This window comes from Eubacterium sp. Marseille-QA0814 (genome assembly GCF_965119675.1).
Classification (GTDB): domain Bacteria; phylum Bacillota; class Clostridia; order Lachnospirales; family Lachnospiraceae; genus Eubacterium_G.
This window is the reverse complement of sequence record NZ_CBCPMG010000001.1, coordinates 734,555-849,897: the sequence shown is the minus strand read 5'-3', so window position 1 is coordinate 849,897 and position 115,343 is coordinate 734,555. Positions and strand designations below refer to the sequence as shown.

Genomic DNA, 115,343 nt, shown 5'->3' with positions numbered 1-115,343 from the left:
TAATTAGAAACAGAATTTCACAGTTAAAAGAACAGGTTTCAGAAATGGAGAACCACAGACAGGTAACAAGGGCGAAACGTCAGGACAATCCTGTTCCGGTAGTTGCGATTGTAGGCTATACAAACGCAGGAAAATCAACACTTCTTAACACAGTAACAAACGCTGAAGTTTTAGAAGAGGATAAGCTTTTTGCAACCCTTGATCCAACAACAAGAAACTACAAATTACCGGATGGGCAGGAAGTGCTTTTAACTGATACAGTAGGTTTTATAAGAAAATTACCACACCACTTAATAGATGCTTTTAGAAGTACGTTAGAGGAAGCAAAATATTCTGACATTATTATTCATGTGGTGGATGCCTCTAATCCGTCAATGGATAAAAATGTTCACGCAGTGTACGAAACTCTCGATAACTTAGGTGTAAAAGACAAAACGATTATTACCGTTTTCAACAAAGAAGATAAGTTGGAAACAAAACCTATATTAAGAGATTTCAAGGCAGATTACGTTGTACATGGTGCCATTAAAAAGGGCATAGGAATTGATGACATAAACGAGGCAATTGAGAATGCAGTTAAGTCAATGCGTGTATTGTACGAAAACGTATTTACTTATGCCGAAGCAGGCAAGACAGGCCTTATTAGAAAATATGGTCAGTTACTTGAAGAAGAGTATAAAGAAGACGGTATACACGTAAAAGCATACGTGCCAACATCTTTAATTGGAAGATTAAATTGACAATGATATTTTTATATGGTATATTCTCAATAGTTTAGCGTGGTAAAGCACTAACACACGAAAATGAAAGAAGAGGATAAATTATGAAAAAGAAAATAGCATTATTATTATCAGTGGCAATGGTAGCATCTTTATGCTTAGTTGGATGTGGTAGCAGTAAGAAGAGCGGAACAGACAGCAAGGTATATGCTGTAGAAGCAGGTTCAGCAGGTGAGCAGGCTGCAAAGGACAAAAAGTGGAAAACAAATGCAGTTTCATCACAGGCAGATGCTTTAATGGAAGTTAAGTCAGGTACATCTGATGCAGCTATTATTGATTTACTTATGGCTGGTGCAATGATTGGTGAAGGAACAAGCTATCCTGACCTTAAGTACACAGATAAGCTTACAACAGAAGAATATAGTGTTGGCTGTAGAAAAGATTCTGATTTGGCAGATTACATTAACAACTTCTTCAAAGATACATATGCATCAGGCGAAATGGAAAAAACAGCAAAGAACTATGGTGTTCAGGAAGCTATTTTAAAACAGGATAAGCCTGGTAAGTATGTTGAAGGTGATGATGTTAAATACATTAAGAAAAAAGGAACATTAATCGTTGGTATTACAGAATTTGAACCAATGGATTACAAAGATAAAGACGGTAATTGGATTGGATTTGATGCTGACATGGCATCACTTCTTGCAAAGAAATTAGGTGTTAAAGTTAAATTTGTTGTAATTGACTGGGATACAAAAGCAATGGAACTTAAGTCAAAGAACATTGATGTTGTATGGAACGGTATGACATTAACAGATGAAGTTAAGAATGCAATGAACTGTACAACTGCTTACTGCAACAATGCACAGGTAGTTGTTGTTCCATCAAAATAATATAAACAAATACTTTAAATATGTAGACTAATAAGGCAGGGAGAAAACTCTCTGCCTTATATTGCGTAAAAAGCTAAGGAGAAATTTTATGTTTTGGGATGTAACAGAAACATTATTAAATGGACTTGGAACAACTTTTGAAATTTTTATTTTTACATTGTTGTTTTCTCTTCCATTGGGACTTATAGTTTCATTTGGAGCTATGAGTAAATTTAAACCACTTAGATATTTAGTACAGATATTTACTTGGATTATAAGAGGAACACCACTTATGCTTCAGTTAATTATTATTTTCTATGGCCCTGGTTTATGGCTAGGACATAATATTTGGAGCGGTGATGAATGGGGGAGAATTTCAGCTACAGTTGTTGCATTTACAATTAACTATGCATGTTATTTTTCAGTAATATTCAGAGGTGGTATCGAAGGTGTACCTGCAGGTCAAAGAGAAGCAGGACAGGTTTTAGGTATGACAAAATCACAGATTTTCTTTAAGATAACATTATTACAGATGATAAAGAGAATTGTGCCACCAATGTCAAATGAAATAATAACCTTAGTTAAGGATACATCATTGGCAAGAATTATTGCTGCATACGAATTAACATTTACAGGTTTTGCCTTTATGAAATCAGACGGTATTACATGGCCATTGTTCTACACAGGCGTGTTCTATTTGATTTTTGTTGGTATATTAACTTTATTATTTAACTACATAGAAAAAAAATTAGATTATTTTAAATAGGAGGTGCTATAAATGGCAATTTTGGAAGTAAAAAATATAGAAAAACATTTTGGTAGCACCAAAGTCTTAAAAGATATAAGTTTTGATTTAGAAGAGGGACAGACATTAGCAATAATTGGTTCTTCAGGTTCTGGAAAAACAACATTGCTTAGATGCTTGAATTTCCTTGAAACACCAAATCATGGAACTATTTCCGTAAAAGGTGAAAAGTTGTTTGATGCCTCATTACCTAGAGTTAAGAAGGATAAGGCATTAAGAGATAAAAGACTTCATTTTGGTATGGTTTTTCAATCATTTAATCTTTTTCCACAGTACACAGCATTAGAGAATGTTATGTTGGCAGAAAAGCTTCTTGCAGAGGAAAAAGAAGATTACAAGAAAAATAAAAAAGAAATTTTGGAAGAAATCGAAAATCATGGAAAAGAACTTTTAAAGAAAATGGGGCTTGAAGACAGAATGGATCATTATCCACATCAGTTATCAGGTGGTCAGCAACAGAGAGTTGCCATAGCAAGAGCTTTGGCTTTGCAACCTGATATTTTATGCTTTGATGAGCCCACATCAGCTCTTGATCCTGAACTTACAGGAGAAGTTTTAAAAGTAATTAAGGGACTAGCAGAAGAAAAAACAACCATGGTTATTGTTACTCATGAAATGGCTTTCGCAAGAGATGTGGCAGACACGGTTGTATTTATGGACAAAGGTGTTATTGTTGAGCAGGGCGATGCAAAAGAAGTAATTAACAATCCTAAAGAAGAGAGAACTAAACAGTTCTTATCAAGATACAGTCAGGGATAAAAGGCTAAAAATTGTATATTTATTCATACGCAGGGAAAAGCTATTTTGCATTTGTATAGCTTTTCCTTTTTTACTTTTCTATTTATTAATTAAATTAAAAATGCTATACTTGTTTAAGATTTTTAAAAACAGGAGGATTCAATGAGTTACGCAGATAAAATATTTGTAAATATGTGTAGAGACATTTTAGATAACGGAACAGATACAAAAGGTGAGAAAGTACGTGCAAAGTGGGATGACGGTTCATTTGCATATACAATAAAGAAATTTGGTGTTGTAAACAGATATGATTTAAAGAAGGAATTCCCGGCTTTGACTCTTAGAAAAACAGGTTTTAAAAACTGTGTTGACGAGTTACTTTGGATTTGGCAGAAAAAATCCAATAATGTTAATGATTTAAACAGCCATATTTGGGATGCATGGGCTGACGAAACAGGCTCAATTGGAAAAGCTTACGGCTACCAGATGTCGGTTAAACATCATTATCCTGAAGGAGACATGGATCAGGTTGACAGAGTGTTATACGACTTAAAAAACAATCCTTACAGTAGAAGAATCATGACAAACATTTATGTACATCAGGATTTATCAGAAATGAATTTATACCCATGTGCATATAGTATGACGTTTAATGTAACAAAGAATAAGGAAACTGGAAAACTTATTTTAAACGGAATACTTAATCAGCGTTCACAGGATGTTTTAACAGCAAACAACTGGAATGTGTGTCAGTATGCAGCTTTGTTACATATGTTTGCTCAGGTCAATGACATGGAGGTTGGAGAGTTTGTACATGTTATTGCTGATGCGCATATTTATGATAAACATGTAGATTTAGTTGAGGAATTAATTACAAGAAAACAGTATCCGGCACCAAAACTTTGGATTAATCCTGAAATCAAAAACTTTTATGACTTTACAGTAGATGATATAAAACTATTGGATTATGAACATGGTGAGCAGATTAAAATTCCTGTAGCAGTTTAGAATAATGCTACGGGTGAGGGTTAAGAAGTTTTAACGTAATGTAGTAGCGTGGATTATGGATTTGTGAAAATAATAGTTAGTTATTTAACCGATTTATTATTTTCTGATTGACGAGAAAGGAATCTTTGCAAAGATTAAGGTGAAACATGAATTTAATAGTAGCAGTAGATAAGAACTGGGCAATTGGAAACAACAATGAATTATTAGTTAGCATACCCGATGACATGAAGTTCTTTAGAGAACATACAACAGGAAATGTTATAATTATGGGTAAGAAAACATTAGAAAGCTTTCCGGGAAAAAGACCACTTAAGAATAGAGTAAACATTGTAATAACAAAGAATCAGAACTATAAGGTTGATGGTGCAATTGTTGTACATTCTATTGAAGAGGCAGTTGAAAAAGCAAAAGGATATAATGAAGATGTGTATGTTATAGGTGGTGGCTCAATTTATAAGCAAATGCTACCATACTGTGATACAGCCTATGTAACATACATTGATCATCAGTATGCGGCAGATACATTTATTCCAAATTTAGATGAAATGACTGACCAGTGGGAGTTGGCAGAAGAAAGTGATGAGAACACTTATTTTGATTTGGAATATTATTTTAGAACATATAAAAGAAAATAAGAATATTTGAATATTGAATAGAAATATTTGAATGAAATATAAAAGAAGTTGTGGCTTATGTACCGCCCCCCAAAAGTTAGACCTAAAAATCTAACGATTGGAGGTCGGTATTTTTATGGCAAAATACAGTTATGAATTCAAAAAGCAGGTTGTTGAAGCATATCTTAGCGGTGAAGGTGGCTATGAATACTTAGCCAAACGATATGGTGTACCTGCCTGGTCAAACATTAAGAAATGGGTTCGGAATTATGAAACTCATGGTGACAAAGGACTTATGCGTTCGCGAAAACAAGATAAATACTCTTTTGAAAAGAAGCTTTCTGTTGTAGAATTATATTTAACAAGTGAACTCTCATATCAGGAGCTGGCTCTTCGTGAAGGAATATATAATCCCTCTCAAATCTGTAAGTGGGTAAATGATTTCCAGATCGCCGGTCCTGATGCATTGAGACCACATAAGAAAGGTCGCAAAAAAACATTGGGTACATCAAACAAAAAGTTAAATATTGAACAAGATACAACTACAGTTCCAGTTGATACCAGTACTGAACATGTAAAAGAACTTGAAGATGAAATTCTTAAGCTTAGAATAGAGAATGCATATTTAAAAGAACTGAGGAGGCTGCGTTTAGAGGAGGAAGCTCTTCTGAAAAAACAGCGAGAATCGTCCACAGCCTCCGGGGAGAATTCAAACTAAAAGACATTCTCGCAGTTGTTGGTTTTCCAAAGGCAACATATATGTATTGGCAAAAAAGATTTGATAGAGAAAATCCAGATATAGAATTAGAAGAAAAGATTCATGAAATACATAAACGTAACAAAGATTATGGCTACCGTCGCATGTGTGGTGAACTCCGTAATCAAGGCTATATCGTGAACAAGAAGAAGGTTCAACGCATTATGCAGAAATATAATCTTCAGGTGATGTCATTTACGAGGAAGAGCCGTAAATATAGTTCTTACAAAGGTAGAATTGGAACGGTTGCTCCTAATAGAATCAAAAGAAGATTTAATACACATATACCTCATCAGAAGATTACAACTGATACAACAGAGTTTAAATACTATGAAGTAGATTCTAAAGGTAAAATGACAATGCATAAGCTATATTTAGATCCATTCATGGATATGTTCAATGGTGAAATAATAAGTTATGGAATAGATAAACGTCCTTCAGCAGCAAATGTGATGAATGCACTAAATGAAGCCATTGAGGTAACTTCTGACTGCCCATTTCGAAGGACCTTTCACTCAGATCAAGGATGGGCATATCAGATGAAAGCTTATTCACATAGACTTAGAGAAGAGAAAATATTTCAAAGCATGTCACGAAAAGGTAATTGCCTTGATAATTCAGTCATGGAAAATTTCTTTGGTCTGCTTAAACAAGAAATATACTATGGAACTGTTTATTACAGTTATGAAGAATTGAAAACTGAAATTGAAAAATATATAAGATATTACAATGAAAAAAGAATTAAAGAAAAACTAGGATGGTTGAGTCCAGTCCAATACAGACTCAGCCTCTTGGTTGCATAAAAAATGCGTAACAGATATTAAAACCTGTTACGCAATAAAAGTCTAACTTTTTGGGGTCACATCATTATTATTTTTTAGACACAGCTTCTTTTTTGGCTTCGTTAGTGGAGATAGTGAAAAAAAGTGATTATGCTCAAATAGGAGAGGTATGTTCATGGTAAGGAGAAAAAAATCCGTTTGCATTGCCATAGTAATGATATTGTCTATATTGTTTAGTACAAACAATCAGGCGTATGCAAATAATACAGAAAATGAAATTACAAACATTGCATAGGTTTATAGTTCAACTGACACAGAGGGAAAGCGGATATATGAAAATGTTGTCATAAAATATTAAGTAATCCATATAATGTATAGATTAAAAAAGTATGGAAAAAGTATATGCTTATAAAAATGCAGGTAAATTCAGGAGATATAGGTGAATTACAAATAAATGTAGTTGACAGTAATAATGTGCCAATAAAAGATGCAAGGGTAATAATTAGCAGAAAAACAAATGAGAATGAACCGCTAGATAATGAGACAACACAATTAGAGCAATTATCAACGGATTCTTCAGGTCAGACAGAAGTAGTAGACTTAGATGCCCCACCTTTAGAGTACAGTTTGGATGAAAATAATGATAATATGCCTTATGCTAATTACAATGTGGAGGTAGATGCACCGGGATATGAGTCGGAAAATATTGATAACGTTGAAATATTGCCAAGGTCTTTGGCAATACAAAATGTAAAACTTGAAAAGGTTCAAGGCGAAGAAACTGAAAATATAAATATTCCACCCCACACTCTTTATTATGAGTATCCAGCAAAAATCCCTGAAGATGACATAAAGGATGTAAATGAGCCGGGAGAAATCGTATTAAGCAGAGTGGTTGTGCCTGAATATATTGTTGTACATGATGGTACACCAAGTAGTAATGCAAGAGACTATTATGTAACTTATAAGGATTACATTAAGAATGTGGCGTCGTCAGAAATATATGCTACATGGCCAAGAGCAACCTTAGAGGCTAATATTTTGGCAATTATGTCATTTACATTAAATAGAGTGTATACGGAATGGTACCGAAATAAAGGCTACGATTTTACTATTACATCCTCAACTGCCTATGACCAAAAATGGATTAATGGCAGAAATATTTTCGAATCAATTAGTGTTGTAGTTGACAGCATATTTGATCAATATTTATCATTCCCTGATGTAAGACAGCCGATACTTACACAGTATTGTGATGGCAGAAGAGTAACCTGTCCTAACTGGTTAAGTCAATGGGGGTCCTGTAATTTAGGAGAACAAGGATATTCAACATTAGAAATTATACGAAATTATTACGGTAGTGAAATGTATATTAATACAGCGGAACAAATAGCAGGTATACCTGCTTCATGGCCTGGATATGATTTAACAATAGGTAGTAGCGGACAGAAAGTTCAGCAGATACAGGAGCAGTTAAATACAATCGGAAAAGTGTATACAGCCATTGGAAATGTAAATGTAGATGGTATTTACGGTGAAGACACCCAAAGAGCCGTAAGAAACTTCCAAAAAATATTTGACTTGCCACAAACAGGCATAATTGATTTTGCAACCTGGTATAAAATATCACAAATATATGTGGGCATAACAAGGATTGCAGAAGGAATTCCACGTTAAAATGTAAATTTATAAAATTTTTTGAAAAAATATGCATTCTAAGGAGTGCATATTTTCTCATTTCTGCTATAATAAAATATTAAGAGAAAAATCAGAGATTGACTAATAGAATTAAAAAATGTTAGTAAACATATTGAAAGAAATGTCGATATTTGATATAATCTTGTAAGTTTAGGCAAAAATACTAAAACAAACGAAAGGAAAAACATTTATGAACGCATTTCTTATCTTAGAAGACGGTACAGTTTTCGAAGGAAAATCAATTGGTAGCAAAAAAGAAATTATTAGTGAAATCGTGTTTAACACGTCTATGTGGGGTTATTTAGAAGTATTGACTGATCCATCATACGCAGGACAGGCAGTATGTATGACTTACCCACTTCAGGGAAACTATGGTATATGTCATGAGGACATGGAATCATTACATCCTTGGCCGGATGCTTACATAGTACATGAATTAAGCAGAATGCCAAGCAACTTCAGAAGTGATGATACAATTCAGAATTTCTTAGTTGAAAATGACATACCGGGAATTTCAGGTATTGATACAAGAGCACTTACAAAGATTCTTAGAGAAAAGGGTACCATGAATGGTATGATTACAACAAACGAAAATTATAATTTAGACGAAGTGTTACCTAAGATTAAGGAATACAAAGTAACAGGAGTTGTAAAGAAAGTTTCATGTAAGGAAAAGAAAGTACTTAAAGGTGATAAGTACAATGTGGCTTTACTTGATATTGGAGCCAAAAATAACATTGCAGAATCATTAAATAAGAGAGGCTGTAATGTAACAGTTTTACCATGTGATACATCAGCAGAAGAAATTATTGCAATGAATCCTGACGGTGTTATGTTATCCAACGGACCGGGAGATCCAAAAGAATGCGTTTATCAAATTGAACAGATAAAGAAATTATATAATTCAGACATTCCAATTTTTGCAATTTGTTTAGGTCATCAGCTTATGGCACTTGCAACAGGAGCTGATACAAAGAAAATGAAATATGGCCATAGGGGTGGAAATCATCCTGTAAAGGATTTAGATTCAGGTCATGTTTATATTTCATCACAGAACCATGGATATGTGGTTGACGGAGATACAGTTAATCCTGAAATTGCAAAAGTTGCATTTGTAAATGTGAATGACAAGACAGTTGAAGGTTTAAGATACAAAAACAAAAACATATTTACAGTTCAGTTCCATCCGGAAGCTTGCCCGGGACCACAGGATTCAGACAGACTATTTGATGAATTTATTGAAATGATGGAGGTTAAGAAGAATGCCTAGAGATTTAAGCATAAAGAAAGTTTTAGTAATAGGTTCAGGTCCTATTGTAATAGGACAGGCAGCAGAGTTTGACTACGCCGGAACACAGGCATGTCGTTCTCTTAAAGAAGAAGGTATTGAGGTAGTATTATTAAACTCAAACCCTGCTACAATTATGACAGATAAGGACATTGCAGATGAAGTTTATATTGAACCATTAACAGTACCTGTTTTAAAGAAGATTATTCAGAAAGAAAAACCGGACAGCATTCTTCCAACTCTTGGTGGTCAGGCAGGACTTAACCTTGCAATGGAAATTGCTGAAACAGGATTTTTAGAAGAAAATAACTGTAGATTAATTGGTACAACTTCAGAAACAATTAAGAAGGCAGAAGACCGTTTGGAATTTAAGGAAACTATGGAGAAGATTAATGAGCCATGTGCCCCATCTCTTGTAGTTGAAACAGTTGAAGACGGTATTGAATTTGCTAATAAGATTGGTTACCCAGTTGTACTTCGTCCTGCATATACACTTGGTGGTAGTGGCGGTGGTATCGCTAACAACCAGCATGAATTAGTGGAAATCCTTGAGAATGGTTTAAGACTTAGCCGTGTAGGACAGGTTTTAGTAGAAAGATGTATTGCAGGTTGGAAAGAAGTTGAATACGAAGTAATGAGAGACTCAGCCGGCAATTGTATTACAGTATGTAATATGGAAAATATTGATCCTGTTGGCGTTCATACAGGTGACAGTATAGTAGTTGCTCCATCACAGACATTAGGTGATAAGGAACATCAGATGCTTCGTACATCAGCACTTAACATTATTAACGAATTAAACATTACAGGTGGATGTAACGTACAGTATGCACTTCATCCTGAAAGTTTTGAATATTGTGTAATTGAGGTAAACCCTCGTGTTAGCCGTTCATCAGCATTAGCTTCAAAGGCTACAGGTTATCCAATTGCAAAGGTTGCAGCAAAGATTGCGTTAGGTTATACATTAGACGAAATCAAGAATGCAATTACAAAGAAAACATATGCAAGTTTTGAACCTGCACTTGATTACTGTGTAGTTAAGATTCCAAGACTTCCATTTGATAAATTTATTACAGCGAGTAGAAAATTAACAACTCAGATGAAAGCTACCGGTGAAGTTATGAGTATTTGCAATAACTTTGAAGGTGCATTAATGAAAGCTATCAGATCACTTGAACAGCATGTTGAATGTTTAATGGATTATGATTTTACAGAATTAAACGATGACGAATTAGAAGATATGCTTCACAAAGTAGATGATAGAAGAATCTGGGTTATTGCAGAAGCTTTAAGACGTGGTGTAAGTTACGACCATATACATGACATTACAAAGATTGACAAGTGGTTTATTGACAAACTTGCAATTATCGTAGAAATGGAAAATGCGTTAAAGACTCAGCCACTTACAGCAGAATTATTAAAAGAAGCTAAGAGAATTGAATTCCCGGATACAGTTATCAGCAGACTTACAGGAAAGAGCGCAGATGAAATTAAACAGATGCGTTATGATAACAATATTGTTGCAGCATATAAGATGGTTGATACATGTGCGGCAGAATTTGAAGCTGAAACACCATACTATTATTCAGTATACGGTGGAGAAGATGAAGCAATTGAAACAAAACCACAGAAGAAGGTTCTTGTTTTGGGTTCGGGTCCAATCCGTATTGGACAGGGTATTGAATTTGACTTCTGTTCAGTTCATTGTACATGGTCATTTAAAGAAGAGGGTTATGAAACAATTATTGTAAATAACAATCCTGAAACAGTATCAACAGATTTTGATATTGCTGATAAACTTTACTTTGAACCATTAACACCTGAAGATGTTGAAAATATTGTAAACATTGAAAAGCCTGATGGGGCAGTTGTACAGTTCGGTGGTCAGACAGCTATCAAATTAACTGAAGCCCTTATGAAGATGGGAGTTCCAATTTTAGGTACAGATGCAAAAGATGTAGACGCTGCAGAAGATAGAGAATTATTTGATGAAATTCTTGAACAGTGTGGAATCCCAAGACCTACAGGTGGTACTGTATTTACAGCAGAAGAAGCAAAAGAAGTTGCAAACAAATTAGGTTATCCTGTATTAGTAAGACCTTCTTATGTACTTGGTGGTCAGGGTATGCAGATTGCAACATGTGATGAAGAAGTTGAAGAATTCATGGAAATCATCAACAGAATTGCACAGGATCATCCTATTTTAGTAGATAAATATTTACAGGGAACAGAAGTAGAAGTTGATGCTATCTGTGACGGAGAAGATATTTTAATTCCTGGTGTAATGGAACATATTGAAAGAGCCGGAGTTCACTCAGGTGACAGTATTTCAGTATATCCTGCATACACATTATCACAGGATATTATTGATACAATTGAAGATTATACAAAGAAACTTGCAATGTCACTTCATGTAAAAGGTATGATTAACATTCAGTTTATTGTATGTGACGGAAAGGTTTATGTAATAGAAGTTAATCCACGTTCATCAAGAACAGTTCCATATATTAGTAAGGTTACAGGTATACCAATTGTAAAACTTGCTACAAAATGTATTATTGGACACAAGATTAAAGAACTTGGATATACACCTGGCTTACAGCCAAAGGCTGATTACTATGCAATTAAGATGCCTGTATTCTCATTTGAAAAGATTAGAGGAGCAGAAACAAGCTTAGGACCTGAAATGAAATCAACAGGTGAATGTTTAGGAATTGCCAAGACATTTAACGAAGCTTTATACAAAGCATTCTTAGGTGCAGGTGTAGTTCTTCCAAAACATAAGAAGATTATTATGTCAGTAAAAGATGCTGACAAGCAGGAAATTATTCCATTGGCTAAGCGTTTTGAAAAATTGGGATACGAGATTTACGCTACAAGAAGCACAGCAGATGTTTTAAGAGAAAATGGAGTAGATGCAATTAAGGTTAATAAGATTCACCAGGAAGCTCCTACAGTAATGGACTTATTACTTGAGCATAAGATTGACATTGTTGTTGATACACCAACTCAGGGACGTGATAAGAGTAGAGATGGATTCTTAATCAGACGTACATCAATCGAAACAGGTGTAAACTGCTTTACAAGTTTGGATACAGTAGATGCTTTACTTACAAGCTTAGAAAGCGATGCAAAAGAAAATCTTACATTAGTAGATATTGCTACTTTATAAGAGGCTTAAGATTGGAGAGAAGCACATCCGGAAAGGTGTGCTATATGGACAAAATAATAAATACGGTAGTTGGAGGACGATATTATGTATTGGAGAACATAGGAACCGGAGGTAGTTCCTGTGTGTATAAGGTTAAAGATGTTTATACTTCAAAAATGTTTGCCTTGAAACAGTACATAACATCAGATCCTGCCAACAGAGAAAAATTATTGGAAGGAATGGAAAAAGAACTTAATGCGCTTAAGCATTGTAGTCATCCGGTCCTTCCAAAAATTTTTAATTTAATAAAAGAAGATGGAAGATTCTATCTGATTATGGAGTATGTAGAAGGTATAAACTTAGATGACTATGTGAAAATCAATGGTTGCATGAACAGAAAACAACTTGCCAATGTGGCAGAACAGTTGTGTAGTGGGCTATATTATTTGCATTCCTTAGAGAAACCTATCATTTACAGAGATTTGAAACCGTCTAATATTATTATGAAAAAAGATGGCAGAATCAAGTTAATAGATTTTGGAATTTCTAAACGATATAGTGTTGATGCTGTTGATTATGTAGCTTTAGGCAGTGTGGGATTTGCCGCACCTGAACAATATGGAGACTGTAAAGGTATTAGTTTGTATAATACAGACATTCGAACAGATATATACGGTATAGGAACAACGTTATATTTTTTGCGCACAAAGAAAAAATATAATAACAAAATAAAATCTTTTAGAGTTAATGGTAAGTTAAGAAAGATAATAAAGAAATGCACAGAAATTAACCCAAAAGACAGATATCAAAACTGTATTGACCTTCTATGCGACATTAAAAAACTTGCATAATATACAAAAATATTTTATTCTTAATAATATGTAAGAGAGTCGTTATAATTGATAATCACAAAATTAATTTCATGGCAGTTATGTTATGGAAATTTTAATGATGGAATTGAAAGGAAAGCGAGGAAATATGAGTTACGATGATATTAAAAAGTTATTAGAGGAAAATAATCAGGAGCAGTTATTAAAGTATTATGATGAACTAAACGATACTCAAAAAGCAAATTTATTAGATCAGATTAGTAAGCTTGATTTTAGTTTAATTGATTTAATTAAAAATAAAGAACACAGTGGAGATAAAGGTGTTATCACACCATTAGATGATGCTGTTTCCATTAAGAACATAGAGGAAAACAGAGAAAAGTTTACTGCTGTAGGTGCAGATGCAATTAAAAAAGGAAAAGTTGCAGCACTTCTTTTAGCAGGTGGTATGGGAACAAGACTTGGTTCAGATAAGCCAAAGGGCATGTACAACATTGGTGAAACAAAAGATGTTTATATTTTTGAAATGCTTATTAGAAATTTAATGGATGTTGTAAATGAAACAGGTGCTTGGGTTCCTTTATATATTATGACAAGTGAAAAGAACAATGATGATACAATTAATTTCTTTAAAGAGATGAATTATTTTGGGTATAATCCTGATTTTGTTGATTTCTTTATTCAGGAAATGGCCCCAGCAACGTCTTTTGATGGGAAGATTTATCTTGAAGGAAAAGACAGAGTATCAACTTCACCGAATGGCAATGGTGGTTGGTTTATTTCTTTTGTTAAATCAGGTTTATGCAAAAAGGCAAAAGAAATAGGTGTAGAATATATTAATATTTTTGCTGTTGATAATGTTTGTCAGAGAATGGCTGATCCTTGTTTTGTAGGTGCTATGATTGACGGCGGCTACCGCTCAGCAGCTAAGGTTGTATCAAAGGTAAACCCTGAGGAAAAAGTAGGCGTGCTTTGTTTAGAAGATGGAAAACCATCAATAGTTGAATATTATGAACTTACAGAAGATATGCGCTATGAAACATTGGATAATGGTGAGTTGGCATATAAGTATGGTGTAATATTAAACTATTTATTTAATATAGAAGATTTAGAAAAGAATCTTGAAAACAATTTATCAGTTCATATTGTAAAGAAGAAAATTCCATATATAAATGAGAACGGTGAATTAGTTAAACCTGAAACAGAAAATGGTTACAAGTTTGAAACTCTTGTTTTAGATATGATTCACATGATGGATAACTGTCTTGCCTATGAAGTGGTAAGAGAAAAAGAATTTGCCCCTATTAAAAACAAAACAGGTGTGGATTCAGTAGACACTGCAAAAGAGTTATTAAAATTAAATGGTGTTGAATTATAAAATATAATTAAATACATAAAGAATGGAGAGCATAATGAAAAAGTTACTGGAACTAATAACAGAGGAATTTGAAAAAGCATTTGAAAAATGTGATTATGATAAAAAATTAGGAAAAGTTAGTGTTTCTAACAGACCTGATCTTTGCGAATATCAGTGCAATGGTGCCATGGCCGGTGCAAAATTATACCATAAAGCGCCTATTATGATTGCAAATGATGTTGTTGAAGCAATTGGAAATAATGGCATGTTCAAATCAGTGGAAGCTGTAAATCCCGGATTTATTAATATTAATTTGAATAGCGACTTTTTAGCAAAATATTTAAATGAAATGAATTTGGCAGATAAGCTTGGAATAGAAAATGACAATATTGAAACAGTTGTAGTTGATTACGGCGGAGCAAATGTTGCAAAACCACTTCATATTGGTCATTTACGTTCAGCAGTTATTGGTGAAAGTGTAAAAAGAATTTCAAAGTACATGGGAAATAAAGTTATTGGAGATGTTCACTTAGGGGACTGGGGACTTCAGATGGGACTTATTATTACTGAGTTACAGGAACGTAAGCCGGACTTACCATATTTTGATGAAAGCTTTACAGGAGAATATCCAAGTGAAGCACCATTTACAATTTCTGAATTAGAAGAAATTTATCCATGTGCAAGTAAGAAATCAAAAGAAGATGCTGCTTTTAAGGAAAAAGCCCATGAAGCAACATTAAAACTTCAAAGTGGATATGCTCCATACACAGCACTTTGGAAACATATTATGAATGTTTCAAAAATTGATTTAAAGAAGAACTATGATAACTTAAATGTTGAATTTGATTTATGGAAAGGTGAAAGCGATGCTCAGCCTTATATACCTGGATTAATTCAGGATTTAATTGATAAGGGATTGGCATATGAAAGTCAGGGAGCTTTAGTTGTTGACATTGCAGAAGAAGGAGACAGCAAAGAACTTCCTCCATGTATAGTTAGAAAGTCAGATGGAGCAGCTTTATATGCAACATCAGATATCGCAACTTTAGTTCAAAGAGAACAGGACTTCCAGCCAAATAAGTATGTTTATTTAGCAGACAAGAGACAGGATTTACACTATACACAGTTCTTTAGAGTTGCTAAGAAGGCAGGCATTGTTAAACCTGAAACAGAATTGAAATTTATTGGTTTTGGTACAATGAATGGCTCAGACGGTAAGCCTTTTAAGACTCGTGAAGGTGGCGTAATGCGTCTTGAAAATCTTATTTCACAGATTAACGAAGCTGTTTATAATAAGATTATGGAAAACCGTTCAGTAAGCGAAGAAGAAGCCAGAGAAACTGCAAAGATTGTAGGTTTGGCAGCTTTAAAATATGGTGATTTGTCAAATCAGGCATCAAAAGACTATGTTTTTGATATTGATAGATTTGCTTCTTTTGAAGGAAACACAGGTCCATATATTTTATATACAATTGTTCGTATTAAATCAATTATCGAAAAATACAAAGAAGAAGGAAAGACAGTAGATAATCTTTCTATTATTGATACAGATAATGATGAACAGTTACAGTTAATGCTTGAAATTGCCAAGGCGAATGAAGTAATTGAAAATGCAGCTAAGGAATTAGCCCCACACAAGATTTGTTCATATATTTATGATTTATCAAATGCATTTAACAGATTTTATCATGGAACAAAGATTCTTTCTGAAGCAGATGAAAAGAAGAAAGAAGGCTATATTGCATTAATTAACATGGCAAAGAAAGTATTAGAGACAGGTATTGATTTACTTGGTTTCTCAGCACCAGAGAAAATGTAATGTTTATACATTACTTTTTCATAAATTTTATATTTTTAATATTTTTTATGGTTATATTTATAACCTTATTATCCAACAGGATTTATTTCTAAGAAACGGTGTTTCTTAAAAAAGGCATCACTTAGTTGTTTTAGCTAAGTGGTGCCTTTGTTGTCCAGTTGAGAAAATCTGATATGCTTTTTTCGTTTTCATAGGATAGAATATCATAAAATACACCGTCACCATGAAAACTTTTGCCTGAATCTTTTTCGTAGGTTATAGAATAATCTATACTTAATGGAATTTTTACTCCCCAATTTAAATAGAGTGTAAAAAAATAAGATGTAAATAGTTTGAATAATATTATAATGATTAAAATAATAGCAATGAAAATGGGTATTATTATTTTGTAGATTTTTTTGTTTTTCATTTTTTTGTTCCTTTTATGATAAAGACCGGATAGCTTATTAACTATCCGGTCTTTATAAACTGTTTAATAGTTATCTACTAGCTGTTTATTTAGTAGTAGTCTGTTCTGTAGTTGCTGCAGTAGTAGTCTGTGTAGCACTGCTGTTAGTTGTTCCCTTTACATTTGAATCACCCTTCTGAACAAGAGCGTTTCTAATGCTTTCAAGCTGGCTCTTAGATAATTCAGTGTGTGATGTAGTTGTTGCAGGTGTATAAAGACCTGTTGTAACTGCAATTGAATAACCCATGTATCCTATAAAAATAATTGCCACTAATGTAGTTACAACATAAGCTGCGATTTTCTTCATGTTTCTTTTCTTTGTGGCATGTTTTCTGTTGTACTTTTCCTGTTTGTACTTGTCTACTTTTTCTTGACTCATTTTTATGTACCTCTCAAAAATTTAATATTAGATAATTCAGAAAAATCACTGGATGTAAGCGATAATCAATTCTGTCTTATCTTTGGTTTAAATATAATGAATACAATCAAAATCGTTTTCATTTTCCGAAACCAAAACACTATTAAATTATAAAGCAAAAACGGATGTAAAACAAGTGGGTTTGTGTTATAATAGTTTGAAAATTGCGTAAAAGAGGAAATCTATGAAAGAGTACAAGGTTATAATTTTTGATTTAGATGGAACCCTTAGCGATTCCGGTATTGGAATAACAAAGTGTGTTCAGTATGCTTTGAAAAAACTAAATATTATAGAAGAGGATTTGGAAAAATTAAAACATTTTGTGGGGCCGCCTCTTAAAGATGAATTAATGAAAACTTATGGTTGTTCAGAAGAACAGGCAAAGCAGGGTGTTGAATTTTATAGAGAAAGATATACACCTATAGGAATATATGAAACAAGCCTGTATGAAAAGGTGGAGCAGTTACTTATATCTTTGAAAGAAAAAGGTAAAATCATTGCTTTGGCAACATCAAAACCATTAGGCATGGCGAAGGAAGTTATTAAATATTTACATATTGAGCAATATTTTGATTATGTAAAGGGAGCAGATTTAAATGGTCCTATACATAATAAGAACGATGTATTGCTAGCTTTACTTAATGAAATTAATTCTGTAGATAAAAATGAAATGGTTATGATTGGAGATACTATTTTTGACATTGAAGGTGCAAATTCAGTTGAAATAGATTCAATAGGTGTTTCATATGGATATGGAGTTGTAGAAGAAATGAAAGAGAAAGGCGCAAAGGCAATAGCAAATACGCCTATTGATTTGTTGGATTTAGTTTAAAGGAGTATGTTTTGAAAGAAAGAACTTTAGGAAGAAAACTTTGGGGTATAGTAACTCCAATGTTAATTTATTTATGTATACAAATAGCAGTAATAGTTATTATTCAGGGTGGAATTACAGCGTATGGTATTTTCCATGGCATGTCATCATCAAAACTTCAACAATATTTAACAGAAATTACAAATAGCTATGCTATGTTACTTACAGGTATTTCTGCACTTGGAACAATTCCGATTATGGGACTGATGATGAAACTTGATATAGACGCAGATAAGAGAACAGGTGATTTTAAAAGATATGAATCAGTAAAAAAATGGAAATATTTATTGATACTGCCGTTTGGAGCGTTTTGTATGTGGTGGGCAAGTATGCTTGTGTCAATATTACAAATGTTTATGCCACAGTTTATGATTGACAGTTATTCAAGTACACAGACTGCCATTAATTCAAGCTCATTTATATCTCAGCTTGTTACAGCAGGCTTCATTGCACCTATTGTAGAGGAAATGATTTTTAGAGGGCTGATTTATAAAAGATTAAAAGTCTTATCTAATGTTACAATAGCTGCAATTTTATCGGCAGTATTATTTGGGGTATTTCATGGAAACTGGATACAGGCACCATATACTATTATTATAGGCTTGCTTGCTGTTTGGTTATATGAAAAGTATAAGTCAATTGTTGCTCCAATATTATTTCATATGGGAGCAAATATTACATCAGTGTTAGTTTCGGCAATGTCTGAGGCAGCGGCCACAGGAAGTGAAACAACAGAAACAATATCTAATAGCGAACTTATTTATGGCTTATTTACAGTGATGATTGTTTTTGCTTTGGCATCATTGGTTATTGGTGTTATAATAAACAAATTAGTTAAACCTAAGGAGGTATAAAATGAAATTATTAACAGTAGCTATTCCATGCTACAATTCAAGTGAATATATGGACAAGAGTATAAGAAGTGCAATTAGCGGCGGTGACAGAGTGGAAGTTGTAGTGGTTGATGATGGTTCATCTGATAATACATTAGAGATTGCGAACAAATATCAGAAGAAATTTCCTGATATTGTAAAAGTTGTTCATCAGGAGAATGGTGGTCATGGTGAAGCTGTAAATACAGGTATCAAAAATGCTACAGGTCTTTACTTTAAAGTTCTTGATAGTGATGACTGTCTTGGGAAAAATGCTTTACAGAAAGTCCTTGATTTATTAGAGGACATGGTTTCAAAAGATGCAGGACTTGACATGCTGATTTCTAACTTTATGTATGATAAGCAGGGAGCAAAGCATAAGAAAATTATGAAATACAAAAGCGCAATGCCTGTAGGAAGAATGTTTGGTTGGGATGAATTACATTTTGGCACATCACAGTATTTATTAATGCACTCGGTTATATATAGAACAAAAGTATTAAGAGAATGTAAGATGCAGCTTCCAAAACACACATTTTATGTGGATAATATTTATGTGTTCCAGCCATTACCATATGTAAAGAACATTTATTACTTAGATGTATGTTTATACAAATACTTTATAGGAAGAGATGATCAGTCGGTAAATGAATCAATTATGATTAAGAGATTGGATCAACAGTATAGAGTCACACGTATAATGTTAGGTGTATACAACAATACTGTTATAGAAAATAAACACACAGATAATGCCATGGTTCATTACTTTGATATGATGATGTGTGTCTCATCAATTCTTTCTATATTGGAAGGTTCAGAACAAAGATTAAAAGACAAAGAAAAATTATGGCAGGATGTTTTAGAAAGTAATCCTGTGTTATATCAAAAGGTTAGAAAGTCACTTCTTGGTAGAACAATGAATCTACCTGGTAAAGTTGGAAGAAAATGTTCTGTAATAGGCTATGCATTAGCTCAAAAAATATTTGGATTTAACTAAAATGAAAAAAGCTAAGTCTCATTAATGAAAAGGAATGTAAACCAAACATTAATGAGATTTAGCTTTTTATATTAGAAACTAAATTATTTTTTTATAAAAATAAAACAATTATAAGTATTATAATCTAAGAATTGTAATTATTTTCTTTTGTTTAAAAAATAAAGAACCTGATGTTGTTTAGGATCTTTAATTTTTGGAGCAGGAAATTCTGTATTTCTAAACCACCATTTAAATACTATAAAGTACAGTATAAAAGCTAAGGCGGTTCCTGCTAAAACATCTAAAACAGAATGTTGTTTTAAAAACAATGTTGACATACATATCAAAATAGCTAATATAAGCGATATTACTTTAATATGTTTTCTTGAATTTAAGCCCTGCATGTGTGGACTTTTTACTAAACAAATGTGTGCGCTAATAGTCACGTATACGTGAAGACTAGGAAAAACATTTGTTGGTGTATCGTTATTGTATAGGAAATGGACTAAGTCAATAAGTATGTTTTCCCTACCGATATTAGAAAGTCGAAGTTCTAAACCGTTAGGATAGAATGTACATACCAGTAAAGCAATAGTCATTCCTGTAAACTCATAGGCACAAATACGATAAAATTCATTTTTTGAATGATAAAAAAGAAAAACAAATATAGCAGGTATATATAAAAACCACAATAAATATGGAATTACAAACCATTCGCAAAATGGAATAATATCATCCAAAGGACAATGCATAATATGAAGTCCCGGAAAATCTGCCGGTATATATTTTTCTAAAAGAATGAACCATGGCATATATATGAAAACATATAGTAAGGGCCATGCGTGTTTGTACTTACGAAGCTCATTGGATATTTTGCTCATAAGTCACCTTCATCTAATTGTTTATTTATTTTGAACTAATGATTTACGAGAAATGAAACTCGTAATCACAAGTAGTATAATAGACACATTATATTAAAAAACTATTACAAAATGCACACAAATTTATAAAAATTTGATAGAATAGTTATGGTCCTAAAAAAGTATAACATTGTGAAAATGAAAAATAAAGAGTTATTGAGGATAAAAATAAAGACTTATTAAATATAAAAATATTAGAGTTATTTATATAAGAATATTAGAGAGTAATTAAAGAAGGTAGGAAAAATGAACATTAATGAAATTATTGCAGAAGAATTACAGGTAAAAGTTTGGCAGGTAGAAGCAGCAGTAAAGTTAATAGATGAGGGAAATACAATTCCTTTTATTGCCAGATACAGAAAACCCGTAACGGGAGAGTTAAATGACGAACAGTTAAGAGACTTAGATGAAAGACTAAAATATTTACGTAATTTAGAAGAGAAAAAAGAGACAGTTATTGCTTCTATTGAAGAACAGGGCAAAATGACTGATGAATTAATGAAGCAGATAAAAGAGGCTAAGACTATTGTTGCAGTGGACGATATTTACAGACCATACAGACCAAAACGAAAAACAAAAGCAACAGAAGCTAAGGCAAAAGGTTTAGAGCCACTTGCAAATATTTTTCTTCTTCAAAAGAGTGAGAAGACACCGGAGGAAGAAGCGAAGAATTATATTAATGAAGAATTAGGTGTGGAAACAGTAGTAGATGCCATAAATGGTGCAAAAGACATTATTGCAGAAGCTGTGTCAGATGACGCAGAATATAGAAATGCCATAAGACATACGGTAATTAAGCATGGAAATATAACATCTAAGGCAAAGAATGAAGAGGAACAGACACCTTATGAAAATTACTATGCCTATAGTGAAGCTATTGATAAAATTCCAGGTCATAGAATATTAGCAATTAATCGTGGCGAAAAAGAAAAGGTACTTAATGTAAAAATAGAAATGCCTGATGAAAATATTATTAGAGTTTTGGAAAAATCCATAATTGTAGGCCAAAGTCCTTTTTCAGACGTTTTAAAAGAAGCAATTGAAGATGGTTTTACAAGATTAATAAAGCCAGCCATTGAAAGAGAAATAAGAAACTCTTTAACAGAAAAGGCAGAGGACGGAGCAATTTCAGTATTCGGCCAGAACTTAAAACAGCTTCTTATGCAACCACCAATTGCAGGAAAAACAGTATTAGGCTGGGATCCTGCTTTTAGAACAGGCTGTAAGCTGGCAATTGTAGATGAGACAGGCAAAGTATTATACACCAAAGTGATTTTTCCAACAGCACCACAAAATAAGGTTGAAGAGTCAATTAAGATTGTTTTAGATCTTGTTAAGAAATACAATGTTAGCCTTATATCATTGGGAAATGGTACAGCTTCAAGAGAATCAGAAGCAGTTGTATGTGAAATAATTAAGAGATGCCCTACAAAATTAGAGTATGTAATAGTAAATGAAGCAGGAGCTTCTGTTTATTCTGCAAGCAAACTAGCAACAGAAGAATTTCCTAATTTTGATGTGGGACAAAGAAGTGCAACTTCAATGGCAAGAAGATTACAGGATCCATTAGCAGAACTTGTAAAAATTGAACCAAAGGCAATTGGCGTAGGACAATATCAGCATGACATGAATCAAAAGAAACTGGAAAATGTACTTGGAAATGTTGTGGAAGATTGTGTTAATAATGTAGGCGTTGATTTAAATACAGCTTCAGCATCTCTTCTTGAATATGTTTCAGGAATAAGTAAAACCCTTGCAAAAAATATTGTTGCATATAGAGAGGAAAACGGTCAGTTTACAACAAGAAAGCAGCTATTAAAAGTTGCTAAATTAGGTCCAAAGGCTTTTGAACAGTGTGCAGGTTTCCTTAGAATCAGAAATGGTAAAGAACCTTTGGATTATACAAGTGTTCATCCTGAAAGTTATACAGCAGCTAAAAAGCTTTTAAAGAAATTTGGTTACACAACAGATGATTTGCTATCAGGAAATGTTAAAATTGCAAAAGATGTAAAAGACATTAAAGCTGTGGTAGAAGAAATTGATACGGACGAAATAACCTTAAAAGATATGATTGCTGAAATGGAAAAGCCGGGTAGAGATCCAAGAGAAGAAATGCCTAAGCCAATCCTTAAAAGTGATGTTTTAGATTTTGATGATTTAAAAGAAGGCATGGAACTTAAAGGAACTGTAAGAAATGTAATTGATTTTGGGGCTTTTGTTGATATTGGTGTTCATCAGGACGGTCTTGTTCATATTTCAGAAATGAGTGATAAGTTTATAAAACATCCATTAGATGTGGTATCTGTTGGAGATGTTATAAATGTGAAAGTATTAAGTGTTGATAAGCAAAGAAAGCGTATTCAGCTTACTATGAAATTATAATGTAAGATTGCAGTTTGATGTAAGATGCTGCTTAATGTAAGATTACAGTTTGATGTAAGATTATAGTAGAAAAATGGTTTGCTTCCTATAAGGAGTCAAACCATTTTTTTGTATATTCAAGAAAGTTCTGTTCATCCTCTGTAAGTAATTTATCCTTATCCCAGGCGATGGCAAGAGAACGGGATACTTTTTCTTTAAGTGGAACTATTGTAACTTTATCTGAATGTTGCAGGTTAAAAAACTTTTCAGGCAGAAGCCCAATCCCCTTATCCTTTTCAATCATATATCTAAGAGCCGCGTAATCATGGGTTTCAAAAACAACATTAGGAGTAAAATCACCATAAGTTTTACTACAACAAAAAAAGATGATGTGCCGGAAACAACTGAAAATGTAACAACAGGCAACAATACAAATGCTAGTACAACTGCTAAAAAAGCACTTAAGAAAACAAAGATAACTAAAAAGAGCAAGAAAAAATTAGCTTCAAAGAAAATTAAATTAACATTTAGGAAAGTAACAGGAGCTAAGAAGTATGTAGTACAAGTGTCAACAAGCAAAAAGTTCAAAAAGGTACTATATAAGAAGGTTGTCAGAAAGACAAAAGCTACTCTTTCAAGTAAGAAAATTAAAAATAAAAAGAAATTATATGTAAGAGTAAAAGCAGTAGGTGCAAGCAAATGGTCAAAACCTGCAAGAATTAAAAGATAAAATTTACATAAGGGATAAAAAATGGTACAATATTCCATGTTGAAGGGGGTGAAAGACTTAAATTATATTTTCAAGAAAATTCTAAATTTCTAAAATAAGTATGAAAAGTATTTCCCAAATCCCCAATAAAATATTATACGCGGAGGAAGTGTTTATGAAAAAAAGAACATTAAAGTATTTATTTTTAATTGCTGCAATTATGTTTTGTGTAAGTAGTAATACAAAAGTACAAGCAGCATCAGATTTTGTTATTAAAAAGAGTGGGCAGGAGTACATACTGACAGAATATAAGGGAAGAGATACTACAGTATATGTTCCTAAAAAAGTAACTATTATAAACGGAGCTTTTAAGAATAATAAGAAAATCAAAAAAATCGTTTTATCAGATAAGGTAGACAGTATTTACGATGGTAGTTTTGATACGTTGAAGAATCTGAAAGAAGTAGTTTTTTCAAAAGGTTTAACAACAATAGAAAAAGGAGCTTTTAGAAAGTGTCCTAAAGTAAAGAGCATTAAAATTCCTAAAAAATGCAAATATATAGGTGATTATGCTTTTGCCGGATTGTCAGGTTTGAAATCAATAAAAGTTGAAAAAGGCAATAAATCTTTTAAAGTGTACAAGGGAGCATTATTTAACAGTAAGAAGACGGAGTTAATTTGTTACCCAAGAAAGTATAGTGGGAACAAAGTGTTTACCATTCCAAAAACAGTAAAAGTTATTGCAAGTTACGCATTTAAGGATAATTGTTATTTGGAAAAATTAATAATCAAAGGTGATGCTTACGACGGTGGCTATGATGATATGAAGGCATTTACTAATATGAAAAAGCTCAAAACTGTAGTGTTTAAAACAACACAGAAGAGAGATAATATTAGTTTTCGTAATTGCAAAAAATTAAAAAAAGTTGTCTTAGCTGAAGGAACTGAAAAGATTGTAGACAAGCAATTTTATGGTTGTAAAAATTTAACAGATATTAATATTCCAAAATCTGTGAAAATAATTGAAAAGAATGCATTTAAAGGTTGTACAAAATTAAAATTGTAGAATTAAGAGAAAAAGCATCGAAGATAAGGTTATGAAAAACTTTGTTTTCGATGCTTTCTTATGTGATGGAAAATAAGTCTGAAAATTCTATTGAATAAATTTTTAATTGTACATACACTTGGAACCAAAATAAAATAGTTGCTGTATAGGCGTACATTGGTTGATTTATGCTATAAAAGCTACAGATATGTCTATGAGATTTGGTTCTATAGCAAAGGAATAATAGAGTGGAATTTAGATATGCAAAATGGCCAAAATAAAAAATATTAAAAAAATCGTGACTTATATAATTAAGTGCAAATAGTACTAATAAATAGTACTATTTGCACTATTTTTTTTGCCTTTAAATATGAAATTGCTATTGAAAACTGTACAAATTTTAATGAGAAAATATCTTATAAATTGAGTTTTAAGATATGTGAATATTTTTTATAGAGGCTATCATATTCAGATTTAAAAGGTTTCATTTTAGCAAGAGACTCGTCATCAATTTTTTCGAGTCCTAGCAAAGCATTATGAGCATATACAGATGCGAGTGAAATGCCAATTAATGCTTTTGCATTATCTTTTGTACCAATAGTAAGAAAGTCAATCGTCGCATTAATAATGCTAGGAGCTTGACGCTGTTCCTCTAATGTTGAAAAAGTATCAAGGTGCATTTTTAAAGTGTTTAATGATAATAAAAGTATTTTAGTTTGTCTTTTTGTAAATGGTTTATACATAATAAACTCCTTAAATATAGATTTTAATTAATTATATCAAAAAAATAGAGAAAGGAATACATATATGAAAATATCAAAAGACATTTTAGATAAACTCAGTAAACTTTCTGATAAAGAGTTGGAGAAAATTTTAAAGAGTTTTACTGAAGAAAATGTGGAAGAAAGTTTATATATAAAAAATATTAATAAAAATTACAAGCAGAAAGGAGACTGAAAAGATGCCCAGAGCGAAACTTACATACGACAAAAGAGTATTGCTAGAAGACATGTACAACCAAAAGGTATCAAGAAAAGAAATGTGTGAAACATTAGGAATTACATCTTTTGAATTACAGCAGGAACTTAACTTGGGGTGGATCAGGGCAGGAAAACGATACAGTGCCGAAAAAGCACAATTCTCACTTACATAGAAGAAAGGATTTGAACATGGAAAAAGAAAACAAGTACACAAGGGAACAAATTATTGATGCGTTACTAGATAACGACAAGGAAATTAATTTTACAAAACCGCCAAAGCCTAGAAAGAAATCAAAGAATAAACAGTAGAAAAATTAATTGAACATTGACAACTTAATAGTATGAATTGTTGAAGCTGATTACAGAAAAGTAAAATGTACAAAATTAAGATTAAATGATATAATTTTAGGAGATTAAATGAAAAAACATTTATCAGTTCCTAAAGCTGTTACAGCAATAGGATTAACAGATGCCTTAGTATATATGGTTTATAAGTTTTTCATTGCGAGTGGCAACAGCTACATGGGTATAGTGAAAGTTATAATAATAGCTGTAGTTATACTTGGAGTTGCTTCAGTTGCATGGATTATTGAGAAAAGATATGAAAGGCTACAAAGTCAAAATCGTATAGACAGACAACGCTATAAGGACGATGACCTGTCGTTATAAATTTGAGGAGGTGAGTAAATTGAAGATCAGAAAAAATACATTATTGATTATGATGATTCTTTTAACAGTAACTTTTATGTTTGCAAATACAAAGAATGTTTCAGCTAAGGTAACATTTAATAAAACATCAAAATCAATTACAAAGGGAAAGAACTATACAATAAAAATTTCCGGTGTGAAATCTAAAAATATTAAAAAAGTAAAATTAAAGTATAACAAGAAAATTATTAAAGTAAAGAAATTAAGGAAAAACAAATATAGAATTACTGGTAAGAAAAAAGGAAAGACAACCTTAAAGGCAACAGTTAAATACCTCTTACTTGATTATACTCCCGCAGTTAAAACAATCAAATGTAAGATAAATGTAAAAAACAAAGCAGCTAAAAAGAAAAATACCAATAACAAGAAAAACAATGATAATGAAGAAAACGTTAAACCGGAAATTGACTGGGGAGAAAATAACATTGATAAGCTAATTGCTCAGATTGAACAGTCAAAGACTTACAAAGGAACACTTTATAAGCTAAATGATTATACAGTATTCAATAAAGGTGAAGATGGTGGAGAGGATCAATATGGACTTATTACAAGCCCGTTTTACAGCACAATAGACTGGTATAGCAAAAAAGACTATGACAAAATAATGAATGAAGTCAAACGTATCGTTAAGGAGAGCAAGATTACAGACGATATGATTGATGAAGAGAAAGCATACAGAATTGGTAGATACATGGTAAAGCACATTGACTATGATTATAGTGTTTACGGTCAGAGAATATATGAAACACTGTTTGATAAGAAAACAGTTTGTGCAGGCTATTCAGTAACATATGCACTTATTTGTAGATACATAGGAATTGATTGTGATTTTGTACATACGTCGGGATTTTATATTGATGGGCAGAACATGAATCACGCATGGAATTACATTAAACTGGGTGACTATTATTATGTGGTTGATTTGACAGATGCTTATTGCGGACAAAAATATGATATTACAGGTCCATTTTTTAGGGAATCAGGTTATGTAGATAGTAAACAAATGAGCTATATTGATGAAAAATATAAAACAAGTGATTACACAAAGGATCATAAAGTTGACAATATTAGTCACTATATGAGATGTAAGAAAAATGGAGATATGTCACAAACATTAACAGATTCTGAATTATACAATCTACCGGAATAAATTTAATACAACACAGGTTATAAAAAACAATTCATACATAAAAGTATGGGTTGTTTTTTTTATACAAAAATTTAGGAAAGGAGAAAAAGATTACTAACTTTAAGGAAAAAAATAGGAGGTTTACAAAAAATGGAAAAGTTGAGAAAACACGTAAGACAGGTAATAGCTGCATTTCTTGTAATGGTAATGATGGTTTCATTGGTTACAGGTTATCAGCAGGAAAAAACTGTTAAAGCGGCAGGAAGTTTTCCTGCTTCGGGTGTTCATACAGGAACACTGTCACATGGAGCATATCACAGACTGTCAGGGCTGTATTCTTCAACCAATGCAAAGGTATGTGAGGCAGACACAATGAGTTCTGAAGGTGATTCAAGAGCATCCTTTTGTATGTCACCGGGAGTAGGTGAAACAACAAAAGCAGGTGCCTATAAGTCATCTACATATCAGTCAGGGTATGGAATTAAATATTACAAGGCTTTAATTTCATTTTATTATGACACAAAAGGAGATTACAAGACAGATGCAGTAAGATACGCAACACAGTTCTTTGTATGGAGAACAGTTGTATTGGAAAGAAATCATAAAGGAAATTTTACAGCAAGTACATATGACGGAAATGGTTTTAAGGCAGGCTTTATAGCATCAATGAAGAGTCTCATGGGCTATTCAGATAAAACTGCAACAAATTTATACAACAAGGCATATAATTACATTAAAAACGGTGCAGACGGAGCCTACAACAATAAGGTTGCATTACTTAAGTGGGTGGCATCCTATTCACAGACAATGCTTACAGGTAAGGTATATTCCAACAAGGAAGTTAAGGTAAAGATAAACAAGGACTTGGATCAGAGTGGTTCAGGCATATCTTTAGCCGGAACTAAATATGAAATTCATGAAGGAAGTAAAAACGGAACAAAGGTTGGAACTTTTACACTTGATAAGAACGGAATAGATACAGTTCTTCTTAAGAAAGATGGAATATACGATAAGACAGTATCTTATTACATTAAGGAAACAAAAAATGTTGCGGGAACAACATCCAATAAAAACAAGAAAGCAATGACATTTGACATTAACTGGGGAAAAATCAAGGATGGAGCAACCGGAGCAACACTGTCTCTTACAAAGTCAGGTGTAAGTGGTAATAAACCATCTTACTTGGAAACAGCAGGAACTTTGGCATCTCTTTGTAAGACACAGCTAACGGACATTATACCTGGCATAACGGTATCAGTGCATAAATATGATAAGGCAACAAACAATAACCTTTCAAATGCACAGTTTACAATTTATGCATACAATCAAAAGACAGGTAAGTATGACACAAAAGTAACAAAGTCAAACAACATAAATAATGAAGTAACTAACCCAATTGTTACAAATAAAAACGGTAATGCAAAATCAGCAAAACTTTATTACACAAGCAAAAACCTTGGCAAGTTTAAGATTGTAGAAACAAAAGCACCTGACGGTTACATAAACAGTAAGGCAAGCAAGGTGTTTAACATTAAGTCGGGAAACGGTACAACAAATGAAAATCAGAGTGTTTCATTTGAAATTCCAAACACAAAAACCACATCAACTAATTATCCGGTTAAATTAGTTAAGATTGATCCGGACACACAGACACCGATTTTTGATGCTGAATTTACAATATCTGTTTATAAAAACAGAAAAGACGGAAAATACTACAAGATTGGAACAGTGGATGCAGGAACTCCACAGTACGACATGTACTGGGCTGAGACACAAAAAATAGCTCAGGATGTTGATAGAAGTGGAAATGTTCAAAACACATACACTACAAAGGATTTACCGACAGGAAGAACATATCAAATTGTTGAAACAAAAAGACCTTCAGGATATGCAACAAACGGTGGATATTGGGGCTTTGGTCATGGCGTGTCGGAAATACTTCATACTTTAGCCGATTATGATAAAAACAACATGAACATGGTTATTGTTTTTAATTTAAACAGTGACGGTTCAATAGACATTTTAAATAACCTAGGAAATGTCGCACATAAACAGAATTATACTGAAGCAATTGAAGTTGATAACAGTCAGTCATCAGGTGAAGTTACGGTTATTAAGCAAAATGACAAGACCGGAGAACTTCTTTCCGGTGCTGCATTTGAACTATGGGAAGTAACAAAGGCTGAATATGATCAGGAAGGTTACGTTCCTAGCGCTGAAAATAATGATACTCTTGCAGGAGCAGGTGAAACAGGTGAAGATGGTAAATTAACTTTTGGAAAGTTAATGAGTATTGAAACATCTGACGGTCCGCAATCCTGGAGAGAAAACGGAACTGTTTTAACGGAACATTATTACATTCTTGTTGAAACAAAGGCACCGGATGGTTACAGGTTGCCTGCAAAGAACACCACAAAAGTTTACGTACCCGCAAATGAAGCACATTACACAATGGGTTCTTTTTCTAATGCATTTGAAAAGGAGTATGTAATAAACAACCATGAGGCAAGACTTAACTTAAATCTTCATAAGGTATCAGTAAGCAGAACAGGTAAGGAGTCAATTGGACTTAAGGGCGCAAAGTTTGCCTTATATAAAGTACAGAAGATTGTAACTGATGAAGAAACAGGCATAGATGATGCCACTGAAAATGCCATTGGAGAAGACACAAAAATAACAGACAAGTCAACAGCAGGAGCAACTAAAGAAGTATCAAACAAGGTTGATTACAGTGAACTTACAAATGAAAATTACATTGATTTTGATTATTCAAAACTTGAACCTGTATATGATGACATAACAACAGACGAAAACGGTAATGCCGTTGTTCCTGAAGCTCTTGGAGCAGGCGGATATGTTTTGGTTGAAACAAAAGCGCCTAAAAATTATCTTGTGGCTGAACCACAGTACATATTCATTGATGAAAATACACTTTATAACACAACTTCATACGAGATAGAAGTTCAGGACAAGGAATTTGAAGCAATGGTTCACGCCGTTAAGAAAGATGCAGCGACAGGAGAGGTAATTAAACAGGCAGGTGTAGGATTCAAGGTAAAAAATCTTGATACAGGCGAATATGTAAAGCAGACAGTTGATTATTACGATGAACCTGAAATAGAAGGCGCGCCTCATGAGTTAATTAAGTCAGAGGTGACAGACACTTTCTATACAGATGAAAACGGTGAAGTATTACTTCCCAATGTACTTCCAATTGGTCATTATCAGTTAGAAGAGATTGTTCCACCGGTTGGCTATCTTGTAAACAAGACACCTATTAAGTTCACAATTGATGATGAGGCTGACTATTATCCTGATGATCCAAACAAACAGTTTGATTATGACGAAAACACAAGAGACGTTGTTATTAATCTTGAATGTAAAGATACGCCAACAAGTACAGAGTTATCCAAAAAAGACATTACAAATCAGGATGAACTTGTTGGAGCACATTTAGCTGTATGGTATGAAGTCAATGGCAAGAAAGTTTATGTTGATAAATGGACTTCAACAAAAGACAAGCACATGATTAAGGCTTTGGCTGTAGGTCAGGAATATCACATGACAGAGGAAATTCCGGCAGACGGATATGTAACAGCTAAGGATATTGTGTTTGTGGTTAAGGATACGGAACAGGTTCAGAAGGTGGAAATGATAGATGATGTTACAAAAACAAAAATAGCAAAAACAGACATTACCACAGGCGCATTAATTCCGGGAGCTGAACTTGAAATTACAGACATGAATGGAAAGGTATATGCAAAGTGGACTTCAACAAATGAGCCATACTACATCGAAAAGTTACCAATAGGTGATTACATACTTAAGGAAAAGAAAGCACCAACAAAGGACGGCTATGTAAAGGCGGAAGATGTTAAGTTTACTGTTAAGGATACGGCAGAAATACAGAAAGTTGAAATGAAGGATGATTACACGAAAGTAGAAATCAGTAAAACCGACATGGTTACAGGAAAATTAGTGCCGGGAGCTGAACTTGAAATTCTTGACAGTACCGGAAAGGTAGTTGAGAAGTGGATTTCAACATATCAGCCACACATGATTGAAAAGCTGGCAGTTGGTGATTACACATTAAGAGAAACAAAAGCACCAACAGAAGACGGCTATGTAAGGGTAGAAGATGTTAAGTTCACTGTCAGGGAAACAGGCGAAATACAGAAAGTTGAAATGAAGGATGATTATACAAGAGTTGAAGTAAGCAAACTTGATACAGAAGGAAATAATCTTCCGGGAGCTAAACTTAAGGTAGTCAATTCTGAAGGAAAGACAGTTGATTCATGGACATCTGATGGCAAGCCTCATAAGATGATTAAATTACCTACAGGAGAATACACATTAATTGAGGTTGAACCACCGGCAGGATATGTAACAGCTAAGGATGTTAAGTTTATCATTGCTGATACTAATTCAGTCCAGAAAGTCGGAATGAATGACGATACAACAAAAGTTAAGGTATTAAAGGTTGATAAGGACACAACAAAGGCTCTGGGCAATGCGGAATTTGTTTTTAAGGCAGACGGAAGTAAGACTGTAAAAGTAAAAACAAATGGTCAGGGTGAAGCAAAAATCGAAGGTCAGCTTGTGGCAGGAAAAACTTATGTTGTAGCAGAAACAAAAGCACCGGACGGTTACAAAAAGGGTGCAGATTTCAAGTTTACAGTCAAGGATACTCCAAAGGTACAGCCACTAACAATTACCAATGAAAGAAGTGGAGAAGCGACACCTAATACACCGAACTGGAATGATAAGGGTGGAAATTCACCACAGACAGGAGAATCCGGAAGCATTGTAATGTGGATTGTATTATTCCTAATTGCTCTTGGAGCAGCAATGGGAATATCAATTAAGTTAAGAAAAAATTATGAGAAAGATAATGACAAGGATAAGTAAATTTTTTCTTATGATTTTAATTTTTGTTTTTACTGTTACATCAGGAATAAGCACACAGGCTAAAAATCCTGATGTGATGGTAAAACAGAAAACATATAAATCAAGGAAAACACCATATGAGAAAGCAGAATTTTCAACAGCCATAAATAAGAATGGCAAAAATTACAGACTTGATGATGTGCGTTACAAGGTAACGGACAAAAAGCCTGTATACAAAACAAATGTTGAAAAGATAAACATAAGTACGAAGGACAAGCCCAATAAGACGGTTTTAAGAAACGGAATAAAATACAGGCTTATAAATACTGTTACAAAAACAAAGGAGATAAAAAAGGATAATGGAAGAACGGTTACCGGATATCTTGTTTTTGATAATAAGGAAGAAGCCTTAAATTCACCAAATAAACAGACATTTACAGCTAATGGAGCTACTGCATTGTGTTCGAAGATAAATATGGTGACAGAAAAAGCAGCAAGTTGGAGAAGCAGTTACATTGATTATACTTTTAAGTCCACATCCAAAGACTATTACGAATGGAATGGAAATCAGATAGATGGAAATTCATCACATCCCCTTAAGGGATATGATAAGGAAATTCTAAAAAGCATTGGCGTGGATAAGAAAAGTTACAGAATAGGTAACACCTACTGGAAGAGCAGTCCTAAGAAAAAGAATGGAGTTTACACAAGAGTATTAAGGGTTGAGGTACAAAAGAGAGTGCCTCATTATCGTGTGAATTACAAAGGACGCTCAAAAGGAGATGTAGAGACAGTAATAACTTATGTATCAACATACAAAGGAAAGAACAAGGTTAAAAGCGGAAAATACATATATGAAATTACTGCCACAGCAGTGTATAAGGAAAAGGTTATTAAAAGTAAACCTATTCCTCTTATGCTTACAATGGGAATCATTGTGTTGTCCGTAGTTACTGCGGGTGTATTGTTTATCATTTTCTTGAAACCTAAAATACGGAGAAAAAAACATGTAAAAAGTAACAGCATTATTTAGATAATGCGGGTTAGGACACATTCATAATATGAAGCTAAAAGCAGGAAAATATTTTTATCACGAAAGAAAGTAACTATATGGCATAACAGACAGAGAGGAGAAAAAATGGATAAATTTGCATCAAACATACTTACACTTTTAGCAGCGGTAGTTGAGTATGCATATTTGCTTCCGGTAATAGGATTATTTGTGGTAGGTTGTGCGTACGCAATTCCAAGTGAGGCAACACACAACTTTGCAAAGAAATTTGGTCCGGGAATCATCATCGGAACAATAATTGCAATGGGATGTATTTACATTGGTAAGTGGGGCTCAGGAAAGATATCATTTTAACATTTAGTTCCCCCGGCTTTTGCGGGGGAACTAAAAATAAAATCACATGGAAAAGACAACCATATGTCAATGATAATTGAAATATAGGTTGAGAAAATGGAGAACAACATGAAATTAAACAAATATACATTAGTAGCTGTTAAATCAAAAATTAAATTAATGAAAGTAGAGCTTAAGCTTAACAGAACCAGAAGACTAAATGATAAGGCTGAAAGAAAGTTAAATAAGTCTCACAGAAAATACATTGAAGCAATGAAGAGTTTGGAGAAAATAGCTAAGGAGATTTAATGAACATGAATAAATACATTGAATTATATAGAAAATTTAAAAGATTACAGAAAATAAACAAGAACGAAAATAAGTATGATGTTTTAATTGATGATAAAGAAAAAAAGCAGAGTATTAACATAGAAATTTTAGGATAAGAAGATGGCAAATAAATTAGATAAAAAACCGGAAAGATTAATGCAGATTGAAAGATTTCTTTCACAGACTAAGGTAATGATTATTTTACTTGCGGTGGCTGATTTGTTTTTCTTTTTTGCAGGACACTTTTTTTACAATTCAATAATGAAACTTCCGATGGTTCTTAAGGATTTAGATAATCCGGGAAAATACATAAACATATGGAACATATTTCCTAATTTGAAAATAATAAGCATGTTCAAGGGACTTTACATATTCCTTTTTGTTATTTTGATTATTACACTTATTATTTTTGATTTATATACAGCTTACAAAATTAAGGTTGCATGGTCTGAAGAGTATTTTAATATTGGACAAAAAGGAACAAGCAGATGGACTACTAATGAGGAAATAAAGGAACAGTTCGATGAAATTCCCGACAGAGATGTACCCTTTGAGGGGCGTGGTGGGGCAATTGTTTCACGAATGGGAGATAAGCTATACATTGACAGAAGCCCGGTTAATAACCTGGATATTGGAACAACACGTTCAGGTAAGGATGAAATGTTTGGATATCCTGAAATAGACATTTATTCGAGAGCAAAAGAGAAGGTTTCAATAATTGTAAACGATCCAAAACTTGAAAGTTATAAGTCGTCAAAAAGCACATTGGAAAATCGAGGATATATTGTATATTTACTAAATTTTATGGATCCGCTTCATTCAGCAGGATTTAATCCGTTAGACATGGTAGTTAAACTTTATGTTATTGGTGATTACGATAATGCGGAATTACTTGCCCAGGCGTTTGCGTTTTCAATTTTTAATCCTGAAGAAGCTACATGTAATGACAGTTTTTGGAATGATGCTTCAACAAATTTGCTTGTTGCATTAATTTTAGGACATTTAGAGGACTGTCTTAAACTTGATGAAATAAGTAATAACAGAAGATACGTTACGTGGATGGAAAAGAGAAATGCATATGACAAACTAAATGAAGAAGCAAAGAAAGAAGCCTATGAGAAGTATAAGGAAGCCATAAAGAAAGACAAGGATTTAATACTAAATCCTAAAATCAACTACCTTCCTAAAGAGGAAGAATATAAGTTAAAACACGACAATATTAAGAAAGTAAACATGTATTCAATCATTAATACATTTTCAGAACTGGCAAGAATACATCCTGATGAAAATAATCCTGATTTAACAATGATTGACGAATACTTTAATAAACGTCCACCTCTTAACAGAGCAAAATTGAAATATGCAGGAGTTGAAGTATCAGGAGACAGGACTAAGTCATCAATCTTTTCAGTTATGCTTTCTAAACTGACAGTGTTTACATATGAAAGCATGGCAAGAATGACAGCAGAAAGCAGTTTTAATTTAGAAGAAATTGGATTTGGTGATAAGCCTATTGCAGTATTTTTGGGACTTCCGGATTTTGATAAGTCCAAACATTTTATGGCAACAGTATTTATAAGACAGTTATATTTTGTTCTTGCAAGGAAGGCAACAGACATTAAAAGTGGTAGATGCTCAAGACACGTTAAATTTAAGCTTAATGAGTTTGGTAACATGCCATCTATTGAAGCCATGGATTCAATCATAACAGTTTGTCTTGGAAGAAATATATCATTTGATCTGGTAGTTCAGAGTTACTCACAGATTACTAAATTATACGGACAGGAAGGAGCAGATGCCATTAAGGAAAACTGTGGAAATCACAGATACATTTTAACAAAGAATGGTGATACAGCTCAGGAAATTTCGGGTAATTTAGGTAATGAAACAATAGTTGACATGCAGCGTTCAGGCGAAAAGTTATCAACTCATAAACATTTTATGGAAAACACGCAGGAAAAACCACTGCTTAATAAAAATCAGTTAATGGAGCTGTTACCCGGAGAATGTGTAATACTACGTATAATGAAACGTGAGGACTTAAAAAGAAACAAGGTAAAACCAATGCCGATATTTAATTCGGAAGAATCAGGAAAATGTTTACTTTACAGATATGAATATCTTACGGACACATTTCCAAATCCTGACACAATAGATTTAAGGGAGATTAATAAAGAGGACAGAACCTACATTGAACTTAGAAAAAGAGTATGGGATTATAAGATTTCTCTTTTGTGGATACAGCAAAATACAATGGGTGATGTTGATAAACACGATATTAAGTCTTTGGCAAATTATAAAGAGATTATGGAAGCGTTTAAAAAGGCAGGATGCATTATCAGTGATGATATCAGTGTAATGGAGGCTACTGATTTAATTTTTACAAAGATTATTAAGGAAGAAGAAAAGGAAGCATTGCTTTCGTTAATTAAGATAGGAAGTTGAGAAGTGTATGGTTGATTATAAAAAAATAAGAAAACGGATTATGCTGATAGGACTAATTGGAATTGTTATTCTTACGTCTTTTATTTTGATAAATAATCAGATTCAGGTATATGCCCTATCCGATAACTTAGATGAATCTACGGAAGAGTTAATAAAAATATATAACGAAAATGAGGACTTATTTGAACAAAATGACCTTGTAAGTAACGGGTTACGTTCTATTGGAGTTGGAGTTTTATCATTTTTTGTTAAGTTTGCTGCATCGGCAAATAATCTTTTTGATAAATCTTTCGGAATGCTAAATTTTACAAAATATGGTCCGGTAAAAAATTTCTTAAAAGAATGGCAGGTTGTATGGGTTGCTCTCTTATGTGTTTCCCTTGGATGGCTTGGAATAACATTAGTGTTTAATTCTGACAAAAAGCCTAAATTTGTCACAAATCTGTGCGTGGGAATATTGGTTGTAAGTTCGATGAGTTGGATGATTTCACAAATGGACTCTCTCTTAACGAAAGAAGTACGAAATGAGATTCTTGGCGAAACTCAGGAAAATGTTGTTTATGACATGTTAGGTAATAATGTACATGATCTTTTGTATATAGATCAGGTTGCAGGACTTGAGAATTTAAACAAGAAAAATGCAGACGGAGTTAAAAATGCAGACATAAAAACACCTTTAACTAAGGAAACATGGAAATCCTTAAAAGTAAATGAGATAGTTTTCCCGGATGATGTAAAGGATGAAAGCAAGGTCATAATGGAAAACTTTAAAACCGATTTATACGATGCAAACGGAAAAACAAAAACTGTATTGTCTGAATGTTACGACGGTGTGGCATGGACTGACTTGCTTAATACATATTATTACAGATATTCATTTGACTGGTGGTCAGCAATATTGGAAATGCTGGCGTTTGCTATAGTTTTAGTATTTTTTTCATACAAGATAGTGAGAACATGCTATGAAATAGTATTTCAGGAATTACTGGCTTACCTGTATTCACCAAATGTAGCAAACGGTCAAAAAGTTATAAAAATATTAGACTCTATAAAGAATAGCTACATTGTTATTCTGTTGTCGATAGTGTCTGTAAAGATGAATTTATTAGCTACAGAATATGTGTCAGGGAAAAACTGGGGCGGATTTACAAAAGGAATATTTTTATTTTTTGTAGCATTAGCAGTAATTGACGGACCAAATATTGTTCAAAAAATTACAGGAGAAGACGTTGGATTATCTGACGGTATGCAGAAGGCAATGAGTGTAATGTATGGAACAAGTATGGCAGCAAGGGCTGGAAAAGTCGCTTTCTCAGCAGGAAAGAGTGTGGCAAGTCATGCAGCAAGTTTTGGAAAGAATGTTGCAGGAGCAGGAAAGCAGAGTGCTGCTGAAAGCGCATTTGGAGCTTCATCAGATGCAATAAATGGAGCTACAGGAATGGGGGAAAACAATAGCAACAGCAACTTGAATCAGGATGGTGGTTCTACAATGAACAGTGAAGACCAGAATAATGCAAACAATGAAAATAGCGATGCTAATAATAACCTGAATGCAAACGAGGAATCCAATCAAAATCAAAACCAGAATCAGGAAGGAATGGAAAATACAAATGCTACGGATGTAGCAAGTGGAAGTGGTAATGGTACAGATGCATTAAATGAAAATATTAATGCGGATGGTACAGGAAAGGAAATGACTGATGAAAGTATTGCAAGCAGTAATCCTGATAAAGCTAAGGAAGACATGCTTAACGGTATGAATCCGATAGGCAATGGTGGTAGTGGATTGGATGACACCTCGAAGATGGATGCTGATTTAGACAGTAATAATGCAGAAAGAACATTTGCAGGAAATAGTCAGGGTGTACTTGATAAAGACTTTAGTTTTGGAAGTAATGATTCAAGGACAAATGGGGCTAAAGAAAGATCATCAAGTCAAGGCATAAACAACAGTTTAAGCACCGGTGCAACAGGTTCTTCAGTAAACGGAAGTACCCGGAATAATAAGTTAGATATTCCAAGTGAAAATGGAAAAGGAAGTGTGAATAGTTTTAATAAACAGGTATTTAATGACAGTAAAGGAAGTGAAAAATAATGCAGTTTCAATTCATAACACTTGATGAAACAAAGAGCCAGACTAAAGTTCATGGAAACATTTATCTTTTTGATTTCTGGTTTATCCTGATATATTTTGCAGTATCAGGAATGCTAGGTAATGCAGTTTCGGAGACTTTAAGAATTCCATTCTACATATTTTCAGTTTTTGCAGCTTTATGGTTTACGTCAAAAAGCAGATCTAACAAAAGAAGAAGAAATTACGAGGCAATGATTCTCTTCTTTAGAAGAGATAAGAATGTGTATATAAGTGAAAAGAACTTATCATTACGCCCGGAAAGTGAGAAGAAAGATGAAGAAAAATGAAAAGGACAGTAAAAAGGATAAAAAGAGCAATAAGAAAGTTCAAATAATTAACACAGCTAAGGAAATTTTAGAAGTGGCATATTACGATGATGATATGAATTGTTTTGTCATGAATGATGAAAGTTATATGGATTTAATCCAGATTAACACAAAAGATTTGGTTAGTTCAGCAGATTATGAAGTTGAGTATGACATCATGAAATTTACTAAGTTATACAAAATGTATGCTGATGATTTGAAAATTGTGGCAATGAATTTTCAATGTAAAACATTAGTACAACAGGAATATCTTAGATATAAAATTAAAAACACATCAAATGAGGTATTTAAAAAATTTCTTCAAAGACAATTAGATGAACTTATATGGATTGAAAAAAATGACATGATGAGAGAATACTATTACATGATTTTTGGAAGTAAAAAACAACAATTAATGAATAACCGAAATATGATTTTTAATGTTTTAGGTTGTGATAAAAAGAACTTATCACAGAAGCTTACCAAGGAGAAAAAAATAGTAATATGTGAAAGATTAGACAACAAGTGCTTTTTAGGAAATCAAGGAGAATGACAATGAAGTTTACGCGAGAAAAGAAAAGACTCAAAGACATGTATCTGATGGAAAAAATACAACCGGCAGGTGGAATCACCTTTAAGGATGTTAAGTATATAACAACCGGATCAGGATATGAAGGTTGTATTCACATATACAAATTTCCTGATGATATAGATACCTTTTGGTTAGCGAAGGTATGTAACATCAACGGAACGGTTGCATTAGTTGACGTTTCTACTGATGACATGTCGGAAGTCAAGAAAAATCTGAACAAGTCAATGAAGGAACAGGCGGGACGAAAAAATGATGCTAAAGATTTCGCAGAAATTTATGATGCAGATAAAAGGCTTCAGGAAATGAAACGTATGTATGATGAAATAACGTCATACAACGAAATAATCAAGTTATTACATATCCGTATTTTTGTAGCTGACAGAAGCTTTGATTCACTGGAAAAAAGAATAAAAAACATAATGGATAAGTTGGAAACTGACAGTGGGTTTTTATCAACAATTTATCTTAATGAAGCTAAAAATGAATGGATGAGTATGTATCGTTCATACAAAAGACAAAAACAGGAGCTGTTTTTTCCATATGGGCAGAGCGTTACAGCTACAGGACTGGCTCATGGTAATCCGTTTCATTTCTCAATGCTCCTAGATCCAACAGGAACGTTTTTAGGAAAAACTCCATGTGGTGGAAATGTTTTGTTTGATTTATTTACAAAGACTTCAACAAGATTATATTACAATTTCCTTGTTACCGGTGAAATGGGTTCAGGAAAATCAACTTTACTGAAAAAACAGTTAAAGGATAATGCAGCTAAGGGAAACTTTGTAAGGACTTTTGATGTTAGTGGTGAATTTACATTACTTACAAAAACACTTGGTGGAAAAGTAATCAAAATGGATGGTTCTAATGGAATATTAAATCCATTGGAAATCTTACGTGCGGGTGATAACGAAAACATATCATTTACACGACACATATCAAAGGTAAGTACCTTTTATAAACTTTTGGTTGGTGGAAAGGTTGAAGCTGAGGAAATTGTAGAATTTGAAGAAATGTTAAGGGAGTTATACAAGGAGTTTGGCTTTGACAATGAGGTTGGGAGTAAGCAAAAACAGTTTACAGGATTGCCTGCAACAAGCTATCCAACCTTTTCGGATTTCCTTAAATCAGCAACCAAAAACATAAAAGAAATGCAGTCAAAAAAATATAGCAAGTTAGAAGAACAGGTTGTTGTCAAAACTTTAATATTAAGAGACAAGATAGTAAAAATAATCAGAAACATTGTAAAAACGTATGGCAAGTTATTTGATGGATACACAACAATTGATAACATTACCGATGAACAGATTATAACTTTTGACCTTTCAATCCTTAAGGAATTAAAACCGGAAGTATTTGATGCAAGTATCATCAACATGATTTCACTATGTTGGGATAATTGCGTTACAAATGGAAAGTTAATGCAGAAGAGCTTGGATGATGGAAGCATTAAAATGTGGGATGTTGTTAAAACACTTATCCTAATTGATGAAAGTCATCGATGGCTAAACGCAAAGAAAGTACAGGCATTGGATCTTATTTCAATTTATTTAAGAGAAGCAAGAAAATATTTTGGTGGAATCGGACTAGCATCACAAAGAATTGCCGATTACGCACCTGAAGGAAGTGGAAATGAAGGAATTGAAAAACTGAAAAACATATTTGAACTTACACAATATAAATTTATCTTCAGGCAAAACTCTAATGCACAGAAACTTCTTCACAAAATTTTTGAAGGCGAGCTAACATCAACGCAGATTCAAAAGATACCAAAACTTGAAATAGGACAATGTATTTTATCAATTTCAGGTGACAGCAACATTGAGTTTAAGGTTCATTTAACCAAGGAAGAAAACAGAATATTCCAGGGAGGATTGTAATTCTTGAAACGAAAGATAATCAAATACATCTGTATTCCGGTTATTATATTTTACTTAATTGTAACAATGATTAGTGCATTGATAAGTGGAATTACAGTAATTTTATCAGGTGGAGAAGAAGAAAGTGAAGAAAAGGTGGACATTTACGAAGAATCACCATTATCTGAAGAAGTAGAAGCCCTAAGACCTGATATACTTGCTGAGCTTAAGAAGTACGGAAAGGAAGAATACATAAATCTTTTTCTGGCATTAGTAATGCAGGAGTCAGGAGGACAGGGAGAAGATGTTTTTCAGTGTTCAGAGAGTTTAGGCAAAGCACCTAACTCTATAGATAAAAAACAAAGCATAGAACATGGAGTTAAAGTGTTATGCGGATATCTTGATCATGACAAAATCAAGGTGTCTTCACCTGATGATTTAGACAACATAAAAACAGCATTACAGGCTTATAACTACGGTGGTGGATATATAGATTACATTAACAGTAGTAACTTTGGAAGAGACACCACCGCAAATGACTTAAAGAATCTGGGTAAATGGACACAGGAAAATGCTCTGGCTTATCAGAAAAAAAGAAGTGCTGATGCAAACCATGGAACGCCTGTTCCAAGAACCGGTTCATCAGCTACCATATTAGGACCATATCAATATGGAGATGCGTATTACGTAAAACATGTGCTTAGATATTATTCAAATGCAAATAAAGGAAACACACAATTTGCTTCAAAAGCAGGAGAGGCAGCAAAAGTAAGTTACGAAGACAAACAAAAATACATATGGGGAAATGGAAATCCACCACTTTCTCAGGATGACATGAAAAAATATCTGACTACAATAAAAGTTCCAATTCTTAACGAAAAGGGAAAGAAAACAACGATGAATTTAACTGTTCATGTAAAATTAGCGGCAGAGTTCAAAGCCATATTTAAAGACATGGTAAAGGCAAAATTTAGAATTAAATCATCATCAACATGTGCGTACGTTTGGAAAAACATCATCGGAACAGGAACAGTATCGCAGCACTCTTACGGACTAGCAATTGATGTAAACTGGGACGATAATCCATGTTTTTATAATACTAATGTAGATGTAACAAATGGTTACGGTGGATATAAGCCCGGAACAAATAAATTTAGCGTCACACAAAAGGTAATTAACATATGGAAAGCTCATGGTTTTTACTGGGGTGGTGACTGGACAGGAAAGAAAGACACAATGCATTTTTCATACACAGAGAAGCCAGGATGATAAGGAGACAACAATATGAATAAGAAAAAAGTAATAGGAACCATATTTATTATTATTGCTTTTGCAATAGCCATTTATGCAATAGTGCCTAAAGGAGAAAACGAGAAGGAAGAGACAACAAATGAAGAAACAACAGTTGAAGGGTCAACATCTAAAATAGCCATAACAACTACTGAAGAAGTAACTCATGAAACGGTAACAGTTAATCCTTATAGGGATGAACATATAGGCGAACATGAAATAGATGTACGTCTTCCTGATGACAACACAATGTCATATGTAGACAATGATTCTCAGGGATTAAAAGACGAGATAATGACATTTGTTAATGGTTACGGCTATGGTGATGCAAGTTATGCAGCCTTTACCGGAGACATTGAATTAAAGACAAATGAAAATAAGGTAATGCTTACATATTACTTAAAATGGAAAAACAGAGAAGTAAAGTATTTTTATCTTTACTATAACAAAAACACCAAACAGTGGTCATCAAAACAGGCTTAGGAGTTCAAAGATGAAAATAGATAAGATAGCGTTAAGAAAAAATCAGGAAAGTTTCAGCTTTATAATTGTTATTTTTCTTTTGTTGGGAGGGTATTTGTTCTTTTTCACTTCTACTTTGTGGATGCCCCCAAGCGCCGATGCATCATATTTAACAAAGGTGGGAACGGAAGTTGCATGGGATGATAGAACAGTAATAATTAACCGATGGGATTATTCGGAAAAACAGAATGAAATGGAAGTTGAAATTACAGTAAACAACAAATCATACGATGGCAATAACAAATATTCTTTCAGTGCGGTTGAATTAAGAGGCACTATGTTAAAAACAGAAGTTGAGGTGTCAGATGAAGACTGGATTGTTGTAAAAATTAAAGAACTTCCAAACCGTTGGTCTGACATTTCATTAAGAATGGATGTAAACGGAAAAAATACATCTACTCTTAAATTATACACAAATCTGAATGATGTAACGAGAGTTAAGAAGATAGACACGTTAGATTATGTAGGTTACAAGAAAAAGAGATTTAACATTGAAATTGCAAATTATGAAAAGCAGATAAAAGATAATCAGGCTCAACAGAAAAAATTAAGTGATGAAAATGAGGAAATCGCCAAAGAAATAGAAAGAATCAATAATGAGAAAACATATCAGACAGATTCACAAAAACAGGAAAGTGACTCAAAAATAGCCGAAGCACAAAATAATATAACAAATAACGAGAAAACAATAAATGAACTTGATGGAGACATTAACGAAATAAGGCAACGAATTGAAATGACGAAAAAACAAATTCAGGATCTAAATGCAAGTGCCAAATAAGAGGTGATTACATGACTAAACAGGAGAAATTCAAAATAATAAGAGAAGAAATAAGCATTGTTAATTATGCATCCAGAAGCGGATACACGATCGTCCGAAAAGGAAAGTATTATTCATTAAAAGAGCATGACAGCGTAATGATAGATCCGGTTAAAAATGTATACTGGCAAAACTCAAAGATGGGATATGGCAAATGTATAGGAGAAAAAGGTTCAATCATAGATTTTGCCGTTAATTTTAATGGTTTGTCAGTATATGAAGCATTAAAGGAATTTGAACAAGAAATTGGAGTGATAAGCGAAAGAAATGAAATAACTAAACAAAGAAAAGCTTCAGAAGAATCAACAAAAGACATGCAAAAAGCAAAGGAGATTACGTTACCCCAAAAAGATGACAACATGAGAAAAGTTTTTGCATATCTGATAAAGACAAGACACATATCACAGAATGTTGTTCATGACATGGTACATAGGAAAATACTATATCAGGATAATCATGGAAATTGTGTATTTGTTGGTTATGATATTAAGAATCCTGACAGTGTAATATTTGGCTGTAGAAGAGGGACGAACACTTATAAAAAATTTACCGGGGATCTATCAGGATGTGATTACACTAAAGGATTTTACGTTAATAATAACAGAAAAACATTGATAGTAACTGAATCAGTAATCGATGCTTTAAGTGTAATGACATTACTTGATGGAAAATATAAGGATTACAATTATCTTGCCCTTGGAGGAACAGGAAAATGGGAAGCTGTGAAAACATATTTAGATATAGGTAACATTAAAAATATCTTAATTGCAACAGATAATGATAAGGGTGGAATTAGTGCAGCACAAAGAATATGCTCCATGCGACAAGATTATAAAGATATTGAAGTTAAATGGCAGTTACCGCCTAGTGAATATGGCAAGGATTGGAATGACGTTCTGAAGAAGTATGGTGAAGCTCATAATTAATATTTATTACTTCGTGGATTCTTATTGTTTGGGTGATTGAATAAAAATAAGGAGTACAGGAAAATGATTATTAAAGACTTCGAGGATTATGAAAATATTGAGATATTTCCTAAATTAGATGAAATAGAGAAAATCATGAAAGCATCTAGGAAAAAATACGGAAATTCAACAGTGGCGGTGGAACAGATATTTAATGACCGGAAGGAAGAAAACTATGAAGATAAAGAATAAATTAAAGGCAGTAAGTTCTAAATAATTATTCATATTTTGACAAGAAATATAACTACATTGTTTATATATTCATAGGTAAAAATTAATAGGAGGACAAAGAATGAATTACAAAGTTATTTTAAAGGATATAATGAATTGTTTTATATACTCATGTGGAATAGCATTTTTACTTTTATTTTTTTATCCAGAATTAAAAGAACAAATTAAAGGAGATACGGAAATAATAATTTTGGTTAAAAAAATATTTATTTTAAATATAGTTTTGATATTTGGATTTAATATAATTTCAAAAAAAAGATGGTTTTCAGGGGAGAGTGATAATCAGGTAGGAAAATCTACTATTATATTGAAAGGAATTTCAGAAAGAAATGATAACGAAAATTATAGGAATAAAAGGTTAATAAGCCTGCATGAAGCAGGACATGCAGTTGTAGCATTATCTCTTGGAGTAAATATTAGTTGTGTTCAGATAAACATGGAGAATGAACGACCAGAAAGTGGAAAGACAATATTAAAAGATAAATCAATCATTGCAATGGATGAAGAGTTTATAAAGAATATTATAACTATAAAATATGCAGGAGCAGCTACTGAAAAAATTATTTATAAAAAATGTAGTTTAGGAAGTATGGGAAGTATTGATTCAGATTTTGAAAGTGCCGAAGAACTTATAAAACAGATGATTATAACATTTTCTGACAAATACAATTGTTACGTTAGATGTGGAAAAGGCTTTGATGAATTGGTTTGTCAAAATTCACAAGAGCTATTTAATAAAGCACAGAAAATTGTTGAAGAAAATATAGAAAATATTAGAAAAGTAGCGGATGAACTTCTGCACAAAAATATTTTGAATCAGGAAGAAGTCAGACAAATAATGAAACGAGAGGAGAACGCATAGTTATGATTATTTTTGTAGGAACAAGGGAGCGAGGATTTTTTTGTGAGGATGTGGCATCTAAGATAGATACAGCCTGTGAATATGTGGAAGCCAATATACACATTGACAGTCAGGTTAAACAGATTATGGACTACAAGGAAAAATGCGAATACTTAGTATTTGACATTGAACAATACGCTGATGATGCAGAAGTGATTATTGACTGGATATTAAAGATAAGGGATGCGGTTAATTGTAAGATAATTATATATGCAGTTTCTTACTCGCCACAATCTGAACTTGTATCAGGATTATATGAAAAAGGGATTAAAAATTACATATTCAGTTCATATTTATCTGACAAGAAGGAAGATCTTGAATTGTGCATCAATGGTTACTTTGAGAATTTCGGATATGAAGATAAAAGAGGCATTTCCTTTAATGCTGAAGAAGAGCAAAGTGAAGATGAAGAAAATAGAAAAACACTAACAAAGACAATTGGGATAGCAGGAAGTATAAAACGCATGGGAACGACCACACAGGCATTACAGATTGTCAAATATCTTTTATTTAAGGGATACAAAGCAGCCTATTATGAAATGAATAATCATAAATTTGTTGAAGCCGTTGCAGATGCCTATTCAGATGTAGACAAGGACGATATAGACGGAGTTGTTAAGTACCAGAAGGTTGACATGTACTATAAGGCAGACAAATTAAAAGAAGTTCAAAATAAAGACTATGATTTTATTGTTTATGATTTTGGTGTCTATAGTGACCATGACTTTAATAAGGTATCTTTTCTTGAAAAGGATATTCAAATTTTTGTTGTTGGAAGTAAACCCGATGAATTTTCCAAAACATACAACGTAATCAAAAATAACTTTTACAACAATGTGTACTATATTTTCAATTTTACTTCTGATACTGAAAAGAAAGATTTACTTGAACTAATGGAGGATAAGAGTGAATATACATTTTTTGCCGACACAGCAAAAGACCCGTTCACTTTTGGAAATCCTGAAATATATGAAAAGATGATTCCATTAAGCAGCGTAAAAGAAGAAAAAGTTGAGAAGAGAGGATTTTTCAGAAGGAGGAATAAAAATGGATAGACAGGTAGAAAATTTTTTAAAACTCATGGAAAAACTGGGAAGTGAAGATTTTGTAATTCCTGATCACTTCGAATATGATACACCGGATGAAGAAGTGGTGTATGAATGGTCTGACATCGAAGAGGAGGTGGTATAAATGAAGCTTAATAAAATGCGTGAGGAAATGATTCAGAGTTTCATAGACTGCCTAAAAAAAGATACCATTCCATGGCATAGAAGTTGGAGCGCAAATGAACGTCCATTTAATGCAGTTACAAACACTGCTTATCATGGAGCTAATTCATTGTGGCTTTCATATAATCAGTTTGAAAGAAATTTTGAAGATCCAAGATGGTGTACGTTTAAACAGGCACAGTCAAAAGGATGGAAAATTAAATCTGGAGCAAAAGGAACAAAGATTGAGTTTTGGTCTTTGTATGACACAGAAGAAAAAAGAAAATTAACAAGAACAGAGGCAAAACAATTAACGGATGAATTAACAGCAGAAGAGTTTAAAAACAGAGTTAAGCCAATGTCAAATACATACACTGTATTTAATGCAGAGCAGATTGAAGGAATACCTAAATATATAGTAGAGACGTACAATCTTAATACTGAAGAATTAATGCAAAGACGAGACACATTAATCAAAAACATGGGAGTAGGATTCAGGGAAGGTGGAGACAAGGCATATTATGCGGGAACAAATGACCAAATAGTGCTTCCTGAAATCAACAGATTTGAAAGTGAATATGATTACATGGAAACATTACTTCACGAGGCAGGACATGCAACAGGTCATGTAAGCAGACTTAACAGAGACTTAACAGGAGCATTTGGAAGCCCGGAATATGCAAGAGAAGAATTGAGAGCTGAAATAGCATCAGCATTTACGGCACAGGCAGTTGGTATTGATTATCAGCAAAATCAATACATGGAAAATCATGAAGCATATGTTCAGGATTGGATAAGCGTTTTAGAAAACAATCCTAATGAATTATTTGCAGCCATTAAGGATGCGGAAAAAATATCTGATTACTTAATTGAAAAAGGTGAGTTTAATAAGGAATACACAGAAGACAAAAACCTTATGAGTGAAATGGAATCATATGTTGCAATGCACAGAAACTGGATTGAAGAATTACCACAGAAAAAGATTCCAATTGTCATTAACGCTTATGGTGGTCCCGGAGCCGGAAAATCAGTAGCATGTCTTGATGTATGCTCAGCTTTGAAAAAAGCAGGATACACAGCTGAATACGTTCAGGAATATGCAAAAGAACTTGTATATGACAAGAACATGGAAATGCTTAATGGGTCAGCTAAAAATCAGTTTGCAATACTAAAAGAACAGACAAGAAGAATTGACAGACTTTATGATCAGGTTGATTTTATAGTAACGGATTCACCCATAATGCTGAATTCCATTTACAATAAGGAACTTACACAGGAATATGGATTCGAAGTTAATCAGTTAAGCGAAGCATATGTAAACTTTTCGGTTTTTATTGAGAGAGATGCTTCAAATTTTGAAGAAGAAGGACGTATTCATAATCTTAATGAAAGCATTGAAAAAGATGCTGAAATTAAAAACATGTTGGATGAATATGAAATTCACTACAACAGCTACACACATGATACCGTAAATCAGATAACCGAGGATGCAATAAAGGAATTTGCCGAACATAATCCTGAATTACATTACATTAACAGCAAGCTTAATAACATGCAAATGCAAAATAAAACTGATGAAACTTACATAAGAGACAGCGAAAACATTCAATTATCCTACGCACAGGCTGCAAGGTTCAGAATGGGGATGAAAGGACACGAAAGAAGTTTTAATGAATTTATCAACGACAATGAGATACCGGCTCAACTTAGAACTGATGCAGTGGCTATAGGTCAGGCGGTAAATTCTTATTATGAAAAAGGTGACAGCATAGAAAACATAATTACACATTCCGTTGGAAAAATAGACAAGGAAGTGGAAATTGGAAATACTGCATATACAAAGAATCTCATATGCAGCCTTTATTCAACCACAAAGGATGAATACGATGCGTTAAGAGATTTACCTGACTTATGGGAAAAAGGTGATCTTATTGAAATCTCAGATAAATTAGCACAAAAGCTTATAAGCAGGCAGGTTAAACCGGTGATGGTGGCTAACGATTTCGGAATGATAATTGATACCAACACACCTAAAGAATTAGAACATTTTAATCAACATAAAGGATTGTTAATTAATGAAAATCTTTTAAATGAGGCATTAGCCAAACATCCTGAATTAACTCCGGTTGTTAAATGTGAATGGAGTGAGGCAAATGAATTTAATTCGGGACAAACATATACATTAAAAGAATACGATGAAATGATGCGTAATGCAGATAATGATTTTTTCAAAGAGAGAGAACAGATTAGGGCGCAATATAAAAATGAAGACGATTTTTATAATACAAACAATCGGGATCATATCAAATATACTTTATACGAAAAGAATAAGTATACATTAGATTTTGGAGACGGAAGAAAAGTTACGGAGAGACAGGACATTGGAGACAATGAAGGAGGACTTATGGAGCATTTTAATAAAGTTGAGTCGTTGAATGTATACACAGATGAAATGGAAAAAGCAATTTCATTAGAAGATGAATTTGATTTACGTCAGGAAAAAATAAAAGCCGTATATGATTACGAAGAAGAAAATAATATTCCTGAAGACTTCAGAACTACGTCAGCAGAAATGGAAGTAATCAGCAATGAAATGTTGGATAAACAATATTCACTTATAGAAAAGGGAATGAATAATGTTAAGCAGGAAAAGAATCCTGTTGTTGATTATATGAAGAAGAATCTTAACAAAAACATGCTAAAAGGCAGAGAACTTGAATTATAGACTTTAAACAGAAAGGAGCAGATAATAATGCAAATCGAAGATTACATTGATGTTAAGCAAACAGCATGGCTTTTGAACTTGACTATTAGAAACGTTCAGAGTTTAGCCAAGGATGGAAAACTTACTGCAATAGACGGGAGCAACAAGAAATTAATTGCGGTTAAATCACTTGAAGAATATTTTAATAAAAAACTTGAAAAATATGAGACGGCAGTTGAATTTTTTGAAGCACCTGATAAGGATATATATTGGAATATAGTTAGTTGCAGAATTAATGTTAAATCTAACGAGACAGGATATCTGTCAATTCCTCAGGCTGCATATGTTTTAAACAATTCAAGACAAGCCATACAGGACATGATCCGAAAGAACATTTTAGATTCCAAGGAAGTAATAATTGGAAAGACTACAAGGAAGATCATAAGCATCGAATCCATCAAGAACTATGTGGATGAATATCTAGCAGATTGCTACATAAAGAATAAAAATCTGTTGGAGTATTTAAAATGTGCAGACAAGGAAAAGTATTGGCTAAGTAATCAGGAAAGTATAAGGCAAAAATATGTTGAAACGGAAAATGCAAGAAGACAATACTACAAGAAAAAATATGTAAGGAAAAATTTAAACGAATGGGAAAATTTAACAGACAATTAGTAAATGAAATAAAAAAGGAAAAAGAGCAGGAAAGCGCACAACTTAAGCTTAGGGAAAAATATGAAGTTCCTGAAGATGTAATGATTGTTGAGAAAGATAACATGATTAAGTTTTCAGTAAGAATAATTGCAACATTAATTAAAATCATAATAGGAATTATTATTTTTCTTTTGACGGTTGTGGGTATCGTTTCTCTGGTATTCCCGGAGACGAGAAATGAGTTGATTTTTCAGTTAAGCAACACTTTAATGCAGCTTAAAAAATTTCTGAACATATAAAAAATTACAGATGCCCATGAAGAGCATCTGCAATATTAAACACCATATAAGAAGCAGCTGTAAAAGCCGGTAAATACACAAAGAATTTTCACAAAAAATGTAATACCACGCTTCTTACGAGAAAAATTATATTGTAAAAAAAATACATTGTCAAGAACATTTATTAAGAAGGTATTAATTTTAGAATATTAAAGAGCAAAAAGATTGCAGCAATTGCATTATTTACTATTAAACATTAAGGAACAGAAAGGAACAAAAAGATGAAACTTCCAGTTTGGATACTAAAACAGGAAAAATTGAATAATCTGACCAACTGTGAAATGAACATGTATTTATGGCTTCTCGAAAGACAAAATGACATGGGCCTTGTACGTGGCGTAAGAGTTTCTGATTTTAAAGATATTATGTCAAAGCAGTCCTTTTATAATGCAATTAATGGATTAAAAGACAAAGAACTTATAAATTTTCTACATCATAAGAATTTTAATGATTATGATGTAAACCTTATGCTTCAAAATGAAGAATCTCATAAAGAAAGTGAAAAATTTGATGAAAAATATATCAATTTAAATAAAAAGATTTTTCAATGCAGCGAATTTAAAAAAATGTCATCAAGAGAAAAAGCCATGATGCTGTTATTATATTATCGAACATCAGTTAAGATAAATGCAAATGGATCTAGAGCAGTGTATAAAAAGAACATGGAAGATTTTTATGAATATTTCACAAAATTGTTTGACAGATCTAAAAGACGTGTCCGTGAATATTTACATACACTCAAAGAGTTCTTTAACATAAGCATAAGTGGAGCCAATTATTACATTGGTCGTAACCGCAAAACATATGGATTAGATTCTAAAGATTGTTTAAATGGTAGGATTAAGCATAGAGCATATTTCGTTAAGACCATAGCAAAACGATATGGACTTAGGGGAGTTACAGATAAGTTTGTTAATGATGTAGCAGGCATTTATAAGAATTACATAAAGTCATACGAAGAATTTCGTATTGATACAGCATTAGAAAAAGCAATTAAAATGCATAGCAAGGATGATAACCAGACGGCAAGTGCTGCAAGAGTTCATCAATTGCTTTCAGAAGGATATATTTTTTAAATAGACCACATGATGGTCTTTTTGTCGTTGCAATAAATAATGAAAAACTAAAAAATAAATTTATCCCGGAGAAAAAATCAATTTATTTCATGGTGAAACATCAAAAATTAGGAAAAATCCTGAATTTTGATGTTATTTTTTTAATTATCGCAGTCAAAAAAATATGTCATAAAAAATATTGAGTCAAAATAATAGGTTTTTAAAAATATACTTAAGTCTAAAAAATTTCCTGCTTAAATATCATGAACACACGATAAATAAAGGCAATGAAGTCATTTGCGGCCACTTTTCTAACTTATCTTTTATTTTTACATTTAATCTTTTTTAGATATGTATATCTATATCTTTCCTTTATAATGAAAGTTGCTCATTCCATATCGCCCTAACGGTCGATGAGCAACTTCGAATAGCTGACGCTATTCCTAAATTTGTTGGGTAAGTTATTCAAGACGTTAAGTATTAATAAAAACTATTCCCCTTAAAAAAGAAAAAATAAAATATATATGTTGACTTAATATATATATACGGCATAATTAACTATATAAGTAACAATTAACTTAATTTGAAAGGAGTTTGAGTATGCAAGAATATAATTTAAAAGAGAATGATGTGTTTGTTGGTGAGATTAGAGTTAAAGATAAGATTAATGATACTTTGGAGCACCTAGCAGAATCAGGAAAATCTTTTTGGAGATTAGCACAATCAAGAAAGGGGACGAGTTACGAAAAATGTTATGCAGAATATAAGGAGGGAGAGATAACAACAAGTGATAATGGTCTGTCTTTTGTGTCAGAGGATAATATTGCTGCATGCTATATGTATGGTGATGTTTTAGTTGAGTTAGATTTTGATATGAATAATGATAAATTTAGGAAAATATCAAATAGTAACTATGTTAAAACAGGTGGAAGTTTCATTGAATACCGTACTACTAATTTATTGGTAAAAAAGATATATAGTTTAGAAAAGTTAGAAACAATAAGACTTTTGTTTGAAAAGGCATCGACTCTATTGCAAATTCAAGGATTAATTAGTGGATATAATATACTCAAAGGAGAAGCAAACTTTGAAAGTAGGTTAAGGAAAATGGAATTTTATGAATCTGCTAATTTAATTAGGGTTATAAGAAATAAATATGATAATCGATATCAAGAATATCTGGATCATTTTGATGATTTTTACAAAGAAATTCTTGATTTTATTGACAATGAAATTAAAAAGAAAAATATTTAATAGATTTACATATAGGAAAGGTTGAAAAATGAAATTAAAAAAGAAATTAATGTTAAAATTATTTAAAAATGAATACAATGAGATAATTAAGGAGTGTAATGCCAAGGTAAGAGACTACAAGGATGAGTTGGATTTTGAATATATGATTAAAAATAGAAAAACAGAAAAAATGTATGATTTAATTGCTAAAAATTGTACTATAGATAATTCTGAATACGTAGCACTTATAGGAGAAAGTAAAACTGGTGATACGTTAGTTGTAACGGTTAATGGTGCAGCGGTTTGCGTATATAGTGAAAAAACAAATAATTCATTGATACCATTCACATTAAAAGAGTATAAAAGAACAATTGAATTTCCAGATGTAATTATGCGACCAATTGATGAACACTATGGAACGTATGCAATGAAAGCGTTAATAAAATATGCTAAGGATATGCATGTTTCATTGCTGGTCGGTGATTTATCTGCGGCTGATGAAGATCATAAGGATAGAAGAGATCATTTTTATGAAAAATTCGGTTTTGAAAATGATGGTCGTTTTGTAAAGTTAAGATTGGAATAAATTTAAATTTGAAAGATGGTTTACAAACAGATTAAGGTACCATTCCGACCCAGTCAGCTTACGCTGACAGCCCTGCCCGTCTCCCAGGGCATTATAAAAAGCAGTTGATATTAAGCTGTGCTTAATATCTATTATAATAATGATATGAGAAAAGTCCGATGTTTCGGACTTTTTTTATGCATCTAACCCCTCAACCCCCGGCTCATCGGGGGCTTTAGCTTGTCGCTTCTGGCCACAACTCTACATTTTCCTGATTTTTTAGAAGTTAATATGTATATTTGTCAGCAATAATCTGTCAGATTTTTTGCTTATATTGTCATATGTGCTGTCTTGCTCACTGACATACTACCACAGAACCTGCTGTTTACAGCAAGGATAAAATGCACGTTTCACGTCCTTGCTGTATGCAGAACCTGTTGTTCGGTTATGTCATCGCAAGACGATAAAGCACATTGACAATTAAATATAAGCAAAAAAACAGGACAGATTTAAGATTGCTGCCACCTACACATAACTTCTGATAAAAAATCAGAAAAATTGTAGAGCAGTTGCTTTAAGAAAGGAGCATAAATGTTAGTAGAATTTAATTCATACTCAATTAACGACAGTGTCATAAAATTGTATTGTACAAAGGTTGAGGAAACTTTTGGACGTGACAGATACAGACCACAGGAAGTAGTGTTCGCATTTGATACAACAAATATATTCAATACGAACATACTAATGAGCTGGCTGGTACGACAGAAAAGAGTGCAGAAACTTAAAGGTGAAAATCCCACATGGGGAGACGTACTAGGTGCAATATTAGGTACGGTTGTGAATGTGAACTGGTCAAGATTCCGAGTCTACGAATAGTAGGCTCGTTTCTTTTACCATAAATATATTAAATGCCAAGGGCGGAAAGGACTATAAAATGAATATTAAAGAAGAAATGATGAAAAAAGCAGAAATTTTAAATGCAAAATTAGAGGGAAAAGAGTATTACGTTAAAGTTGTGGAATGTTTTAAGAATAATGGAATGAAAAACGCATTTGTGCTAATTCACCATGACAAAGAAGAAGGACATGCATCAGCTACAATTTATAAGGAATGTATGGAAGATGTTTGGGATAATGATGAAAAGTTAATTGAATATCTGGATGCAGTTTATGAAGAAAGTAAAAAAGTTACAGTTGACATAAAAGAAATATGCAGTAGAGAACAGATACTTGCCACTGTCAAACCGAGAATGATATCTGAAACCAATTTGGAAAATGTAATCAATAATGAAATAGTGTACGCAAGATATTTGGACATGTTAATTCTATTTTATGTTGAAATTCCAAATCTTGATACAGGGAAGGAAGTTGCAAGCTATACAATTAAACGTGATAATCTTAAAATGGCAGGAGTAACAAAAGAAGAGTTGTATATAAATGCTATTAAGAACATTGAAGAAGATTATGTAATTGAAAATATGGAAAAAGTTATATGTAGAATAGTAGGAATTACAGAAGACGAACTAGAAGAATCAATGTGTAGTTCTTTTACATCTTCAATACCAATGTACGTAATTACCAACAAACAAAATGTAAATGGAGCAAGTGTTATTTTAAACAAAACAATGTTGGCAGAGCTTAAAGAGATTATAAAGGGTGATTATTACATACTTCCTTCAAGTGTACATGAATGCATTGTAGTTCCTATAGATGAAGCAGATGCTGAATCACTTAGAGAAATGGTTACAGAAATTAATGATGGTCAGGTTAAACCTGAAGACCGCCTTACGTATAATGTGTATAAATATGCTAATGGTGAAATTAAAATAGCATAGTTATTAAGAGAGAGGCTTCGGCTTCTCTCTTTTTCTATAAAAGGGAGGTAGGAAATGGAATACAAGATTGAATTAGATAATGGATTAAAAATAATTTTGAATGAAGAGCAGATAATGAAAGTGCATCAATACTTTGAAAAGCAATGCCTGTTAGAGTATGTAGGAAACAATAATACTGATTGGTCGGATGAAAAAATAGAATTTGTCACAGAAAGAGCCTTTGATATTCTTAAGGAAGTTGATAATAGTGATAATGAACATTATGCGATTGACAGTGCAGTTGAGGAATGGGAGGTCTTTAATCATGGTAAAAAAATACGGAATTGAAATGGATGCTTTAAAACATCCGTTAATGGTTGAAGAAGACACTTATGAAACATCGGGAAAGCCTCTTGACAGTCCAACTAAAATAGCAGAATTTCTAAATGCAAGTGTTGGACTTAACAGAAAAGCGGAAGAGTATGTATACATGCTTGCTTTTGATACTAAATGTAATCTTCTTGGAATATTTGAAGTAGGTCATGGTACGGCTAACCAATGCATTGCAAATACAAGGGAAATATTTATGAGAGCGTTGCTTTGCGGAGCTGTAAAAATTGTAATTGCTCATAATCATCCTTCGTTAGACATACAGCCTTCAAAAGAAGATAACAGAGTAGCAATAAAGATAAAAGAGGCAGGTAAAATCATGGGAATAAATCTGTTAGATTTCATAATTGTTGGAAATGGAGTCTATTCATATTTGAAAAATAAAGAATTGTAAAAAAGATATTAGTCTGAAGGAATTTGAGGCTGCTATCTTTTTCCTTTTTATTTGCCGCCCCTCCCCGCCTGATTTATCTACATCCTGATTCGCACATCACACGATGCGTTTCGTGCAGAATCAGTCATACAGATAAATCCAGTTGCCGTTCCCCCAACCTCGGGGCGGGGATTTCTTAAAATCCACATCCCACTATGCTGTTGGAAACGGACATTGATATTTACGTTTTTATGCACATACATTATGGCTTTCTTTAAATTGTTTCACTGTAATGTTGGCAGGTTTGCTTATTCGCACATTAAATCATTGAAAAATATCTACAAGGGTAAAATGCACGTTGCACGCCCTTGTAGATATTTTGAAATGATTTTTTCAATGTGCAAGCAAACCAAAAACCAACATATACAGAAACAATTTTAAATTAAAGAAAGTAGGTGATTTAGCATAAAAACTTAATATCAACTGAATTGGGAAGCACCCAATCCCAAACATGCCAGAAACAAATTTTAAATTTCAGACAGGGAGGTGAAGATAATGATTAGAAAAAACAGTAAAGTCAAGGTTCATTTTTATGATGAGAAGGGAAATGAAATCAAAACAAGAGTTTATGGAAATGTATTCGATGTTGTGGAAGAGAAAAAGCAAATAGGAATCATGTGGAAGGAAAAATTTAAAGCATTTAGCAGCTTTGCACCAGCTGTACATTTTGAAAATGTAAGAACCGGGACAAAATATTTTAGTAACCAGATAACAGGAAAATTAGAAAGGATTTAAAAATATGGAAGATTTACAACTTATTTGTAATTTACTTACAAAAACACTAAGAGCAACAAGCAACCTAAGCAATTTAAGCAGCTTGGAATATGACAGCAAAACAGAAACAGTAAAAGCAACATTTGAAAATGATAGTGTAAAAATTGCAAATGTTTCAATGGATTCAGGAACGTCAATGATAAATGACATTATAAAACAGATTGCTTAATAAATAACCAGCCCCGGAGGTTACGAGGTCAGAAAGGATTAAACATGGAAATCAAAGTTACAGATATGAAAATAAATAGAAACGCTGAGGAAAAATATGAAAAAGGTGGACTTATAGCAAGCTCAACAATACTTGTAAACAACATGTTTTTAATAAATGATGTAAATCTCGTGTCAGGTAAATATGGCTTATGTGTCTTAATGCCTGGAATCAGAAAAGAGAACGGAGATATTCAGGATTATGCTTTTTTCACCACTAAGGAAGAAAGAGAGAAAATTTCAATTCTTGTAATGAAAGAATACATGAACAGAATTTCACTTTTAAACGAACCATATACAAAAGGCATGGAAGTCAATCTGTTCATAGACGAAAGAGGTAAGCAAAAAGCTTATGCAACAGTTGTAATCGAAGGAAAAATGAGAATTAACAGAATACGTGTAATGGAAGATGAAAAAGGACTCTATGTTTCAATGCCTAAGAAAAAAGATGCCTGGGGAAATTATCACGAAGTTATAAGTTTACCAACACCTGAAGCGTACAGAGCATTAAATGAACTTATTTTAAATGAATATTTCAGACAAAAGGATTTAAAGAAAACAGCATAGGAGGATTAAGATGACAAAAGCACAAAGAAAAAAAGAATTAAAGGGAAACATACAGGCTACAGTGTCAGTTATAGGTTTTTTATACATTTTATTATCAGCTTTTATAGAACTCTTAGCATAAAGAATGTATAATAAAAGGAATACAATGAAAGGAGAAGAGAAATGTATTGTTTAGAAAATAGACAGACACTTTTATGGCATCTGCTCTGCGAGGGGTATGAACCACAACATTATTTAGAGAATTTAGAGAATATAGAAATAGCAATAAACGACAAAGAATATTTTAAAGAGCATCCAGAGGAAGCAAGCGAAGAAGCACAATATATAGATGATGATATTGAGACATGGGAAGAAGAATTAAGATATATGAGTGAGGGTTGGAGGCCTACGAAGGAGGTAAATATGAATAAAGAAATCGACCTAATTAAAAAGTGGGTAAAAGAAAAAGAGAATAATGAATAGAAAATACCATTTTCTATTTGTTGTCAAAAAGGAAACATGTGGATATAATAATAGTAAGAAAGTAGGAAAATCTTATTATTGGAATGTGGAGGTATTTGACATGTTGACAGAATTAAGACAGAAATCACAAATTACAATTCCTAAGGAAATTGTAACAAAGTTAGGATTAGCTGAAGGAGATAAATTGAATATAATGGAAAAGGATGGTGCAATTTACATTATGCCGGTTACAGTATATCCAAAAAAATATTTAGATGATCTAAAGGATGAAATTAACGATGTGAAGGAAAAATTGAAATCAGGAGAACAGCCTGTATTTGACAATCTGGATGCATTGTTTGATAAGTTGGAGGAATAAATGGCTTTTAAAGTAACATATACGCAAAGGTTTAAGAAAAACTATAAAAAACTTGCGGATAAAGAAAAGGAGCAGTTTAAAAGAAAGATGCGACTTTTCGTAGAAAATCCATTTCACCCATCCTTAAGAACTAAACATATACAAGGAGCTAAGGATTATTTTGAATTTAGCGTGAACATGGACATACGAGTTATATGGTTTTATGAAAACGACAAAATGATAATTATTGTCGATGTTGGACATCATGACATTTTAAAAAAGTTTTAAAAATATAAAAAGTTACAATAAAAACCTCAACAATTTGTTGAGGTTTTTTAATTGATTTAGAGGTAGATATATGAACTTAAATTATGAATGTATAAAAGAAAATGAATATAGAAAATTTATTTCGGGGAAACAAGCTGATGAATGGGGGACAAAAATATATGAAGATTGGGCAAAAAGAATGAAAGAAAATGAAAAGATAAAAATACATGCGGGGCTTTTTAATGTTGGTAAAAATGTATTTAAACCAATAGAGTTCTATTGTGCAAATGGTTATAAGTTAATTAATGAATATTTAAGAAATGGAATTTGTGTAGATGAAGAAATAAAAATGTGTGCTTATAAAATTTCAGAAGAGTTAATATTTGCCCCTCGAGTGCCAGAGAATATAATTACTTACAGATATGTAGAAAATCAATTTATAAAAGAATTATTTAATTCAAAGGAAAAGGACGAAAAATTTTGGAATGGTGGATTTACAAGTGTAAGCTTAATTAAGGAGATATATAAGTGTGCACCTGAAGGAACTTCATTATTAAAAGTATATGTTCCAAAAGGAATGATAGGGGTATATGTTAATCCATTAGTACAGAGAAATGAAAATGAATTATTGTTGCAAAATAATACTAATTTGAGATTATGTGAGAAGCCTTATTTTGATGAAGAAATCAATGGTTGGATATATGGGTGTGAAATTAGCTCAATAATAAATGTGTAAAGGCTTAGTTAAAATCATAAAAGAATCACAAAAGTAAAGTTGTGATTCTTTTTTTTCGCCCGAATATTATTTTGATTTTTCTTTTTTAAGGGAGCGTCGCAGACATAAAGCAGCGGAATTTTCTCACAGCACTTTCAAGTGTCAGTGAGAAAAAAGAGCATAAGAGGAATCTGATATCAACTGCGTTGATAGTTCGGCAGTGCCGAACGATTCCATGCTATTGCTTATGTCCATAAATCCACACTTTTGCACAAGTAACATAGTGTGAATTTATACGGAATTGCACCAAAAGTGTTGCAATTAACATGCAAAAGATATATTATTTACAATATAATAATATTGCTTTTGCAATATAAAAAGAGAGGTGGTTGAGATGAATATTTCATTAAGAAACATAGACCCGGTCGCAATCAAGAAAATAGATGAACTTGCAAAGAAAAAGGGAATCAGTCGAAATGAATATTTAAAAATGTATATACAGCAGATTGCAATAATCAAGGACATAAATGAAATGGATAATAAATATTCAAATTTAGTTGATGCAATAACAGACAGATTGGAACAGGCTAATGATGTAATACACGAAAACAATGTGATGATGGAGCGAATGATAGATAAGCTGTCTGTAATAGAAAATAAAATTGAACAACCAATAACATAAATCAGTGAAAAAAGTAATGATAAAACGTTAAAAAAGTAAGGGGTCACTAATGACCCCTAAAGTAAAACATTAGGAGAAAATATGTCATCAATAAGAAAAAACATTTATTTTACTGAAGAGGAATACGAAAAATTACAAAATGTAAAAAAAGAGTTTGGACTAAAAACAGACAGTGCAGCTGTAAGTTTTTTGCTTCAATCAGATAGTGTTTCAAAAAATATAGCTAAAGCTGTAGTGAATGAAATGGAAGAATCATATATGAAAAGTGAAAGACTTAAGTGGGCTACGAAAATAGCGGAACAGAACAGCATAGTTTTATTGGATGCGATGAACACATTTTTACACATGATAAAAGCCGATGCACTTATATCTGTTGAGTTCGCACCTCATCCAATCATTAAAAAATCAAAACAGAATATAAAGGATAAGATTGCTCATTTTAAACAGCAAAGTGATGAGAGAAAGCGAAAACAAAGTCAAAGTACAATTTCAAAAAATAAATAATACACATAAAGCATACAGGGGGTCATTAATGACCCCCTAAATAAATTTAGAAAAGAGGTAGGAAAAAATGAGAAGAATTATTAATAAATTAGTATTGATTATATTGTTAATTGTTGTGTTTTTTAGTGGCTTTAAAATTGCAGACTATTATTATGAAGCTTATAAGCAGAAACAACTTTTTAATACAGTTGAAGACAAGATTGATAAAGACCAGAAAGGAAAGACAAAAGTAAATGGTAAACAAATCCAAAAGAAGTATTTAGAACTGTTTAAGGAGAACAATGATTTTGTCGGATGGATAAAAATAAAAGATACAAAAATAAATTACCCGGTAATGAAAACACGAAAACAATTTGACTATTACCTAATGAGAAATTTTAAGAAGCAATATTCAATTTACGGAACACCATTTATAGGTGAAAACTGTACAACTAAAATAGCTGCATTTAATACGGTAATTTACGGACATCACATGAATAATGGAACAATGTTTTCAGACCTGATGAAATACAAGGATAAAACATTTTATGATAATCATAAATATGTAAGATTTAACACATTGCAAGGAAATAGAAAATATAAAATTGTTTATGCTTTTGTTTCAGAGGTAAATAAAAAAAGTTCTTTTGAATATTACAATGTAAGTAATTGGAGGAATAAGAAGCGAAAGAAAAGATATATAAAAGAACTCGAAAAGATAAAACTCTATGAGACAGGAGAAAAGATTACATTGAAAGATAAGCTGCTTACATTATCAACCTGTGAGAATACAAACAAAAACAGCAGGATGGTAATCGTATGTAAATTACTTTAGTGGTTATTAATGCTAACAGAAAAGAAAGATAGGGTGACAACTTTGTCACCTAAACCAGAAGAAAAGTAGGGTGACAATTTTGTCACCTAAACCGGAAGAGAAATAGGGTGACAATTTTGTCACCTAAACCGGAAGAGAAATAGGGTGACAATTTTGTCACCTAAACTGGAAGAGAAATAGGGTGACAATTTTGTCACCTAAACCGGAAGAGAAATAGGGTGACAATTTTGTCACCTAAATCAGAAAGGAACAGGGTGACAACTTTGTCACCTTAATAAAATCATGGGAGAAATTAAAGCAGGCGTTGTTGTGGTGACAGAATTTTGTCGTCCACATACATCAAAATATCAAGGATACATTGATTACATTAACAGAACAGAAGCAGTCAGAAATGAGAATACAGCTAAATATAATCTGTATCAGGATTACATGGGAAATCCTAAAAAAACAACATCATTGTTTACGGCAGAGAAAAACGAATTAACACTCAAGGAGAAAAATAATTTAAAGGAGATTTTTTCAGAGGCACAAAAAAATGAATCAATCATGTGGCAAACTGTAATATCGTTTGACAATAGATGGCTGAATCAATACGGAATAATAAATGATGACGGAACATTAATAGATGAGGGCAAACTGAAGGAAGTTGCAAGAGGAGCAGTGAGAAGAATGCTTGAAAATGAAAAATTAGAAAATGCTGTTTGGTCAGGTGCAATCCATTTTAATACAGACAATCTTCATATACACGTAGCAACGGTTGAGCCTGTTCCAATGAGAGAAAAGAAAGAGTATGTTCAGTATAACTACAGATATGAAAAAGGGAAGAGAATAAAAGAACCTATCCTTGATGACAAGGGAGAACCTGTTGTTAAGATGGAATATAAAGGAAGATTCAAACAGTCCAGTATTGAGAAGTGTAAAAGTCATGTTGTTAAGGAATTAGTTAATGATAAAGAAAACAACATCAAGATAAACAATATAATTCGAGACAGTATTGTAAATCAAAAGAAGGAGCATCCAATATCTACTGACAAGGAGTTTATAAATAAATTTGAAGAACTTTATAAAATGATGCCGGATGTGAGCAGAAATCTGTGGAATTATAATAATTCGATTATTGCAAAACTAAGGGATAACATAGACGAAATAACAACAATGTACATTGAAAAATATCATGCTAAAGAATATGAGGAACTTCTTGAAAGAATCGAAACACAACAGCAAGTATACAGGACAGCATATGGTGACAGTGGAAAAGATTATAAAAATAATAAACTAAAAGATTTATATACCAGAATGGGAAATGCGGTTCTTAAGGAAATACGAAATTATGACAAAGAGATAAGAAAACTCGAAGAAGAAACAATAAAGGAGATTGGTGAAGAGAACATATTTGAAAATGAAAAAGTTGAAATTGACAGAATCATTGAAGAAGCAAACAGGACAGAATTAAATAACTCAGAAGATTCTTTGGCAGAAGATGTTGACAACTTTATAGAACCGGAAGTTGAAATGGAAGAAGTGTATTATAAATGGAGCAAAAATTATAAACTGGCAAAAAGATTAATACATGATAAAAATCCTAATTATGAAAAAGCAATAAGTTTATTGATTACTGAACACGAAAAGGGAAATCTTCTTGCTACATATGAACTAGGCGAAGTCTATAGAAATGGAAGAGGAAGAAAAATCAGTCAATCCACAGCTGATAAGTATTATGAAAAAGCATTAAAAGGATTTAATTATAAGCTGAAAGGTGGAGAAAAAAATAAACAGTATTTGAATTACAGAATTGGAAAGATGCATTATTATGGCTTAGGCACTGAACAGAATTACGAAAAGGCACTTGAATGTTTTAATAATGCTCCGGACAATGTTTATGCTAAGTACATGCTAGGCAAAATGTTATATTATGGTCAGGCTGTAGAAAAGGATTATGATGCAGCTTATAAGATATTCGTTTCCATTAGTGATGAAAATGCATACGCCTCATATAAGGCTGCAAACATGATTGAGCAGGGAGAGGTTACTGAAAAATACGGTTTCACCCAAAATGAGTTATACGATCAGGCTTTTGTAGGTTTCATGACAATGGAGCAGAAAATGGAAGATGACAATTTGGAATACAGAATCGGAATGATGTACATAAAAGGTCAGGGTGTTGATGAGGATAAAAAGACAGGAATAGAATTTTTGGAAAAATCAGCAGAAGCCAAAAATGTGTATGCAATGAATAAACTCGCACAAATATATATTGAAGAAAATTATCAGGATAAAATACCGGGAGCCATTGAGTACCTGAAAGATGCAGCCGAAAAAGCAAATAACAGTATGGCAATGTATACACTTGGAAATGTATATGCATCAGAAAAATATGGAATGCAGGATTTGGATGAAGCAGTTAAATGGTATCGAATGGCAGAAGACAATGGTAACGAATTTGCTTCCTACAAGTTAGGCAAATTATATATGAATGATAATCAGATTGATAAGGCGATAGAACATTTTGAAAAAAGTGATAACAAATACTCATGGTATAACCTTGGAAAAATTTATATGGATGAGAGTTATGAACAACATGACTTTGTAAAAGGAATCAAGTACCTTGAAAGGTCTGCTGAGGACGGAAATGTTTTTGCACAATATTACGTTGGAAGAGAATATTACAGGGGAGAAAAGATTGAGATAAATATGGAAAAGGCAGAAAGATTTTTAAATATGGCATCAGAGCAGGACAACGAATTTGCTTCCTATATTTTAGGAAAAATTAATTATGAGAGAAAGGATTATGAAAAAGCAGAAAAAGAATTCATGAAGTGTTCCAACGAATATCTAAAACCATATTCAGAGTATTATCTCGGTAAGATGTATTTAGATAAGGATGGTAGTGTGTTTAATGCGCAAAAAGGTATAGCTTATTTAGAACAGTCATTTAAAGATGGAAACAGCTCTGCGGCAGTAACACTTGGAATAACATATCTGGCAGGTAATGTCGTAAATCAGAACAGAACATTGGGAATGGAATGGATTAATAATGCTGCTGAACAGGGAAATGAATTTGCACAGAATTTTTTGAAAAATCAGTATGTTTTAAAAGAACATGGTAGCAGTATCGGATTAACAAGTGCAATGCTGTTAAGTAATGCAGCACAATTTCTTAAGAAGTCAATGAAGAATGAATGGCAGAGAAGACAGAATTTAAGAGAGCATGAAATGTTGATGCAACGAGGAGAAGAGAAAGAATAATTAGAGGTCATTAATGACCCCCTAAGTTGGAATTATCAAAAGCAAGATTAAAGAGACAAAAAAGTTTAGGGGTCATTAATGACCCCCTAAGTTGGAATCATGAAAAGCAAGATTAAAGAGACAAAAAAGTTTAGAGGTCATTAATGACCCCCTAAGTTGGAATCACAAAAAGCGAGATAAAAGAGACAGAAAAGTTTAGAGGTCATTAATGACCCCCTAAGTTGAAATCATGAAAAGCAAGATTAAAGAGACAAAAAAAGTTTAGAGGTCATTAATGACCCCCTAAGTTGGAATCACGAAAAGCGAGATAAAAGAGACAGAAAAAGTTTAGAGGTCATTAATGACCCCTTAGAGTTGAAATCAACAAAAGTAAGATAAAAGAGCATGAAAAAGCAGGTGGTCATTAATGACCACATATTTCGAGAAAATGTAAAAAAGATGTATATAATACATTGACAATATAATAATACAATGATAGTATACGTTATATATTGAACAACATACAAAGGAGATGGAAAGATGAAAACAATTATATTTTTTAATAACAAAGGCGGTGTAGGAAAAACATCAACAGTAAACACAGTATCGCATATGATGGCAGAATATTTTGGAAAGAGAGTTTTGAATATAGACTTAGATCCACAGATGAACTGCTCAATGATGTTTAGTGAAATTAACTTTACTGAAATTTTCGAAGACATATGCAAAGGAAGAAATAGTGGAAATCATATAGGGGTGGAAAAGCTTCTATTAGATAAAGATGCAGACATACATGACTGTATTGTAAAAACGAAATATAAAAATCTTGATATAATACCAAGCTGCCTAACATTATCAAAGGCAGAGGACATAATTAAATCTGATGTGGCATCCCCACAACAATTCAAATTGAAAAACAAACTGGCTCAATTAGATGATGAATATGATTACTGCATAATTGATACAAGCCCTTCACTATCTTTAATAAATATGAATGGTTTAGCAGCCGCAGATGAATTATATATTCCGCTTAAATGCGATGGCGGCTCATTGTTGGGAGTAGGACTTGTTACGAGTGTTTTTGAAACTGTTTCACAATATAACACAGAACTGAAAATAGGCGGAATATTTTTTACACAATGGAATGGAAGAAAGAATGTTTCCAAAGCAGTTTACGAAATCATGAAAAGCAAGTTTGGAAATAATATATTACCTATAACAATTGGAAGCAGCAAAAATATAGAAGAATGTAGTCTTGTTCAAAAACCATTACTTGAATATGATTCAGGAAAAAATAAATGCAAGGTAACGGAAGATTATATAGAACTTACTAAATATATTTTAAAAAGAAATTCATAAAAGAACGGAAGGGTTGTGGAGAAAATTTATTATGATGAAAGTATTTGAAATTTTAGCTTTTTTTTGGAGTGTTGTACTTTTATCCTTAGGATTTATATAAGATTCAAAGATGTACATATATGGCGGATGTTTGGCTTTTATGAGCATTATTATAGTTGAAATGTTGATTTTTATAATAAACTGTTTTTAGGAGAAAATTTATGAATTATTTAGAAAAGATACTTGATAAAATGCCTTACTTTATGTTAGGACTAATGGAAGTAGCAAGTATTATAATTATGATATATGGAATATATCGGTATCGTAAGAAAAATGACAAAGAAGGATTACTCATGGCATTTAAAGCTTCATGGCAAACATTTTTTGTAGATTTAGGATTTCTCGCTATGGTAATTGGCAGTAATACAAATTTGGCGTTAATGGCTTTATATATGTTGTCAATGAATGTGATAATTATATTTACTGTGTTATTATTTATAATGACATTTTAATCGATGAGGATAGAAAAATAAGGGGGTCATTAATGACCGCTAAAGTTAAAAATATGAAGGAGAATAATTATGGGAAAGTTTAGTATAAATTCAATAAGCGGGTTTGGAGAAGAAAACAAAAAGGAAAATACAATTCCAGAAGAGAGATATATGCTTGGTGATGATTTATTGGATGACAAGAGCAGAGACATTGTTAAGCTGAAAATTTCGAATATTGAAAGAAAGAAAATTAAAAAGAATCCAAAAAATAATTACAGCATTGATAATATAGAAGAGTTAAAAGAGTCAATCAAAAACTATGGACTCGCCGAACCAATTAACGTAAGAAGACTTGAAGATGGAAATTATATGTTACTTGGGGGTGAAAGAAGAATCACAGCAATTGATATGTTAATCGCAGATGACACAGTAGAGGATTGGAATGAATATACATTGATTCCATGCGTTGTAAAAGATTTAGATAAAATTAAATTACCACTGTCAGATGAAAACAAGGAAAAATATGCAATCATAACTACAAACAAAGAGGCAAGAAAATATTCTGATGCTGATAAGTATAATGAATTGCAGGCGTGGAAAGAGATAATTGAAGAGTTAAGATTAAAAGGTGTTGAATCAATTACCGGAGAAGATGAAAATGGAGAAGAAAGCAAAGTTCAGATAAAAGGTAGATCAACCAGAGATATACTGACAGAAACAACCGGAATGTCCAGAGGACAAATAAACAAGTTCGAAAAGGTACAGAATAATGCAGATCCTGATTTGCTCAACGCAATGTTGGATGATAACATATCAGTTGGAGTTGCAGAAAAAGCATCGAGTATGTTAAAATCAAGTGAGCAGAAAAAGCTTGCGGAAGAATCAAAACATACAAAAATCAAACCGTCAGATGTTGAAAAGTTCAGGGACAAGGAAGAAACAAAAGAACTTACTTCGGAGCAGTTTGTAGATGATATTGCAAATATAGAAAATGCACTGGCTTCTGGAAAAGTTGTTTTAACGGAGAGAGAAGAAGCAGAGTATCATAAGATTATAAATAAGTTAGAAAAAATAATAGTGAAAGGATAGCCATGCAGAGAACGAGAAAAAATGCAGTTGCATTTTCAGCATACATTACTGAAGAATGCTTAAGGTTGGTAGAATACCTGACAGTCAGGGAAGAATTAACACAGGTTGTATTTATAAGAAAAGCTGTAAGAAATTTTATCAATGGAGATAATCACATAGATCCACGAATTTTAATAAAGGAAAGAACTAATCCAAAATACATAAGGCGTGATGCATTGCTTTGTGGATATATAGATAAAACACAGAAAAAAATACTTGAAGAGATTGCAGAAGAGCAGGGAGCTAATTTCTCACAAGCTTTTTTTCAGGCGTTAGTTAATTATTGTGCTTTACTTATTACGATGGATGACAGCAACATAGAAATAACAAGAAAATAAAATAAATGTTTTGGTTTAGGAAGCAGTTTTGCTTCCTAAATTTTTTAATGTACATAGGAGAATGAAGATATGGGGAAAAAGTATAATCAACTTAGGAGAGAAGACAGAATACAAATAGAAGCTTTGTATGAGTCAGGAATGAAGCCGGTTAAAATAGCTGAACAGTTAGGATATCATTATTCAACGATATATAGAGAAATTAAAAGAGGAAAGACAGTAAGAAGAAATCGTTCTGACTGGTCGGAAAAGAAAATTTACAGCTATGATAAAGGTCAGATTAAATACGAAGAAAATAAACGTAAATGCGGAAGAAAAAGAATAATGCATGAAAAAGATGAAGAATTTATCGAATATGTTGAAATGATGATATCAGATTACCATTATTCACCGGCAGCCATCATGGAAGAAATAAAAAGGGACGGAATGGAATATAAGACAAAGATATGCCTTACAACATTCTATAACTATATTAAAGCAGGTGTCTTTCCAAATGTTGTATTGGCGGATCTTCCATATAGAAGAAAGAAGAAAATCAAACGAAAACAAAAAGTACAGAAAAGATTTAGTAAAGGTACAAGCATCGATAAAAGACCTAAGGAGATAGAAACACGAGAAGAAGTAGGACATTGGGAAATGGATTCTGTTGTTGGAGCTCAGGGAGAAGTAGAGAAAACGCTGCTTGTTTTAACTGAAAGAAAAACAAGAAAGGAAATCATAAGACTTTTAAATAATCATACATCTGAAGAAGTGGTAAAGGCATTAAACAGAATTGAAAGAGATTTAGGCGAAAAGAGATTCAGGGAAACATTTAAAAGTATTACCGTTGATAACGGAACAGAGTTTTCTGACTGGGAAGGAATGGAAAGAAGCAGACGTAACAAAAAACGAAAACGTACTAAAATATATTACTGTCATGCGTACAGAAGCTGTGAAAGAGGTTCTAATGAAAATCTAAACAGAATGATACGAAGGTGGTTTCCAAAAGGAACTAATTTTGATGATGTTTCAAAATCAGAAGTACAAAAAGTTGAAAATTGGATTAATCAATATCCGAGAGAAATATTAGGATGGAAATCATCAGATGAAATGTATAAGTTAGAGCAGGCAATTTAACAATAATAATTAATGATTAATATGTAAAAACAAGAATATAATCCATATAGGGGATAGTTTGGTCTTTTATAATATATAATAAAAACAATATAAGGATTAGAGGGTAAAGATAACTGATTTTTAGATAAATTATTCTGAAAAAAGTTATTTTTTTATTTTGGAAAATTTATTTGCGTTTAAACTTGACATTTACAAAATATTAAAAAAATAAAAAAAGTGCTTGACAATTTTCGCTCAAAAGTATATATTAATAAAGCAGTTTGAAAGCAATGGGATCTTAGCTCAGCTGGGAGAGCATCTGCCTTACAAGCAGGGGGTCACAGGTTCGAGCCCTGTAGGTCCCATTTATAGTTTTCAAATGACAATTTAATAATTAACACTTATGTGTTATTCATTGTGGCGAGATAGCTCAGTTGGCTAGAGCACACGGTTCATACCCGTGGTGTCGAGGGTTCGAATCCCCCTCTCGCTACTTTTTTATTGCCCTAAAATTTTTTTTGTTTTAGGTTTTTTTTTACCAAAACTAAGGGCTTAGATAACTTTTTTCGTTTTTGTACATAATATAATGATTTTATTAAAAAGTGTGGTATAATAAAAGCATCTTTGCGGAAAAATATAATTTAATAGGAGAATACTATGAGAATAGGGATGGGATATGATGTCCATAAATTAGTAGAAAACAGAAAATTAATATTAGGCGGAGTGGAGATTCCATACGAGTACGGACTTCTTGGACATTCAGATGCAGATGTTGTTGTTCATGCAATTATGGACGCTTTACTTGGTGCAGCAGCATTAGGTGATATAGGAAAACATTTCCCTGATACTGATCCGCAGTATAAGGATATTTCAAGTATTAAATTATTGAAGCATGTAGGAAAATTATTAGAAGAAAATAATTATGTAATAGGAAATATTGATGCAACAATTATATGCCAGAAACCGAAACTTGCTCCCTACAGGGAACAGATGGTGAAAAATGTGGCAGATGTATTAAATATTAATGTGAATCAGGTGTGCATAAAAGCAACAACAGAAGAAGGGTTAGGTTTTACAGGGGAAGGACTTGGAATTTCATCACAGGCTATTGTATTGTTAGAGGAGAATATACATAACAGATAGAAGGCAAAATATGAAAGATTATCAATTACACGAAATAAAAATAGAGGACTACAACCAAATAAATGAATATTACAATTTAAGAAGACCGGAGACGGCAGACAGTAATATACTTGATTTGTTCCTTTGGGAGAATTGTTATCCAACATGGTATTTTACAAATGAACATGGATTAATGTGGGTGGCAAAGAGTGAAGATAATCAATACTATTCATCAGTGCCTTGTTGCAGGGAAGAAGACTTGAAAGAATGTTTCCTTGAAACACAGGACTATTTCAACAATGTATTAAAGAAGAAACTAACAATGTACCTTGTTGATAAGAAGGCTCTTGAAACTTTAGATTTGCCGGAAGATGAATATATAGTAATACCTGACAGAACATACTACGATTATGTATATGATGCTGAAAAACTAAGAACTTTCAGTGGCAAAAAATACCACAAGAAGAAAAATCATCTAAATGCCTTTAAGAAAGAATATGAAGGTCGATACTCATTTAAGATTCTAGGTAAAGAAAATGAAAAAGAAATTTTAGAATATTTGGAAAAATGGAAAGAAACAAAAAGTCATGCTGAAGAACATGAGTTTATAGACAGTGAAGCAAAAGGAATCAAATATATTTTGGATAATGAAGAAGTTTTTGATTACAAAATTGGCGGTGTGTATGTAGATGGCAAATTAGAGTCTTTCTGCATAGGAAATTATTATGAACAGGAAGATATGGTTTATCTGCCGGTAGAAAAGGCAAATCCGGAAATAAGAGGACTTTATCAGTATATTTGTAGCCAGTTTTTAATTGAAGCATTTCCACTGGCAGGAAAAGAAAACAGAGAAGACGACATGGGAATTGAGGGACTTAGAAAATCCAAATTATCATATAATCCTATTTATATGGTAGAGAAATACACAATAATTCAGAAGTAGAGAGAGTGGTTATGGTAAGATTACTTGAGAATAATGAAAAAACAAAAATAAGAGATTTGTATGAGCATTGTTTTGAAGAAGATACAAAAGAGTTTGTTGATTACTACTTTGACAAACGAATTCGTGAAAACGAGGTAGTGGTTAATGAAAAGGATGGTGAAATTGTATCTGCTATTCATTTGATTCCAAAAGATGCAGTTGTAGGAAACCTGAAAACAAATGTAACTTACATTTATGCAGTTGCTACATGGGAAAAATATAGAAAAAAAGGATATATAAAAGAAATATTTCAGGACGTTATTTCAAGTATGTTTTTAAATATGGATGTTTTTACATATTTAATTCCATCAAGTCCTGAAAATGCAGAAATATATAGAAAATTCGGTTTCGAATTTGTTATGGACAAGCGGGAAATGATGGAGAAAGAGCATAGAAGAAAGCCAAGCCATTCTGTTATTAGAAGAAAAGCCGAAAAGTCAGATTTAGTAAAGCTATCAATTTTTGCACAGCAGGCAATGGACAGTAACCATCGCATTGCTTTATCAAAAGATTTAGACTATTTTAAGCAAATGCTTGAGTTAGTTGAAGTTGAAAATGGCGAAATAGAGTTGTTTATCCAAAAGAAAGTAATTGTTGGGTACAGAATATTTATAGATGGTGAAATATTAGAAGAAGTGTTAGACAGCAGTTTGCAGACTCTTAGTTGGCAAAGTGATGTTAGAAAACCATACGCAATGGCAAGACTTATTAATATTAGAAAAACATTGAGGTTGTTATCTTTTAAGGATTTTAAAGAAAGAACAATAAGGATTACAGATCCGATTTTAAACGAAAATAATGGATGCTTTAAGATGAATTTCCATCATGGAAGTGTTAAGCTGGACAAAATCGAAAATCAGGAAGATGTAGATTTTGATGTTAGTATTGGAGAACTTACAGCACACATATTTGGCTATAAAAAAATACCAAATTTTCCAACGGTTTGTAAAAAAGACAGCTTTTTCATAAACGATTATGTTTAAGAAAAGTGGTATACTTTAGAAATTGTGGTATTATAAAGAATTGTAGTGTCATAATTAATTAAGTATTTGACTGATAAGATATTAAATTAAAAATATAATGCATATATAGTAATTAGACGAATTTAGTTTGGAGATTAAAATGGGATTTTTAAAATTTTACAAAGAAGAAGTAGAAGTAATAAAGGATAGAGATCCTGCAATAAAAAAAGATATTGAGGCAATATTATATCCAAGTTTTTGGGCAATTTATAATTATAGAAAAGCTCATAAGCTATATTTAAAAGGAAAAGTTTTTAGAGCAAGACGCATATCACAAAGAACAGCCAGAAAGACAGGTATAGAAATTCATCCGGCAGCCCAGATTGGTAAAGGTTTATTTATTGATCATGGTCATGGCGTGGTTATTGGTGAAACTGCAATAATTGGAGAAAATGTTACTTTATATCAGGGAGTTACCCTTGGAGGTACCGGCAAAGAAAAAGGAAAACGTCATCCCACTATAGGCAATAACGTTATGATTGGATCGGGAGCGAAAGTTCTTGGTTCGTTTACAATAGGTGACAACTCAAAAGTTGCAGCAGGCTCTGTTGTATTGGAGGAAGTACCACCAAACTGTACAGTTGTGGGGGTGCCGGGTATTGTGGTAAAACAGGATAATGTTCCGGTTCAGCACAATGATTTAGATCAGGTACACATTCCACATCCTGTACAAAATGAATTAAAGAGATTAAACGATGAAATAGAAAAGTTAAAAAACAAATAGTCTACATAAAGGAGATAATATGAAAATTTACAATACTTTAACAAAGAAAAAAGAAGTTTTTAAACCTATATCAGAAGAACAGGTTGGCATGTATACATGTGGACCTACAGTTTATCATTATGCGCATATTGGAAATCTTCGTAGCTATATTATGGAAGATGTACTTGAAAAAGAGTTGCGTTATGAAGGTTACAACGTAAAGAGAGTTATGAATATTACTGACGTTGGCCATTTATCAAGTGATGCTGATACTGGCGAAGATAAAATGTTAAAGGGTGCAAAAAGAGAACATAAGACAGTTATGGAAATTGCCAAATTCTATACAGATGCATTTTTCTCAGATTGCAAAAAATTAAATATTAAAACTCCTGACGTAGTTGAACCTGCAACAAATTGTATTGATGAATTTATTAATATGATTAAGGTTCTTCTTGAAAAAGATTATGCGTATGTAGCAGGTGGTAATGTATATTTTGATACATCAAAGCTTAAAGAATACTACACATTAACAAGTCATGATGAAGATGAACTTATGGTTGGTGTAAGAGATGATGTAGATGAAGACGAAAACAAGAAAAATAAAACAGACTTTGTATTATGGTTTACAAAATCAAAGTTTGATAATCAAGAGTTAAAATGGGATAGTCCTTGGGGTGTTGGTTACCCTGGATGGCATATTGAATGTTCTTGCATTAGTATTAAACATTTAGGAGAACATTTAGATTTACATTGTGGTGGAATTGATAATATTTTCCCACATCATACAAACGAAATTGCACAGAGTGAGTCATTTTTAGGTCATAAATGGTGCAATTACTGGTTCCATGTACATCATTTAAATGATAAGAGTGGTAAGATGAGTAAGTCAAAGGGAGATTTCCTTACAGTTTCATTATTAGAAAGTAAAGGTTATGATCCTGTTGTGTACAGAATGTTCTGTTTACAGTCTCATTATAGAAAACCACTTCAGTTTAGTTACCAGGTACTTGATTCTGTAGCTGCCGGCTATAAGAAGTTAAGAAACCGTATTGGCAAGCTTACAAATGATGGCGAAATAAATCAGGAATTAGTAAAGGAATACAAAGAAAAGTTCATTGATGTTGTTGGAAATGATTTAAATACAGCTTCAGGTATTACATTAGTATATGATGTATTAAAAGAAGATACTAATGAGGCAACAAAATTAGCTATTATAAATGATTTTGACAAAGTTCTTTCATTAGACCTTACAAAGGGTGCTATTGAAGAAAAGAAAGAAGAAAATATTGACAGCGAATTAGAAACATACATTAATGAAATGATTGCTAAGCGTGCAGAAGCAAAGAAAAACAAAGATTTTGCTACAGCAGACTCAATTAGAGATGAGTTAGCTTCTAAGGGAATTATTTTAAAGGATACACGTGAAGGAACAACTTACCATATTGAAAAGTAAGTTTAGCGAAAATGGAGATAATTCAAAACATGGATTTATTTGAGATAATAAAAAACAAAATGGAGTTAGAGGAGATAACAATTACTGATTATTCTCCTTTGACTTTGGCTTATATAGGTGATGGAATATATGAAATCATCATTAGAACAGTAATTGTTGACGAGGCAAACCGTCAGGTAAACAAAATACATAAGGCAGCTTCTAATCTAGTCAAAGCCCAAACACAGGCAGAAATGATTCATTTAATTATGGATGATTTAACAGAAGAAGAAGTGAAAATCTACAAACGTGGAAGAAATGCCAAGGCAATTACAAGAGCCAAGAATGCATCAATGTCTGATTACAGAGTTGCAACAGGTTTTGAGGCACTAATGGGATGGTTATATTTAACAAAGCAGTCAGACAGAATGATGGAACTTATAAAAATGGCTGTTAGCAGATTTAAGAATAACGAAGAAAATAAGAGAGGTTAATTTTGAGATACGAGGAATTTGTAATAGAGGGACGAAATGCCGTAATTGAAGCTTTCAGAGCCGGGAAAACAGTAGATAAGTTGTTTGTGTTGGAACATTGCAAAGAAGGTTCAATGAACACTGTTTTACGTGAAGCAAAAAAACACGATACGATAATTAATTATGTAAAAAAAGAAAGACTTGATCAAATGTCAGAAACAGGAAAGCATCAGGGAGTTATTGCATATATTGCAGCTTTTGAATATGCAACAGTTGATGATATTTTGAAAAAGGCAGAAGATAAAGGGGAACCACCATTTGTTGTTATTTTAGATGATATTGAAGATCCACATAATTTAGGGGCAATTATCCGTACAGCAAATTTAGCAGGTGCCCATGGTGTAATTATTCCAAAACACAGAGCGGCAGGACTTACGGCAACTGCAGTTAAAGCATCAGCCGGAGCAGTTAGCTACACACCGGTTGCCAAGGTTACAAACATCTCAAAAACAATAGAAGAGTTAAAAGATAAAGGTTTATGGTTTGTGTGTGCAGATATGGGTGGCACAACAATGTACGATTTAGACCTTAAAGGACCTATAGGTTTGGTTGTTGGAAACGAAGGAAAAGGTGTTAGCAGACTTGTAAAAGAAAAATGCGACTTTATTGCATCAATTCCCATGTTCGGAGATATTGATTCATTAAATGCTTCTGTGGCAACAGGAGTTTTGGCGTATGAAATCGTAAGACAGAGAATGAAATAAAAATACAAGCTACTTTCAAATGATTATGAAAGTAGCTTGTATAAATAATAAATAACTGAAATCAAAAAGAGTGCATTAAGTTTTAATGCACTCTTTTTAGCTATAAAGCTGCCTAGGGGACTTGAACCCCCGACCTCCGCCTTACCAAGGCGACGCTCTACCGACTGAGCCAAGGCAGCTTGCCACAACAAATATTAGTATATAAAATTTATATTTTTTAGTCAACAGAATAATTTTCTTTTTGCACAAGTGTGCGTCCTTAATGGAGCACTTTGGGGGAATAAGAAAATGTGGATAAATTTCTTGCTGTATAAAACAGATATGAAATATATTAAAAAAGGTCAAGAAAAAATGTTATATTCATATATTGTAAATAGGATAAATTTTTGATAAAATTTACAAGGAATGATAAATACGTTTCATTGACAAAAATGTTATATGTGATAGTATTAATTGATAGAAACTGAGAAAAGGGGAATACATTATGAACAAGAAAGTTTTATCAGTATTAGTTGACAATACATCAGGTGTATTGAACAGAATAGCAGGCTTATTTAGCAGAAGAGGATACAACATTGACAGCTTAACTGTTGGTGAAACTGAGAATCCACTTTATTCAAGAATGACAATAGTTGTAACAGGTGATGATGACATTCTTGAACAGATTATAAAGCAGATTACTAAATTAGAAGATGTTAAAAGAGTTGATGTTTTAGAACCATCTAATTCAGTAACAAGAGAACTTATTTTAGTTAAGATTAAGACAACACCTGAACAGAGACAGCAGGTTATGGCTATGACTGAAATTTTCAGAGCTAACATCGTAGACGTAGCAAAAGAAAGTGTAATGATTGAAATTACAGGTAGTCAGTCAAAGTTATCAGCGTTTTTAAGCTTATTAGAAGATTACGAAATCTTAGAACTTGTAAGAACAGGTATTACAGGTTTAGCAAGAGGTGTTAAATAAAGTCGATTTAGGAATAGGCTAGGTAAAAAAGATTATTTTATAGTTTAACTATAATAAAATAAAAATATACATATGGAGGCAAAGAAATGTCAGAAGCAAGAATTTTTTATCAGGAAGATTGTAACTTATCATTATTAGATGGAAAGAAGATTGCAATCATCGGTTATGGTAGCCAGGGACATGCACATGCATTAAACTTAAAAGAATCAGGATGTGACGTAATCATCGGATTATATGAAGGAAGTAAGTCATGGGCAAAGGCAGAAAAGCAGGGATTTAAGGTATACACAGCTGCAGAAGCTGCAAAGCAGGCAGACATTATAATGATACTTATAAATGACGAACTACAGGCAGACATGTACAAGAAGGACATTGAACCAAACCTTGAAGCAGGAAACATGTTAATGTTCGCACATGGATTTAACATTCACTTTGGATGCATCAATCCACCAAAGGATGTAGACGTAACAATGGTAGCACCAAAGGCACCTGGTCATACAGTACGTTCAGAATATCAGGAAGGAAAAGGAACACCTTGTTTAGTAGCAGTAGAACAGGATGCAACAGGTAAAGCATTAGACATGGCATTAGCATACGCATTAGGAATTGGCGGAGCAAGAGCCGGAGTTCTTGAAACAACATTCAGAACAGAAACAGAAACAGACTTATTCGGAGAACAGGCTGTACTTTGTGGTGGTGTATGTGCATTAATGCAGGCAGGATTCGAAACATTATGTGAAGCAGGATATGATCCAAGAAACGCATACTTCGAATGTATCCACGAAATGAAATTAATCGTAGACTTAATTTACCAGTCAGGATTTGCAGGAATGAGATACTCAATCTCAAACACAGCAGAATACGGTGATTACATAACAGGACCAAAGATTGTAACAGAAGATACAAAGAAAGCAATGAAGAAAGTTCTTTCAGACATTCAGGACGGAACATTCGCAAAAGAATTCTTACTTGACATGTCACCAGCAGGCCGTCAGGTACACTTCAAGGCAATGAGAAAGTTAGCTTCAGAACATCCATCAGAAAAAGTTGGAGAAGAAATCAGAAAACTTTACAGTTGGAATGACGAAAGCGGCAAATTAATCAACAACTAAGCGAAGGCAATTATTTCAAGCGAACGCTTAAAATAAAACAGAAGCAATCCCAGAATGATGCTTGCATCAGGAAGAGGTTGCTTCTGTTTTATTTTGGCGACGTTCATTTGAAAAATGCGGCTCTTTGTCAAGCATGGGGGTAACCCAAGTTTATAACCAGGTTGTGAATAACATTCATAACCTGGTATTTTTAAATCGAAGTCATTAGAATCCTGTTTCTAAAATTCTCAAAATTTCTAAATCCATAAGCATTTCGCTTAATCACCTTAATCTTATTATTTGTACCTTCAGTAAATCCATTAGAATATGGACAATCAAATGCATTGAGTATGCGTCGGCTCCGCTTGAAATATTTTCTTTTAAATGAAAGCATTTCCTTTTGAATGCGTTTTCTGACATTTTCCAAAGCCCACGTAACGTATCTGACTACGTGAAATCAATCAATAACAATGGTGGCATTAGGAAAAAATGTTTTACACAACAATCACAATGACATCTGCGTTTGGAATAAAAAAGTAATACATTTTTTCCGAGTATTGGAGTATCTTTTATAATTGATTTACGATAGTCGTGAACCTTGTTTGTTATGGCACCACAATTTGGACAAACATGATCACGTCTTTCTAATTTGAAGGAAATACATATATTTTCAGGTGTAGATTCCACATTTGTTATAATTAAGTCTTTTATTTCTAAGATATTTGATATAAAATCATTGTTAGGCATAGGCGACCTCCTTTGTGTTATTTTGTGGTGATTTAATTATAATGGATTTGGGTGTCTATGCCTATTTTTTTATGTAAAAATATAAAGGCTCTAAACTTTCCCCCCAAGTAAAGTTTAGAACCTATATAGATATCAGTTTGCAGGGGATTAGTAAAATATTTTTAAATTGTTCATAGACATTGGTGTCTAGTGAAAGATATTTGGTATTTCTCGCTTTACATCGTGTTCTTACATTCCTAAATAGAGTAACCTGTAAGTGTGAGGGAGGAGTAAACTGGATTCGAAGAAAATAGGATTATTTTTAGAACAACTTCGGAAGGCAAAGGGAATGTGTACATAAGCAGTTTTTTGAATATTAATATTGACAGATGCCATGTGAAGTTGGACTTGACAATATAGGAAGGAAAGATTACTATGAAATTATAATCAGTAACAGAGAGCGGAAAAAAGATAATGGAGTATTAGTCAAAATACTATAAAATTTTATTGGTCAATTAAGCATACTAATACAATAAATATATGTATATTCACGGAATACAAAAAGCATAAATAATATGTACGAACATGTGCTATAATAATTATTCAAAAAGTATGCGAAATTTATTGATAAAAACAAAATATAAAATCAAATTATTTTTGTTGAGATTCATATATGGAGAAATAAAAATGGCGGATTTGTAAATAGTTGGAGTTGTCAATTATAAATGACAAGATGACAGAACTAGGATGTCAAATATGAGAAAAAGGGGGTTTTTACCATAGAGAATTCACAAAAATATTATATATTACTATTAAATTTATGGTGTATAAGTAGGTAAATATGAGTAAATTTGCAAAGCATTTAATAGTTGGTATGTTAACGATGCTGTTTCTTAGTTTTACGGTCACGATTTATGCAGAAGAGCACGATTTGGTAATGTATGATTATGTTAATAAGACAGAATATCAATATTCTTCGCAAATAGATTTCGACGTAACAGAGAAAACAAAAGTGGCAGAAAAAAATAGTGAAAAAGTTGCATTAGAATATAGGAGGAATGTTGAATGAATAAAAAAAGAATAGTATACTTACTGTTAATTGTAATGTTTTGTCAATTAGTTAGTATACAAGAAAGTAGTGCTGCAACAAAAGATAAAGAAATAGGATTTTCAACTAAAAAAATAACTGTTACAGAGGGAAAGAAAATCAATATAAGATTAAAAAAAACAACAAAAAAGTTAAATGGAAAGTAACAAATAAAAAAGTAGTTAAATTAATAAGAAAAAAAGGAAAAAGAAACAATATAATTACGATAAAAGGTAAAAAAAAGGGGACATGTAGGATAACGGCTAAGTGTGGGAAAAAGAAATATAGTATTAAAGTTATAGTAAAACCAAAGGAAGCAAACATTAGTAATAGCAACAAAAAGATTGAAGCAAAAGTGGTAAAAAATGTTATTTCGAAAACAGATGATTTAGAGATAATAGTTAAAAATATAGGAAAAGAAACATACTATATTAGTCACGAACCGGGCAGATTAGAAAGAAAGGAAGGTAGTAATTATGTTGAATTAAAATTGAAAAATAATGTAAATTGGATAGAAACTGCCTTGATTTTATGCAGTGGTCAGGAGAAGAAAATAAATATTCCGATTAATGCATATTACGAGAGTGTAACTTCAGGCAACTATAGATACACTAAAAAAATTGGTAAAGAAAATGTAAGTGTTGAATTCAAAATAGATTAATTGGTAACTGTGTGTGAAATATACGAGAAGAAGACTTGGCAGAATATTCAAATTTGTTCCCTAAATATTTATAGGAAACAGAGAGGCTCTTTGTCAAGCATGGGGGTAACCCAAGTTTATAACCAGGTTGTGAATAACATTCATAACCTGGTATTTTTTATGCTATTCAGGCAAACGGCCTTCGTACATAATGCTCAATTCTCCATACACCTGAGCCCAGTTTCTTAAGGTCGTTGTCCATTTTTTCGTTGCTTCAAAGGTTGAAAGGTACAGTGCTTTCAGCAATGCCTTATCACTTGGAAATACACTTCTCTGACGATTAAGTTTCCTGTATGTTGAATTTAAACTTTCAATGGCATTGGTTGTATATATTACTTTTCGTACAGTATCTGAAAATTTAAAAATAGGCGATATCACATCCCAGTTGTCCTTCCATCTTTTCATGGAGTTCGGATACTTCGGAGTCCATTTCTCAGTTACCCTGTCTAATGCTTCGAGAGCCTTTTCTTCATTAACTGCCTGATATATTGTCTTAAGGTCTTTCGCAAAGGCTTTTCTGTCTTTGTCGGGTACATATTTAAGAGTATTTCTCACCTGATGAACTATGCACCTTTGATATTCTGTGTTTGGGAAAGCTGCCGATATGGCTTCCTTTATGCCACTTAAACCATCGGCACATATAACAAGAATGTCTTTTACACCTCGGTTTTTTAATTCATTCAATACAGACAACCAGTATTTAGAGCTTTCATTATCTCCAACACTTATGCTTAATACATCCTTTTTTCCATCCACTGTAATTCCAAGAATTACATAAGCAGCAAGTTTTCTTATTATTCCCTCATCCCTTACAGAATAATGAATGGCATCAATGTAAACAACAGGATAAACGTCATCTAATGGTCGGTTTTGCCAGTCCTCGATTTGTGGCATTATTTTATCAGTCACATCAGAAATAAATCCTTCTGATGTTTCAAATCCATAAATATCCTCAATTGTGTCGGAAATCTGTCGTGTTGTCATTCCCTTTGCGTACATTGAGATTATTTTCTGGTCAATGTCTGAAATGTCTTTCTGACGTTTCTTTACAATCTGTGGTTCAAAAGTAGAACGACGGTCCTGTGGAACATCGATTTCCATGGAACCATAACTGCTGTTGACACGTTTTGACTTGTAACCGTTTCGATAATCATCGGATTCTGAACGTTGTGATTTTGAATAACCCAAATGGTCATCCATTTCAGCTTCCATCATTTCCTTGATTGTGCCTCCAAGAAGATCTTTTAATGCATCCTGGATGTCTTCAGCTGTCTGAATGTCATATTCATCCAATAGCTGGTGGATGATGGCACGTTTGCCATCAGTCATTTGTACCTTGTGTACTTTTTTTCTTTCTCTTGCCATAATTAAGGCCTCCTATAATAATAAATTTTATCATAGAAGGCCTATTAATTATATTTAAATATTTAATTTACAGAAAAACTTTCACACTCTCGAATAACATTCATAACCTGGTATTTTTAAATCGAAGTCATTAGAATCCTGTTTCTAAAATTCTCAAAATTTCTAAATCCATAGGCATTTCGCTTAATCACCTTAATCTTATTATTTGTACCTTCAGTAAATCCATTAGAATATGGACAATCAAATGCATTGAGTATGCGTCGGCTCCGCTTGAAATATTTTCTTTTAAATGGAAGCATTTCCTTTTGAATGCGTTTCCTGACATTCTCCAAAGCCCACGTAACATCGATTGTGCTAGCACAAAGAAAACTCTCTTTTTCCATTCCATATATCCTCCAAATAACGTATAATATTATTTATACGAAAAGGAGCATATCTATGAAATTAAAAAACGTATTAATCACAGTAAGCGATATAGAAGAATCTAAAAAGTTTTACCATGACTTATTTGGTTTAGATGTTATTTTAGACACAGACGGAAATATAATTTTAACCGAAGGTCTTGTTCTTCAGGATATAAATATTTGGAAAGAAGCTTTGAATGGTGATGTGATTTTGCAAAATAATGCAAGTGAACTATATTTTGAAGAAACTAATATAGAAAATTTTGTGGATAATTTAAAACAAAAATATCCTAACATTAAGTTTGTAAATGAACTTACAACTTTTAACTGGGGACAAAAGATGGTAAGGTTTTATGATTTAGACGGAAATTTAATTGAAGTGAGAACACCAATGTAGGTAGGTTTTAATAATTTGAAATTAAGAAGATTGAAAGGAGTAGCAAAATGAGTGAAGTATTAAAAGAAATGAAGGAAAGAAGAAGTATTCGTAAGTACAAAAGTGAAATGGTTCCACAGGATGTACTTGATAAGATTATAGAAGCCGGTTTATATGCAGCTAGTGGAAAAGGCACACAAAATACAATAATTATTCAGGTAACTAAAAAAGAACTTAGAGATGAAATTGCTGAAATGAATAGAAAAATTGGCGGTTGGGAAGAAGGTTTTGATCCTTTTTATGGTGCACCTGCAATGTTAATTGTTTTGGCAAAGAAAGACTGGCCTACAGGAATTTATGATGGAAGTTTGGTTATGGGTAATCTAATGCTTGCAGCACATGATTTAGGTATTGGAAGTTGCTGGATACATCGTGCAAAAGAAGAATTTGAAACACAGTGGGGAAAGGAATTGCTTAAATCACTTGGAATTGAAGATGAATACGAAGGTATAGGTCATTGTGCTTTAGGTTATGTTGATGGAGAATATCCTAATACACCGGAGAGAAAAGAAAATAGAGTTTATTATATAAGATAGAGAGAAAAATATGGATAAAAATAAGAAAAAAATAATTGAAGTGTGTAATTTAACAAAAGAATATAAGAATAAGTTGGCAATTGATGACTTGTCTTTTGATGTGTATAAAGGAGAAATTTTAGGTTTACTTGGTCCTAATGGAAGTGGTAAAAGTACCTGCATTAACTCAATTTTGTCATTGCTTAAATATCAAAAAGGCACAATTAAAATTTTCGGAGAGGAAATGAAACCTGATTCCTATGATATAAAGGAAAAAATAGGGGTTATATTTCAGGATGTTGCTGTTTTTGATGAATTAAATGTATATGATAACATAAACTATTTCTGTGGCTTATATATTCAGGATAAGAAAATCAGAAAGCAGTATGTAGAAGAAGCCATTGAGTTAGTAGGTCTTGGTGAATTTAAAAAGTTTTTACCTAAACAATTGTCAGGTGGTCTTTTAAGGAGATTAAATATTGCTTGTGGAATAGCCCATAAGCCAAAATTAATTTTTTTAGATGAGCCAACAGTTGCAGTTGATCCTCAAAGTAGAAACAACATTTTAGATGGCATAAAAAAGTTAAGGGACAATGGGGCAACAATTGTTTACACAACTCATTACATGGAAGAAGTAGAAATTCTTTGTGACAGAATTATTATTTTAGATAAAGGAAAAATAATAGCTCAGGGAACAAGCGAAGAGTTAAAACAGCAGGCTAACATTGAAGAAAAAATAGAGCGTGTAGGCCCTACATTAAATGATGTATTTTTGAAATTAACAGGAAAGGAATTAAGGGACTAATGTTTATTCATAATTTGAAGTATACAATACAAACATTGTTCAAAAATAAAATATTAATATTTTGGACCTTTGCTTTTCCTATTATTTTAGGAATCTTCTTTAATATGGCGTTTTCAAATATTGAAAAGGATGAGCAGTTAAAGGTATTTGACATTGCTGTTGTTAATGACAGTCAATTTGAAAAACAGATAATTTATAAGGAAACCTTGAAAGAGTTATCTGATAAAGACAGTAAGAATCAATTGTTTAATATTAAATATGTTACAAAGAAAAAAGCGGATTCTCTTTTAGATGACTCAGAAATTGAAGGTTATATTCAATTTAAAAATAATGAACCTAATGTTGTGGTAAAAGAAAATGGTACATACGAAACTTTGCTTAAATTTGTTGTAACAGAAGTTAAACAAAACAAAAGTGTTATTGAAGAATTGTGCAATAAAAATATAGAAACACAAATTGCAAAAGGAAATACATCTTTTGATGGAGAAAAAATTGCCAAAGAAAATTTGCTAAAAATTAATGACACACATGTTAAATTAATGGACAAATCAAGTGCAAATTTAGGTTATATGCAAATTGAATTTTATACTTTAATAGCTATGGCATGTTTGTATGGTGGGACTCTTGGACTTACCGCAATTAACACTTGTTTGGCAAATATGAGTAGCAAAGGAAAAAGAATTTCAGTATCGCCTAACAGAAAAAGTATAATCGTGCTAAGTTCGGCAGTTGGCTCATATATAGTAAGCCTTGTTGGAATAGCAATTTTGATGGCATTTTTGAAATTTGTTATTAAAGTTGATTTCGGCGGTAATCTGCCATTGGTTCTTTTACTTACATTAATTGGTGATTTGGCAGGTATATCATTAGGTGTGCTTATTGCATCTGTGTTAAAGGTGTCTGAAAATGCCAAAGTAGGTATAACAATAGCTGTAACAATGTTTTTCTCTGTTTTGTCGGGCATGATGGGTGTAGCTCTTAAATATGAAATCGATAAAAACGCCCCAATAGTTAATCTTGTTAATCCTAACAATTTAATAACAGATGGTTTTTACTCATTGTATTATTACGATACATTAAACAGATATTTTAGGGATGTTTTCTATTTATTAATATTTATTGCAGTCTGTTTGATAATTTCTTTCGTAAGTTTAAGGAGGGAAAAGTATGACAGTCTTTAAAACAATATTAAAAATATTAAACAAGAAAAAAGGAATGTTGATTCTTTATACAGCAATACTTATTTCAATTACGGTTTTAAACCAAACATCAGGCAGTAATGCAGTTGATTTTGAGGACTCAAAACCGGACGTATTAATTGTAAATAAAGATGGAGATAATGCGATAACAAAAGGATTTACAGATTATATAAGCAAACATTCAGAAATAAAAGACATTGATATTAACAATGAAGAAAACGTGGATGATGCACTTTTTTATCGAGATGTTAATTTTATTATTTACATACCGAAGAATTTTGGAAAGGATTTAATGGAGGGTAAGATGCCCACATTAGAATATAAGTCTACAAAAGACCAATATTCCTCATATACCAAAATGCTGGTAGAAAAATACATAAAAATGATAAACATATATAAGGATTATTACACGGGAGAAGAACTTATAAGTAAAGTAAACAAAGTGGTAAATGATGAGGTAAAAGTAGAATTAAAGACTTCTCTAGATACATCAAAGTTAAGCAGTATGACAAGATATTTCAATTTCTTAAATTATGCTCTTTTGGCAGGTTGCGTATACTGCATAAGTATGATTTTAGCAAGTGTAAAAGAAAATAATGTTAGAAAAAGAACAATAATCAGTAGCTACAATTACAAAAAGTTTAACAGAATTGTTTTACTTACTAATGGTATTCTGATTCTGGTAATGTGGATTTTCTACATGGTACTTAGTGGAATTTTATTTAAAGATTTGCTTATAAGTACCAATGGCTTAGCTTACATTTTAAATGCCCTTATGTTTTCAATTTGCAGTTTAACCATAGGATTTTTTATTGGAAATATTACTCAGAATAAAAATGCCATAGGCGGAATTGTAAATGTGGTGGCGCTAGGTTCATCGTTCTTATGTGGATGTTTTGTGCCGGTAGAGTATATGCCTGATTATGTTATAAAAATAGCACACGTTTTACCAACGTATTATTTCGTTGCAAATAATGAATTAATAAAAGGTATGGAAAGATTTAATTTCACTGCTATTAAACCATTACTAATTAATGGAGCAGTAGTTTTAGGCTTTAGTATCTTGTTTGCTGTCGCCACAAATATTGTAAGCCGTAAGAAACAAACAATTGCTTAAAAAAACTAAAAAAGTTATAATAGGAGAAAACAAAATGAACGAAGTTCATTTTCTAGGAATTTTTTCGACGAAATGCCGCCGACTGAAAGGAGAAATGATTATGGCAAGTGAAAAAGATATAGAAAACCTTATGAAAATGTTAGATGGTAAGGTGGAAGCAGGAACAAGCAGAATTAACGTAACAGCTACAGATGCTTTTGCTGATGGTGAGATAAAGGAAGTTCATCATCATGGAAGATGTGATGTGGGTAGTGCATGGGCAAAGGGAACAGTGAAGAATCCTGAATGTATTGATATACCTACGGAAATCGAACCAGAGGACTAGATTAATTAGAACAAAAAATGACTAAAACAAAATAAGCCAGCCTTCAATAGTTATAACATAATTTGGCAAAATGAAGGCTGGTTTATTTTTTATAATCTTTTTAGCAGTTTATTTGTTTCTTGTATAAAATAAATGTTACAAATGCAGTTATAAACTCAGTAATCCAAAAACTGTGCCATACACCGGTTGAACCTATCAACAGATTCAAAATAAAAGCAAAGCCAAGCATTACGAAAATATATCGTAACATTGAGATTATCAAAGAAGAAAATCCCTTACCCAAAGCTTCAAGACTTCCTGATACAGTAATTGATACAGAGGAAATAATAAAGCCAATACTAATTATTCTTAAGGCAGTAAGTCCAATTGAAATTGTATCGGGATTAGCAGTAAACAAACCAATTAATTTTTCTGGAATTAATAAACAAAGAACTGTTCCAAGTGCCATTACTGTCAATATAATTGAAAGAGCAGTTTTGAATATTTTCTTAACTCTTGTATATTCTTCGGCACCGTAATTATATGAAATTAACGGTCTCATGCCCTGCACAACTCCATTTGCAGTTAAATACAAAAACGTCTGTAATTTATAGTAGGCACCAAGCACTAGCACATAGCCTTCTGAATAAACAGAGAGAATACTGTTTAAAACTGATACCTGTAATGAAGGTAAAGCCATGTTTAAAGTAGCAGGAAAACCTATTGAGTATAGCTTTTTAACTAAATTCTTATTAAATTTTAAATCTTTCACCGTAACTTTAACAGGGATTGGTCTAAATATATAAAAAAGAATATACCCAAGTAAAGTTGCTACCTGTCCGATTACAGTGGCAATTGCCGCACCTTTAATACCAAGTTTTGGAAAAATACCTAAGCCAAAAATTAATATAGGGTCAAGAATTATATTGGTAACACAGCCTAAAATCATGCATATCATGGAAACCTTCATTTGACCCACAGCCTGAAATATTTTTTCAAAACTAATGGAAATTGCTATTGGAATTGAAAAAGCAAAAACAATATAAGAATATGTTAAGCCATTGGAAATTACATTTGCATTATCAGTAAATAGTCCAAGATACAATTTAATTGTGGAAATACAAATAATTGTTAATAGTATTCCATGAAAAATATTGCATAATAATCCTAAAGTAGTTGCGTTGTTTGCTACTTTTTGATTTTTTGCCCCTAAGTAAAAAGCAACAAGGACGTTAATACCTATTCCAAATCCTACAGTAACAGCTGTTACAATGTTTTGGATTGGGTAAACTAACGACAGGGCAGTCATTGCATCTTCACTTATTTGCGCAACAAAATAACTGTCTACAATATTATATAAGGCATTTACCAGCATTGAGATTGTCATTGGTAATGCCATGGATAAAACCAACGGAAAAATTGGTTTTGTTTTCATAAAAGTCTGTTCCATTTCTTTTCTCCAATACATAAAAATCAAGTCTCAAAAAATTATAATAAAAAATTAAATTTAATGCAATAAAAAAGAAATAGCCTTCGTATAACAATTGAACAACAAAAAAGAAAAGGGTATGAAAAGCCCTCAGTTTGTTTTCGAAAACAATGAAATTACAGGTAAATCAAAAGATTACATCAAATTTCTACGTTTAATATATGTTTGACTTAATAAACTTTAAATTGTACTATTGTATAGGAAAACAAAAAAGGTAGGAATGGAAGTATGGATGAAAATAAAAAGCAGTATGGTAATGATGCCATAAACGAAGATTGGTTTGAAGCTATTTCAAAAGGCGATGACCAGGCATTCACAGAATTGTATTATTCCAGTTACAAGGAATTGTTTGGTTTTCTCTTATCACTAACAAGGAATAAAGAGGACGCGGAGGATTTGCTTCAAAATACATATATAAGAATTAGAAATGGTAGTCACTTATATAAAAAACAGGGTACACCAATGACTTGGATGTGTGCCATAGCAAAAAATCAATATTTAGATTTTGTTAGAAAAAATAAAAAGAATAACAGTGTAGATTACGACGAAGTTGAAAACTATGTTTCAGAGGGCATGGAAAAACAAAGCCCGCAAATGAAAAATGTAGAAGACAAAATGTTAATAGAACATATATTTAACATTTTGGGAGAAGAGGAGCGAACCATTGTTACCTTACATATGATTGATGGCTTGAAGCATAGAGAGATTGCAGAACTCGTAGGTTTATCTTTATCGACGGTGTTATCGAAATATAACCGGTCGCTTAAGAAATTGAAGAATTGTCTTGTGGATTATTAGAAAGGAGGTCATTATGCAGGAAAAAGATATTAGAGAAAAACTTAATAAGGAACTGGAAGAGATGGCTCCAGATATGTTACAAAAGATATTAGATACTCCAATTGAACCTATAAAGAGTGAAAAGGAATTATTTGGAAAAGACAGACCTTTATTTAAAGAGAAAAGTAATGTTATTCATTATTTTAAAGTACCTGCTATAGCAACATTAGTAGCAGCATGTTTCGTGGCATTAATTATGATTATGCAACCATTATTTAATTTTGGTGGAAATCAAAAACAGTTGGCATTTTCAATTGTAATTGATGTAAATCCAAGCATCACAATTGATGTAAATGACGATGGAAGTGTTAAGAAGATTAAAGGTGGCAACAAAGAAGGAAAAGCGATTGCCAACTACACGTTAAGTGAAATGCAGGATAATGACGGATATGAAAAAGCAATTAATCTTGTTGTAAAGAATCTTCGAAAAGAAGGTTATTTAAAGAAAAATAAGAAGAATGTAATGCTTGTTTCAGCGATAAATAAGCCATCAGACAACAAAGAGGAAGCAAAGAAACTTGATAGCGAAAAACTTGCACAAATTAAAACAGAAACAAACGAAGCAATTAAGATTCGTAAGTTAAAGTGTAAGGCAGTATACCAAAACGTTAAAGTTACTAAGAAAATAAAAAAGGTTGCAAGAAAGAATGATGTTTCTCTTGGAAAAGCTAACCTTTGTATTGAAATTTCAAAAGAAGATAATGAAAAAATCAGTACATTATGTCAAAGTAAAATCAGCACTTTAGTTGATAAGGCTGAACACAACAAAAATATTGTAATTGATACAGTTGAAATTGCGGATGAAGATTTTAATACAGAACCGGTAACTAATGGCGGTGAAGCTGAATCTGTTTCAGATGTTCAGGAAAGTGTTTCAATGACAGAAGAAACAACAGAAATGGAAACACAGGAAACAGTAGTAGAGAAGACAACAGATTCCACTCCTACAGAAACTCAAATACAAATAGAAAGCATTCAGGTTGCTACTGAAGAAACAAACTAAGTGCTTTCTGTTAAAGGTATTTACCTTGGATAATATCCATATCATTAAAATATTTATTAATATAGTTAAGAACTAATTTCTTGTTGCCGCTCCATTGAGGTTCAATGAGTAGTGACTTAGGACCATCACCTGTTAGTCTGTGAATAACAATATCAGATGGAATATTACAAATACATTCACCAAGAAGTGAAGCGTATTCTTCAAGTGAATAAATATGAAATTGATTTAAGAAATACTCCTTTTCTAAAGGGGTATTTTTTAATACATGAAGAAGTTGTAACTTAATACCTGAAATTGGTTTAGAACAGACATATTTTACACTTTCTAAAATCATGTCATTTGTTTCATTTGGAAGTCCAAGTATTAAATGGACAATAACATCTATGTTTAATTTGTTTAAATTTGCTACAGCCTGATCAAAAACATCCAAAGTATAGCCTCTATTTATATAACGGGCTGTTTTTTCGTGAATAGTTTGTAGTCCAAGTTCTACCCATACGGGCTTAATCTGATTTAATCTGTTTAACAAATCAAGAACATCATTAGGCAGACAGTCAGGTCTTGTGCCTATGGATAATGCTACAATATCAGGATGATTAATGGCTTCTGTAAATATTTTTTTCAGATAATCCACATCCCCATAAGTATTTGTAAAAGATTGAAAATATGCAATGTATTTTCCGTTAGTAATTTTTTTTGATACTTTTTCTTTTGCCTGTTCAATTTGCTCCGTAACGGAAAGAGCAGCAGAAGTTGCAAAGTCTCCTGAACCACCGTTACTACAAAAAATACAGCCTTTAGTGCTTAATTTGCCATCACGATTGGGACAGGAAAGCCCTGAAGAAATGCTTAATTTATATACTTTACAGCCAAATTTATTTCTCAAATAATTATTTAAAGAATTGTATCTCATATTTTTCCTTTCCTGTAGAACATATCCCTAATGGAATATTTTTTATAATAGAACTTCTTGAGAAATTTCTTATTACATAAATAAAGGGATTTCAAAATTGAAATCCCTTAAACGGAGGAGAAGGGATTTGAACCCTTGCGCCGCTATTAACGACCTACTGGTGTTCGAAGCCAGACCCTTCAGCCACTTGGGTACTCCTCCTAAAAAGTATTTTAATACCATTAGATTTTATATCATATTTAGAATATATTTTCAAGACAATCAAAAATCATAAAAGTATTTTTGTGGGTTTTATGGAAATAGTGAAAAATAAATAAAAAATGAAAAACAACAAAAAAGGTAAAAAGAATAAACTATATACAAAAAACAAAAAGTTGAAAACGATTCATATCTTAATAAGATGTACAAAATAACAAAAAAATAGGGAAAACCAAATAAAAAATGTGAAAATATTGTGAAAAACATTTTCATTTTCTAAACTTAAAGCACATAGAAAGGGCGTAGGTTTTGTGTTATTTATCTGCAAAGAGGGGGAACAATTATGATTGTATAGGCACATATACAGGTGGCGTTACATTCCAAAATGGAAAAGGCACAGTAACATTAAACAACTGTACTGTAAATGACAATGCATATGGTGACCTGGATGAACAGACAGCAAAGGATATGTTTATTGGTGGTGAATATAAAGTTACAATTAACGGTGGAACATATGGCAATGTATTTATGAATCAGAATTATTATTCAGAAACACATGACACTGGTTATTTACACATAAATGATGGTACATACGATTTGGTTTATACAGAATACAATGAAGATTTAGCTCATGTAGTTATAAATGCAGGATATGTAAAACATTTGTATATAAATGGTGATGAAAATGGAAACTCACAGACAGGCGAGATAATGAAGGGTGGAACATTTGACAAAATCACAATAGCAGATGCAGGAAAAAAATTAGATGACTATAGACAGCAAGTACAAGTTTATAGATGTTAAAAATTCAGGCTGGCTAAATAATCAAATAGGAAATTATGCAGCCGCAGTAGTCAATATAGACAAGAGCAATTATACAAGAGAGTTTATTGCTACAGCTTATGCACAGATACATTATCAGGATGGTTCAGTTGAAACAATATATGGAAGTGAAGGTGCAAGATATAGCGACTCATGTTCAGTGTCTTATATTGCAAAGCAGATAAAATTAGATTCAATTATTACAATAGTTTATCTACAACAAATAAAAACATAATTGATAGATTTGCAAATAATTAGAATCTGCAAATAATAGATTTATTGACAATATAGCAATATAATGATATTCTCTATTTAAGAGAATAAATGAGCGAAAAAGATTATGAAAGACATTATGAAAGATATTAATTAGGGACAGAATTATAAAATCCAGACATTACATTAATTAATGAATCAGATTATCTGAAGTTCGATGTGATGGTTGGATTTTTTTATATAACAAGACATTTTTCGCATAAGATGACAATAGTGAATGGGTGGGAAGATGGATTGATATTCAAGAACGATATTTATAAGTTATGTTTATTTATAATTAATTTAAAAGGCCTTAAAAATAAACATATTTATTTATATGAAAAAATGGGAAAGAACGAAAGATAAACAAATTGTGGTTATTGTTATTGCAACCAATATATCAATAGCATATTGGGGCAAAATAAAAAACTACGAAATGTAATGTGCAGTTAGACAAGTTATGATTAGATTCAAATACCAGGAGCAGATGATCAGACAGTTGTAAAAGGACGTTGGGTAGTTGCAAAAGCTGCAATAGACTATAGTATAGCCTGTTTAGGATCAAATAATATTGGGAATGCAGCAGAGATAATATATGCATTAGAAGATCAAACCTATACAAGCAATAGTCAATTATTTTTAAAAAAACGTTTGACTAAATATGTTCAAGATAACGGCTGGTATATATCAAAAGATGTGACAACTGCAAATATTGATTAAATTTGTCGTGTAATAGTTTATAATTAACAATTGCATTTGAAAATATATATTGCTTTATATTTGAATAGAAAGGACAAGATTATGAGTATAAATTTAAAATCGAAGTTGGGAATTTTTATAAAATCTATGATAATAGTTTTTATGTTAATTGCTGTGGGAGTAATGCCCACAAAGTTGGTTAGTGCCAAAGTAATAAAGAATGACAAGACAGGAATACCTGATAAAGCTTTATATCAGGCAATATTGTTTGAAACAGGAAAAAATAGTAATCAGAAGATAACAGAAAAAGACCTGGAAAACGTATATTCTATTGGAGATTATTTTATAGAAAAAAATGAAAATAGAAAAATAAAAAGCTTAAAGGGAATTGAAAAATGCAAAAAATTGTTCAGTTTAGAAATACCTATATGTGGATTAAAAAACTTAAAAGGAATTGAAAAATGTAAAAATTTAGAATTCTTAACAATTAGAAATGGAAAATTAGAAGCGGTTAATAATCTGGCACAGTTATCAAAATTACAGAAATTTACCATGAAAAATGTAAAAGTAAAAGATTGGAATGGTCTGGGAATGCTAAGACAAATAACAAATCTTGAAATTTACAAAGGCAATTTGAAAAATTTAAAACAAATTAAAAAACTTGGAAAAATTGAGTATATAACTATTAAAAAAACAAAAATAACCAATGTAAAAGGTATTGAAAAATTAAAGAACTTAAAAGGAATGTATTTTGCTGATAATAAATTGAAAAATTTATCAGGAATTCAAAATTTGAAAAAATTAGAGGATGTTGATGTGTCTAATAATAAATTAACACAATTACCATCTATGAAGAAACTGAAAAAATTCAATTTAGAATTCTCAAGTTTTGCCGGAAATAAACTTAGTAAAAAAGAGCTGAAAAAGAAACTTCCATCTAATGTGCCAAATTGGTGGATAGATGATGAAGCAATTTTGCAAAAGACAAAAAAGAAATTAGAAATAAAAAATAAAAACAAAATAACAGCATCAACTAAAAGTATTAAAGGAATGACAGAGAAGAATACAAAGGTAAAGTTGATGACGTTAAAAGGAGAAAAAATAAAGGAAGTTAAAGCAAATCAAAAAGGAAAGTTCAAATTGAATGGATTGGATTTGAAGCAATATCAAGGGAAACAACTAAAAATAGTAGTATGTAAGCGACTTCATGATTATATAAATGGTGAAGGAGGGGATTGTATATTAAAAACTATAAAATTTAAAGTAAAAAAATAGATATTCTATTACAAGTGATGGAGCTGTAAGTTTATGAAATGGACTTACAGCTCCTGTTGATATAGTTACTATATAAACATCAATGTTAGAAGATTTATATTTTTTCTAATAAATTTTATGTATATAAACTGGAATCCTCCTTTTTAGGAAAAAACTTTTTGTCATCCACAAAAACTAGTAAAAGTTCAAAAAAATAATAAAAACATTAATAAAATTGTGAAAAACATTTTCATTTTCTAAACTTAAAGTACAGGAAAGGGAAACGTTATTGTGTTACTTCACTCAAAAAAGGAGGGAAAGTAATATGAGACGATTGCATTCAAAAATGCTAAAAAAGACAGTAGCCGCTGTACTTAGTGTGGCAATGGTTATAGGAACAATGAACTTGCAGCAAACTAATACATATGCTGTAGACAGAAGTAAGTGGTGGTTGTTATCAACAAACAGACCAGCATATTCATCTTCTGCAAACGGTGGAGATGTAGCAAGTTTTGCTACAGATGGCAAGTATTCAACACAGTGGGGAGCTGCTGCAAACAAAGCAGATCAGTGGCTTGATGTTGACCTGGGAGGAAAAGCTGATATAAGCAAAGTTGTTATCGACTGGCAAAATGATGCCAGCTACGGTGTTGCTTATCAGGTTTTAGTATCAGATGATGAAATAAACTGGAAAAAAGTTTACGAAACTACAACAGGTAATGATGGGGATAAGAAAAATGCAATGAACAAAGAAGGTACGGCAGTTGATTACAGTTATTATGAAGATGTACTTAGTACAGGTTCAGCAGACAAAAAACTGACACAGTCTACAGGACGTTACGTTAGAGTGTTAATCAACTACAGTAAGTCTCAGTCATACTCAGATGACAAAAAGTCAGGCTGGGGTGCATCAATCAGAGAAATTGAAGTATACGGAATTGGAGACGAAAATTGTGTTCAGCCTGTTTCAGATGCAGCAAATATTGCATTGAACAAAGAAGTTAAGGTGACTTCATATGCTCAACCATGGTGGGCATCAAAAGCTTTAGATGGCTCAAATGCAGTAGATGGTGATTATGAATCTTACTGGTTGTCACAGTCACAGGATTCTGTGAAGGATTCAAGCAATCAGGCACTTACTGTTGATTTGAAGGATAAGCACACAATTGGACGTGTAAAAGTACAGTGGCAGACAGAATACGGAAAAGATTATGACGTTATGGTATCAACAGATGGAAACAACTGGACAACCGTTAAGGAAATGAGAGACCAGGATGGCAGTGATGATACTATAAGTTTTACACCGGTATCCGCAAGATATGTAAAAATCCAGGGAATCAAACGTGGAACAGGATATGGTTATTCACTGTACAGTATGGAAGTATTTTCTGTAAATGGTGGATCAGATACACCATCAGAAGATATTACAGGAAAGAACCTTGCAGAAAATAAGGAAGCATACAGTTCAAGCAAAGAGGGTGACAACGTGTCATCAAAATATGCGGTAGATGGAAATGATAATACACGTTGGAGTTCCAAGTTCGCTGATGATGAATGGATGTATGTAGACCTTGGAAAGAATTACAATATTAATAAAGTTGTTCTTACATGGGAAAATGCTTATGGTAAAGATTATAACATTCAGGTATCAACAGATGGAAATAATTGGACTACCGTAAAGGAAATGAGAAAACAAAATGGTGGTGAGGATACTGCTGAATTTAAGGCTGTAAATGCAAGATATGTAAAATTCCAGGGAATTAAGCGTGTAATGGGCTATGGATATTCTATATGGGAATTTGAAGTATATGCGCAGTAGAAGAATCAAACTTTATTAAAAGAAATCAAAACAAATAATTAAATTAAAATACATCCTTTGTAGCGCATGCAAAGAAGGATGTATTTTTTTTTGGAAAAAAAATAACTTCGTGCAATATTTGAAAAAAAAACTTCGTATAATATGTGTGAACAAAATAAAATAGTCAATTCTCTTAGAGGATTGGTTACAGAAAAAGGAGGAAGAAATGAAGAAATGGAAAGTTATTGCTAGTCTTATAGCTACTATGTCAACAACAATATTTAGTACGGTTAAGGTGTTACCACAAGTAAATAGTGCAACAATTGTTAGTCCTTCGCAACAAATATTAGAGGGACGTTGTGGTGATAATGCGAATTATTTGTATGATGACAACAAAAAGACAGTATTTATTACGGGAAGTGGAAAAATGTGGAATGGATTAATTCTTGAAGGATCTGCAGAAAAGGTTGTTATAGAAAAAGGAATTACATCAATAGGAGAAGGTTGGTTTTGCAGACATAGTCTTAAATCTGTAGATATGCCTGACACTTTGAAAATTATTAATAGTAGAGCATTTTTTCAAATAATAGGAAAATTTACTATTCCTAAAAGTGTGGAAAAAGTTGAATCGGGTGCAATACGGAGAGCAAAAGAAATAGTCATTGAGGGTGATATGAAAGATTATGGATATGGTGCATTAGGGGAAACAGTAAAATCAATACAAATTGGTGGAAGTGCAAAAACATTGGGATACGCGTTAGCAAAAGTTTATAGGAAAAATATAGATATTACATTATCAGAGAACAATGTAAAGACAAAAGAGTTAAATGGTTGTTTAATGTCAGCAGATGGAAAAGATTTATATTATTGTACTACAGATAAGGACAAAATTGTGATACCTGATACAGTTGAAAAAATTGAATCAGCAGCATTTTATAAAAAAAATATTAAGGAAGTTGTGTTAGGAAAGAATGTAAAAGTTATAGGAGATTATGCTTTTAATAAATGTAGTATTAGTAAACTGAGAGTAAATAATAAATTAAAGAGTGTCGGAAAAATGGCATTTGCAAACACAAAAATAAAAAAGATAACATTTAAGAGTAATGTTAAAATGGGACCGAAAGCATTTGATACGTCAGTGAAAATTAATTTTAAAAATAGCGGCATAAAATTTAGAACAACAATGACAAAAGCTAAAATAGGGAAAAAGATTAATATTACTTTTTGTAATTTGCCTAAAATCAAAAAGTATCAGGTTAAAATAAGCAAGGGAAAAAAATCACGAAAATATATTATAGATAATAATAAAATAAGTTTAAATGAACCTAAAAATTTACTTGGAATATATGATATTGAGTATAGTTATAAAATAGATCAGTCGATGTATACTTTAAGTGAAGAACTTGCTTATGTAACCGTTCGCCCATTTAAAACATTAAAAAATGGGAAAAAGGTTTTTGGCGCATGGAGCAGCAAAATGATATTAACAAAGTAATTTTAAAAATAAAGAATATTATATAATAGTAGGAGGATAAAAGTTGAAGAAAGGAAAAAATTTAATAGTATTATTTCTAATAGTTGGCGTATTTTTTTCTAATATAGATAATGTAACAGTAAAAGCTAAAGAAAAGGCTGCAAATAGTTCTTTTGAAAAATGTGTAGAATTCATATACGATAAAGAAAATGAATGGTTTACAAGATGCATTGTGAAAGGAGATATGAAAGGGGTTCCTACAGGATTTTTTGGTGAATTTCCACCGGAAGTAATTGAACTTGGTGGAAAGGCAGATGAACTTGGCAGATCATTGGCAAATTGGCATGGAGCTGAAGATAGTATTTTTACAATAGTAATCGGAAAAAATAACAGGCAGTGTAAAGTAGTTGATGGATGTCTTCTGTCTGCTGATGAAAAAACTTTGTATTATTATATGCCAAAGGGGGTTTATACAAACAAAGTTGTTATACCTGATAGCGTAAAAACAATTTCCCCATGGGCATTTGCAAATGCTTACGTAGGTGAAGTTGTGTTAGGCAAAAATGTAGAAAACATTGGAGAATATGCTTTTTCAGATACATGTCGGACATCTAAATTTAAATTGACAGTGAACAAAAAATTGAAAAAAATTGGGAAAAAAGCTTTTGAAAATTCGCTTATAAAAAAGGTTAAATTTATTAATAGTGTTAATTTGGATCCTACAGCATTTGATTATTGTAACGTAATCCAGTATGAAAAAAATAATGTTAGAAATTTTAGCACAGTTTTAGATAATGCGTATTTAAAAAAAGACAAGATGCATATTTCTTTTTGCAAAATATCAAAAGTGAATGGATATCAAATAAGAGTAGCAAGAGGAAAAAATACATATAATTATTATACTAAAAATAATGATGTAAAAATTAAAGCTCCGAAAAAAATAAAAAAGAAATATAAAACAAAATTTTCTTATGGTTGGTTTGACGAAAAGGATAATAAAATACAGGGAAAACCTGCTTATGTAACAGTCAGACCATACAAAGTATCAAAAAATAAGAAAAAGATTTATGGTAAATGGAGTAAAAAAATGGTTATGACAAAGTGATAGGAAAGAGTAATCATATGAGAAGATGACAAGGTGTTGTAGTAAGTCTGTTGCAATGAAAAACATTACAACAGACTTATTTTTTTCATACTGCTTAATTTTACAGCATTGACTATAGGGGAGTTTTCGTCTAAAATAATAAGGATTGTAAATAAATGAATATTTATCAAATGATAAGATTAAATTTGTCTCATTACATAGAAGGAGGAACAAGTTATGGGAATGACTATGACTCAAAAAATTCTTGCTAAACATGCAGGACTTGATAGTGTTGTGGCAGGACAGTTAATTGAAGCTAATCTTGATTTAGTTTTAGGTAACGATGTAACTGCACCGGTTGCTATTAAGGAAATGGAAAAGATGGATGTGGATTGTGTATTTTGCAAAGACAAGATCGCTTTAGTACCAGATCACTTTACACCAAACAAAGATATTAAGTCAGCAGAACTTTACAAATGCGTAAAAGATTTCGCTGAAGAAAACGAAATTACAAATTATTTTGAAACAGGTAGAGTTGGTATTGAACATGCCCTACTTCCGGAAAAAGGATTAGTAGTTGCAGGTGATGTTGTAATTGGAGCTGATTCACATACATGTACTTACGGTGCACTTGGAGCATTTTCAACAGGTGTTGGTAGCACAGATATGGCAGCAGGTATGGCTACAGGTCAGGCATGGTTTAAAGTACCATCAGCTATCAAATTTAATCTTACAGGAAAGCCTGCAAAGTGGGTTAGTGGTAAGGATGTAATTTTACATATTATAGGAATGATTGGTGTTGACGGTGCTCTTTATCGTTCAATGGAATTTATGGGCGATGGTGTTAAATACCTTTCAATGGATGACAGATTTGCCATGACAAACATGGCTATCGAAGCAGGTGGAAAGAATGGTATTTTTGTAGTTGATGATTTAACAAGAGAATACATGAAAGAACATTCAACAAAAGAATTTACAGAATATACGCCTGATGAAGATGCAGTATATGACGAGGAATATACAATTGACTTAAGTCAGTTAAAGCCAACAGTTGCATTTCCACATCTTCCTGAAAATACAAAAACAATTGACAATGTTGGTGATGTTAAAATTGATCAGGTTGTTATTGGCTCATGTACAAATGGTAGAATCGAAGACATGAGAATAGCTGCAAAGATTCTTGATGGAAGAGAAGTTAAAAAGGGAGTAAGATGTATTATTTTCCCTGCTACACAGGCTGTTTATTTACAGTGTATAGAAGAAGGTCTTGCTTCAATATTCATTAAAGCAGGTTGTGCAGTAAGTACACCAACATGTGGTCCATGTTTAGGAGGACACATGGGTATACTTGCAAAAGGCGAAAGAGCAATAGCAACTACAAACAGAAACTTCGTAGGTCGTATGGGTGATCCTGAATCAGAAGTTTATCTTGCAAGCCCTGCTGTTGCTGCAGCAAGTGCTGTTACAGGTAAGATTTCAGGCCCTGAAGAATTAGGATTATAGGAGGTATAATATGAAGGCAGAAGGAAGAGTATTCAAATTTGGAAGCAATGTAGATACAGACGTTATTATACCGGCTAGATACCTAAATGTACCTGATCCGGCAGAATTAGCAAAACATTGCATGGAAGATATTGACAAGGAATTTGTAAATAAAGTAAGTGAAGGTGATATTATTGTTGCTGATAAGAACTTTGGTTGTGGCTCATCAAGAGAACATGCACCAATAGCTATTAAGGCGGCAGGTGTTAGTTGTGTAATTGCAGAAACATTTGCAAGAATTTTTTATCGTAACGCAATTAATATTGGTTTACCTATTATTGAATGCCCTGAGGCAGCAAAGAACATAGAAGAAGGAAATGAAATTGAAGTAGATTTTGATAGTGGTAAGATTTATAACAAAACAAAGGATGAAGAATATCAAGGTCAGGCTTTCCCTGAATTTATGCAGAAAATTATTTCAAATGGCGGACTAATTAACTATATTAATAATAAATAAAAAATGAGGAGAGACTATGAAAGAGATACTTTATAAGAGCACAAGAGGTACAGGAGAAACATTAAAAGCATCTGAAGCAATTTTAAAGGGATTAGCGGATGATGGAGGATTATTTGTACCAACAGAAATCCCAAAACTTGAAGCAACAATTGATGAGTTATCAAAGATGACATATCAGCAGGTTGCTTATGAAGTAATGAAGTTATTCTTTACTGATTTTACAGAAGAAGAATTAAAGAATTGTATTACAAAAGCCTATGATTCAAAGTTTGACACAGAAGAAATTGCACCTTTAGCAGAAGTAGATGGCGCATATTATCTTGAGTTATTCCATGGAAAGACAATTGCTTTTAAGGATATGGCATTATCAATTTTGCCACATTTACTTACAACTTCAGCTAAGAAGAACAATGTAAAAAATGAAATTGTTATCTTAACAGCAACATCAGGTGATACAGGAAAGGCTGCCATGGCAGGTTTTGCTGATGTAGAAGGAACAAGAATTATTGTTTTCTATCCTCATGGTGGTGTAAGTAAGGTACAGGAAAAGCAGATGGTTACACAGAAAGGTAATAACACATACGTTGTTGCAATTGAAGGAAACTTTGACCAGGCTCAAAGTGGTGTAAAGGCAATTTTCGGAAATAAAGAATTAGCTAAAGAAATGGATGAAAAAGGCTTCCAGTTCTCATCAGCTAACTCAATTAACATTGGTCGTCTCGTACCACAGGTTGCTTACTATGTATACGCTTATGCAAAATTATATGCAGAAGGTAAGCTTGCAAAAGATCAGAAGATGAATGTAGTTGTCCCTACAGGAAACTTTGGTAATATTTTAGCAGCATACTATGCAAAGAACATGGGACTTCCAATTGCTAAATTAATTTGTGCTTCAAATGAAAATAAAGTATTATTTGATTTCTTTAAGACAGGTGAATATGACAAGAACAGAGATTTCATTCTTACATCATCACCTTCAATGGATATTTTAATTTCAAGTAATCTTGAAAGATTAATTTACAAAATTGCAGGAAACAGTTCAGAAAAGAACAGTGAATTAATGAATGATCTTGCTACAAAAGGTAAATATACAATCACTGATGAAATGAAAGCAGAACTTGATGACTTCTACGGCAATTACGCTACAGAAGAAGAAACTGCAAAGGTAATTAAGGACACGTACGAAAAAACAGGTTATGTAATGGATACACATACAGCTGTAGCTGCAAGTACATATAAGAAATATGTTGCAGAAACAAATGATGATGCGGTAACTGTTATTGCTTCAACAGCAAGTCCATTTAAGTTCGCAAGAAGCGTTATGGATGCTATTAATCCTGAATACGATAAGCTTGATGATTTTGAATTAATCGATGAATTAAGCAAGATTGCAAACGTTAAGATTCCAAATGCAATTGAAGAAATCAGAAACGCAGAAGTTCGTCACAACAACTTAGTTGAAGTTGATGGAATGGAAGCTATAGTTAAGAAATTTTTAAATATTTAATTTTATAGTATACTGGGATATGCTAATAGAAATAAGAGCATGTTAAGGTGAATGTTGTATTTGCTTTAATATGTTCTTATTTTTTCGTAACAAAGAGAATGGGTAAATTTTAATTGGGGTAGTAAAAACAAGGTAAATTTGCTATAATTATAAAACTGTTATTTCGTGTATAGAGGAGATTAAAATGAATAATTTTTTTGGTATGTTATCAAGAATGAAATACATTAACCGTTGGGGATTAATGCGCAATAATTTAAATGAAAATATTGCAGAGCACAGTTTACAGGTTGCTATCATTGCTCATGGGCTTGCAGTTATTGGAAATAAGCGCTTTGGCAGAAATTTAAATGCTGAACATATAGCCATGATGGGAATAATGCATGATACCACAGAAATTATAACAGGTGATTTACCTACTCCAATAAAATATTATGCACCTGAAATTAGGGATGCATACAAGAAAGTAGAAAACATAGCAGCAAATCAACTTCTAAAGGAATTACCCGAAGATATGCAGGAAGCATATGAGGATATATTAATCGAAGATGATTCTATCGAGTGGAAATATGTTAAGGCGGCTGACAAGCTATCAGCATATATTAAATGTATAGAAGAAAAAAATACCGGCAATACAGATTTTGCTAAGGCAGAAGATACAATAAGAAAAGCCTTAGAAGATATGCAAATGGAAGAGATAGATGTTTTTATTGAAGAATTTCTTCCGGCGTATGTAATGACTTTAGATGAGATTAATAAGTAGTTAATGAAATAGGAGAAATAATGAAAAAAGCAGTATTCATTGCGGAAAAACCAAGTGTTGCCGCCGAATTTGCAAAAGCATTAAAATTAAATACAACAAGAAAAGATGGCTATATGGAAAGCGATAATGCAATAGTCACCTGGTGCGTAGGTCATTTGGTGACAATGAGCTATCCGGAAGTCTATGATGAAAAATATAAAAAATGGAATTTAAGAGATTTGCCCTTTATTCCAATAGAGTGGAAATATGAAGTTATCCCATCTGTAAAGAAACAGTTTGAAATAGTCAAAACAATTCTTAATCGTGATGATGTTGAGACGATTTATGTTTGTACCGACTCGGGACGAGAGGGAGAATATATCTACAGATTAGTTGCACAGGAAGCAGGGGTAAAAGATAAGTCAGAGAAGAGAGTTTGGATTGATTCCCAGACTGAGGAAGAAATTCTACGTGGTATAAGAGAGGCAAAAGACTTAAAGGAATACGACAATCTCTCAGATGCAGCATATTTAAGAGCAAAAGAAGATTATTTAATGGGAATTAATTTTTCCAGATTACTTACATTAAAATATGGAAATTCAATTCAAAATTATTTAAAAGACGGTTGGAAATCCATAAATGTTGGTAGAGTAATGACTTGTGTGTTAGGGATGATTTGTAACAGGGAACGTGAAATAAGAGGGTTTGAGAAAACTCCTTTTTACAGAGTTATGGCACAAACTGACATTGCAGGCAGAATAATAGATACAGAATGGAAAGCTGTTAAAGGTTCAAAGTTTTTCGAATCGCCATTACTTTACAAAGAAAATGGATTTAAAGAAAAAACTACGGCAGTGGCGTTAATTGAGGCTTTAGAAAAATATGGCCCAATGGAGCTTGAAAACAGTGATTTGGCTAATGAACTTAATGTAAAGCCACCATATCCTCTTGAAATGACAATTAAGTCAATTACAATGAAGGATGAAAAAAAGCAGGCTCCGTTATTATATAATCTTGCTGAATTACAAAACGATTGTTCAAAAATGTTTAAGATTAGCCCTGATGAAACTTTAAATGTTGTTCAGCAGCTATATGAGGCTAAACTTGTTACATATCCAAGAACAGATGCAAGAGTTTTATCAACGGCTGTTAGTAAGGAAATTTCAAAAAACATAAGTGGTTTACAAAATTATGGTCCTTGTAGTGGTTTTGCAAAAAAAATATTGCAGGCAGGCTCTTACAAAGGTTTGGAGAAAACAAAATATGTTGATGATAAAAAGATTACAGACCATTATGCCATAATTCCTACAGGTCAGGGATTGAACGGTTTAGCTAAACAAAAAGGCATAAATCAAAAAGTTTATATGGTTATTGTAAGAAGATTTTTAAGTATTTTTTATCCACCGGCAATTTACAAGAAGGCTACATTAATAGGCATAATGCCTGGAACATATACAGATGAAACTACTACAACAGAGCAGTTTTCATCTAATTTCAAGATACTTGTACAAAAAGGATACTTTGAAATTGTAGGTGTTCCAAAAGAAAAAAAGAAAGCCGAAGCAAAATCAAAAGATAATAAAGAAAAAGATAGTGAAAACAACGAAAATGAAGCTAGTGAAAATCAAGGAAAAAATCTTGATGAAGAATTCTTTAATTTGTTGTATAATATGAAAAAAGGTGACAAAATACCAATTACACAATGCAATATTAAGGAAGGTGAAACAACACCACCTAAGCGATATACATCAGGTTCTTTAATTTTGGCTATGGAAAATGCAGGCCAGTTAATTGAAGATGAAGATTTAAGAGCACAGATAAAAGGTTCAGGAATTGGCACAAGTGCAACAAGAGCTGAAATTATTAAGAAACTGACGAATATTAAATATATTGCATTAAACAAAAAAACACAGGTTATAACACCTACTCAATTAGGTGAAATGATATTTGGCGTTGTTCATGGCTCAATTAAGTCATTACTTAATCCGGAACTGACAGCAAGTTGGGAATTAGGTTTAACTCAGGTTGCAGAAGGAAAGATAACGGCAGATGAGTATATGGATAAATTAGACAGCTTTATTAAGGGAAGATTCAAGAATGTAATTAACCTTAATAACGCAGGTCAAATGGTTAGTTATTATAACTATGTGGCGCAATTTTATAGGAGGAAAAAATAATGTGCGGAATAGTTGGATATATTGGTGAAAGAGATTGTACAGAGGTACTTTTGAATTCATTATCAAAATTAGAATATAGAGGATATGATTCAGCAGGAATTGCTGTATTTGAAAATGGAAATATAACAGTAGAAAAATCAAAAGGTGAGTTAGCTAATCTTAGAAAAAAAATAGAAGAAGACCATAAGCCTGATGGACATTGTGGAATTGGTCATACAAGATGGGCTACACATGGTGAACCATCAGATATTAATTCACATCCACATGGAAGTAAGAGAGTATCTATTGTACACAATGGTATTATTGAAAACTACAAGGATATTAAGAAATTCCTTATTGGAAAGGGATATTCATTTATTAGTGAAACAGACACAGAAACAGTTGCAAAATTATTAGATTACTATTATGAAGGTGATCCTATAGATGCAATTATTAAGACTTTAAATGACATAAGAGGAGCTTATGCTTTAGGAATTTTATTTAAGGATTTTCCTGATAAAATATTTGCAGTTAGAAAAGACAGCCCATTAATTATTGGTGTTGGTGATGAAGAAAACTTTATAGCATCTGATGTGCCTGCAATTTTACAGTACACAAGAAAGTATTATCTTCTTGAAGAGAATGAAATTGCAACAATTAAGGCAGACAGAGTTGAATTCTGTGATATACACAAACAGGAAATTGTAAAAGAAGTAAAAGTTTCAGATTTAGATATGGATGCTGCTGAAAAAGGTGGATATGAACATTTTATGTTAAAAGAAATCCACGAACAGCCAACTGCAGTTAAGACTACAATTGCACCAAGAATTGTTAATGGAATGCCTGATTTGTCAGAATGTGGTTTAACAGATGAAATGTTAAAGAATTACAGAAAAGTATTTGTAGTTGCATGTGGTACAGCAAGCCATGCAGGTATGGTTGGAAAATATGTTATTGAGAAATTAGCAAGAACAGAAGTAACTGTTGATATTGCATCAGAATTCAGATATAGAGATCCAATCGTAACACCTGAAGATTTAGTAATTGTAATTTCACAGTCAGGTGAAACAGCAGATACAAAGGCAGCCTTAAAATTAGCAAAAGAAAGAGGTGCAAAAGTATTAGCTATTGTTAATGTAAAAGGCTCTTCAATTGCAAGAGAAGCAGACATGGTTCTTTACACACATGCAGGTCCTGAAATTTCAGTTGCATCGACAAAGGCATTTTCAGTGCAGATGGCAGTAATGTATTTGTTAGCATTTGAAATGGCTTATGCAAAGGGATGCATTGACAAGGAAGAATGCATGAGACTTACAAAGGAATTATCAGATATACCTGATGTAATCGAAGAAACAATGAAGTGTGCTGACAGATGTCAGTATGTTGCAAGTAAGTTAGTAACATCAACAAGCTTATTATATATCGGTCGTGGACTTGATTATATATTAAGTATGGAGGGTTCACTTAAATTAAAAGAAATTTCATATATTCATTCAGAAAGTTATGCTGCAGGAGAATTAAAACATGGTACTATCTCATTAGTAACTGATCAGATGCCTGTAATTAGTGTTGCAACACAGAGTGAATTACTTGAAAAAATGGTAAGTAATATTGTAGAAGTAAAATCAAGAGATGCTTTCACTATTACAGTAACAAAAGAAGGAACAGAATTTAGTGAAGGTGTTATGGATGAGGTTATAGAAGTACCTGCTTTAGAAGATATTCTAATGCCATTAGTAACTGTAATACCACTTCAGTTAATTGCATACTATACAACAGTATTAAAAGGCTTAAATGTAGATAAACCAAGAAACCTTGCAAAATCAGTAACTGTAGAATAATCGCGAACACATTAAGCGATACAAAAACAAAATGGAAGAGCATTTGCAAGTTTACTTGCAAATGCTATTTCATTTTTGTTTTTACAGCGCGCATGCGCGCGTGGTTATTGAAAAAGAATTGTGAATACAATTCTTTTCAATAACAATCGCTTAATGTAAGTAGATTTAAACATCTGTTAAGCGATTAACACTAATCGCTTAATGTAAGTAGATTTAAACATCTGTTAAGCGATTAACACTAATCGCTTAATGTAAGTAGATTTAAACATCTGTTAAGCGATTAACACTAATCGCTTAATGTAAGTAGATTTAAACATCTGTTAAGCGATTAACACTAATCGCTTAATGTAAGTAGATTTAAACATCTATTAAGTGATTAACGCTAATCGCTTAATGTAAGTAAATTCATAGACATAATAATCACTTAATGTAAACAGATTTGCAAAATATTAAGCGATAACAATCGCTTAATATTAATGGAAAGAAAGGAGACAATATGTACACAATAAAAGACATGTACGATTTAAACGAAACAATCGCATCAGATTTATTTATAAACAAAACATATCCATGGGAGGTTCTTGGTGACATCGAGCAGTTTATTTTAAAATTAGGCCCAACACTTCCACAGGATGAATTCGACCATCCTGAAGAAAATATTTGGATTCACAAATCAGTAACAGTAGCAAAAACTGCTACATTAAACGGTCCATTAATTATTGATGCAGATACAGAGGTAAGACCGGGAGCTTTTATTAGAGGAAAAGCAATTGTTGGAAAAAACTGCGTTGTAGGTAATTCAACAGAATTAAAGAATGTTGTTTTATTTAATACAGTACAGGTTCCGCATTATAACTATGTTGGAGACAGTATTTTAGGAACACATTCACATATGGGAGCAGGTTCAATTACATCAAATGTAAAATCTGATAAAACATTAGTTGTTGTCAAAGGAAAAGACGAACAAATTGAAACCGGTTTAAAGAAGTTTGGGGCAATGCTTGGCGATTACGTTGAAGTAGGTTGTAACTCTGTTTTAAATCCGGGAACTGTAATTGGCAGACATTGTAATATTTATCCATTGTCAAGTGTAAGAGGTGTAATTCCTGAAAATCATATATTTAAAAATAAAGATGAAATAGTAGAAAAAAATTAGAAAAAACTATATTTTGTAAAATAAAAATTATTGCAAAATTGTTTTCAGTAGACTATAATAATCTTACCTGAGATGTTGGTTTGAAACCTGTTAATTTTGAACCTACAGTTTGATTAAAGGGATTCCTATATCTCTAAAGGGATGTCAAGCCTCCTTGTGAGTGGAAGGCAGTAACTTTAGATGCGGTTGCCCACCTGGCGTTTGCTAGGACTCAAAACACAGGACGGCATTTCGGGTATTACTAAAGAATAGAAAGCGTAGTATACCATGTATGCTACGCTTAATTTTTTATATAATAGAAATTATTTGGAAATTTCTATTATATAAAACGTTCCACTATGGATGCTCACTGGTGCGAAAAGAAAATAGTTGCGTGGCAACACGCACTTGGTGCGTATAATGTCGCCAGCGATATTCTTATTTTGTAATAGAAATTCTTTTAGGATAGTAACTAATTTTATTATATAAGGGAGTATAGAATGAAAAAAATTATAATACCAATACTTATATTTTTAGTAGTAAGTTTATGTTTTCTAAACTATGAATGTCAGGAAACTGTAATGAAAATTGATGCTGCATTTAACAGTGATACTCCTAAAAATCAAAACTTGGAAAAAACTACCAAAATACAGGAAACAAAAGGAAAAGTTAATCTAAATACATATAAAAGAAAGTACGTAAACATATTACTTACAAATAATTTTGATACTAATATTTATCAGAAAAAAATTATATTAAAAGGAAAATCATTAAATGTTTACTATGGAAAAAAATACAGTAACAAAACAAATAAAAGAAAGATAGAAATTACAACAGAAAGTTACATGTTCAAAAAGAACAATGTACTAAAAATTTATTCTAATAACATTGAGTGGGCCAACCATAATGTTGAGCATAATTCCCCAGTGTATTCAGGAACTTTTTACATATATAAGACTTCTAAAGGGATGGTAATAGTTAATCGGGTAGCAGTAGATGATTATATTTCAAAAGTTGTATCAAGTGAAATAGGTGGAGAAGCTCCTATGGAGGCTTTAAAAGCGCAGGCTGTTTGTGCCAGAACCTATATACTCAAATGCTCAAAGTCAAAATACAAAAAATATAATGCGATAGCAGATGACAGTACATCTTATCAGGTATATAACCGAATTGGCGAAAATAATAAAACAAAAAAAGCAGCTAAGGCAACCAATGGTATTGTTATGACTTATGAAAATGAACTGATTAACGCATACTATTTTTCAACTTCATGTGGCTATACTACAGATTATAGGATATGGGGCAAAGAAAAAAAGCTATACCTTCAAGGAACGAATATTACAAAAAATAAAACAGATATTATTGAAGAAAAAAACTTCAAAAAAATAATAACAAAAAATATAAAATCGTATGAAGACAAATATCCATTTTACAGGTGGAAAACTATTTTGACTTCAAATGAAATTAGTCAGACTATTAGTGCCACATATAGAAAGAATCTGGGAAAAATAGAAAAGATTGAAATTTTAGAAAGAGGAACTGGAGGTATAGCATCACAAATTTTAGTTAATGGAAACAAAGGAAAAATAATTATAAAAGGACAAAGTGATATTAGAAAAAATATATATCATTATGGTATGAAAATAAAATTAAATGGTGGAAGTGAAGTTAATAATATATCAATGCTACCAAGTGCGTTTATTTATATAGAAAAAGCCGGAAATAATTACATAATTTGGGGTGGTGGATTTGGTCATGGTAGTGGCATGAGTCAAAATGCTGCCATTGAAATGGCTAAGGATGGACGCACATACGATTACATTTTAAAAAAGTTCTATCATAAGATAGAACTTTCTAAATAATCTGCCATATTTGGTTTTCCATATAAAAGTATATAGAATTTTTTTAATAAAGATATATAATTTCCAAAATGAAAATTAATAATATTTAAATGCAATCCAATAAAATTTATAAAATATTACTCGTATCTAAATATTTTGCTTCAGTTTCAGGGTATATTTTTTTATTAATTTCTGCACCGATAAAGAAAATATAAATACAAAAATAAACCCATAACATAAGAATAATGAAGGCTGTTAAACTGCCATACATATAAGTCATGTTTGCAAAATTATCAATATACAAAGAAAAAACATAAGAGAAAACCAACCAGCCAAGAGCGCTAAACATTGCCCCCGGTATTGATTTTGCAAATGTTGTAAGACGTATATTTGCAAATTTATAAATAGTCATAAAGAATATTGTTAAAATAATGAAAGACAGAGAATATCTTAACATTAATGTTAGAAGTGTAATGTTCTTTAAAACCGGAAACAGTGAAATAAGCAATGTGAAAATTTTATTTCCAAATACAAGTAAAACCATTGTAAGAATAATTGCAACTACAAAGAAAACTGTATAAATCATAGAAATAAATCTTGAAATAAAATAGTTTCGGTTTTGATGTATTTTGCTGATTTCATATAAGCCGAACATTACTGATAATACCCCTTTAGAAGCTGACCAAATAGCAATAATAGCTGTAATTGAGATGGCAGTTCCTGAAACGTGGGTATAAAGTTCTCCAACAATTTGTACCAGTAATGGTTTAATGGTTTCAGGCGCATAATAGTTTAATAGTCTAATTATGTAGTTAGAATTCAAACTTGTCATACCTAAAACATTAAGAAACAGAAGCAAAAAAGGAAAAATTGACAAAATAATAAAGAAAGAAGCCTGAGCTGTATAAATGCCAACTTTGTCTTTTGCCATTCTGAAACAAAAGTCATATATTCTAAAAAAAAGCCTGCTAACTTTTTTCATGTGAATCTCCAATCGTAAAAAATTTGTTCTTGATGTACATGTTGAAATACCTATGGTAGCTTAACTTTTTCAACTAATATAGTGAGTGCACAGGTGTGCTAATCATTTCAACACTGCAATCTTGTATATATTATGTTTTTTTTCAAACAATATATGTGAAATTATAGCATTAATTTCTTAAAGTAACAATCAAATAAATTTAAGAGAAAACACGCAGTTAAATTTAAGGCAAAGCATGCAATTAATCAAAATGACTTGCAATAATTTGTATGAATACATATGCGAGAGAACCATAAAAAATGTGTTTAACATAGAAAGAAAAAGTGCCTTATATACAGAACTAATATATAGTAAAATATGTGCTGACTTGTAAAAGTAAATTCCGTGTGAAAGACTAAATTCCACCCACTGTTAAAAATCAACCTAAATTTAAAAGTTTTTGATTGAAGGTTTGGAATCGTCTTTTCGTAACCTAAACTTTACCTTACGTTTTAAATCAATGTTTCTGGTAAGAAGGACACCCTGTTCAATGTAGTTGTAAAGTGTTTTCACACTGATGCCCAGTTCAGGATGATTGGTGACAATTACATATAGAGACTGTCCCTGTTCTATAAGGGGCGCAATCACGGCATTCATTTGAAGAGCCTGGTGTTTTGTGAGGTTTACACCGATTCTTGAAGAAGTACGGAGTTCCTCATATTTACGTTGTGCAAAAACAGCATCATAGCGATATTTATGTGGAATGCTACAGAGATGGAGTGGTTTATCACAACCATTGCAAACATAAGGAGCCCGGTCCACTCGTGAACAGGATTCCTTTACGAAAGATTTGCATACCTGATTACATTTATTGCAGGACGAACATTTGATATCACATAGGATAATCTTTTCACATACATTTGTCCGTTTACACCTAAATCTTCTGGTGCAAAAGTTGTGTGGATTATTAAATATCCGTTTGGGTTGAATGTCATCAACCCGGTGAAGACGAATCTCTTTTGAAATGGTAGTAGGATCCTTACAAAGATATTTGGCAATCTCCTTGAAGGAAAGACCTTCATTTAGAGAGTCTTCAATAAATTTACGGTCATCTAAAGTTAAGTGTTTCTGGTTTCCCGGTATAAGGTTAGACATGTGTACCTCCTTCTACCGTTATCAGAGAGCATGGAAAAAGCATACAGGTAAAGAGACAAATATGCAAATGGGTAGATGAAAATGGTGTGAAAGGTTAAATTCCACTTATGTAAAAGTAAATTCCACTGTGAAATGGGCATGCGGACGAAAAGTTGGACTGTGTAATGCCTGATATGTTATGAGGTACACACAAGAACAAATATCGACAGCACTTGTATTGTTAAAAGCCACAGGATCACCTGATAAAGTAATCCAGATCTTAGGTTATCCATCTTCACCGATGCTTTATCATTGGCGTAAAAAATATCCTGAATATTACGATGTTCCAAATCAAAAACATTGGAGACAAGCTCCAACTGAATTGAAACATAATGTAATTAAACGTTGCCTTATTAAAGGCGAGCCTGTAAAATTAGTGGCAGAAGAAATCGGATACACACCTTCCTTGGTATATAAATGGATTAGGGAGTATCGGGAGAAGGGATGTTTTCAACCCATGAAAAAAACTACTGCCAACATTAATGTAAGTCCAAATGATATCACATCTGCAGAAGATATCAATGAGCTCAAAGCTCAGATGCTCGATATGCAGATGGAAATAGATATTCTTAAAGAAACAATCAATGTATTAAAAAAAGACCCCGGCATCGATCAGACAGCTCTCACAAATCGGGAGAAGGCAGTGATAATCGATGCCTTGAAAAATAAGTATTCACTGCTGAATCTTCTTAAAAAACTTAAACTTGCAAAAAGCAGCTATTATTATCAAGAAAAAACCATTTATGCAGAAGATAAATACTCTGATCTTCGCAAAAGAATCATACAACTGTTTCATGAAAATCGAGATATATTTGGTTATCGAAGAATTCATATGCTGCTTCATCGTGAAGGTATAAAAGTTTCTGAAAAAGTGGTTCGCCGTATTATGAAGCAGGAAAAACTAATTATCAGACGAAAACGCAGACAGAAATATAACTCCTATAAAGGTGAAATAACACCTGCGGTGGAGAATGTTATAGATAGAGATTTCCATGCTACAAAACCGAATCAGAAATGGCTTACTGATATCACAGAGTTTTCTATCAAAGCAGGGAAAGTATATCTTTCTCCGATAATTGACTGCCTCGATGGTATGCCGGTGAGTTGGACTATAGGCACTTCTCCAAACGCAGAACTTGCCAACACTATGTTAAGGAATGCTATTGCTACTCTTAAATATGCGTTGGTATTGCAAAGATAGAATTAAATCAACACTCGGAGGACTTAGTCCTCTAGATTATAGAAGGAGTATAGGCATAGCGGTCTAAAAAAATGTCCGCATGCCCGGTGGAGAGTGAAATTTAAAATTTTAATTTTGGTAGTAAAATATGTTTTATTAGTTTGGTTGACACTAAAAAATATCTATGTTAAAATATTTTTCGTTGACAAAGGCATTGAATGTGCAAAGTAGGATATTTTTATTCTTTAAGAGAGAAAGACTCATCGGCTGGAAGGTCTTTTAAGTAACAAAAATATTTGAATTTCCCACAGGAGCCTCACTTGTGAAATCAAAGTAGCATGTGACGTTTAATACGCGTTAAGTATTTTGAGAGTTCACGTTTGTGAAAATAAGGGTGGTACCGCGGATAGATATTTCGTCCCTGCATTTTTATGCAGGGACTTTTCTTTTGCATAAAAATTTTTTAATTTTACATTTGTTTACCGTAAATATTAAATGGAAAACAAAGTGTAAAAAATATACTATATCTTATAGAAAGGATACTGTACAATGAAGGAAAGATTAGAAGCAATTAGAGAACAGGCAATTGCAAAAATCAAAGATGCCAAGGACATTAGTGTACTTAATGATGTAAGAGTAGAGATTCTTGGTAAAAAAGGACAGCTTACTGAAGTATTAAAAGGTATGAAGGATGTTGCCCCTGAAGACAGACCAAAAGTTGGTCAGCTTGTAAATGATACAAGAAAGCGTATTGAAGAAGAATTAGAAAATGTAAAGAAAGACCTTGAAGCAAAAGCAAGAGAGGCTAAGCTTAAAGCAGAAGTTATTGATGTTACTTTACCTGCAAAGAAAAATAAAGTAGGTCATAAGCATCCAAATACTTTAGCTTTAGAAGAACTTGAAAGAATTTTCGTAGGAATGGGTTACGAAGTTGTTGAAGGGCCTGAAGTTGAATTTGACCATTACAACTTTGAAGCTTTAAATATACCTGAAAATCATCCTGCAAAAGATGAACAGGATACATTCTATATAAATAAAAATATCGTACTTAGAACTCAGACTTCATCAGTTCAGGCAAGAGTAATGGAAAATACTCAGCCACCTATTAGAATTGTTAGTCCAGGTAGAGTATTTAGATCAGACCAGGTAGATGCAACTCATTCACCATCATTCCACCAGATTGAAGGTTTGGTAATTGATAAGAATGTAACTATGGCTGATTTAAAGGGTACTTTAGAGCAGTTTGCAAAAGAACTTTTTGGTGAAAATACAAAGATTAAGTTTAGACCACATCACTTCCCATTTACAGAACCAAGTGCAGAAGTTGACGTTACATGCTTTAAGTGTGGCGGTAAAGGATGTAGATTCTGTAAGGGTGAAGGCTGGATTGAAATTCTTGGTTGTGGTATGGTTCATCCACATGTACTTGAAATGGGTGGAATTGACCCTAATGAATATCAGGGATTTGCATTTGGTGTAGGTCTTGAAAGAATCGCATTACTTAAATACGAAATCGATGACATGAGATTATTATATGAGAACGATGACCGTTTCTTAAATCAGTTTTAATTAAAGGAGGGAATTATAATGAATACACCACTATCATGGATTAAGGCATACGTTCCTGACCTTGAATGTACTGATCAGGAATACATGGATGCAATGACTTTATCAGGAACAAAGTGCGAAGGTTTTGAAAGACTTGACGCTGACCTTGATAAAATTGTTGTTGGACAAATTGAAAAAATTGAAAAGCACCCTGATGCAGATAAATTAGTTATTTGCCAGGTTAATATTGGAACAGAAACAACTCAGATCGTTACAGGTGCAACAAATGTAAAGGAAGGTTTAAAAGTACCTGTTGTATTAGACGGTGGTAGAGTTGCAGGAGGACATGATGGAAAGAAAACTCCTGGTGGAA

General features: G+C 32.4%; 116 protein-coding genes, 4 tRNA genes, 1 other RNA gene, 1 pseudogene and 1 other annotated feature (2 of these 123 running past the window's edge). Of the genes and pseudogenes, 107 read left to right on the top strand and 15 right to left on the bottom strand.

What is annotated here, in order from left to right:
- From hflX to argS, 13 genes are all read left to right on the top strand, one after another.
- A protein-coding gene (hflX, locus tag ACQY63_RS04030) for a GTPase HflX (RefSeq protein WP_022165948.1) crosses the window boundary here: on the top strand, positions 1-740 show its 3' portion. 496 nt of this gene lie to the left of the window's left edge; only the last 740 of its 1,236 coding nucleotides appear in the window; its start codon lies beyond the left edge, outside the window; it ends in the stop codon at positions 738-740.
- 83 nt (positions 741-823) lie between these two features.
- On the top strand, positions 824-1,612 hold the full coding sequence (locus ACQY63_RS04025; protein ID WP_022165949.1) for a transporter substrate-binding domain-containing protein: 789 nt from the start codon (positions 824-826) through the stop codon (positions 1,610-1,612).
- Positions 1,613-1,700: 88 nt separating this feature from the next.
- Positions 1,701-2,357, top strand: a complete 657-nt coding sequence (locus ACQY63_RS04020; protein WP_022165950.1) for an amino acid ABC transporter permease — start codon at positions 1,701-1,703, stop codon at positions 2,355-2,357.
- A 12-nt stretch (positions 2,358-2,369) separates the two neighbouring features.
- Positions 2,370-3,155 carry an amino acid ABC transporter ATP-binding protein gene (locus ACQY63_RS04015; protein ID WP_022165951.1) on the top strand — a complete coding sequence of 262 codons (786 nt, stop codon included), beginning with the start codon at positions 2,370-2,372 and terminating at the stop codon, positions 3,153-3,155.
- 141 nt (positions 3,156-3,296) lie between these two features.
- Positions 3,297-4,142 (top strand): thymidylate synthase, encoded by an 846-nt coding sequence (gene thyA / locus ACQY63_RS04010; RefSeq protein ID WP_022165952.1) that lies wholly within the window; start codon positions 3,297-3,299, stop codon positions 4,140-4,142.
- 146 nt (positions 4,143-4,288) lie between these two features.
- Positions 4,289-4,777, top strand: coding sequence for a dihydrofolate reductase (locus ACQY63_RS04005; RefSeq protein ID WP_022165953.1), 489 nt, complete (start codon positions 4,289-4,291; stop codon positions 4,775-4,777).
- 115 nt (positions 4,778-4,892) lie between these two features.
- Positions 4,893-6,316, top strand: a protein-coding gene (locus ACQY63_RS04000) for an IS3 family transposase (RefSeq protein ID WP_428244771.1) whose coding sequence is annotated in 2 segments (ribosomal slippage) — positions 4,893-5,382 and positions 5,382-6,316 — 1,425 coding nt in all. Because the reading frame shifts where the segments join, the coding sequence is not laid out codon by codon here.
- Between the two features lie 381 nt (positions 6,317-6,697).
- Positions 6,698-7,972, top strand: coding sequence for a peptidoglycan-binding protein (locus ACQY63_RS03995; protein WP_022165100.1), 1,275 nt, complete (start codon positions 6,698-6,700; stop codon positions 7,970-7,972).
- Positions 7,973-8,183: 211 nt separating this feature from the next.
- Entirely contained in the window at positions 8,184-9,263 is a 1,080-nt protein-coding gene (locus tag ACQY63_RS03990) for a carbamoyl phosphate synthase small subunit (protein WP_022165101.1), read from the top strand.
- Complete coding sequence (carB, locus tag ACQY63_RS03985; RefSeq protein ID WP_412334621.1) at positions 9,256-12,453, top strand: carbamoyl-phosphate synthase large subunit; 3,198 nt, start codon at positions 9,256-9,258, stop codon at positions 12,451-12,453. Before ACQY63_RS03990 ends, carB begins: the two co-directional genes overlap by 8 nt.
- A 44-nt stretch (positions 12,454-12,497) precedes the next feature.
- Positions 12,498-13,283 carry a serine/threonine-protein kinase gene (locus ACQY63_RS03980; protein WP_428244770.1) on the top strand — a complete coding sequence of 262 codons (786 nt, stop codon included), beginning with the start codon at positions 12,498-12,500 and terminating at the stop codon, positions 13,281-13,283.
- A gap of 97 nt (positions 13,284-13,380) precedes the next feature.
- Positions 13,381-14,640 (top strand): UTP--glucose-1-phosphate uridylyltransferase, encoded by a 1,260-nt coding sequence (locus tag ACQY63_RS03975; protein ID WP_428244769.1) that lies wholly within the window; start codon positions 13,381-13,383, stop codon positions 14,638-14,640.
- Positions 14,641-14,674: 34 nt separating this feature from the next.
- Positions 14,675-16,438 (top strand): arginine--tRNA ligase, encoded by a 1,764-nt coding sequence (gene argS / locus ACQY63_RS03970; RefSeq protein WP_022165435.1) that lies wholly within the window; start codon positions 14,675-14,677, stop codon positions 16,436-16,438.
- A gap of 130 nt (positions 16,439-16,568) precedes the next feature.
- Here argS and ACQY63_RS03965 read toward each other — a convergent pair whose 3' ends face one another.
- Positions 16,569-16,847, bottom strand: coding sequence for a hypothetical protein (locus ACQY63_RS03965; RefSeq protein ID WP_022165434.1), 279 nt, complete (start codon positions 16,845-16,847; stop codon positions 16,569-16,571).
- Between the two features lie 85 nt (positions 16,848-16,932).
- Positions 16,933-17,265, bottom strand: coding sequence for a hypothetical protein (locus tag ACQY63_RS03960; RefSeq protein WP_022165433.1), 333 nt, complete (start codon positions 17,263-17,265; stop codon positions 16,933-16,935).
- Positions 17,266-17,488: 223 nt separating this feature from the next.
- Between ACQY63_RS03960 and ACQY63_RS03955 the strand changes: the two genes are divergently transcribed.
- From ACQY63_RS03955 to ACQY63_RS03945, 3 genes are read left to right on the top strand one after another with little or no spacing between them, the layout of a single operon-like run.
- The gene (locus tag ACQY63_RS03955; protein WP_022165432.1) at positions 17,489-18,136 is read left to right on the top strand and encodes an HAD-IA family hydrolase; all 648 of its coding nucleotides are present in this window, start codon (positions 17,489-17,491) and stop codon (positions 18,134-18,136) included.
- Positions 18,137-18,147: 11 nt separating this feature from the next.
- Complete coding sequence (locus ACQY63_RS03950) at positions 18,148-19,029, top strand: CPBP family intramembrane glutamic endopeptidase (protein ID WP_412623065.1); 882 nt, start codon at positions 18,148-18,150, stop codon at positions 19,027-19,029.
- A gap of 1 nt (position 19,030) precedes the next feature.
- Complete coding sequence (locus ACQY63_RS03945; protein WP_428244768.1) at positions 19,031-20,044, top strand: glycosyltransferase family 2 protein; 1,014 nt, start codon at positions 19,031-19,033, stop codon at positions 20,042-20,044.
- Positions 20,045-20,181: 137 nt separating this feature from the next.
- Here the strand turns inward: ACQY63_RS03945 and ACQY63_RS03940 are convergent, their stop codons facing one another.
- Positions 20,182-20,904, bottom strand: coding sequence for a phosphatase PAP2 family protein (locus ACQY63_RS03940; protein ID WP_428244767.1), 723 nt, complete (start codon positions 20,902-20,904; stop codon positions 20,182-20,184).
- A 285-nt stretch (positions 20,905-21,189) separates the two neighbouring features.
- Here ACQY63_RS03940 and ACQY63_RS03935 point away from each other — a divergent pair, with 285 nt between their 5' ends.
- Entirely contained in the window at positions 21,190-23,325 is a 2,136-nt protein-coding gene (locus tag ACQY63_RS03935; RefSeq protein ID WP_022164617.1) for a Tex family protein, read from the top strand.
- Between the two features lie 85 nt (positions 23,326-23,410).
- Here ACQY63_RS03935 and ACQY63_RS03930 read toward each other — a convergent pair whose 3' ends face one another.
- Positions 23,411-23,608: a LysR family transcriptional regulator gene (locus ACQY63_RS03930; RefSeq protein ID WP_022164618.1), complete on the bottom strand. Its 198-nt coding sequence runs from the start codon at positions 23,606-23,608 to the stop codon at positions 23,411-23,413.
- Between the two features lie 21 nt (positions 23,609-23,629).
- Between ACQY63_RS03930 and ACQY63_RS03925 the strand changes: the two genes are divergently transcribed.
- Together ACQY63_RS03925 and ACQY63_RS03920 are read left to right on the top strand one after the other, a co-directional pair.
- Positions 23,630-24,034 (top strand): hypothetical protein, encoded by a 405-nt coding sequence (locus tag ACQY63_RS03925; protein ID WP_022164619.1) that lies wholly within the window; start codon positions 23,630-23,632, stop codon positions 24,032-24,034.
- A 154-nt stretch (positions 24,035-24,188) separates the two neighbouring features.
- Positions 24,189-25,079: a leucine-rich repeat domain-containing protein gene (locus tag ACQY63_RS03920; protein ID WP_428244766.1), complete on the top strand. Its 891-nt coding sequence runs from the start codon at positions 24,189-24,191 to the stop codon at positions 25,077-25,079.
- Between the two features lie 395 nt (positions 25,080-25,474).
- Here ACQY63_RS03920 and ACQY63_RS03915 read toward each other — a convergent pair whose 3' ends face one another.
- Positions 25,475-25,801 carry a hypothetical protein gene (locus ACQY63_RS03915; RefSeq protein ID WP_022164925.1) on the bottom strand — a complete coding sequence of 109 codons (327 nt, stop codon included), beginning with the start codon at positions 25,799-25,801 and terminating at the stop codon, positions 25,475-25,477.
- Between the two features lie 64 nt (positions 25,802-25,865).
- Here ACQY63_RS03915 and ACQY63_RS03910 point away from each other — a divergent pair, with 64 nt between their 5' ends.
- The 57 genes from ACQY63_RS03910 (at position 25,866) to rlmB (ending at position 76,330) form a co-directional block, all read left to right on the top strand.
- Positions 25,866-26,015: a hypothetical protein gene (locus ACQY63_RS03910; protein WP_412335443.1), complete on the top strand. Its 150-nt coding sequence runs from the start codon at positions 25,866-25,868 to the stop codon at positions 26,013-26,015.
- Positions 26,016-26,019: 4 nt separating this feature from the next.
- Positions 26,020-26,211: a hypothetical protein gene (locus ACQY63_RS03905; protein WP_412335441.1), complete on the top strand. Its 192-nt coding sequence runs from the start codon at positions 26,020-26,022 to the stop codon at positions 26,209-26,211.
- 244 nt (positions 26,212-26,455) lie between these two features.
- Positions 26,456-26,707 (top strand): hypothetical protein, encoded by a 252-nt coding sequence (locus ACQY63_RS03900; RefSeq protein ID WP_412335870.1) that lies wholly within the window; start codon positions 26,456-26,458, stop codon positions 26,705-26,707.
- Positions 26,708-26,726: 19 nt separating this feature from the next.
- Complete coding sequence (locus ACQY63_RS03895; RefSeq protein ID WP_428244765.1) at positions 26,727-27,896, top strand: transglutaminase domain-containing protein; 1,170 nt, start codon at positions 26,727-26,729, stop codon at positions 27,894-27,896.
- Between the two features lie 129 nt (positions 27,897-28,025).
- A complete protein-coding gene (locus ACQY63_RS03890) occupies positions 28,026-32,783 on the top strand; it encodes an MSCRAMM family protein (RefSeq protein ID WP_428244764.1) in 4,758 nt (1,585 codons plus the stop codon).
- Positions 32,755-33,795 carry a hypothetical protein gene (locus ACQY63_RS03885; protein WP_428244763.1) on the top strand — a complete coding sequence of 347 codons (1,041 nt, stop codon included), beginning with the start codon at positions 32,755-32,757 and terminating at the stop codon, positions 33,793-33,795. Before ACQY63_RS03890 ends, ACQY63_RS03885 begins: the two co-directional genes overlap by 29 nt.
- A 105-nt stretch (positions 33,796-33,900) precedes the next feature.
- A complete protein-coding gene (locus ACQY63_RS03880) occupies positions 33,901-34,128 on the top strand; it encodes a hypothetical protein (RefSeq protein WP_151254050.1) in 228 nt (75 codons plus the stop codon).
- 108 nt (positions 34,129-34,236) lie between these two features.
- Positions 34,237-34,416, top strand: coding sequence for a hypothetical protein (locus tag ACQY63_RS03875; protein ID WP_299057415.1), 180 nt, complete (start codon positions 34,237-34,239; stop codon positions 34,414-34,416).
- Positions 34,416-34,553 carry a hypothetical protein gene (locus ACQY63_RS03870; RefSeq protein ID WP_412335850.1) on the top strand — a complete coding sequence of 46 codons (138 nt, stop codon included), beginning with the start codon at positions 34,416-34,418 and terminating at the stop codon, positions 34,551-34,553. The genes ACQY63_RS03875 and ACQY63_RS03870 overlap by 1 nt, the downstream gene beginning before the upstream one ends.
- A 4-nt stretch (positions 34,554-34,557) precedes the next feature.
- Entirely contained in the window at positions 34,558-36,882 is a 2,325-nt protein-coding gene (locus ACQY63_RS03865; protein ID WP_412335847.1) for a type IV secretory system conjugative DNA transfer family protein, read from the top strand.
- A 7-nt stretch (positions 36,883-36,889) separates the two neighbouring features.
- Positions 36,890-38,977 carry a pLS20_p028 family conjugation system transmembrane protein gene (locus ACQY63_RS03860; protein WP_428244762.1) on the top strand — a complete coding sequence of 696 codons (2,088 nt, stop codon included), beginning with the start codon at positions 36,890-36,892 and terminating at the stop codon, positions 38,975-38,977.
- The gene (locus tag ACQY63_RS03855; protein WP_299057404.1) at positions 38,977-39,303 is read left to right on the top strand and encodes a DUF5592 family protein; all 327 of its coding nucleotides are present in this window, start codon (positions 38,977-38,979) and stop codon (positions 39,301-39,303) included. Before ACQY63_RS03860 ends, ACQY63_RS03855 begins: the two co-directional genes overlap by 1 nt.
- On the top strand, positions 39,290-39,874 hold the full coding sequence (locus ACQY63_RS03850) for a hypothetical protein (protein WP_299057401.1): 585 nt from the start codon (positions 39,290-39,292) through the stop codon (positions 39,872-39,874). Before ACQY63_RS03855 ends, ACQY63_RS03850 begins: the two co-directional genes overlap by 14 nt.
- A 2-nt stretch (positions 39,875-39,876) precedes the next feature.
- Positions 39,877-41,790, top strand: coding sequence for a VirB4 family type IV secretion system protein (locus ACQY63_RS03845; protein ID WP_299057398.1), 1,914 nt, complete (start codon positions 39,877-39,879; stop codon positions 41,788-41,790).
- Between the two features lie 3 nt (positions 41,791-41,793).
- Positions 41,794-43,038 (top strand): lysozyme family protein, encoded by a 1,245-nt coding sequence (locus ACQY63_RS03840; RefSeq protein WP_428244761.1) that lies wholly within the window; start codon positions 41,794-41,796, stop codon positions 43,036-43,038.
- A 15-nt stretch (positions 43,039-43,053) separates the two neighbouring features.
- Positions 43,054-43,542, top strand: coding sequence for a hypothetical protein (locus ACQY63_RS03835; RefSeq protein ID WP_428244760.1), 489 nt, complete (start codon positions 43,054-43,056; stop codon positions 43,540-43,542).
- A gap of 10 nt (positions 43,543-43,552) precedes the next feature.
- Positions 43,553-44,362, top strand: a complete 810-nt coding sequence (locus ACQY63_RS03830; RefSeq protein WP_299057389.1) for a hypothetical protein — start codon at positions 43,553-43,555, stop codon at positions 44,360-44,362.
- An 11-nt stretch (positions 44,363-44,373) separates the two neighbouring features.
- Positions 44,374-45,327 (top strand): toprim domain-containing protein, encoded by a 954-nt coding sequence (locus tag ACQY63_RS03825; RefSeq protein ID WP_428244759.1) that lies wholly within the window; start codon positions 44,374-44,376, stop codon positions 45,325-45,327.
- A gap of 63 nt (positions 45,328-45,390) precedes the next feature.
- The gene (locus tag ACQY63_RS03820) at positions 45,391-45,558 is read left to right on the top strand and encodes a hypothetical protein (protein WP_299057384.1); all 168 of its coding nucleotides are present in this window, start codon (positions 45,391-45,393) and stop codon (positions 45,556-45,558) included.
- Between the two features lie 100 nt (positions 45,559-45,658).
- A complete protein-coding gene (locus ACQY63_RS03815) occupies positions 45,659-46,459 on the top strand; it encodes a hypothetical protein (protein WP_299057381.1) in 801 nt (266 codons plus the stop codon).
- A gap of 2 nt (positions 46,460-46,461) precedes the next feature.
- A complete protein-coding gene (locus ACQY63_RS03810; protein ID WP_428244758.1) occupies positions 46,462-47,553 on the top strand; it encodes a hypothetical protein in 1,092 nt (363 codons plus the stop codon).
- Positions 47,546-47,689, top strand: a complete 144-nt coding sequence (locus tag ACQY63_RS03805; RefSeq protein ID WP_022165037.1) for a hypothetical protein — start codon at positions 47,546-47,548, stop codon at positions 47,687-47,689. The genes ACQY63_RS03810 and ACQY63_RS03805 overlap by 8 nt, the downstream gene beginning before the upstream one ends.
- Entirely contained in the window at positions 47,690-50,431 is a 2,742-nt protein-coding gene (locus ACQY63_RS03800) for a zincin-like metallopeptidase domain-containing protein (RefSeq protein ID WP_428244757.1), read from the top strand.
- Positions 50,432-50,458: 27 nt separating this feature from the next.
- Entirely contained in the window at positions 50,459-51,085 is a 627-nt protein-coding gene (locus ACQY63_RS03795; protein ID WP_428244756.1) for a hypothetical protein, read from the top strand.
- Entirely contained in the window at positions 51,061-51,363 is a 303-nt protein-coding gene (locus tag ACQY63_RS03790) for a hypothetical protein (RefSeq protein WP_428244755.1), read from the top strand. The genes ACQY63_RS03795 and ACQY63_RS03790 overlap by 25 nt, the downstream gene beginning before the upstream one ends.
- A gap of 260 nt (positions 51,364-51,623) precedes the next feature.
- The gene (locus tag ACQY63_RS03785; protein ID WP_428244754.1) at positions 51,624-52,478 is read left to right on the top strand and encodes a hypothetical protein; all 855 of its coding nucleotides are present in this window, start codon (positions 51,624-51,626) and stop codon (positions 52,476-52,478) included.
- A 579-nt stretch (positions 52,479-53,057) separates the two neighbouring features.
- Positions 53,058-53,711, top strand: coding sequence for a hypothetical protein (locus ACQY63_RS03780; protein ID WP_428244753.1), 654 nt, complete (start codon positions 53,058-53,060; stop codon positions 53,709-53,711).
- A gap of 28 nt (positions 53,712-53,739) precedes the next feature.
- Positions 53,740-54,276 carry a hypothetical protein gene (locus tag ACQY63_RS03775; RefSeq protein ID WP_428244752.1) on the top strand — a complete coding sequence of 179 codons (537 nt, stop codon included), beginning with the start codon at positions 53,740-53,742 and terminating at the stop codon, positions 54,274-54,276.
- A gap of 570 nt (positions 54,277-54,846) precedes the next feature.
- Positions 54,847-55,131 (top strand): hypothetical protein, encoded by a 285-nt coding sequence (locus ACQY63_RS03770; protein ID WP_296965270.1) that lies wholly within the window; start codon positions 54,847-54,849, stop codon positions 55,129-55,131.
- 58 nt (positions 55,132-55,189) lie between these two features.
- Complete coding sequence (locus ACQY63_RS03765; RefSeq protein ID WP_296965272.1) at positions 55,190-56,089, top strand: DUF5688 family protein; 900 nt, start codon at positions 55,190-55,192, stop codon at positions 56,087-56,089.
- A 54-nt stretch (positions 56,090-56,143) separates the two neighbouring features.
- Positions 56,144-56,416 (top strand): hypothetical protein, encoded by a 273-nt coding sequence (locus ACQY63_RS03760; protein WP_412335100.1) that lies wholly within the window; start codon positions 56,144-56,146, stop codon positions 56,414-56,416.
- The gene (locus ACQY63_RS03755; RefSeq protein ID WP_022165046.1) at positions 56,394-56,852 is read left to right on the top strand and encodes a JAB domain-containing protein; all 459 of its coding nucleotides are present in this window, start codon (positions 56,394-56,396) and stop codon (positions 56,850-56,852) included. The genes ACQY63_RS03760 and ACQY63_RS03755 overlap by 23 nt, the downstream gene beginning before the upstream one ends.
- Positions 56,853-57,386: 534 nt before the next feature.
- Positions 57,387-57,626 carry a hypothetical protein gene (locus ACQY63_RS03750; protein ID WP_428244751.1) on the top strand — a complete coding sequence of 80 codons (240 nt, stop codon included), beginning with the start codon at positions 57,387-57,389 and terminating at the stop codon, positions 57,624-57,626.
- A 4-nt stretch (positions 57,627-57,630) separates the two neighbouring features.
- Entirely contained in the window at positions 57,631-57,834 is a 204-nt protein-coding gene (locus ACQY63_RS03745) for a hypothetical protein (RefSeq protein WP_428244750.1), read from the top strand.
- Positions 57,835-57,878: 44 nt separating this feature from the next.
- A complete protein-coding gene (locus ACQY63_RS03740; RefSeq protein ID WP_428244749.1) occupies positions 57,879-58,439 on the top strand; it encodes a septation protein SpoVG family protein in 561 nt (186 codons plus the stop codon).
- A gap of 162 nt (positions 58,440-58,601) precedes the next feature.
- Positions 58,602-58,901: a hypothetical protein gene (locus ACQY63_RS03735; protein WP_022165051.1), complete on the top strand. Its 300-nt coding sequence runs from the start codon at positions 58,602-58,604 to the stop codon at positions 58,899-58,901.
- Positions 58,894-59,259, top strand: a complete 366-nt coding sequence (locus ACQY63_RS03730; protein WP_428244748.1) for an AbrB/MazE/SpoVT family DNA-binding domain-containing protein — start codon at positions 58,894-58,896, stop codon at positions 59,257-59,259. Before ACQY63_RS03735 ends, ACQY63_RS03730 begins: the two co-directional genes overlap by 8 nt.
- Positions 59,260-59,526: a type II toxin-antitoxin system RelE/ParE family toxin gene (locus ACQY63_RS03725; protein ID WP_022165053.1), complete on the top strand. Its 267-nt coding sequence runs from the start codon at positions 59,260-59,262 to the stop codon at positions 59,524-59,526. It begins immediately after the preceding gene.
- A 70-nt stretch (positions 59,527-59,596) separates the two neighbouring features.
- Complete coding sequence (locus ACQY63_RS03720; RefSeq protein WP_022165054.1) at positions 59,597-60,241, top strand: ADP-ribosyltransferase; 645 nt, start codon at positions 59,597-59,599, stop codon at positions 60,239-60,241.
- Positions 60,242-60,614: 373 nt separating this feature from the next.
- A complete protein-coding gene (locus tag ACQY63_RS03715; RefSeq protein WP_296965292.1) occupies positions 60,615-60,902 on the top strand; it encodes a hypothetical protein in 288 nt (95 codons plus the stop codon).
- Between the two features lie 81 nt (positions 60,903-60,983).
- The gene (locus ACQY63_RS03710; RefSeq protein ID WP_428244747.1) at positions 60,984-61,406 is read left to right on the top strand and encodes a hypothetical protein; all 423 of its coding nucleotides are present in this window, start codon (positions 60,984-60,986) and stop codon (positions 61,404-61,406) included.
- Between the two features lie 67 nt (positions 61,407-61,473).
- Positions 61,474-62,220 carry a class B sortase gene (gene srtB, locus ACQY63_RS03705; RefSeq protein WP_428244746.1) on the top strand — a complete coding sequence of 249 codons (747 nt, stop codon included), beginning with the start codon at positions 61,474-61,476 and terminating at the stop codon, positions 62,218-62,220.
- Positions 62,221-62,502: 282 nt separating this feature from the next.
- On the top strand, positions 62,503-65,466 hold the full coding sequence (mobP2, locus tag ACQY63_RS03700; RefSeq protein ID WP_428244745.1) for a MobP2 family relaxase: 2,964 nt from the start codon (positions 62,503-62,505) through the stop codon (positions 65,464-65,466).
- A 519-nt stretch (positions 65,467-65,985) separates the two neighbouring features.
- Positions 65,986-66,804 (top strand): ParA family protein, encoded by an 819-nt coding sequence (locus ACQY63_RS03695; RefSeq protein WP_428244744.1) that lies wholly within the window; start codon positions 65,986-65,988, stop codon positions 66,802-66,804.
- Between the two features lie 200 nt (positions 66,805-67,004).
- On the top strand, positions 67,005-67,295 hold the full coding sequence (locus ACQY63_RS03690; RefSeq protein ID WP_428244743.1) for a hypothetical protein: 291 nt from the start codon (positions 67,005-67,007) through the stop codon (positions 67,293-67,295).
- A gap of 69 nt (positions 67,296-67,364) precedes the next feature.
- On the top strand, positions 67,365-68,363 hold the full coding sequence (locus tag ACQY63_RS03685) for a ParB/RepB/Spo0J family partition protein (RefSeq protein ID WP_428244742.1): 999 nt from the start codon (positions 67,365-67,367) through the stop codon (positions 68,361-68,363).
- Positions 68,364-68,365: 2 nt separating this feature from the next.
- A complete protein-coding gene (locus tag ACQY63_RS03680) occupies positions 68,366-68,740 on the top strand; it encodes a hypothetical protein (RefSeq protein ID WP_428244741.1) in 375 nt (124 codons plus the stop codon).
- A 69-nt stretch (positions 68,741-68,809) separates the two neighbouring features.
- Entirely contained in the window at positions 68,810-69,853 is a 1,044-nt protein-coding gene (locus ACQY63_RS03675) for an IS30 family transposase (protein ID WP_428244740.1), read from the top strand.
- Positions 69,854-70,124: 271 nt separating this feature from the next.
- A tRNA-Val gene (locus ACQY63_RS03670) sits at positions 70,125-70,197 on the top strand.
- Positions 70,198-70,251: 54 nt separating this feature from the next.
- A tRNA-Met gene (locus tag ACQY63_RS03665) sits at positions 70,252-70,325 on the top strand.
- 164 nt (positions 70,326-70,489) lie between these two features.
- Positions 70,490-70,975: a 2-C-methyl-D-erythritol 2,4-cyclodiphosphate synthase gene (gene ispF / locus ACQY63_RS03660; RefSeq protein WP_022164866.1), complete on the top strand. Its 486-nt coding sequence runs from the start codon at positions 70,490-70,492 to the stop codon at positions 70,973-70,975.
- A 10-nt stretch (positions 70,976-70,985) separates the two neighbouring features.
- Entirely contained in the window at positions 70,986-71,897 is a 912-nt protein-coding gene (locus ACQY63_RS03655) for a DUF2156 domain-containing protein (protein WP_428244739.1), read from the top strand.
- Between the two features lie 11 nt (positions 71,898-71,908).
- On the top strand, positions 71,909-72,919 hold the full coding sequence (locus ACQY63_RS03650) for a GNAT family N-acetyltransferase (protein ID WP_428244738.1): 1,011 nt from the start codon (positions 71,909-71,911) through the stop codon (positions 72,917-72,919).
- A gap of 139 nt (positions 72,920-73,058) precedes the next feature.
- Positions 73,059-73,682: a serine O-acetyltransferase gene (gene cysE, locus ACQY63_RS03645; RefSeq protein ID WP_022164863.1), complete on the top strand. Its 624-nt coding sequence runs from the start codon at positions 73,059-73,061 to the stop codon at positions 73,680-73,682.
- Between the two features lie 19 nt (positions 73,683-73,701).
- Positions 73,702-75,114, top strand: coding sequence for a cysteine--tRNA ligase (cysS, locus tag ACQY63_RS03640; protein ID WP_117998982.1), 1,413 nt, complete (start codon positions 73,702-73,704; stop codon positions 75,112-75,114).
- 29 nt (positions 75,115-75,143) lie between these two features.
- Positions 75,144-75,587, top strand: a complete 444-nt coding sequence (locus ACQY63_RS03635) for a Mini-ribonuclease 3 (protein WP_022164861.1) — start codon at positions 75,144-75,146, stop codon at positions 75,585-75,587.
- 2 nt (positions 75,588-75,589) lie between these two features.
- Positions 75,590-76,330 (top strand): 23S rRNA (guanosine(2251)-2'-O)-methyltransferase RlmB, encoded by a 741-nt coding sequence (gene rlmB, locus ACQY63_RS03630; RefSeq protein WP_022164860.1) that lies wholly within the window; start codon positions 75,590-75,592, stop codon positions 76,328-76,330.
- Positions 76,331-76,436: 106 nt separating this feature from the next.
- Here rlmB and ACQY63_RS03625 read toward each other — a convergent pair.
- A tRNA-Thr gene (locus ACQY63_RS03625) sits at positions 76,437-76,509 on the bottom strand.
- Positions 76,510-76,814: 305 nt separating this feature from the next.
- On the opposite strand from ACQY63_RS03625, the gene ilvN reads away from it, so the two are divergent.
- Both ilvN and ilvC read left to right on the top strand, forming a co-directional pair.
- Positions 76,815-77,297: an acetolactate synthase small subunit gene (gene ilvN, locus ACQY63_RS03620; protein WP_022164859.1), complete on the top strand. Its 483-nt coding sequence runs from the start codon at positions 76,815-76,817 to the stop codon at positions 77,295-77,297.
- A gap of 86 nt (positions 77,298-77,383) precedes the next feature.
- A complete protein-coding gene (ilvC, locus tag ACQY63_RS03615; RefSeq protein WP_301956466.1) occupies positions 77,384-78,409 on the top strand; it encodes a ketol-acid reductoisomerase in 1,026 nt (341 codons plus the stop codon).
- A 190-nt stretch (positions 78,410-78,599) separates the two neighbouring features.
- On the opposite strand, the gene ACQY63_RS03610 is transcribed toward ilvC, so the two are convergent.
- Together ACQY63_RS03610 and ACQY63_RS03605 are read right to left on the bottom strand one after the other, a co-directional pair.
- On the bottom strand, positions 78,600-78,815 hold the full coding sequence (locus ACQY63_RS03610) for a transposase (protein ID WP_412334651.1): 216 nt from the start codon (positions 78,813-78,815) through the stop codon (positions 78,600-78,602).
- A gap of 20 nt (positions 78,816-78,835) precedes the next feature.
- A complete protein-coding gene (locus ACQY63_RS03605; RefSeq protein WP_428244737.1) occupies positions 78,836-79,135 on the bottom strand; it encodes a transposase family protein in 300 nt (99 codons plus the stop codon).
- A gap of 820 nt (positions 79,136-79,955) precedes the next feature.
- Here ACQY63_RS03605 and ACQY63_RS03600 point away from each other — a divergent pair.
- Genes ACQY63_RS03600 through ACQY63_RS03590 form a run of 3 tightly spaced genes read left to right on the top strand, consistent with a single transcriptional unit; the run spans position 79,956 to position 80,862 of the window.
- Positions 79,956-80,183 (top strand): hypothetical protein, encoded by a 228-nt coding sequence (locus tag ACQY63_RS03600; RefSeq protein ID WP_022164940.1) that lies wholly within the window; start codon positions 79,956-79,958, stop codon positions 80,181-80,183.
- A complete protein-coding gene (locus ACQY63_RS03595) occupies positions 80,180-80,368 on the top strand; it encodes a hypothetical protein (protein ID WP_428244736.1) in 189 nt (62 codons plus the stop codon). The genes ACQY63_RS03600 and ACQY63_RS03595 overlap by 4 nt, the downstream gene beginning before the upstream one ends.
- Complete coding sequence (locus tag ACQY63_RS03590) at positions 80,332-80,862, top strand: immunoglobulin-like domain-containing protein (RefSeq protein ID WP_428245276.1); 531 nt, start codon at positions 80,332-80,334, stop codon at positions 80,860-80,862. The genes ACQY63_RS03595 and ACQY63_RS03590 overlap by 37 nt, the downstream gene beginning before the upstream one ends.
- Before the next feature lie 162 nt (positions 80,863-81,024).
- Here ACQY63_RS03590 and ACQY63_RS03585 read toward each other — a convergent pair whose 3' ends face one another.
- Positions 81,025-82,266 (bottom strand): IS256 family transposase, encoded by a 1,242-nt coding sequence (locus tag ACQY63_RS03585; protein ID WP_428244735.1) that lies wholly within the window; start codon positions 82,264-82,266, stop codon positions 81,025-81,027.
- Between the two features lie 116 nt (positions 82,267-82,382).
- Positions 82,383-82,523: pseudogene (locus ACQY63_RS03580) on the bottom strand (transposase); the annotation flags it as partial.
- Between the two features lie 181 nt (positions 82,524-82,704).
- Between ACQY63_RS03580 and ACQY63_RS03575 the strand changes: the two are divergent.
- The 6 genes from ACQY63_RS03575 to ACQY63_RS03550 all read left to right on the top strand — a co-directional run bounded on the left by ACQY63_RS03575 (position 82,705) and on the right by ACQY63_RS03550 (position 87,067).
- The gene (locus tag ACQY63_RS03575) at positions 82,705-83,067 is read left to right on the top strand and encodes a VOC family protein (RefSeq protein WP_118436369.1); all 363 of its coding nucleotides are present in this window, start codon (positions 82,705-82,707) and stop codon (positions 83,065-83,067) included.
- A 47-nt stretch (positions 83,068-83,114) separates the two neighbouring features.
- Positions 83,115-83,642, top strand: coding sequence for a nitroreductase (locus ACQY63_RS03570; RefSeq protein WP_022164929.1), 528 nt, complete (start codon positions 83,115-83,117; stop codon positions 83,640-83,642).
- Between the two features lie 10 nt (positions 83,643-83,652).
- Positions 83,653-84,426, top strand: a complete 774-nt coding sequence (locus ACQY63_RS03565; RefSeq protein WP_117999440.1) for an ABC transporter ATP-binding protein — start codon at positions 83,653-83,655, stop codon at positions 84,424-84,426.
- On the top strand, positions 84,426-85,607 hold the full coding sequence (locus ACQY63_RS03560) for an ABC transporter permease (protein WP_022164931.1): 1,182 nt from the start codon (positions 84,426-84,428) through the stop codon (positions 85,605-85,607). Before ACQY63_RS03565 ends, ACQY63_RS03560 begins: the two co-directional genes overlap by 1 nt.
- Entirely contained in the window at positions 85,594-86,742 is a 1,149-nt protein-coding gene (locus ACQY63_RS03555; protein ID WP_428244734.1) for an ABC transporter permease, read from the top strand. The genes ACQY63_RS03560 and ACQY63_RS03555 overlap by 14 nt, the downstream gene beginning before the upstream one ends.
- 100 nt (positions 86,743-86,842) lie before the next feature.
- Entirely contained in the window at positions 86,843-87,067 is a 225-nt protein-coding gene (locus ACQY63_RS03550; RefSeq protein ID WP_290987170.1) for a hypothetical protein, read from the top strand.
- A gap of 100 nt (positions 87,068-87,167) precedes the next feature.
- Here the strand turns inward: ACQY63_RS03550 and ACQY63_RS03545 are convergent, their stop codons facing one another.
- Positions 87,168-88,496 (bottom strand): MATE family efflux transporter, encoded by a 1,329-nt coding sequence (locus ACQY63_RS03545; protein ID WP_022164934.1) that lies wholly within the window; start codon positions 88,494-88,496, stop codon positions 87,168-87,170.
- 267 nt (positions 88,497-88,763) lie between these two features.
- Between ACQY63_RS03545 and ACQY63_RS03540 the strand changes: the two genes are divergently transcribed.
- Both ACQY63_RS03540 and ACQY63_RS03535 read left to right on the top strand, forming a co-directional pair.
- The gene (locus ACQY63_RS03540; protein WP_022164935.1) at positions 88,764-89,333 is read left to right on the top strand and encodes an RNA polymerase sigma factor; all 570 of its coding nucleotides are present in this window, start codon (positions 88,764-88,766) and stop codon (positions 89,331-89,333) included.
- 13 nt (positions 89,334-89,346) lie between these two features.
- A complete protein-coding gene (locus tag ACQY63_RS03535; protein WP_022164936.1) occupies positions 89,347-90,375 on the top strand; it encodes an anti-sigma-I factor RsgI family protein in 1,029 nt (342 codons plus the stop codon).
- A 10-nt stretch (positions 90,376-90,385) separates the two neighbouring features.
- On the opposite strand, the gene ACQY63_RS03530 is transcribed toward ACQY63_RS03535, so the two are convergent.
- Both ACQY63_RS03530 and ACQY63_RS03525 read right to left on the bottom strand, forming a co-directional pair.
- On the bottom strand, positions 90,386-91,288 hold the full coding sequence (locus ACQY63_RS03530; protein WP_428244733.1) for a TIGR01212 family radical SAM protein: 903 nt from the start codon (positions 91,286-91,288) through the stop codon (positions 90,386-90,388).
- Positions 91,289-91,400: 112 nt separating this feature from the next.
- Positions 91,401-91,489 (bottom strand) — tRNA-Ser (locus ACQY63_RS03525).
- A 306-nt stretch (positions 91,490-91,795) separates the two neighbouring features.
- On the opposite strand from ACQY63_RS03525, the gene ACQY63_RS03520 reads away from it, so the two are divergent.
- The 15 genes from ACQY63_RS03520 (at position 91,796) to ACQY63_RS03450 (ending at position 110,108) form a co-directional block, all read left to right on the top strand.
- Positions 91,796-92,290 (top strand): hypothetical protein, encoded by a 495-nt coding sequence (locus ACQY63_RS03520; RefSeq protein WP_022164938.1) that lies wholly within the window; start codon positions 91,796-91,798, stop codon positions 92,288-92,290.
- Positions 92,253-92,543 carry a hypothetical protein gene (locus ACQY63_RS03515; protein WP_022164939.1) on the top strand — a complete coding sequence of 97 codons (291 nt, stop codon included), beginning with the start codon at positions 92,253-92,255 and terminating at the stop codon, positions 92,541-92,543. Before ACQY63_RS03520 ends, ACQY63_RS03515 begins: the two co-directional genes overlap by 38 nt.
- Positions 92,544-93,523: 980 nt before the next feature.
- The gene (locus ACQY63_RS03510) at positions 93,524-94,534 is read left to right on the top strand and encodes a leucine-rich repeat domain-containing protein (RefSeq protein ID WP_428244732.1); all 1,011 of its coding nucleotides are present in this window, start codon (positions 93,524-93,526) and stop codon (positions 94,532-94,534) included.
- Positions 94,535-94,838: 304 nt separating this feature from the next.
- Entirely contained in the window at positions 94,839-96,332 is a 1,494-nt protein-coding gene (locus ACQY63_RS03505; RefSeq protein ID WP_428244731.1) for a discoidin domain-containing protein, read from the top strand.
- A 205-nt stretch (positions 96,333-96,537) separates the two neighbouring features.
- Entirely contained in the window at positions 96,538-97,806 is a 1,269-nt protein-coding gene (locus ACQY63_RS03500; RefSeq protein WP_428244730.1) for a leucine-rich repeat protein, read from the top strand.
- A gap of 43 nt (positions 97,807-97,849) precedes the next feature.
- Positions 97,850-98,890 carry a leucine-rich repeat protein gene (locus tag ACQY63_RS03495; protein ID WP_428244729.1) on the top strand — a complete coding sequence of 347 codons (1,041 nt, stop codon included), beginning with the start codon at positions 97,850-97,852 and terminating at the stop codon, positions 98,888-98,890.
- Between the two features lie 216 nt (positions 98,891-99,106).
- The gene (gene leuC, locus ACQY63_RS03490) at positions 99,107-100,372 is read left to right on the top strand and encodes a 3-isopropylmalate dehydratase large subunit (protein ID WP_022166316.1); all 1,266 of its coding nucleotides are present in this window, start codon (positions 99,107-99,109) and stop codon (positions 100,370-100,372) included.
- 10 nt (positions 100,373-100,382) lie between these two features.
- Entirely contained in the window at positions 100,383-100,868 is a 486-nt protein-coding gene (gene leuD, locus ACQY63_RS03485) for a 3-isopropylmalate dehydratase small subunit (protein ID WP_022166317.1), read from the top strand.
- A gap of 16 nt (positions 100,869-100,884) precedes the next feature.
- Complete coding sequence (gene thrC / locus ACQY63_RS03480; RefSeq protein WP_412334677.1) at positions 100,885-102,375, top strand: threonine synthase; 1,491 nt, start codon at positions 100,885-100,887, stop codon at positions 102,373-102,375.
- 184 nt (positions 102,376-102,559) lie between these two features.
- Positions 102,560-103,135, top strand: coding sequence for a 5'-deoxynucleotidase (gene yfbR / locus ACQY63_RS03475; protein ID WP_022166319.1), 576 nt, complete (start codon positions 102,560-102,562; stop codon positions 103,133-103,135).
- A 20-nt stretch (positions 103,136-103,155) separates the two neighbouring features.
- Positions 103,156-105,291, top strand: a complete 2,136-nt coding sequence (locus tag ACQY63_RS03470; protein WP_428244728.1) for a DNA topoisomerase — start codon at positions 103,156-103,158, stop codon at positions 105,289-105,291.
- Positions 105,291-107,111, top strand: a complete 1,821-nt coding sequence (gene glmS, locus ACQY63_RS03465) for a glutamine--fructose-6-phosphate transaminase (isomerizing) (RefSeq protein ID WP_022166321.1) — start codon at positions 105,291-105,293, stop codon at positions 107,109-107,111. Before ACQY63_RS03470 ends, glmS begins: the two co-directional genes overlap by 1 nt.
- Before the next feature lie 496 nt (positions 107,112-107,607).
- Positions 107,608-108,267 (top strand): transferase, encoded by a 660-nt coding sequence (locus tag ACQY63_RS03460; protein WP_022166322.1) that lies wholly within the window; start codon positions 107,608-107,610, stop codon positions 108,265-108,267.
- Between the two features lie 61 nt (positions 108,268-108,328).
- Positions 108,329-108,509: non-coding RNA, 6S RNA (gene ssrS / locus ACQY63_RS03455), on the top strand.
- Positions 108,510-108,746: 237 nt separating this feature from the next.
- Positions 108,747-110,108 carry a SpoIID/LytB domain-containing protein gene (locus ACQY63_RS03450; RefSeq protein WP_428244727.1) on the top strand — a complete coding sequence of 454 codons (1,362 nt, stop codon included), beginning with the start codon at positions 108,747-108,749 and terminating at the stop codon, positions 110,106-110,108.
- A 106-nt stretch (positions 110,109-110,214) separates the two neighbouring features.
- Here ACQY63_RS03450 and ACQY63_RS03445 read toward each other — a convergent pair whose 3' ends face one another.
- On the bottom strand, positions 110,215-111,069 hold the full coding sequence (locus ACQY63_RS03445) for a YihY/virulence factor BrkB family protein (RefSeq protein ID WP_428244726.1): 855 nt from the start codon (positions 111,067-111,069) through the stop codon (positions 110,215-110,217).
- A gap of 429 nt (positions 111,070-111,498) precedes the next feature.
- Positions 111,499-112,203 carry a helix-turn-helix domain-containing protein gene (locus tag ACQY63_RS03440; RefSeq protein ID WP_022166324.1) on the bottom strand — a complete coding sequence of 235 codons (705 nt, stop codon included), beginning with the start codon at positions 112,201-112,203 and terminating at the stop codon, positions 111,499-111,501.
- Positions 112,204-112,381: 178 nt separating this feature from the next.
- Between ACQY63_RS03440 and ACQY63_RS03435 the strand changes: the two genes are divergently transcribed.
- The 3 genes from ACQY63_RS03435 to pheT form a co-directional block, all read left to right on the top strand.
- Positions 112,382-113,443 (top strand): IS3 family transposase, encoded by a 1,062-nt coding sequence (locus tag ACQY63_RS03435; protein ID WP_428244725.1) that lies wholly within the window; start codon positions 112,382-112,384, stop codon positions 113,441-113,443.
- Between the two features lie 184 nt (positions 113,444-113,627).
- Positions 113,628-113,848, top strand: a binding site (T-box leader).
- A 123-nt stretch (positions 113,849-113,971) separates the two neighbouring features.
- Positions 113,972-114,991, top strand: a complete 1,020-nt coding sequence (gene pheS, locus ACQY63_RS03430) for a phenylalanine--tRNA ligase subunit alpha (RefSeq protein WP_022165271.1) — start codon at positions 113,972-113,974, stop codon at positions 114,989-114,991.
- 18 nt (positions 114,992-115,009) lie between these two features.
- Positions 115,010-115,343: the beginning of a phenylalanine--tRNA ligase subunit beta gene (gene pheT, locus ACQY63_RS03425; protein ID WP_428244724.1), read on the top strand. It continues 2,084 nt past the right edge of the window; the window shows 334 of its 2,418 coding nt (coding positions 1-334); its start codon is at positions 115,010-115,012; its stop codon lies beyond the right edge, outside the window.

What these genes read in the sequence shown, in the direction of transcription:
- ACQY63_RS04025 (WP_022165949.1), top strand. Translation starts at nt 824, where the DNA reads ATGAAAAAGAAAATAGCATTATTATTATCAGTGGCAATGGTAGCATCT.
- ACQY63_RS04020 (WP_022165950.1), top strand. Translation starts at nt 1,701, where the DNA reads ATGTTTTGGGATGTAACAGAAACATTATTAAATGGACTTGGAACAACT.
- ACQY63_RS04015 (WP_022165951.1), top strand. Translation starts at nt 2,370, where the DNA reads ATGGCAATTTTGGAAGTAAAAAATATAGAAAAACATTTTGGTAGCACC.
- thyA (WP_022165952.1), top strand. Translation starts at nt 3,297, where the DNA reads ATGAGTTACGCAGATAAAATATTTGTAAATATGTGTAGAGACATTTTA.
- ACQY63_RS04005 (WP_022165953.1), top strand. Translation starts at nt 4,289, where the DNA reads ATGAATTTAATAGTAGCAGTAGATAAGAACTGGGCAATTGGAAACAAC.
- ACQY63_RS03995 (WP_022165100.1), top strand. Translation starts at nt 6,698, where the DNA reads ATGCTTATAAAAATGCAGGTAAATTCAGGAGATATAGGTGAATTACAA.
- ACQY63_RS03990 (WP_022165101.1), top strand. Translation starts at nt 8,184, where the DNA reads ATGAACGCATTTCTTATCTTAGAAGACGGTACAGTTTTCGAAGGAAAA.
- carB (WP_412334621.1), top strand. Translation starts at nt 9,256, where the DNA reads ATGCCTAGAGATTTAAGCATAAAGAAAGTTTTAGTAATAGGTTCAGGT.
- ACQY63_RS03980 (WP_428244770.1), top strand. Translation starts at nt 12,498, where the DNA reads ATGGACAAAATAATAAATACGGTAGTTGGAGGACGATATTATGTATTG.
- ACQY63_RS03975 (WP_428244769.1), top strand. Translation starts at nt 13,381, where the DNA reads ATGATGGAATTGAAAGGAAAGCGAGGAAATATGAGTTACGATGATATT.
- argS (WP_022165435.1), top strand. Translation starts at nt 14,675, where the DNA reads ATGAAAAAGTTACTGGAACTAATAACAGAGGAATTTGAAAAAGCATTT.
- ACQY63_RS03965 (WP_022165434.1), bottom strand. Translation starts at nt 16,847, where the DNA reads ATGAAAAACAAAAAAATCTACAAAATAATAATACCCATTTTCATTGCT.
- ACQY63_RS03960 (WP_022165433.1), bottom strand. Translation starts at nt 17,265, where the DNA reads ATGAGTCAAGAAAAAGTAGACAAGTACAAACAGGAAAAGTACAACAGA.
- ACQY63_RS03955 (WP_022165432.1), top strand. Translation starts at nt 17,489, where the DNA reads ATGAAAGAGTACAAGGTTATAATTTTTGATTTAGATGGAACCCTTAGC.
- ACQY63_RS03945 (WP_428244768.1), top strand. Translation starts at nt 19,031, where the DNA reads ATGAAATTATTAACAGTAGCTATTCCATGCTACAATTCAAGTGAATAT.
- ACQY63_RS03940 (WP_428244767.1), bottom strand. Translation starts at nt 20,904, where the DNA reads ATGAGCAAAATATCCAATGAGCTTCGTAAGTACAAACACGCATGGCCC.
- ACQY63_RS03935 (WP_022164617.1), top strand. Translation starts at nt 21,190, where the DNA reads ATGAACATTAATGAAATTATTGCAGAAGAATTACAGGTAAAAGTTTGG.
- ACQY63_RS03930 (WP_022164618.1), bottom strand. Translation starts at nt 23,608, where the DNA reads ATGATTGAAAAGGATAAGGGGATTGGGCTTCTGCCTGAAAAGTTTTTT.
- ACQY63_RS03925 (WP_022164619.1), top strand. Translation starts at nt 23,630, where the DNA reads ATGGGTTTCAAAAACAACATTAGGAGTAAAATCACCATAAGTTTTACT.
- ACQY63_RS03920 (WP_428244766.1), top strand. Translation starts at nt 24,189, where the DNA reads ATGAAAAAAAGAACATTAAAGTATTTATTTTTAATTGCTGCAATTATG.
- ACQY63_RS03915 (WP_022164925.1), bottom strand. Translation starts at nt 25,801, where the DNA reads ATGTATAAACCATTTACAAAAAGACAAACTAAAATACTTTTATTATCA.
- ACQY63_RS03910 (WP_412335443.1), top strand. Translation starts at nt 25,866, where the DNA reads ATGAAAATATCAAAAGACATTTTAGATAAACTCAGTAAACTTTCTGAT.
- ACQY63_RS03905 (WP_412335441.1), top strand. Translation starts at nt 26,020, where the DNA reads ATGCCCAGAGCGAAACTTACATACGACAAAAGAGTATTGCTAGAAGAC.
- ACQY63_RS03900 (WP_412335870.1), top strand. Translation starts at nt 26,456, where the DNA reads ATGAAAAAACATTTATCAGTTCCTAAAGCTGTTACAGCAATAGGATTA.
- ACQY63_RS03890 (WP_428244764.1), top strand. Translation starts at nt 28,026, where the DNA reads ATGGAAAAGTTGAGAAAACACGTAAGACAGGTAATAGCTGCATTTCTT.
- ACQY63_RS03885 (WP_428244763.1), top strand. Translation starts at nt 32,755, where the DNA reads ATGAGAAAGATAATGACAAGGATAAGTAAATTTTTTCTTATGATTTTA.
- ACQY63_RS03880 (WP_151254050.1), top strand. Translation starts at nt 33,901, where the DNA reads ATGGATAAATTTGCATCAAACATACTTACACTTTTAGCAGCGGTAGTT.
- ACQY63_RS03875 (WP_299057415.1), top strand. Translation starts at nt 34,237, where the DNA reads ATGAAATTAAACAAATATACATTAGTAGCTGTTAAATCAAAAATTAAA.
- ACQY63_RS03870 (WP_412335850.1), top strand. Translation starts at nt 34,416, where the DNA reads ATGAACATGAATAAATACATTGAATTATATAGAAAATTTAAAAGATTA.
- ACQY63_RS03865 (WP_412335847.1), top strand. Translation starts at nt 34,558, where the DNA reads ATGGCAAATAAATTAGATAAAAAACCGGAAAGATTAATGCAGATTGAA.
- ACQY63_RS03860 (WP_428244762.1), top strand. Translation starts at nt 36,890, where the DNA reads ATGGTTGATTATAAAAAAATAAGAAAACGGATTATGCTGATAGGACTA.
- ACQY63_RS03855 (WP_299057404.1), top strand. Translation starts at nt 38,977, where the DNA reads ATGCAGTTTCAATTCATAACACTTGATGAAACAAAGAGCCAGACTAAA.
- ACQY63_RS03850 (WP_299057401.1), top strand. Translation starts at nt 39,290, where the DNA reads ATGAAGAAAAATGAAAAGGACAGTAAAAAGGATAAAAAGAGCAATAAG.
- ACQY63_RS03845 (WP_299057398.1), top strand. Translation starts at nt 39,877, where the DNA reads ATGAAGTTTACGCGAGAAAAGAAAAGACTCAAAGACATGTATCTGATG.
- ACQY63_RS03835 (WP_428244760.1), top strand. Translation starts at nt 43,054, where the DNA reads ATGAATAAGAAAAAAGTAATAGGAACCATATTTATTATTATTGCTTTT.
- ACQY63_RS03830 (WP_299057389.1), top strand. Translation starts at nt 43,553, where the DNA reads ATGAAAATAGATAAGATAGCGTTAAGAAAAAATCAGGAAAGTTTCAGC.
- ACQY63_RS03825 (WP_428244759.1), top strand. Translation starts at nt 44,374, where the DNA reads ATGACTAAACAGGAGAAATTCAAAATAATAAGAGAAGAAATAAGCATT.
- ACQY63_RS03820 (WP_299057384.1), top strand. Translation starts at nt 45,391, where the DNA reads ATGATTATTAAAGACTTCGAGGATTATGAAAATATTGAGATATTTCCT.
- ACQY63_RS03815 (WP_299057381.1), top strand. Translation starts at nt 45,659, where the DNA reads ATGAATTACAAAGTTATTTTAAAGGATATAATGAATTGTTTTATATAC.
- ACQY63_RS03810 (WP_428244758.1), top strand. Translation starts at nt 46,462, where the DNA reads ATGATTATTTTTGTAGGAACAAGGGAGCGAGGATTTTTTTGTGAGGAT.
- ACQY63_RS03805 (WP_022165037.1), top strand. Translation starts at nt 47,546, where the DNA reads ATGGATAGACAGGTAGAAAATTTTTTAAAACTCATGGAAAAACTGGGA.
- ACQY63_RS03800 (WP_428244757.1), top strand. Translation starts at nt 47,690, where the DNA reads ATGAAGCTTAATAAAATGCGTGAGGAAATGATTCAGAGTTTCATAGAC.
- ACQY63_RS03795 (WP_428244756.1), top strand. Translation starts at nt 50,459, where the DNA reads ATGCAAATCGAAGATTACATTGATGTTAAGCAAACAGCATGGCTTTTG.
- ACQY63_RS03790 (WP_428244755.1), top strand. Translation starts at nt 51,061, where the DNA reads ATGGGAAAATTTAACAGACAATTAGTAAATGAAATAAAAAAGGAAAAA.
- ACQY63_RS03785 (WP_428244754.1), top strand. Translation starts at nt 51,624, where the DNA reads ATGAAACTTCCAGTTTGGATACTAAAACAGGAAAAATTGAATAATCTG.
- ACQY63_RS03780 (WP_428244753.1), top strand. Translation starts at nt 53,058, where the DNA reads ATGCAAGAATATAATTTAAAAGAGAATGATGTGTTTGTTGGTGAGATT.
- ACQY63_RS03775 (WP_428244752.1), top strand. Translation starts at nt 53,740, where the DNA reads ATGAAATTAAAAAAGAAATTAATGTTAAAATTATTTAAAAATGAATAC.
- ACQY63_RS03770 (WP_296965270.1), top strand. Translation starts at nt 54,847, where the DNA reads ATGTTAGTAGAATTTAATTCATACTCAATTAACGACAGTGTCATAAAA.
- ACQY63_RS03765 (WP_296965272.1), top strand. Translation starts at nt 55,190, where the DNA reads ATGAATATTAAAGAAGAAATGATGAAAAAAGCAGAAATTTTAAATGCA.
- ACQY63_RS03760 (WP_412335100.1), top strand. Translation starts at nt 56,144, where the DNA reads ATGGAATACAAGATTGAATTAGATAATGGATTAAAAATAATTTTGAAT.
- ACQY63_RS03755 (WP_022165046.1), top strand. Translation starts at nt 56,394, where the DNA reads ATGGTAAAAAAATACGGAATTGAAATGGATGCTTTAAAACATCCGTTA.
- ACQY63_RS03750 (WP_428244751.1), top strand. Translation starts at nt 57,387, where the DNA reads ATGATTAGAAAAAACAGTAAAGTCAAGGTTCATTTTTATGATGAGAAG.
- ACQY63_RS03745 (WP_428244750.1), top strand. Translation starts at nt 57,631, where the DNA reads ATGGAAGATTTACAACTTATTTGTAATTTACTTACAAAAACACTAAGA.
- ACQY63_RS03740 (WP_428244749.1), top strand. Translation starts at nt 57,879, where the DNA reads ATGGAAATCAAAGTTACAGATATGAAAATAAATAGAAACGCTGAGGAA.
- ACQY63_RS03735 (WP_022165051.1), top strand. Translation starts at nt 58,602, where the DNA reads ATGTATTGTTTAGAAAATAGACAGACACTTTTATGGCATCTGCTCTGC.
- ACQY63_RS03730 (WP_428244748.1), top strand. Translation starts at nt 58,894, where the DNA reads ATGAATAGAAAATACCATTTTCTATTTGTTGTCAAAAAGGAAACATGT.
- ACQY63_RS03725 (WP_022165053.1), top strand. Translation starts at nt 59,260, where the DNA reads ATGGCTTTTAAAGTAACATATACGCAAAGGTTTAAGAAAAACTATAAA.
- ACQY63_RS03720 (WP_022165054.1), top strand. Translation starts at nt 59,597, where the DNA reads ATGAACTTAAATTATGAATGTATAAAAGAAAATGAATATAGAAAATTT.
- ACQY63_RS03715 (WP_296965292.1), top strand. Translation starts at nt 60,615, where the DNA reads ATGAATATTTCATTAAGAAACATAGACCCGGTCGCAATCAAGAAAATA.
- ACQY63_RS03710 (WP_428244747.1), top strand. Translation starts at nt 60,984, where the DNA reads ATGTCATCAATAAGAAAAAACATTTATTTTACTGAAGAGGAATACGAA.
- srtB (WP_428244746.1), top strand. Translation starts at nt 61,474, where the DNA reads ATGAGAAGAATTATTAATAAATTAGTATTGATTATATTGTTAATTGTT.
- mobP2 (WP_428244745.1), top strand. Translation starts at nt 62,503, where the DNA reads ATGGGAGAAATTAAAGCAGGCGTTGTTGTGGTGACAGAATTTTGTCGT.
- ACQY63_RS03695 (WP_428244744.1), top strand. Translation starts at nt 65,986, where the DNA reads ATGAAAACAATTATATTTTTTAATAACAAAGGCGGTGTAGGAAAAACA.
- ACQY63_RS03690 (WP_428244743.1), top strand. Translation starts at nt 67,005, where the DNA reads ATGAATTATTTAGAAAAGATACTTGATAAAATGCCTTACTTTATGTTA.
- ACQY63_RS03685 (WP_428244742.1), top strand. Translation starts at nt 67,365, where the DNA reads ATGGGAAAGTTTAGTATAAATTCAATAAGCGGGTTTGGAGAAGAAAAC.
- ACQY63_RS03680 (WP_428244741.1), top strand. Translation starts at nt 68,366, where the DNA reads ATGCAGAGAACGAGAAAAAATGCAGTTGCATTTTCAGCATACATTACT.
- ACQY63_RS03675 (WP_428244740.1), top strand. Translation starts at nt 68,810, where the DNA reads ATGGGGAAAAAGTATAATCAACTTAGGAGAGAAGACAGAATACAAATA.
- ispF (WP_022164866.1), top strand. Translation starts at nt 70,490, where the DNA reads ATGAGAATAGGGATGGGATATGATGTCCATAAATTAGTAGAAAACAGA.
- ACQY63_RS03655 (WP_428244739.1), top strand. Translation starts at nt 70,986, where the DNA reads ATGAAAGATTATCAATTACACGAAATAAAAATAGAGGACTACAACCAA.
- ACQY63_RS03650 (WP_428244738.1), top strand. Translation starts at nt 71,909, where the DNA reads ATGGTAAGATTACTTGAGAATAATGAAAAAACAAAAATAAGAGATTTG.
- cysE (WP_022164863.1), top strand. Translation starts at nt 73,059, where the DNA reads ATGGGATTTTTAAAATTTTACAAAGAAGAAGTAGAAGTAATAAAGGAT.
- cysS (WP_117998982.1), top strand. Translation starts at nt 73,702, where the DNA reads ATGAAAATTTACAATACTTTAACAAAGAAAAAAGAAGTTTTTAAACCT.
- ACQY63_RS03635 (WP_022164861.1), top strand. Translation starts at nt 75,144, where the DNA reads ATGGATTTATTTGAGATAATAAAAAACAAAATGGAGTTAGAGGAGATA.
- ilvN (WP_022164859.1), top strand. Translation starts at nt 76,815, where the DNA reads ATGAACAAGAAAGTTTTATCAGTATTAGTTGACAATACATCAGGTGTA.
- ilvC (WP_301956466.1), top strand. Translation starts at nt 77,384, where the DNA reads ATGTCAGAAGCAAGAATTTTTTATCAGGAAGATTGTAACTTATCATTA.
- ACQY63_RS03605 (WP_428244737.1), bottom strand. Translation starts at nt 79,135, where the DNA reads ATGCCTAACAATGATTTTATATCAAATATCTTAGAAATAAAAGACTTA.
- ACQY63_RS03600 (WP_022164940.1), top strand. Translation starts at nt 79,956, where the DNA reads ATGAGTAAATTTGCAAAGCATTTAATAGTTGGTATGTTAACGATGCTG.
- ACQY63_RS03595 (WP_428244736.1), top strand. Translation starts at nt 80,180, where the DNA reads ATGAATAAAAAAAGAATAGTATACTTACTGTTAATTGTAATGTTTTGT.
- ACQY63_RS03585 (WP_428244735.1), bottom strand. Translation starts at nt 82,266, where the DNA reads ATGGCAAGAGAAAGAAAAAAAGTACACAAGGTACAAATGACTGATGGC.
- ACQY63_RS03575 (WP_118436369.1), top strand. Translation starts at nt 82,705, where the DNA reads ATGAAATTAAAAAACGTATTAATCACAGTAAGCGATATAGAAGAATCT.
- ACQY63_RS03570 (WP_022164929.1), top strand. Translation starts at nt 83,115, where the DNA reads ATGAGTGAAGTATTAAAAGAAATGAAGGAAAGAAGAAGTATTCGTAAG.
- ACQY63_RS03565 (WP_117999440.1), top strand. Translation starts at nt 83,653, where the DNA reads ATGGATAAAAATAAGAAAAAAATAATTGAAGTGTGTAATTTAACAAAA.
- ACQY63_RS03560 (WP_022164931.1), top strand. Translation starts at nt 84,426, where the DNA reads ATGTTTATTCATAATTTGAAGTATACAATACAAACATTGTTCAAAAAT.
- ACQY63_RS03555 (WP_428244734.1), top strand. Translation starts at nt 85,594, where the DNA reads ATGACAGTCTTTAAAACAATATTAAAAATATTAAACAAGAAAAAAGGA.
- ACQY63_RS03550 (WP_290987170.1), top strand. Translation starts at nt 86,843, where the DNA reads ATGGCAAGTGAAAAAGATATAGAAAACCTTATGAAAATGTTAGATGGT.
- ACQY63_RS03545 (WP_022164934.1), bottom strand. Translation starts at nt 88,496, where the DNA reads ATGGAACAGACTTTTATGAAAACAAAACCAATTTTTCCGTTGGTTTTA.
- ACQY63_RS03540 (WP_022164935.1), top strand. Translation starts at nt 88,764, where the DNA reads ATGGATGAAAATAAAAAGCAGTATGGTAATGATGCCATAAACGAAGAT.
- ACQY63_RS03535 (WP_022164936.1), top strand. Translation starts at nt 89,347, where the DNA reads ATGCAGGAAAAAGATATTAGAGAAAAACTTAATAAGGAACTGGAAGAG.
- ACQY63_RS03530 (WP_428244733.1), bottom strand. Translation starts at nt 91,288, where the DNA reads ATGAGATACAATTCTTTAAATAATTATTTGAGAAATAAATTTGGCTGT.
- ACQY63_RS03515 (WP_022164939.1), top strand. Translation starts at nt 92,253, where the DNA reads ATGACTATAGACAGCAAGTACAAGTTTATAGATGTTAAAAATTCAGGC.
- ACQY63_RS03505 (WP_428244731.1), top strand. Translation starts at nt 94,839, where the DNA reads ATGAGACGATTGCATTCAAAAATGCTAAAAAAGACAGTAGCCGCTGTA.
- ACQY63_RS03500 (WP_428244730.1), top strand. Translation starts at nt 96,538, where the DNA reads ATGAAGAAATGGAAAGTTATTGCTAGTCTTATAGCTACTATGTCAACA.
- leuC (WP_022166316.1), top strand. Translation starts at nt 99,107, where the DNA reads ATGGGAATGACTATGACTCAAAAAATTCTTGCTAAACATGCAGGACTT.
- leuD (WP_022166317.1), top strand. Translation starts at nt 100,383, where the DNA reads ATGAAGGCAGAAGGAAGAGTATTCAAATTTGGAAGCAATGTAGATACA.
- thrC (WP_412334677.1), top strand. Translation starts at nt 100,885, where the DNA reads ATGAAAGAGATACTTTATAAGAGCACAAGAGGTACAGGAGAAACATTA.
- yfbR (WP_022166319.1), top strand. Translation starts at nt 102,560, where the DNA reads ATGAATAATTTTTTTGGTATGTTATCAAGAATGAAATACATTAACCGT.
- ACQY63_RS03470 (WP_428244728.1), top strand. Translation starts at nt 103,156, where the DNA reads ATGAAAAAAGCAGTATTCATTGCGGAAAAACCAAGTGTTGCCGCCGAA.
- glmS (WP_022166321.1), top strand. Translation starts at nt 105,291, where the DNA reads ATGTGCGGAATAGTTGGATATATTGGTGAAAGAGATTGTACAGAGGTA.
- ACQY63_RS03460 (WP_022166322.1), top strand. Translation starts at nt 107,608, where the DNA reads ATGTACACAATAAAAGACATGTACGATTTAAACGAAACAATCGCATCA.
- ACQY63_RS03450 (WP_428244727.1), top strand. Translation starts at nt 108,747, where the DNA reads ATGAAAAAAATTATAATACCAATACTTATATTTTTAGTAGTAAGTTTA.
- ACQY63_RS03445 (WP_428244726.1), bottom strand. Translation starts at nt 111,069, where the DNA reads ATGAAAAAAGTTAGCAGGCTTTTTTTTAGAATATATGACTTTTGTTTC.
- ACQY63_RS03440 (WP_022166324.1), bottom strand. Translation starts at nt 112,203, where the DNA reads ATGTCTAACCTTATACCGGGAAACCAGAAACACTTAACTTTAGATGAC.
- ACQY63_RS03435 (WP_428244725.1), top strand. Translation starts at nt 112,382, where the DNA reads ATGAGGTACACACAAGAACAAATATCGACAGCACTTGTATTGTTAAAA.
- pheS (WP_022165271.1), top strand. Translation starts at nt 113,972, where the DNA reads ATGAAGGAAAGATTAGAAGCAATTAGAGAACAGGCAATTGCAAAAATC.